Origin of the sequence: Cutibacterium avidum 44067, from assembly GCF_000367205.1 — a bacterium.
In the GTDB taxonomy this organism is placed as follows: domain Bacteria; phylum Actinomycetota; class Actinomycetes; order Propionibacteriales; family Propionibacteriaceae; genus Cutibacterium; species Cutibacterium avidum.
In genome coordinates, this window is the sequence record NC_021064.1 from 1 (window position 1) to 115343 (window position 115343).

A 115343-nucleotide genomic window follows, 5' to 3' on the forward strand; every position below is an offset into this window, starting at 1 on the left:
CCGCGTAGGCGGGGAAGACTCGAACAGCTTGTTTTGGCTAAGCCCGACCATCGGCTCACCCCCGCGTAGGCGGGGAAGACGGCGTGGGTGGATTCAGGTCACGTGGAAGGATAAGGCTCACCCCCGCGTAGGCGGGGAAGACACCGATTCGATGTGGGAGAATCCTCTAGCCGAAGGCTCACCCCCGCGTAGGCGGGGAAGACTTACGAATGGCTAGAGAATAATTTTCGTTAGCCGGCTCACCCCCGCGTAGGCGGGGAAGACATATGGGGAATAGGGGTCCCCGTGCTATGATAAGGCTCACCCCCGCGTAGGCGGGGAAGACCTTCGGGTGCGATTCCATCCGTGGCTTCCACTCGGCTCACCCCCGCGTAGGCGGGGAAGACACCAACCGACTACGGTTGATGCAGGAGCTTTGCCCAGATACAAGTGTACTCGATCTAGCGCTTGGCCGTCCTACGTCGCCGCGCAGCCGAGCTCCATCCCGGCCGCAGTGTCGAGTTGTGTGCCCTATTGTTTGGCCTCTGCATGAGTTTCAGCCCGTCGAAGTCGACGACGTCCCAGTCATGTCGATGCACGCGGAACTCGAAATGCTGCTCGCCGCGCATCGAGTACACGAGGATCGCCCGCCCGTCGTGGCACATTTCAACGACTCGGCTCCACAGGGCATCCCTGATCCGTGCAGGCAGATGCCCGACGAACACCCCAGGGCTGATCTCGAGCAACCACCTCGTGAGGTGGCCACGCAGTCCCGCGGGACAGGCGGTGAGGACGAGCACGACCATGGCTATGCCCACGATCTTCCGCCGGCGACCGTGCCAGTGCGGTCGTCCCACAGGTCGACAACATCCCACCCGTATCCGTCATCGGGATCTCCGGGGGCGTCGAGAAGTGTGTGGATGTCCTTCACACACGTGCTCAGCAATGTCGACTCATGAATGGCGTCGCGCATGGCTCGTCGTGTCGCGCCAGGGATGTCGTCAACGTCCCCGTTCGCTGCACATTCGAACGCGACTGGTACCGCCAGCGACGTCTTGTACAGATCTGCGACGTCGTAGACGAAGGATCGGTCCTTGCCCGTGTGCACGAATCCCAATCCGGCCGACAGCCCGAGTGCCGCGATGACGGAGTGCACGACTCCGTAGAGGCAGGTCGTCGCGGCAGTGAGCGCCTGGTTCGTCGGGTCGGACGACTCGAAGTCCTCGACTTTGTAGCTGCGCTTGTCCCAGGCGACGCCGAACCTGACGGCCGTGTCCCGATACGCCTGCCGAACTCGGGCCCCTTCATGTCCGCGCAGTTGTTGCAGGGTCAGGCCCGTCGCGACGTCGTCGGGAAACCGCATCTCGTACATGCGCCGAGCGACCGCCAGCCGCTTCGTGTGGTCGGTGACGGCTTCGGCCTGCAGGTCGAGCAGTCGGGTCGTCCGGGCCAGTGGTCGGCCATGGGCGTAATACCGCACACCGTGTTCGCCCACCCATAGCGTCGTCGCGCCGGACTCGGCCAGCAGCACCATCGCCTGGTGGGTGACGTTCGTTCCCGGGCCCAACAACAGCGCTCCGATCATGGACGCCGGAACATGCACGGTGCCCTGCTGATTCGACGCCGTGATGGCATTCGAGTCGCGGTTGACGATGCAATGCTCCATGTAGATGAAGCTGAGCCGATCCTGGGCGCGCGCCAACTCCTGGACCTCGGCAGGTCTCGCGCCCGGGATCGATTTGCCCATCGCTCAACTCACGACCGGTGCCAGAGTCATGAGGCCACAGCCGTATCCCTTGGCCGGACCAATCCCGCAGGTCAGTGCCACACGGGCGGCATCGGCGTCAGCCACATGGATGACGCCGTCCACCTGTGTCACCGCCAGTGTCACCATGGACCCCCGACGACGGAATCTCAGGACCTCCCGACGGGTCACGCGCGCGGACGGTGTCCCGTCGGGTGTGACGGGCACGGACAGTCCGTGGCGTTCGGCACGGCCGAGGAACCAGGCCAGTTGCTGCTCGGCCGTCACCTCGGCAACTCGCTGGCCGCGTGACCCGGCCGTCCTGCGCACTGCGGTCGTCGGGTTGACAGCGCACCTGAATCGCCAGGTTGAGCCGGATCGGAGGCCCTGCAGGAAGGGGTCGTAGTCAGCCGACCGACCCGAGACCCCCGTCGACCATCCAGCCTGCTCGTTGAGCACGGTGAGGTCAGGTCTCAGCGGGCTGACGATCATGAGTTTCGCCTCATGGGGAGTCGGCCCGCGATCCAGTCGCCACAGGGTTCGGCCGTCATCGGAAGCGGACTGACCAGGGGGAAACGAGCTCAGCACCGCGGCGTGGAGTCGCTCCGGAGATGCCAACAGACGCACGGCGTCGCGGCGGGCGACGTTGACGTCGAACTGGGTGAGAAACATCACGCTCCTTCCAGGCCCGCGAACCAGTCGGGCTCGTCGTTGCCGTCGGGGTTGTCGACGACAACAGCCGTCGAGGCGACGTCGCGCCACCCGTACTCGCGCCGCTCCGGGTTGAAGCTCAGCGGAAGGTCTCGGACGGTGTCGCCGAGCTGGCCGGGGGCGGCGTCGTAGGAGATGGGCAGGTACACCGAGCGGCCCAGGCGACGTCGATGCCAGGGCTTGGCATGCCACGGTTCGGTCTCCAAGGCAGCCAGCATCTCGTCGTCATGGATGCCCAAGGACACCTGTCCCTCCGTGGGACATGCGCGGCGGCCTAGGTACAGGGGGAACGCCGGTTCTCCAATGGCCTCGTCGAGTGCCTCGAGCAACGACCGATCTCCTTCGACTGCGGCGACGAAGACGGCGTCGGCCAGGTAGTAGCGGTTCGACAGAGGCATCGCGTGGATGCTGCCGTCCTTCTTGGGGTGCGCCCAGTCCATGGCCGTCTGGAAGTCACGGACGACCGAGCCGGACTGGTCGGTGCGTACGCCGAACCGAAGCGTGAGAAGGTCCTCGATGCTATCGGTACGACGTCGCCCCTGCGCCGCCGCCAGCAGCCCGATGACACCGGATTTCGTCGGTTCGCGGCGCGTCGCACGAGTCGTGAATCGGCTCGAGTCTCCCCAGGACTGCAAGGGTCCGGCGAGCCGCAACAGCAGGACGGTCACGATTGCGCTCGCAGGACGGTGGCGACCTGGTCTCGCACCGATGAGACGAGCTCGTCGATGGGCATGGCAGTGCCCATGTCGCTGACGGCCTCGGTACGCGTGCCGACCTGGGTGACGAAGGAGGCCACTGGTGCCCCGAGGAAGGCCTCCTCGCAGTCGTGCGCATAGCTGGCCAGCGCCTTGCACGATGCCTCGACGAAACCACCTGTGGTCGAGGTGATGGCGTCCTCGAACGCGCCGACGAAGCTGGCCGACCTGCCCTTGCGGATCTGGACGACGACGGCGTCGGGCAGGGTGTTGTTGGCGAAGGTGTTCTGCTTGCCGGTGGGCATCGACACGACGAACCCACGGACGAACGCGGCGGCGGCGTCGGCGGTGAGATCAACGTCTCCCAGGTTGTCCTCGAGGGTCGAAACAGCCACCGTGGCGAACCGGTAGAGGGTCTCGGAGGTGAACTCGACGGTTCCGATCATGCCGGCTCCGGCGTCGTCCTCATCGAGCTTGTAGTCGTCGACGGCGGTGAAGTAATCGGACTCGATCTCGACGGCATGGGTGCTCAGCGCGTGGGCGACCTGCACGGCCGAGTCGACGTTGAGGCCCCTGGAATCGGCGACCATGCGACCGAACAACGCGACCTCGATCCCATGATCGGAATCGGCGGCCTTCTTGGCGTCGGAACTGGAGATCTTGCCCTCCGAGGTCGCCGCGAGCTGCGCCAGGCGATCGAGCTGCTGGTTGGAGTAGAAGACGAGGTACTGGGTGCGCTCGACGCCCTCGGGGCCCGAGCCTTCCTTCACTCGAGGTTTGTCGGCCTTGAGACCGAGCGCCTTGACGACCGCGAGGGCCTTCTGTCGAGCATCCTCCTGCGCCAGTCGGTAGGGATCGGCGGTGAGGCGGTTCATGAGCAGTTCGACGGCGCGCAGTGTCCGCGCGCCGGTCTGGGAAGCGGGCAGGAAGTCCTTGAAGGACGTTCGCACGGCCTTCTTCCATGCCTGTGAGCTGACCCGCGCCCGACGGACCCCGCCGTACAGAGCTGATTTCGGCGACCCGGTGTCGTCTCGGTTGACGTTGGACGGCGGGACGCTCTGAAGGACGTGGATGTCGACGTAGTACGAACTCATCGGGATTCTCCTTGGTCTGTGCTATCGGTGGTGGTGGTTGGGGCGTCGGATGGGAGGTGGTGGAGCTGGCGTCCCCAGGACAGGAGGACGCGGTCGGATGCCGAGGTCTGCAATCGCCACAGGTCGGCGGCGAGTCGGCCGTAGTCGAGCGGGACGTCCTCGGATCGCATGAGAGTGACGAGCCCTCGGAGGTTTTCGAGGCGGATGGCCCACTGCTGGGCGCGGCACAGGTGCTGGAACCGGGAGACCGTGCCGGGGTCCCACTCGGTGCTCGTCGAGCGTCGCGCCGAGAGCATCCGAGCCGCCTGGCCCAATCCGATGCCGGTGGCGTGCATCGGCCCGGGCCGGGACTGCTGATGGATGGCGTAGAGGACGACGGCGGCGTGGACGGCTCGTTCGGCGTACGTCGCCGGCGATGCCCCGTGGCCCACCAGATCGTCCGGAAGGTGGCCCAGGGTCACCTCCCAGAGATTCGGGTCGGTTCCCGGGCGGGTCGCATCGGCATGGCGCAGGGCTGCCAGAGTCCGTACCGCCCACGGATCGCGCGGTGTGGCGAGATAGCCCCGCTGCAGGTGGTTGACGGCGCCAAGCGTCGCCGCGCTGACGTCATTCCATGGTTCTGGCATCACTGCTCCTTCGAGGATGACTTGGTGTCGCGTTGAGGATCGTCAGGTAGGGGGGCGCTGGCGCGCATCCGGGAGAGGAATCGCTGCCAGGCGCGGGCGAGGTCCATGAGGTCGTGTCGCTCGGTGTTGGGCACCGGGACCATGCGTCCGGTGAGGGCTGCCGGCCCGGCGTCGCGGCAGAGCTGGAGGCCGACCTCGCACATGATCCGCCGAGCCGTGCGGCGCCATGCCAGAGTTGCGGCATCGACGTCGGTGGTACTCGTGAGGCGACTGAACCACTCTCGGTAGGCGGGATCGAGGGCGGAGAAACCGGCTTCGGCGGCTCGGGGGCGGACCCCCTCCGACTCATCGCCGGTCGCGGCAGCCAGATCGGAAGCGAGGTTCTGCAAGGCGAACACCAGGGACTCGGCGGTGTGCGCGCAATCGACGGCGAGCCGTCCCAGTTGCTCGTTGGCGATGACTGCCAAGGACGTCGGCAGGGAGTCGTCGATCGTCGTCGACACCACTGCGCTTTGCGATCCATATTCCATGCCGATGGTCCGCATGCGAATGAGATGATCGTCAGGCAGGGCGCCATCGCTGGTGAGGGTTGCGAGTTGCTCGAGAATCTCCGGCCGTAGCCACGCCCTGTCGGGCTCTCCGGCCTTCTTCCTGCGCCTGTCTTCGGGTGATGGTTCGCGGGCCAGTAAAGGCTCCAGTCCTCGCCACATGGCCCTGGAGGAGTCGTGGCTGCGGGGCATGTAGACGATCTCCCCGGCCGCCTTCGTCTGGGGTGCGCTGAAGCGCCACGCGGTCGACGGGTCCTTGTGCAGCAAGTACTTCCATTCGACCTTGTCGCCGTTGCACAGCAGGACGTCGACGACGTGGTCCGCCTCGGCGATGAGACGCACCCGGCGGCTCTGCCAGGTGAAGAGATCGGCGCAGCCGGTGGGCACCGGGTGCTCGGCGTCGGGGGCTGCCGTCTGCGGTGGACGCTCCCAGACCGGGACATCGGTCTGCGGATCGTCCTCGAGGAAGAGATTGAGCAGGATCGTCTCGGCCAGACTGGTGCCTTCGATGACGACGATACCCATGGGACCACTGATGCCCGTCCCGATGGGGTACCCCTTGCCACCGTTGACACGCGGATCGCCGACGGCCCCGGATTTGATGCCCGAGATGTCGAAGGCCTGGGCGTGGACGAGCCACCGGGCGGCCTCCGCGTAACTCAATGACGCAATACCAGCCCCGTCCCTTGTCGTGAAGAACTTATCGTTCGGGGGGACTTCGCTGATGATCTTGATCAGGCCTGAATACCCTCCTTTGCTGGTGTGCAGACCGGCGACTTGCATGAACGGAGCTTTGTCGTCAAAGAGGTTGAATCGATCGTGACAGCGGCCCAGGTAGTCGTCAATCTGCTGCAGCGGTAGTCCGGACTCCCACCACTGCGCCCAGTCGTCCACCTTTTCGTCGTCACTGCGGTACTCGGCGGTGGCCCGGATGGCGATGGCGAGGAGGAGGCGCAGGACGGCGGCCTCCTGGGTGGGGATCTCCCCGGCCAAGCCGCGAAGACTGCTCGCTTGATGGAAGGCGTCGTGGATCGACACCTCGATGACGACGTTGTCCGGACGTCGCACCGCGATCCATGGCTCGTCGATGAGGTTGAAGGCGCTCGTCATACCGGTGCTCCGTTCTGGGGAAGGGGCTCGACGATGAGCCCCTGATCGTGATCGTAGTGGAGTGGATGTCCCAACAATGTGGAATTGCCATGGGCATCGAGGACGAGGACGAGTTGTCCCCGAAGCCACGGGGATGTCTGCCATGAGCTGAGGTCGATCGGCGCGGCCTCCAGCTCGGCGATGGTCCTGTCGATGTCCCAAGGGTTCGACAGTGATCGGGGAAGGGTGACGGTGCACGATGCGACGGCCCGGGCCAGATCGCCGTCAGGGGCACCGAACAGCGGCAGCTCTGTTCCGGAGTATTCCCCGATGTCGTCGAGCAGCCGATGTCCGGAGTCGGATTGTTGGACGACAATGACCTCGATGGAATCCTCGGAGTCGCGCACCGACGCGTGGCCGCGGGTGTTCTCGGGATCGGAGGAAGCCATGTCGGTGAGCCCTTTCATGAGGCTCGATGCGCCGAATGGATCGGTCAGACGGAAGGCCATGGCGCGAGTCGCTGCCAACTGACGATTCGACCTGGCACCGAGTGCGGCTTTTTCTCCCCTGTCCGTCCAGGCGTGGGGCCAGGGGAAGGGCTCCTGATAGGCCTGTCGGACGAGTCGAGGGATGTCCTGCGGGATCGAGATCTCACCGGACGGCAGATCCTCGAGGATGGCCGCGGTGCGCATGAGGGCGTCCGGTTCGTAGACAAGGTCGATCCCACGGCCGAACCTCGGACCGTCGTCGTCCCAGCTGTCGACTCCGGTGACCAGACAGACGGCGTCACGAAGTCGGGGCGGACGCTCGCGGTCGTGTCGATGCAACCGGCCGATGCGCTGGAGGAGGAGGTCCATGGGCGCGATGTCGCTGACGAGCAGATCGAAGTCGACGTCGAGGGACTGCTCGAGCACCTGGGTGCCGACGACGACGATGCGATGAGGACGGGCCTGGCCAGAGCGTCCAAGACGCCTGACGAGGTCGGACTCCCGACGGGCACGCTGTGGCGCGACGAACCTGGAATGGACGAGGACGACCTCGCAGTCGAGACGCTGCCGGAGTACGTCGAAGGTCTCCTGGGCCCGTGCGACGGTGTCGCGGATGACCCCGACACAACCGCCCTCGGACATCTGCTCCTTGAGCCGAGCCGCGAGATCGTCAAGGGAGTCGGTCATCGTCTCGATGGTGATGCCGCGCGCCGGGGCCGTGACCGATGTGCCGCGTTGGATGACGTCGTCGGTGACGCAGGTCATGAGCGGGTACTCGTCCGAGGTGGGCAGCGCCATGGTGGCACGCTTTCCATGGCGTCCTCTGGCGTAGGCCAGAGCAAGTTCCTCGCGCTGGGCGGGCGGTAGGGTCGCGGACATGAGGATGACGGGCGTGCGGTAGGCGCCGAGCCACTCGAGGACGACTTTGAGGTACTCGCGCATGTAGACGTCAGCGGCGTGGACCTCGTCGATGATGACGACCTTGCTCGCCAGACCGAGGTGGCGCAGGACGACGTGCTTGGCCTTGAGTCCGGCGAACAACGCCTGGTCGATGGTGCCGATGACGTGATCGGCCAGGATCGCGCGTTTTCGGCCGAGGAACCACTCGTGGACGATCGCCGAGGCTTCGCGCTGTGAGGTGCCCTCGTCATAGACAGCCATCGACGCATTCCAGGGCATGAGCTGCTGGTAGTCCTCGTTGAGCCCGGCCTTCGAGTGGGCCAGTGTGATGCTCGATGGGTTGGTGGCCGGGACGGCGTCGAGCCACTCGCGCACGCGTCCGAACATGGGGTTGGACGTCGCCATCGTGGGTAGTCCGAAGAAGATGCCGCCCTGCCCGAACCTGCGGGCCAGCACCTGGGCGCACATGAGCGCGGCCTCGGTCTTGCCCTGACCCATGGGGGCCTCGATGACGAGCAACCCGGGGCTGGTCATGCTCGCCGCTGCCTCCACGGCCGCGCGCTGCATGGCATTGGGGGAGCCATGGGCCAGTGCGGGAAAGCTCCTCGCGAAGAGGTCGTCGGCAGTGTCCGGGCCGGTATCTGGCCGCCAGGGCCGAGGCAGACGGAGTCGAGCGATGGCTCTGCGGACGCGGTCCGGCGTCGGATCGGTGAGGTCGTAGGGGAAGAGGGATTCCGAGCTGGCGATCCAGTCGGCCATGATGACGAGGCCCTCGGAGAGAACCTGCACCTCGATCGGGATGGGAGAGCTCATCCAGTCGCCAAGAAACTGATCGGCTCCCGTGTGTGCGGCCATGGTGTCGATGACCTCGTCGCGGGTGGTCCTCCAGAGGTCGTCCTCCCTGGCCAATCCACTTCTCAACTCCTCGATGTCGCCCTCCGTCGGGTTCGTCCCGTGATGGCCCCCGATGATGGATGCAATGTTGCGGGCGCACCGACGCGCCCGTGGTGACTGGTGGCGGTAGCGGTCGAGCAACCAGGACTCGATGTGGATCTGGCCCACCGTGCCGTGAGGAATCGGGCGCTCGGGCGTCGGTATGACGAATCCCTGATGTTCCATCCGGTCGCACAGGTAGCTCGTCGACGTCCCGTTGCGGCGGGGAAATCGTGCCATGTGTGCGAAGTCGGCGCTGATCTTGCCGACGTCGTGTACGCCCGCCAGGAAGCATTCGAACGCCTGGGCGGCTTCCGCGCCGCCAAGACTGTCCGACAGCAGTGATCTGATGGATCTCGGTTGGAGTCTCCACACCTCGGCCATGACGCCGGCGGCGTCCTCCAGATGTTGGACGACGGGGAGCCAGTCGGCTTCCTCGTTCGTCTTCCCCCAGCAGGACCGTGCTGGGGGAGACCACGTGTTGAGCATTGTCGCTTCCTCGCGTTTGGTGTTGGCATGCATAGTATCAGCAAAAATGAACCTAACATACGAGAACCTAACCTAACAAGTTAGGAATTAGATTTCAGCCACTTCAACCATGTCGATGTCAACCCCCGCAGCGGCGGGGAAGATGCCCCCGGTAGGGACGTCACGTAACCGAACAATGGCTCACCTCTGCATGGGCAGAGCACATCTCACGCTACCGGGGCCACAAACGCGGGAAAAGTCAGCCCATCTCCACCTTCTGTCGCACGACCTCGAGGAGCTCACCAGAAGCCACCAAGCGATGGGCCTCGTCGATTTCGGGGGAGAGGAAGCGGTCCGGTCCGGGGCCAGGGATCGTCTGACGCATCCGAGCAATGACGTCGGCTACCGGCTTCGACGGCTCCACACCCCGCATCTGAATAGCCTTGGCGGCGGTCAGGATCTCGATGCCAATGACGGCTCCCAGGCCGTCAATCCCGCGGCGCAGCTTGCGGGCGGCCGACCATCCCATCGAGACGTGGTCTTCCTGCATGGCCGACGTCGGGATGGAGTCCACCGACGCCGGGACGGCCAGCCGCTTCATCTCCGAGACGATGCCGGCCTGGGTGTATTGAGCAATCATGTGACCGGAGTCGACACCGGGATCCTCGGCTAGGAAGGGATGAAGGTCGCGGTTGCGTGCCGGATCGAGCATGCGGTCAGTGCGGCGCTCGCTCATCGACGCGAGGTCGGCTGCGGCAATTGCCAGGAAATCGAGCACATATGCCACCGGTGCACCGTGGAAGTTACCGTTGGACTCCACGCGCATGTCGTCAGTGATGACCGGGTTGTCGACGGCCGAGGCCAACTCGACCGTCGCCACCTGAAGGGCGTGGGCCATGGTGTCGCGCACGGCTCCGTGAACCTGCGGGGCGCACCGCAGCGAATAGGCATCCTGGACGCGCTTGACGGCACCCTCCCGACCGGCCTGGATGAGGTCGGACCCCTCCAGCAGGGCGAGGATGTTGGCAGCTGAAACCCCCTGTCCGGGGTGGGGACGCAAGCTCTGCAGATCGGGGGCGAAAACTCGGTCGATGCCGCAGAGAGCCTGGACGGTCATGGCGGTGGCCAGGTCAGCCGTCGGGACGAGGACGTCGAGGTCGGCGAGGGCCATGATCAGCTGGCCGAGCATACCGTCGGTCCCGTTGATGAGGGCCAGCCCCTCCTTCTCACGCAGCGCGATCGGGGTCAGCCCGGCCTGGGCAAGACCGGTGGCGGCGTCGACCTCACCACCGTCGGGGGTCAGGACAGTCCCTTCCCCGGTGAGGACGAGGGCACAGTGGGCCAGCGGGGCGAGGTCGCCCGAACACCCAAGGGACCCGTATTCCCCGACGATCGGCACCAGCCCGGAGTTGAGCAGGTCAGCGTAGGCAGTGACGACCTCCGGGCGCACTCCGGTGTGGCCAGATGCCATGGTCTTGAGACGCAGAGTCATCATGGCGCGGATGACTTCGGTCTCCACCCGTGGCCCGGTCGAGGCGGCGTGGGAACGGATAAGGGAGTGTTGCAGGGCCACGCGATGGTCACGGGGTACTCGGGTAGAGGCTAGCGCGCCGAAGCCCGTGGAGATCCCGTAATGAGGGGCAGGGTCGTCGGCCAGACTCTCAACGAGGTCGGAGGCTCGCTTCACCCGCTCCATCGCGTCGTCTCCGACCGTCACCTGGGCCCCTGACCGGGCGATGGCGATGATGTCGTGGGGAGTGAGTGGGGCACCGACGTCAATGGTGGCTGGATTCATGGTCGTCCTTCCTTGTCGTGAGTGCCACGGTGTCGTGGCGATCGCGTGTATTCGGGGATGTCTTCTGGGCCGTCACCATGGTTGACCCCGTGTCGAGCACGAATGGGGTCAGGAGTGACGGTGGTCGTGCCGGTCAGCCGTCGAGTCGCAGCCGTGGTTGGGTCAACGTGAGCAGTCGTCCGGCCCGGCAGACCTTGTCGATGAGAGGGACTCCTGGGCGGTACATGAGGTGCAGCCACGACGGGGCCGCCAAACCCACCAGATCCGCACGGGCTCCCGGCTTGATGACGCCGACGTCGTCACGGTGAAGGGCTGCTGCGCCTCCTGCCGTCGCCGACCAGAGGGCTTGCTCCGGCGTCATGCCCATCTCCCGCACCGCGATGGCAAGGCAGAACGGCATGGATGAGGTGAAGGCGGTGCCCGGATTGCAGTCGGTGGCCAGCGCCACCGTCACCCCGGCGTCGAGAAGTCGTCTGGCATCGGGGTAGGGCTGTTTGGTGCTGAACTCGGCGGCCGGGAGCAGGGTAGCCACAGTGTCGGTGGCCTTCATGGCGTCGATGTCCTCATCGCTCAAAAACGTGCAGTGGTCTACTGAAGCCAGACCCAGCTCGCAGGCCTGCGGAATGACCTCGGAGGGCCCCAACTGAGCGGCATGGAGACGAAGCCCCAACCCGGCATCCTTGCCTGCGCGCAGGATCTCCATGGTTTGGTCGGGGTCGAAGGCGCCGGTCTCGCAGAAGGCGTCAATCCAGCACACATAGGGACGTACGGCTTGCAGCATCTCCCCGCACACCAGACGGACGTACTCGTCCGGCTCGTACTCGGGCCCGACGACGTGGGCGCCCAGGAAGCTCACCTCGTCGGTGTGAGAACTGGCCACTCGCGCCAGCTTGACCTCCGTCTCGACGTCGAGCCCGTACCCCGTCTTAGCCTCAACAGTCGTCGTTCCACCGAGCGCCATTTCGTCGAGGATCCCGGTCATGACAGCATCGAGCAGCCCGACGGACGCCTCCCGGGTGCGTCGAACGGTGCGCAGGATCCCGCCGGCCTCGTATTTCTGACCGTTCATCCGCGCGTCGAACTCGTCACTACGATCCCCCGCGAAGACCGGATGGCTGTGGGAATCGACGAAACCGGGGATGATGCAGGCTCCCGTCATGTCGGCCTGGTAATCGGCTGCGGGAGCCTCGGCACAGCGCCCCACCCAGACGATTCGATCTCCGTCGATGACGACGGCTGCGTCACGGATCTGTCCGAGGCCATCACCGCTGACGGATGGATCGTTGGTGACCAGCAGACCGATGTTGTTGATGACGACGCTCACGAGTCACGACCTCTCAGCTCGTCCAGCACATGGCGCAGATCCTCGGCGGTGGCGTCGTCGCGTCGGATCCACTCACCCGCGATGATGGTGGCGGTGACGTCCTCGGCGGTTGCCGCCAGCGGCCAGCGTGTCGGGTCCACCCCGGCCAAGCGAGCCGACGACGGATCGACGACGACGACGTCAGCAGGATCACCCACGCTCAGCCCGGCGAGGTCGGAAGCGGGTGTGGAAACCCGGTGCGGGCGTGGTCCCGCTGTCGGGCGCAGGCTCTCCACCCCGTATCGAAAACCGACCTTCCACAGGGAGTCGCAGCCGACGACCCCTCGGGTCCCGGTGGCCAGCCGAGCGGTGGACTCGAGCAGGCGCAACTCGGCGAAGGGGTCGGTGACGACGTCCTCGTCGGTGCCGATCGTCAGACGCACCTCGGCGTCGAGCAGATCCTTGACCGGCGCGATGCCGTCACCCAGATCGGCCTCGGTGGTCGGGCACAGCGAGACGATGGTGTCCGTGCGAGCAATCATGGCGATGTCGTCGTCGCTCAGGTGCGTGGCATGGACGACGGTGGTGCGATCGGAGAGCACTCCGGCACGTTCCAGGACGGCGGTGGGCGTCAGCCCGTGGGCGGCCAGACACTCCTCGTTCTCACGGGGCTGCTCGGAGACATGGACGTGGATCGGGGTGCGGTCCGGCAAGCCCGAGACAGCTGTGGCCATCTCGTCAGGGCTGACGGCTCGCACCGAGTGCAGGGCCGCTCCCGGCGTCACCAAGGGGGAATCCGGCAGGGCATCAGTGAGAGCATGCCAGCGATCCAACCATCCCTCGACGCTGCTGTCACCAAACCTCGTCTGGTCCTCACCGAGTGGAGCTCCCGGTCCGGCGTGCAGGTAGCAGGTGTCGAGCAGGGTGATCCGGATACCCACGTCGATGGCGGCGTTGACCAGGGCCAATTCCATGTCGTGGTGCGGGTAGGGAGTGCCGTCGGGCCGGTGGTGGACGTAGTGGAACTCGCCCACGCTGGTGTACCCGGCAGCCACCATCTCGGCGAAGGCCGCTCGTGCCAGGCGGTGGTAGGAGTCCGGGTCGAGGCGGTTGGCCAGCCGGTACATCTCGGTCCGCCAGGACCAGAAGTCCTCCCCCTCCCCGGCTCCTCGCAGCCCGCGGTGGAAGACGTGGGAGTGCGTATTGGCGAATCCCGGGACAGCGACGCCGCTGAAGCTGTGGCGATCTTGCTGGGCGTCAACCGTGACTTCGGTGATGACGCCGGCATCACTCGAAACGCGCACATTGTGCGCAACCCGCCCCTCGACGAGGGCCTTCGGGAAGAACCACTCACTCACTTGACCAGCTCCTCCAACACGGCCCGCAGAGCCTCGGCACCGGCCTCGCAGTCCTCGTCACTGGCTGATTCGGCCGGGCAATGGGAGGCCCCGGTGGGATTACGGACGAAGAGCATTCCGGTGGGCATCGTCGCGGCCAAGGTGGCAGCGTCGTGACCCGCTCCCGTCGACAGTTGCGGGGTCTCCTCACCGAGGACCTGCAGCATCCGACGACGCAGGTCGTCGTCGAAGGCGGTGCGGTCGGTCCACGACTCGCGGGCCCAGACGACCTGGCATCCCTGCTTGTCGGCAGCCTGTTCCGAGGTCCTCTGAACCTCCTCGACGACCTTGGTGACGGTGTCGGGGTCCTCGGCTCGGCAATCCAGCCACATCGTCGTGGTCGAGGCGATGACATTCGTCCCGCCTGGCTCGACGTTGATCCGCCCAACCGTCGTCACGCAGCCCTCCCGCTCAGCGGCCTCGCGGGACGCCAGAATGGTTTCGGCCACTGGGATGACGGGGTCGTGGCGATCGGGGATGAGGGTGGTCCCGGCATGGTTCCCCTGCCCGGTGAATTCGGCACGCCAGCGACCGTGCGGTCGCACCGCCGTGGCAATCGCGACCGGGTGGCCGAGGTCAGCCAGCCCGCGCCCTTGCTCGACGTGCAACTCGATGAAGCAGGAGGCATCGAGCAGGACATCGTCAGGCTCGATGAGATCAGGATCCAGGCCGGCCTCCCGCCAGGCGTCCGGCAGACTCTGTCCGTCCCGGGCGACGAGCCTGCGGGCGTCGTCCTTGCTGAGCTTGCCCGAGGCCAAGCGTGACCCCAGACAGGGCATGCCGAATCGTGCGCCCTCCTCGTCAGCCATGGCGACGACGGCAAAGGGTTTCGACGGCTCGACCCCGGCTTCCTTCATCTTCGCCACGGCCACGAGGGGGGAGACGACGCCGAGCGGCCCGTCATAGGCGCCGCCGCCAGGAACTGAGTCCAGGTGGGACCCCGTCAGGACGGCCTCCGGGCCCGGCGTTCCCCACCAAGCCCAGATGTTGGCATTCATGTCCGTGACGATCGTCAGAGCCAACTCGGTGGCCTTCGCGACGAACCATTCCCGCAAGGCCACCTCGTCAGGGCGAAAGCAGAACCGCGAGTAGGACCCGTCTTCGTTGCGTCCGATCCCGGCGATCTCGTCGAGCAGGGCTGCCGCTGTCCAGGTCGTCATCACTTCACCAATCCGTCGATGAGGGCGTCATCGACCAGGTAGGGCAGGGTGATCTGGGCGTCGTCGTGTTCCTGGTTGAACTCGGTGGCCGTCTCGATGGAGTGGTCGTTGCGGGCCCAGCCGCGTCGGGCCACACCGCACATGACGTCCCACAGCAAGGAACTGCGGATGACGGCGTCGACCCGCTCGGAACCATCCAGGACCAGCCCGAACCCGCCGTTGATGGCATTGCCGATGCCGGTTCCTCCGCCGTTGTGCAAGGTCACCAGGCTCATGCCGCGAGCGGCATTGCCAGCGAAGCACTGGGTGGCCATGTCCGCCATGACGTTGGACCCGTCCTTGATGTTCGCGGTCTCGCGGAAGGGGGAGTCGGTGCCCGAGACGTCATGGTGATCCCGCCCGAGCATGACCGGTCCGATCTCGCCGTTGCGCACCATCTCGTTGAATCGCAACGCGATGTCCCTACGGCCCTTGGCGTCCTGGTAGAGGATGCGCGCCTGGGTGCCGACGACGAGGTCGTTGGCCTCGGCGTCCCGGATCCAGATGTAGTTGTCGCGATCCTGGCCGCGGCGATTCGGGTCGATGCAGTCCATGGCGGCATGGTCGGTGGCGATGAGGTCCTCGTGCTTGCCGGAAAGACAGACCCAGCGGAAGGGGCCGTAACCGTAGTCGAAGAGCTCGGGTCCCATGATGTCCTCGACGTAGGAGGGCCAGATGAACCCATTTCGGGAGTCCCCGTCCTTGGCGATCTCGGTCACCCCGGACTCGAAGACGGTCGCCATGAAGGCATTGCCGTAGTCGAAGAAGTAGGTGCCACGCTCGGTGAGGGTGCGGATGAGTTCGAAATGCTTGCGCAGGGTCTTGTCGACGCGGCGGGCGTACTCGTCACGGTCACGGGCCAGCAGCTCGGTGCGCTCCTCGAAGGTCAGGCCCTGCGGGCAGTAGCCGCCGTCATAGGCGGCATGGCAGGAGGTCTGGTCGGACAGCAGCGGGATGTCGATGTCGTTGTCAACGGCGTACTGAAGCAGATCGACGATGTTGCCGTGGTAGGCGATCGAGATCGGGGTGCGCTCGTCGATGTGCTCCTTGGCCAGGGCGAACACCTCGTCGAGATCCTCGGAGACGTGACCCACCCAGCCCTGGTCGAGACGGGTCTGGATGCGCGACATGTCGACTTCGGCGATGATTCCGACGGCGTGGGCGATCTCGGCAGCCTTGGGTTGGGCCCCGGACATTCCGCCCAGTCCCGACGACACGAAGAGCACTCCTGAGAGGTCACCGTCAGCGGGGATCCCGAGACGGATGCGCCCGGCGTTGAGGATGGTGTTGAAGGTGCCGTGGACGATGCCCTGCGGGCCGATGTACATCCAGCCGCCGGCAGTCATCTGGCCGTAGTTGGCGACTCCCATCTCTTCACAGATCTCCCAGTCCCTCTGGTTGTCGAAGTGGCCGACCATGAGGGAATTGGTGATGATGACGCGGGGTGACTCCGGGCGGGAGGGAAACAGTCCAAGCGGGTGGCCGCTCATGACGACCAAGGTGGTGTCCTCGGTGAGCTGGGCGAGGTATTTCTTGATGAGTCGGTACTGCAGCCAGTTCTGGCAGACGCTGCCGGTTTCGCCATAGGTGACGAGCTCGTAGGGGTAGAGGGCGACGTCGAAGTCGAGGTTGTTGTCGATCTGCACTTGGAAGGCCTTGCCCTCGGTGCAGCGGCCCTCGTACTCGTCGATCGGACGGCCCTTGAGGTGACCAGCCGGACGCCAGCGGTAGGCGTAGATGCGGCCGAAGGTGCGAAGTTCCTCGAGGAATTCTGGTGCGGCCTTCTCGTGCAGTTCCGGGGGAAGGTAACGCAGGGCATTGCGCAGCGCGATCTTGGTCTGATCAGGGGTGAGGTGGAATCCACGTGAGGGTGCTCGTCGTATGCCGGGATGGAAGACCGGGTCGGGTGGGAACTCGGCGTCGAGCTTGATCGTCATGGCTGCGGCAGCGCTGCTGTTGTCGTACATCGGTGGTGCTCCCAGATGCGTACTCATGCGGATGTGGTGTCGCCATGGCGCGATGACGCCTGCGAGGGAGCACGCGCAATTGCCAGGGCTGGGGCGAATCGCGTCGGTGTGATCGCCGTGGGCCGTCTCGCCAAGGAGACATACCGACGGTATCACCACGGGTGGTGCGCAGGGTGAGACGTCGTCGTCAGTTCATCAGGACGACATCATCGGCACGGGTCCTCGTCGTACGGATGAGCGCAGCATTGCGTTCGTCGGGGCCATTGGCCCACGTCAGGGCGTATTCCGGGGGTTTTCCTGCGGCGACGTGTCGTCGGACGAGTCGTTCCATCCGTAGTTGAGGATCGACGTCGACGTACCAGGTCTGGGTGAACATCGGCGCCAGCAGGGACCACGGCTCCTCGTCGAGGAGGAGGTAGTTCCCCTCGATGATGACGAGCGGCACCTCCCGTGCCACTGGGATCTCTCCGGCGATGGGTTCGCCGAACCCGTGTTGGTACATCGGTGCGTAGACCACCGGTTCGTCGGCGGTGGCCAAGCGACGCACCAAAGACAGGAATCCCCACCCGTCGAAGGTGTCGGGAGCTCCCTTGCGGTCGGCGCGGCCGAGTCGTTCGATCTCGGCTTGGGCGAGGTGGAACCCGTCCATGGGGACGACGGCGCATGTCTCGCCCAATTCTTCGCCCAGAAGGTGGGACAGGGTCGTCTTGCCAGCGCCCGGTTCACCACAGAGTCCGAGCACGCAACGATGCCCGGACCCTACGAGGGCCCGGGCACGAGCGACTGCTTGATCCGGGGTCACGTCAGATGGCGCTGTCGAATGACGCCGTCAGATGACGTTGACGAGGTCGCAGACGAAGACCAGCGTCTCACCGCCAGCGATCACGCCGGGAATACCCTGCGGACCGTAGGCGAGGTGGTGGGGAATGACGAGCTTGCGTCGTCCACCGACCCTCATGCCCTGAACGCCTTCATCCCATCCGGGGATCACCTGGCCGGCTCCCAACTGGAAGGTCAGCGGTTCTCCGCGGTTCCACGAGGAATCGAACTCGCGACCATTGCTCAGGGCCACTCCGACGTAATGCACCTCGACGAGGTTTCCGGCGGAGGCCTCGGGGCCGTCGCCCACCGTGATGTCCTCGATGGTGAGGTCGTCGGGGGCAGAATCGGGCAGGGTCACTTCGGGCTTGCTCATGACGACAACCCTACGGGATCAACGCTTCCCGAGTGATCAACTGACCCGAGGGCCACGCTGGACCGCTCAGGCTGCGAGGATTCAGTCCTCGGCGTCGATCAACCCAGAGTGGTAGGCCTTGACCAGATTTCGAGGGACCCGCAGGACCTTGCCCTCAACGCGGATCTCAACCAACTGTGTTGGCGTGGTCTTCCACTGGGCCCGCCTATGACGCGTGGTCGAACGGGACTTCTTACGCTTCGGTACTGCCATGGTCTCACCAGCTTGACTTCGTGATTCCGGGGAGTTCGCCGCGGTGGGCCATCTCACGGAAACGGATACGGGACACACCGGCCTTGCCGACATAGCCACGAGGACGTCCGTCGACTTGGTCACGGTTACGCAGCCGCACGGGGGATGAATCGCGCGGCAGGGTAGACAGTTTACGCGATGCCTCCATGCGTTCGTCCAATGAGGCGGTCGGAGACTTGATGATGGCCTTGAGCTCGGCGCGCCGTTCGGCGTACTGCGCGACCAACTTCTCGCGCTTCTTCTGGGCAGCGATCTTGGACTTCTTGGCCATCAGATCTTCTCTCCTCGAGCGAGCATTTCGGCGATGACGACGTCGACGCCACGGCGATCGATTTCCTTCATCGCCTTCGGGGTCAGGGTCAGGGTGACTTGCCTACCCAACGACGGCACCCAGTAGCGCTTCTTCTGGATGTTCGGATTCCAGCGGCGCTTCGTGTGGCGTTGGGAGTGCGAGACGTTGTTACCGAATCCCGGCTTGGTGCCGCGGACCTGGCAGCGTCGTGACATGGGTATCTCCTGTCATGGTTTGCACGTGAGAATCATTATCATATACTGATGCTGACGAGATGCGAACTCGTCGTTTGGACAGGCACGCGCCAAGGCCGGAAGGAAACCGATGAAACAAGGCATCCACCCCGACTACCACCCCGTGGTCTTCAGGGACATCTCGGCGAACATGACCTTTTTGACGAGGTCCACCGCCACCAGTTCCAAGGAGATTGAGTGGGAGGACGGGAACACCTACCCGGTCATCGACGTCGACATCACGTCGGCCAGCCACCCCTTCTACACGGGCAAGGCCAAGATCGTCGACACCGCTGGACGCGTCGAGAAGTTCAATCGCCGCTACGGCAAGAAGTGAGACCGCGGGGTCGCGCACAGTGCGTATCCCGGAATGAACGACGAACAACGAGTTGGAACTGGGGGTGATTCATTGACTCGCTGATGACGCAGGTCGACCTGGACCCGATCGGCAGTGAAGAGTGTGCCGTTGCTGATCGATGTGCCGCCTGATCCCTGGCATCCGTCCGGTCCCTGAACGCGGCACCCGTCACCCTGGTGATCTTTGGGGTGGCGGGTGCCGCGCGTTGTCAGCAGGTTGGTGGATCAGGCTGCCAGGGTCCAGGATCAGTCGAACTTGCGGAAGACGGGGATGTCTGAGGAGGACACCTCGTCGCAGTACTCCCAGCCGTCATGGAAATCAGTGAGTGCCTTGACCGTGCGCACACGGTTACGGATCATCCATCCGGCCATGAGGCCGCGGGCCGCCTTGGCGGTGAAGGAGATGACCTTCCAACGTCCTTGACGGTCCCGGGACTCGAAGCGCGGGGAGATGATCTTCGCGTCGATCCCCGCGACGGCCTGGAAATACTCGGCCGAGGCCAGATTGACGATGACCTTCGGGCCGGGGGACTCCTGGAGGTCGGCGGAGACGAGATCACGGATCTGGTCTCCCCACCAGCTCACCAGGGTGTTGCCGCGGCGGGTACGCAGGGCGGTGCCCATCTCGAGGCGGTAGGGCTGGATGCGGTCGAGGGGACGGAGGACACCGTAGAGACCGGACAGGATACGTAGTGATTTCTGGGCCTCGGTCCAGTCGCGGGTGTCGAAGGACTGCGGGTCCATGCCTCGGTAGACGGCCCCGTCGAAGGTGACGCCGGCGGGACGCGCGGTGTCGGGGGTGCCGGTTTGGAAGTCGCGGTAGCGCTCGACGTTGAGGGTGGCGATGTCCTCCGAAACCCCCATGAGTTTGCGCAGGTCAGCAACCGATTTGCCGGCCATGATCTCGGCGAGCCTGGCCGTCTCGTCGAGCAGGCGAGGCTCGGTGGACTGGCTCCTGGGAACAGGACTCTCGAGGTCCAGAGACTTGGCGGGAGAGATGAGGGTCAGCACCCAGACAGCCTAGCCGGGCGGTGATATCCGGAGGCGTCGACGAGCTCTGTCAAGGAATCGGCGTCGTGACGGTGCCGTTGGGATTCGGAGGCCAGGCCTTGGCAGAACTCGCTGGATTTTTGGGGGTGGGGGATCCTCGGCGTTCCGAGGCGTCTCGGGGTGTCGCGGGGCGTCGTGGGGCGTCGTGGGGGAGCCGGCGCTGCTAGTTGCGCCACCGCTGCCCAGCTGCGCCATCCCTGAGCACCTGCGCCCCAAAGCCGCCGTCCAGCTGCGACATGTACGTGCAGTTGCGCCAGAAAATGGCGCCGTCATCGTCGTTCCCCCGGCCTCTGAAGGCCAGTTGCGCCTGTTTTGTGCAGTTGCGCCGTGTATGCGCGGCGCAACTGCACACTTATGGCGCAGGTAGACGACGTAGGGGTGGGGCGGGGGACGGAGGGCAACTGGCAGACGGCTGGCGGCATGGATGCCACGGCGGGCTGAGGCGCAGGCGGCATATGCCGGCGCAGCTGGCCAGAGGTGGCGCAACTGCATAAAACCGGCGCAGCTGTACCGAACAGACGCAGCTGGCAGATAGCGGCGCGCTACCCGTCCCCGTCTCTGCGGCAGGCGTCCTCCGGCCGCCAGGAAAAGCCCATGGCGACGAGGACATCGCCACGTCCAGGCAGTTCTTGGCAACTGCGTGTCGTAGCCCGGATGGCTGACCCAGCCAACGGACAACTAGGCGGTCAGGTCACCGGGTTTGACGTCGTCCGAGGCCTTCTCGAAGATCTCCGCGAAATGGCATCGGCAGGCATGTTCCCCTTGTCCATCGGCGTGCATGTTCAAGGAGGTCTCTTTCTCCGAACACAGCGGCTGAGCCCGCCAGCACCGCGTGTGGAAGCGGCAGCCGGTCGGCGGATTGGCGGGGGAGGGCACATCTCCGTGCAACAGGATCTGATGCCGCTGCCCGCGCAAGGACGGGTCGGGTACCGGAACTGCCGACAGCAAGGCCTGGGTATACGGATGGGTGGAGCGCTCGTAAATCTGCTCCTCGTCACCCATCTCCATGATCCGCCCGAGGTACATCACGGCCACCCGGTCGGAGATGTGACGCACCACCGACAGGTCGTGGGCGATGAAGATGTAGGCCATTCCCAACTCCCGCTGCAGCTTCTGCAACAGGTTGACGACCTGGGCCTGCACCGAGACGTCCAGAGCCGACACTGGCTCGTCACACACCAGTACCTTGGGCTGCAGCGCGATGCCGCGGGCAATACCGATGCGTTGACGCTGGCCCCCGGAGAACTCGTGCGGATAGCGGTTGATGTGCTCGGGGTTGAGGCCGACGAGGTCCAGCAGTTCCTTGACCCTCTCGGTCCTCTTGCCGCGCGGAACGGCGTCAGGGTGGATGCGGAAGGGCTCGCTGACGATGTCTCCGACCGTCATACGCGGATCCAACGAGGTGTACGGATCCTGGAAGACGATCTGGATGTCACGGCGCAGCTTGCGCATCTCCGATCCCCTGAGGTGGGTGACGTCACGCCCCTCGAAGGTGATCGTCCCGGAGGTCGGTGGTTCGAGGGCCACCAACAGCCGCCCCAGGGTGGACTTTCCGCAGCCGGACTCCCCGACAACACCGAGGGTCTCGCCGGGGTAGAGATCGAAACTCACGCCGTCGACGGCCTTGACATGGCCGACGGTGTGACGCACCACCCCGGACTTCAGCGGGTAATGCTTGGTGAGGTCGCGAACTGACAGGATGGGTTCTGGCCTCGTCGCAGCGGTTGCGCTGGTCGAGGTCGTCGTCTCAGCGGTCACGGTGGAGCACCTCCTCGGTGTGGTGGCAGGCAGCCCAACGTCCGGGCTCGACCTCGACGAACTTCGGTGCACTGCCTGCGCGGCATTCGTCGGTGGCCCAGCGGCAACGTGGGTGGAAGGAACACCCCGACGGCAGATTCGTCAGGGATGGCGGCAGGCCGCCGATGGCATACAACTCGCTGCCCCTCTGGTCCAGACGCGGAATCGAGTCCAGCAAACCCACGGTGTACGGGTGAGCCGGGTTGTCATAGAGACGGTGGACGTCAGCATGCTCGACGAACCGGCCGCAGTACATCACCGCGATGTCGTCAGCCACGTCCGCCACGACGCCGAGGTCGTGAGTGATGAGGATCAGACCCATCCCGGACTCGTCCTGGAGCTCCTTGAGCAGGGTCATGATTTGTGCCTGGACGGTGACGTCGAGGGCAGTCGTCGGTTCATCGGCGATGAGCACCCACGGGTTGAGCGCGATGGCCATCGCGATCATGATGCGCTGACGCATACCGCCGGAGAATTGGTGCGGGTAGTTGTCGGCGCGCTCCTTGGCCGCCGGAATGTGCACCCTCTCCATGAGGCGGATGGCCTCGGACATCGAGTCGGAGCGGTTCATACCGCGGTGAATACGGAACATCTCGGCGATCTGCCACCCGACCGGGAAAACCGGATTCAGTGACGACAAGGCGTCCTGGAAGATCATCGAGATGTGCTCGCCGCGGATCTGACGACGCTTCTTTTCGGGCATCGTCAGCAGGTCAACCCCGCAGTACTCGATCTTTCCGCCGGTGATCTTGGCCGGAGGGGAGTCGAGGATTCCCATGATCGCCTGGGCCGTCACGGACTTGCCCGACCCGGACTCGCCGAGAATCGCGAGGGTTTCCCGTTCGGACAGGGTGAAGCTCGTGCCGTTGATGGCCTTGGCGACACCGTCTCGGGTGCGGAACTCCACGTGTAAGTCGTCGACGTTGAGAAGCAGCCCGTCGACCGGCTCCAGGTGAAGACGGGCGCTGGTGAGTGTCTTTCGTGCCATGTCGAAACCTCAGTGCTGTTTGGGGTCGAAGGCGTCCTGTGCCGCCTCGCCGAGGAAGATGAATGCCAGCACCGCCAGAGACAGGAACAGCGACGGGAACAGCAGCATGAAGGGCGCCGATCGGACGTAGCCCAGACCCGAGGCGTCGGAAATCGACACACCCCACGAGATGGCCGGTTCCTGCAGACCGATGCCCAGATAGCTCAGCGTCGCCTCGATGGCGATGTAGGCGCCCAGGTTGATGGTGGCCACCACGATGACCGGGGCAATGGCATTGGGCAGGATGTGCTGACGGATGATCCGCCACGACGAGGCACCCAACGCCCGAGCGGCCTGGATGTAATCGTGGGGCAGAACCTGCAAGACCGACGACCTCATGAGTCGAGCCAAGGACGGCCAACCCAGGATCACGATGGCTCCCACCACTTTGAGCACCATGACGAGATACGGAGTGCCCGGCTCATTGGGGAAGGTGTACAGAATGATGATGCCGCCGAGCAACAGTGGGATGGCGTAGAAGACGTCACCAGTCCGGCTCAGCAGAGTGTCGAGCCAGCCGCCCCGGAATCCGGCGATCAAGCCGATGAAGGCACCAAGGAGGGTCGTCCCCAAGGTGGCGAGCACGCCGACGAGGATCGACGATCTGGCTCCGTAGACAGTCCGGGCGTAGACGTCACACCCCTGGATGTCAGTGCCGAACCAGTGCACACCGGAGGGGATGTGACGAGCGGCTGACAAGTTGCAGTCGGTGGGATTCTTCGAGGTGAAGATTGCCGGGACGGCCGCCATCAACAAGAAGATGACGATGAGGGTCACCGAGATCCAGAACAGCGGATTGCTCTTGAGGGAGTCCCAGGCGTCATTCCACACCGAGCGTGGCTTGGAGTTGCCGAGGACGTCGTTCTCGCGGGGGGCGGCAATCGGCTCGGCCAGGGCCTCTGGGCCGTCGGCCCCCAGCGGGGAATCGGGACGGTTCGTGCGTGGTTCAGTCATGGCTGATCCTCGGGTCGAGCACCCCGTACAGCAGGTCGACGAGGAGGTTTGCGAACAAATACACCAACACCAGGCAGGTCACCGACCCGACCACCGAGACGCCGTCGCGCTGGTTGATCGATCGATACACGTAGTTGCCGATTCCATTGATGTTGAAGATCCGCTCGGTGACGATCGCACCACCCATGAGGGCGCCGAAGTCATATCCGATGAACGTGATGACGGGGATGAGTGAGTTGCGCAAGGTGTGCACGTTGACGATGCGGCCCGGTGACATGCCCTTGGCCTTCGCGGTGCGCACGTAGTCGGCTCGCTGATTCTCCAGCAGGTTCGACCTCGTCAGACGCGCCACATAGGCCACCGACAACGCTCCCAGCACCAGGCCCGGCAAGATGAGTTCACCCCACGATCCGTCGCCGGCCGTCACCGGGAACCACCCGAGTCGCAGGCCGAAGATGAGCTGGGCCAGCGAACCGATGACGAAGATCGGGATGGAGATGACGATCAGGGAGGACACGAGGACGAAGTAGTCGACGAACTTGCCGCGTCGCACACCGGCCCACACACCGGCCAGGATGCCGACGATGATCTCGATGAGCACGGCGATGAGAGCCAGCTTGATCGTCACGGGGTAGCGAGCACCGAGCTCGGAGACGACGGTGTTGCCGTAATAGTCAACGCCGAGATCGCCGTGCAACAGCTTCGACAAGTACAGGCCGTACTGGACGAGGAGTGGCTTGTCGAGGTTGTACTCGGCTCGGAAGGCCGCGACATAGGCGGGCGGACAAGGACGTTCACCACATCGACCGGCCGTCGGGTCGCCCGGCAAGGCGAAGACCAGACAGAAGATGATGAACGTCGTCCCGATAAGCACCGGGATCATCTGAAGTGTGCGTCTGACGATATATCTGAACATGGTGTTCCTCACGACACCGTCGGTCCGCTGGGCAACTTCAGCGGACCGACGGATGCGTCATCAGGGATGGATCACTTCACGCTGACCGACTGAAGGTCAATCGAGCCGAACGGAGTGAGCTTGACGTTGGCGACCTTGTCCGACCACGCGAACGGGATCGAGGTCGTCCACAGCGGGACGGTCGGCGGGGTGTCCGCCAGCATCTTCTCGGCCTCCTGGTAGAGCTTGTTGGCCTGCTGGGAGTCCGTAGCGGCAGCGGCTTCCTTGAGCTTGGCGTCGAAGGCCTTGTTCGAGTAGTCGTTGTCATTGCTGGAGGCGCCGGTGGCGTACATCGGCGTCAGGAAGTTCTCGATGGACGGGTAGTCCATCTGCCATCCGGTACGGAAGAAGCCGTCGACGGACCGCTTGTTGACCATGTCGCGCAGGGTCTTGAAATCCGGGGTGACCTTGAGCTGGCACTTCAGACCGAGGTCGTTCTTCCACCCGTTGCAGATGGCTTGCGACCAGGCCTTGTGGTCGCCGTCACCGTTGACCGCAATGGTCAGGACGCCCTTGTACCCGCCGGACTTCTTGTAGAGCTCGAGAGCCTTGTCCTTGTCGTACTTGCACATCTCGCCGCACTGGTCCTTCTTGTACCCATCAACCACGGGGGAGACCCAGCCGTCGGCGGGGGTGCGGGAGCTGGCGAAAATCTGCTTGGTGATCGTTTCGCGGTCGATGTCCATGGCAAGGGCCTTGACGAGGTCCTTGTTGTCGGCCAGCTGCTTGTCCTTGCCGGAGTAGGTCAGGGTTTGGGTGACACCGGACTGACGGATGCCCCAACGGTTGGCCAGGTCGTTCTTCCACTGGTCGTTGGTGAGCTGGTCGGTCGGGATGAGGTCGTTGACGTCGAGGTGGTTGGCGACGGTGTCGTTGTAGGCCGGGCTGGCGTCGTTGTAGATCTTGAAGGTGACCTTGTCGACGTGGCCCTTGTACTTGCCGGCGTAGTGGTCGTTCTTCGAGACGGTGATGGCCGTGGCCGTGTTCTCGGTGACCTTGTACGGTCCGGCGCCGATCGGCATCTTCTCCCACTTCTTGGCGGTCGGATCCTTGAGGAAGGCATCCGGCAGCGGGGCGAAGGCGGTGTAGCCCAGACGCACCTCGAGGTTCGAGACCCTCTCGGTGGTCTTGATGGTGAAGGTGTGGTCGTCGACGACCTTGAGGCCGCTCATCGTCGTGGACTTCGGCTTGGTCTTGCAGGCTTCATCGTCACACTGCTCGTCGGCGTAGCCCTCGATCGGCTCGAAGAAGTAGCCGGACTGCTGGGCGTTCGGGCCGTAGGCAGCCCAGTTCCAGCCGTCGACGAAGTTCTTGGCCTTGACCTCGGTGCCGTCGGAGAACTTGTATCCAGGCTTGATCTTGACGGTGAAGTTCTGGTTGTCCTTGGTCTCGATGGACTCGGCGATGTCCATCTCCGGCTTGGCGGTGTCGGAGTTGTAGTGGATGAGACGAGCGGTGACGGCGTCGAGGACGTTTCCGCCGCAGGTCTCGTTGGTGTTGGACGGAATGAGCGGATTCTGCGGGGTGCAGCCGCGAACGGTGATCGAACCCCCATCCTTGGCGGGGGCGCTGTTGTTGCTGCCTCCCGTCGCCGACGAACCAGCGGCCGAGTCATCCTTGGCCGCAACGTCCTCGCCACAAGCTGACAATGCCATCAAGCCTGCGAGGGACAGCGCAATGAGTGGGCTCATTCGACGCATGGTGCCTCCTTCTCACGTCTCGTCGGCAGTTACCCGACGATCCCAGGTTGTTCGGGACACCATGCCACCCGTGAGACCCATTCAGCGCTCGTCTCATGACGGTGAGACGACATCGTGACCAAATTGAAACATAGGCAGAGTCGTCCTCATAAGTGGACGCGAGTCTCACGATGCGGCGAGAGTGGGGCCTGTGGACCGCTGTCTGACGCGGTTTCCTCCCTCGCCGTGCCGCCAGAATGGACGCAGCAAGGGCCCTACCCGAGGGTGAGGGCCCTTGCCACGAAGCTGATGTGAGGATCAGGCGACCTCGTCAACGAGCGCCTTGGTGAAGGTCGGGAGATCGTTGGGGTTGCGCGAGGTGATGAGCACCCAGTCGTTGCCCGGGCAGCGGACGAGCTCCTCGTCCACCCAGTTGGCCCCGGCATTCTCGAGATCCGGACGGATGGAGATGTAGGAGGTCATCTTCTTGCCCTTGGCCACGCCGGCGTCGATGAGAACCCACGGCCCGTGACAGATCGCTCCGACCGGCTTGCCTGCGGATGAGAACTCCTTGACCAAGCGACGACCGTCCTCGTCGACACGCAGGGTGTCCGCATTGACGGTGCCACCAGGGATGACGAGCAGGTCGTAGTCGGCTGCCTTGGCGTCAGCCAGCTTGGAATCGGCGTCAACCTTGGACGCCCAGTCCTTGTCGCCGGTGACGGCCTGAATGGCTTCGCCGCTGTTGGAGGCGACGGTCACCTCGATACCAGCCTTCTTGAGGGCGTTGAGGGGCTCGACGATCTCGGCCTCCTCAACTCCGAAGTCGGTGACGGCAATGAGTGCGCGTGCAGCCATGTTTGTCCTCCTTCAGTTGCGTCCAGTGGTGGAACAACTCCGGGGGCCGAAGTATTCCGAGGGGTTGGAAAACAAACGTGCCACCCTGGGGCGGTTCGGTGACCTGGAGCGTGGGGACGGTCACGGGCAGGTGTTCAGCGCTGGGCATCTGTTCATGCGAGACCGGAAACCGTGCAACCCAAAACTGTTGTGCAAATCCACGGATTGCGGCATGTGAAAGGACGTTCTGGGGGGAACCCGTCTGGGCTACGGTGAAAAGTGACCCACGATCAGAGGATGGGAGAAGATACGTACTGACGATCATTGTCAGGGGAAGAAACCGGATGGTCGGGGTGACAGGATTTGAACCTGCGACCTCTTCGTCCCGAACGAAGCGCGCTACCAAGCTGCGCCACACCCCGCGACCACGGTCATCCTCCTCAACAGGAGGACCGACGGATACTCTAACGCAGCTTGATCGAAAGCGCCAAGCCGATCCCCGTCAGGACCGGGGGACAAGCGTCAACAGCGTCACTTCCGGCTGGCAGAATGTCCGGTACGGGGCGAAAGGGGAGGACCCTACTCCGGCCGAGACATGAAGCCATCCGGTGCGCCCACCGCTGCTGTGCCGTGACAGCCCCTTGACGCGGTCCGTGTCGAGGTCACAGTTGGTGATGATGGCGCCCTTAACGGGAAGGCACACCTGGCCACCATGGGTGTGGCCTGCGAACACGATGTCCATGCCATCGCTGACCATGGCGTCGAGGATCTTGAGGTAGGGCGCATGGGTGACGCCGATGTTGAGGTCTGCGTCATCATCTGCAGGTCCAGCGACCTCCTCGTAATGGTCACGGTCGTGGTGGGCGTCGTCAGTTCCGCGGAAGACCAGCCGATGACCAGTCACCTCCAACGTTCCCGACTTGTCGTTGAGGTCCAGCCACCCTGCCGAGATGAACGCCTGCCTCAACTCCTCGTGGGGAAGCTCCGGAACGGGCCCCTCCGAAGCGTGTGAACGTCCCAGCAGCAGATACGAGAACGGGTTCGTGAAAGCCGGCATCAAGTAGTCATTCGACCCGAAGACGAAGGCTCCCGGACGTTCCAGCAGCCCTGCCATGTCCTCGAGGAGGGGCTGCAGGGAGTCAGCCGAACAGAAATTGTCACCGGTGTCGATCACGAGATCCGGCTCGAGGTCAGCCAGTCCACGGATGAACTCCCGCTTGGCCTTCTGGTGAGCCAGCATGTGGAAGTCCGAGAGGTGTAACACCCTCAGCGGCGAGCTGCCGGGCTTGAGCACCGGTACCTCGACGTGGCGTACCGTGAACCGACGGGCCTCAATGACGCCATAGGTCAGTCCGGCAACGCCGACTCCAAGGACCCCAACAGCTGCCTTCATGAAGGTTTTCATGTCAGCGAGGCCTCGTCGTACCAGGTGGGTTCTGCTGACCGCCGCCATGTCCCCGCCCATTGCTGCCACCGGTGTTGTCTCCGGGCTGGTTCTGATCGCGCGGCGGATTCGGGTTCTGTCGATTTCCGGGCTGGTTGTCGCCCGGGTTGTTCGGCTGATTCTGTTGCGGTGGCGGCGGAGCATAGGCTGGCTCAGGTGCGGGCTCGGGACCCTTCGACACCTTCAGCGCGACGGCTTCTCCGGAATGGGCCTTGCCCTCAGGATCCGAGCCGAGATAGGTCCCCGGCTCCGAGTCGTCCCAGACACGCCACATCTTGGTACGGAATCCAGCCTTGCGAATGGCAGCCTTGGCCTGGGAATAGGTCATGCCGTCGGTGTTCGGGATCTGGATGAGCTTGCCATAACGGATCTCGTCCGTCGGTGAGACGAAGTCCGTCGGAGGCTTGTCTTTGAGGGCGCCTGCCATAGCGGCGCGATAGATCTTGCCGGCGTCGCTACCACCGGAACCATTGAGGTACACCCCGGTGGAGGTCCGGATTCCCTTGATGGAACGAGACTTGTCGCCGCGGAAGTAGGGGTTGCTGCCGTCAGCGGCGATCATCGCCACACCAGCGGCCTGTGGGGTGTAACCGTCGAACCAAGCAGCCTCGTGGGCGTCGGTCGTACCGGTCTTACCGGCCTGCGGGTAGCCCCCGGGAATGGTGGCAGGCATGCCGGTGGCGTCCATCACCCCGGACAGCACTGAGTTGACGCCGTCGGCGACTTTCTGCGGCATGACCCGCTTGCAGTTGCCGGTCGGCACCTTGATGGCAGAGCCGTTACGGTTCTTGATCGATTTGAGGATGATCGGATCGCACCGGACACCTCGAGACGCGAAGGTTGCGTAGGCCGAGGCCATCGACAGCGGGGAGACGTACGCAGTACCGAGGGTGAACGACGGAACGTGCTGGAAGGCGGTCACGATGTCCTTGCCGCTGGAGAGCTTGACTCCTGCGTTTTGGGTCATCTTGGTGACCTCACACATGCCGACGTCCTGCTCCAGCTGGACGAAGTAGGTGTTCACCGACCATGCCGCGGCCTCACGCAAACCGATGTTCCACGAGTGACCGGTGGAGTTGCGTACCCGGAAGGGGCCTGACTTGAAGGCGCCCTTGCAGTTGGTGAACCTCTCTCCCGTGAAGTCCATGGGGGACGACGCGGTGTAGTGCTTGTTGATGGCAATGCCCTTCTCGAGGGCTGCGGCTGTCGTGAAGGCCTTGAAGATCGAACCTGCCTGGAAACCAGTGGCGCCACCCATCGAGGCGGGCGCCATGTAGTTGTAATAGGTCTGGCCGGACTTGTCGCCCATGACAGGACGCGACTGCGCCATCGCCAGGAGCAAGCCGGTGCCAGGCTGGACGATCGCGGTTCCGGCGAGTACTGGATCCTTCGGGCCGACGACGTCGGAAACAGCCTTCTGAGCAGCGTCTTGGACCTTTGGGTCGATATTCGTCTGAATCGTCAGTCCGCCACGCTTGACCATCTTGGCCCGTTCGGACGGGTTCTTGCCCAGGCTCGGCATTTGGAGCAGGCTCCGGTAGGCGTAGTCGCAGATGAACGGGTACTTCGAGGAGATGCAGCCATTCTTCGGGTAGACGACCTTCGACTTGTCGAAGACGACTGCCTCCGTCTTCCGGGCCTCGTTAGCGCTGATGAGGTTGAGCTGAGCCATCCGGCCAAGCACGATGTTCCGGCGGTTCATGGCGGCCTCAGGATGGTTCACCGGGTCATAGGCGACTGGGTTCTGCACCAGGCCGGCGAGCATCGCCGACTGTGCGAGATCGAGGTTGGCGGCCGTCGTCCCGAAGTAGTGACGGGCCGCGGACTCGACGCCGTATGCGCCGTCACCGTAATAGGCGATGTTGAGGTACCGCTCCAGGATTTGCTTCTTGGAGAGCTTCTTCTCCATCGCCACCGCGTAGCGCAGTTCCTGTACCTTTCGGGTGATCGTCGGCTCCTGGGCAGCCTGCGCGCCCGCCTCGTTGCCAGCTGCGACGGCGGCCTCGATGCGGATCTGCTTGACGTACTGCTGGGTCAGGGTCGAACCGCCCTGACGAGCTGATCCGGAGACATTGCCCACCAGGGCTCGCGCGGTGCCCTTGAGGTCGATCGCGCCATGGGAGAAGAAGCGGTTGTCCTCAATGGCCACCTGGGCGGTCTGCATCTCCTTGGAGATCTTCGACAACGGGACGTACTCGCGGTTCTCGTCGTAGAAGGTGGCCAGTACCGACCCATCTGCCATGAGGATGTGGGACTTCTGGGCCTGCGGGGTACTCATCAATTCCGCAGGCAGGTCCTCCATGCTGTCAGCCACCATCGTCGCGGTGCCACCGGTCAGAGCAGCGACGGGCACGACGAATCCGGCTATCAGCAATCCGGCCAGGATGCTGACGATTCCGAACATGGCTAAGGGGTAGAGCTTGCCGTGCCTGTCTGAGCGCATGGCCCCAAGGATACGTGAGGGTCCGGACATACCCGAGCGGCACAGGCCGTTGCGGTGGTGTTGACGATGTGGTGAGGCTGTGAATTGTGACGTTGCGGACTGCATTGGAGGGGGCTTGGGATGCGATGCCGCCTCGATGCCGCTCCACAGGCCGGTCCTTCGCTGGTTTACCCCTGTGCTCCTACTATCGTGGCAGTCGCGCCTGACGGTCCCGGTCTCGTCACGGTGGTCCAGCAGCAGGCCGGGGCGCTCCCGTCCTGACCACGGAGGGGTCGCTATCTGACGCCGGTTAGACTTTGGTCTGCCGAGCCTGGCAGGAGGGTTGATGACGCGAGTCGTCCAGAAATTCGGTGGGTCCTCGGTGGCCGACGCAGCATCGATCAAGCGCGTGGCGCGCCGGATTGCCGCAACCAAGCAGGCTGGTAATGACGTCGTCGTCGTCATCTCCGCCATGGGTGACACCACTGACGATCTCATGGATCTGGCCCTTGAGGTTTCCCCCCAGCCGGCTCCGCGAGAGCTCGACATGCTCCTGACGACCGGTGAGCGTCAGTCCGCTGCGTTGCTGGCCATGGCCCTGTCCGACCTGGGCATCCCGGCCCGCTCGTACACCGGCTCCCAGGCTGGTGTCATCACGACCGCCGCCCATGGCAATGCCCGCATTATCGACATCACTCCTGGACGCATCGAGAAGTCCTTGGAAGCCGGTGACGTCGTCATCGTCGCGGGATTTCAGGGTGTTTCGCAGACGACGAAGGACGTCACCACCCTCGGGCGTGGAGCCTCCGACACCACCGCGGTCGCGCTCGCGAGCTCGCTGGGTGCCGATTTCTGCGAGATCTACTCCGACGTCGACGGGGTGTTCACCGCCGACCCGCGCATCATCACGGGGGCTCGTCGCATCCCCGAGATCTCCTACGAGGAGATGCTCGAGATGGCCGCCTGTGGCGCGAAGATTCTCCACCTGCGTTGCGTCGAGTACGCCCGCCGTGAGGACGTACCGGTTCACGTGCGCTCCTCGTTCTCCGACAAACCCGGCACCTGGGTCAAGGACCTTGCCGACATCACGAAGGGATCTGACATGGAAGAGGCCATCATCTCGGGTGTGTCCCACGACCGATCGGAGGCCAAGATCACCGTCGCCGGGATCCCTGACGCGGTGGGTCGGGCTGCCCAGATCTTCGACATCGTCGCGCGCGCCGACATCAACATCGACATGATCGTCCAGAACGCCTCGCGAGTGATGAACGGTCGCACCGACCTGTCGTTCACCCTGCCGATGAGTGATGGCCCGACCGCCGTCCATGCGCTGACGGCTGCCAAGGACGAGATCGGGTACGAGCAGATCCTCTACAACGACCAGATCGGCAAGGTGTCCGTGGTCGGCGTGGGCATGAGGTCCCACCCCGGCGTCACCTCGACCTTCTTCCGTGCCTTGGCCGACTCCGGCATCAACCTGCAGATGATCTCGACCTCCGAGATTCGGATCTCGGTGGTCGTCGATGCCGATCAGGTCGACGAGGCCGTTCGCGTTGCCCACACTGCTTTCGGACTGGACACTGAGGGTGAAGCCGTCGTCTATGCCGGGACCGGCCGCTGAGGCGACGATGCCCCAACCCCACGACGACGTTTACGATCTTCTCCACCTTCCGGAGGCAGCCCCGCCGGTCGACGTCTATGACAGTCTCGACATCGACGCCGTCACCTTCGGCGCCGATGTTTCGACCCGCGTACTGACCCATCTGGACGCCGATGAGGACGTCGATCGCACTCGAGCCATTCCTCGGATCGACGCCCAGGTTCGACCTGCCACCGGCAATGTCCCCGCCGAGGGGTCGCTGCGTCGCGCCAGCATGGTGATGGCGGCCGGGACGATGGTCTCGCGAGTCCTCGGATTCGTGCGTACCTACCTGCTCACCGTCATCGCCGCTGGCACCTCACTGGCTCTTGACGCCTTCCAGGCCGCCAACACACTGCCGAATGTGGTGTTCATCCTGCTCAGCGCAGGAGTTCTCAACGCCATCCTCATTCCGCAGATCACCAAGGCCATGAAGCAGCCTGACGGTGGCCAGGAATTCGTCGACCGATTGCTGACGGTGTCATTCGCGTCGGTCCTCGTCGTCACGGTGTTGGCAACCGTGGCCTCGCCGTGGCTGCTGGATCTCTACTTCTCCTCCAGCGGGGCGACTCGCCACCTGACGGTCTTCTTCGGCTTCATCTGTATGCCGCAGATCTTCTTCTACGGCCTTTACGCGATCCTCGGGCAGGTCCTCAACGCGCGAAACCAGTTCGCCGCGTTCATGTGGAGCCCGGTGCTGGCGAATGTGGTGCAGATCGCTGGTCTGGTGTGGTTCCTGGTGCAGTTTGGTGCTCACCCGGATCCGGCCACCTGGACGTCGGAGATGGTCTGGGTGCTGGCTGGTACGACGACCCTGGGCATCGTCATTCAAGGGTTGTTCCTCATCATCCCGTTGCACCGCGGTGGTTTCCGCTGGCGGCCTCGCTGGGGTGTTCGTGGCTACGGGCTGGGAGCGGCCGCTCGTATCACGGTGTGGACCTTCACAGCACTGGTGATCGCCCAGCTTGCCGGCATCATCATGAAGAAGATGCTGTCCCATGTGCGCCTGGTGCACCCCGAAGTGTCGTCGTCGATCAGTGCCTACGACAACGCCTTCCTCATCTTCATGCTGCCGCAGAGCTTCATCACGACGTCGATTCTCACCGCTCTGTTCCCGCGGATGAGCCGGGCCAATGCCGATGGCAATGACACCGCTATGAAGAAGCTGCTGCGACAGGGATTGGAGATGCCGGCCCTGGCGATCATTCCGTGTTCCCTGGCGATGGTCGTGCTGGCTCGCCCCGGTATCCAGACGGTCTTCTCCCTGGAACCCAGCCAGATCGATGCGCTCGCCTGGGCCGTGGCGATCATGGGTATTGGCCTGTTGCCCTTTGGTATCACGACCCTGCAGCAGCGCTACTGCTTCGCCCGTGAGGACGGCAAGCTCAACCTCATCATGCAGACAGTCACCACCGTCACCCAGCTCGTCATCCTGGTGACGATGTTCATCTTCCCGCCGCAGGGAGCCCTGCTCGTCGTGGCAGCGGCCCAGACCATCGCCAACCTCGTGGGAGCGACGGCGTGGATCGTCGTCGCCTCTCGTCAGCTTGGCGGGATTGGCATGGGAGAGGTTCACCGACTGTGGCTCAGGCTGTCCCTGGCCTCCATCATTGCCGCCATCCCGACCTACTTCGTCGCCCATGGCATCGACGCTGCCGGACACGGCGCCTGGATTGGCCATGCCGGTGGAACTTTCGTTGGTGGGGTGCTCTTCGTCGCCATCGTTCTCGGGATGGCGAAGGTGCTGCACATTGACGAGGTCATGGACCTGCTCAGGCCGGTCGTGCACAAGGTTCTCCGCAAGGCCTGAGCGGATCAGAGGGTTGTGAGGGAATCCGAAAACTCGCGCCTCAGAGATTCATGGCCTAAACCAGCGGTTGATGGTGGTCTGTGCCTTAAGAGGCTGCGCAGCCGAAACCGCTCTGGTTGACGGCAGTGCCTCGGCAGTAGGTCTTGCCGGCCTCCAGGCCACCGGTGTTGACCGTCAGCTCGGAGACGGTGACGAGGGTCATGCCCTTCTTGCGCAGGGCGTCGATGAGGCCGCTGGTGGCGTCAGCCGTCGAGGAATACGTGTCGTGAAGCACGATGATCGGCTGGGTGTACGTGGTCGCATATTCGGTCACGGTCTTGGTGATCCTGGTCGCGTCGCGGTCCTTCCAGTCGTTGGAGTCCGCCGTCCAGTTGACCATTGCGAGGTTCTGCTCGGCCATGGTCGCATCGACCCGCTCGTTGTGCGCGCCGTACGGAGGACGAAAGAGCATCGTCGGACGGCCGGTGAGCTTGCCGAGGGAGGTTGCCGCGTCAGTGATCTCGGAGGCTCGTCCCTTGGGACCGAGCTTCGTCAGGGTCTGGTTGCTCGTCGAGTGGCTGCCGACCTCAAAACCTGAACCGGCAAGGAGTTTGGTGGTGTCCGGGTGCGCGTCGACGTTGGTTCCCAGTTGGAAGAAGGTGGCTGTCGCCTTCGCTGACGACAAGCTGTTCGCGACCTTGTCCGTGGTGTCGGCGGGGCCGTCGTCATAGGTCAGTGCGACGCATTTCTCGACGATGCAGTCGACGCCGATCGCCGTCGAAGGATGCGTGGGCGTCCCGGTCGACTTGGTGCCCGGGTCGCCCGGAAGAGGTTTGGTGTTGGGAGAATCAGCCGGCTTCGGGCTGGTCTTGAGCTTGGCGACCCAGGTCACGTCCGCGGACGCCGTGCCGGTGAAGGGAGTCGGGTGCAGGGATGCTCCCAACGCCTTCTGGCCGAGCCCGCTGAGCATCGGGGAGATCGTCTTGGAGTCGATCATGACGGTGCGCTGCACCGCGTCAAGGGCTCCGGCGGGGAAGCGGACGAGCATGTCTCCCCTGCTGTCGAAGGACAGGGCAGGCCCAGTCCCGTAGGGAGCCTGCGGCTGCTGAAGGGCGGCCTCTGCCTTCTTCGCGTCGAGCCCGCCAGCCTTGGCTACCTTGACGACCTGCTGGCTGAACTTTGGCCAATCGGGCCAGGAGATGAGAGCACTGGCCGACAGGGTTTGCTTCATCGTGGCGTCGTACCACAGAGTCGTCGTTGCCTTGGAGGTCTTGTTGTCCTTGGTGATCTCAGCTTGGAGTTCCACTCCGAGCAGATCAGTCGTCGACGAGATGAAATGACCGGTCATGGTCACCTTGGAGGCTGACTGCCAGGCGGATCCGCGCAGGGTGCGCTCCCGGACGACCTCGATGGCCTGGTTGAGATTGCGCGCCTTGGTGATGGTGGGCACCTTGACGGAAATCTCGGACGGCTTCTCCAAGGACGTCGTCGTCATTGACGCCCCCGACACGTTGCCGGTGGCGATTGAGGTGGACCTCAAGCTGGAACGGACGTCCGAGGGCGAGGACTCGGGTGTCCCGTCATCGTGAGAGCAGGCTCCAAGAGGGAACAGGGCCACCAAGGCGATGGCCAGGGCTCGAATCGAGCGGCGCGGGGAGGCACTCACGCTCTTAGATTAGGGCGGACTTCATGCGGGAAAGAAACACAACGCCGGGCGTGCCTGACATTCTAGGTGAGTTCTTTGGATTCTCAGCTGATCTCGCCTCCTTGTGCACAGTGTCCCGTTCGGAAGAGGCTGCGGTGAGCATCAGCGCAAGGCCCTCAGGAGGGGAAAAGCACTGTGCCGATGAGGAGAGCCGAGAGGAAGCAGCAGCACGCTGCGAGGGGGACGAACCGCCTCAGGAACCCGGCTCCGAAGGCTCCACCCTCCATCGCCATGAGTTTGACGTCGACGACCGGCCCGATGGCCAGGAAGGCTAGCTGAGCGGTGGGGGAGAAGCTCGTCAGGGAGACGGCCATGAAGGCGTCGGCCTCCGAACACAGTGCGACGATGACGGCCAACAGGCTCAGCACAGCAGCCTCGAGCAGGACATTGCTCGTCAGGGCCTGCATCCAGGCAGTTGGGACGAAGACCTTGACGGTGGCGGCGATGGCGGCGCCGATGACGAGGAATCCGCACGACTGGATGAAGTCATGGGCCAACTCGCTGCGGAAGGTCTCGGCCATCGTCGACAGTGTGCGACGTCCCGGGGCATGGCCATGGATTCCGCAGGAGGCTTCCTCCACAGCTGATCCTGCTGACCCGTCGTCGACTCCGCGTAGTGGACGTCCCAACCAGATCCATCCCAGGCCGATGAGGACGGCAGCGAGCAGCCCGGCCATGAACCGGGCCAGGGCCATCTTGGGGGTGACGGTGTAGGCAATCGCGGTTGCGGTGATGACGACTGGGTTGATGGCGGGGGAGGCCACCATGAAGGTCAGCGCGGCGGCGGTCGGGACCCCTGCCCTCACCAGGGACCTGGTCATGGGTACGGAAGCGCACTCACAGGCAGGAAGAGCAATACCGGCGAGACCAGCGACCGGAACGGCCATGGCGGTGCGGCGTGGCAGGAAACGGGCCAGGGCGTGTGGTTTGAGGAAGGCCGTCAGCGTCGACGAGATGACCGTCCCGAGCAGCAGGAAGGGCAGCGCCTGCAGCCAGATGCCGACGAAGATGACGAGCCAGGCATTGGCCTGGGGTGGCAGCTCGCTCATATGTAGGGGTTCTCCGGGACGGGGATCTTCTCGAAGCGATCCACCTTGAAACGGGTGTCACCGTTGGCAGAACTGGGCAGATAGGTGCCGGTGACGCGGATCCACGAGCCGCCGGCAGGACGCGACGGGGCATCGACCATCGTCGTCATGAAGGGCAGGGCGTCGGCGACGCAGCACCACATCTTGAGCCGGGCGAGGACCCAGGCGTGGTCGGGGTCCTCAGGTGCGGCGCTGACGAAGCCGATCATCGTCAGCTTGCGGCCCTTGAGAGTGGCGATGCCGCGAGAATCGTCAGCTCGTTGCACGTAGTCATAGATGGTGAGCTCGGCCGGATTGCCCTTGAGAGCAGGCCAATGCTGTGGCGGTGGGCCCATCGGGCCGTTACGGTCCGAGCCGATGTTGTCGCCGCCGTTGTCGTATCCGCCGACGGTTTTTCCGGTCTTGGGATCGATGGCCACCGGGGACACCGACTTGGGTGCCTTGGGCGGTCCGTCGTTCCACGAGTCCGAGAAATCTTGGTCCGGGGATGGGCTGGCACTGCGGACTGCCGGACGGTAACTGGCGGCCCCCAGCAAGGACAGCGGCTGCAGCGGGACGAACATCCCCAGCGCGACGGGGGCGACGATGAGCATGCCGATCCGATTTCTGTGGTGCCCGGCAGTGTTCGGGTGGCGCACTGCCCGGACGAGGGTCCACAAACCCATGATCGTCAGGATGGGGCATGCGATCCACAGCAACGTGGTGATGATGGTGCCCACGAAGAGGTGTACCCGGCCACTGATGAGCAGCTGGAATCCGAGCGCGGCACAGGCCAGCAGGGCGAGGCCCTCCCAAGCCGTGCGCGCTCCCGGTTGGATTCTCATCCCTTGCAGTTGTAGCCGCTCTGTTCCTTGACCGTGCCGTTGCAGTAGGCATGGCCAGCCTGGTAGCCGCCGGTGTTGAGGGAGATCTCGCTGACGCTGACGATCGTCTTGCCCTTGGCCTCCAGATCCTTGTAGATCCGCGGGGCGGCGTCAATCGATGCCTTCTGGATATCGTGCTCGAGGACGATGGGTGCGGTGTAGGGCAGAGCCGTCATGACATTCTTGTACGTCATGTCAGGGTTACGGTTCTTCCAGTCCTCGCTGTCGATCTGCCACTGCATGATCGCCATGCCGTTCTCCTTGGCGACCTCGTCGACGGTGTCGTTGTGGGCGCCGTAAGGCGGACGGAAGAGCAGCGGGGTGGCACCCGTGAACTCCTTGATGAGCCGGGAGTTGTGCTCCAACTCGCGACGAATACGGTCGGGGGTCTTCACCGGAAGATTCGGGTGGGTCACCGTGTGGTTGCCGATCTCCATGCCTGCGGCGGCCACCTTTTGTGCAGTTTCCGGGAATGCCTTGATGCTGTTGCCCATCTGGAAGAAGGTGATCGAGAGCTTGAACTTCTTGATGGTGTCGAGGAGTTCCGGGGTCATCGCGCTGGGCCCGTCGTCGTAGGTGACGGCGACGCAGTGCAGTACCCGACAATCCGGACCGACGGCCGTAGAGGGGCGAGTCGAGGTGTCGGTGGACTTGAGGGACTCGTCGACTGGCTGCGACGTCGTCCCAGTGAACTTGCCGGGATTCGTCGATGCCTTCTGGGCCTGGGTGCCGAAGCTGCTGAGCATTCCCCTGGCCTTGTCAGACGATACGACGAGGGTGATGGGATGGTCGCTGAGGACGCCTGAGGCGAAGGTGGCCAGGAGGTCACCGTCATGGTCGAAACCGAGGGCGGGGCCGTTGCCGTACGGGGCGGACTTGGCCTTGGCGGCCGTGGCGATCTTGCCGCCGTCGAGGGACTGGTCCTTGCCAGCTTCCTGCAGGGCCGTTGTCAGGTTGGCCCACTGGTCAGCCTTGACGAGTGCCGGGGAGGAGTACGACTGCTTGGCCCCAGTCGAGTACCAGACGCTTGCCGGGATCGTCTGCTTCTTTCCCTTGACGGTCGTCGTGTTGGTCACCAGAACCCCCAGGACGGCGTCGCTGGAGGCGATGATCTGGGAGGTGACGTTGACGTCAGAGGCGTCCTGCTGCCAGGAATCGCGCAGCATACGGCCCTTGATGACCTCGACCGCCATGCTGAGGTTCCGTGCCTTCGCGAAGCGGGGGTAGGTGGCCCTGACCTTCTCCGGGGCGGCCTTGAAGGTGATGTCAGTTGCGCCGGCCCGTGCTGCGGGGATCTTCGTCAAGGTGGCGTCGACCGAGCCGGAGCTCGGGGATCCTCCTGACTGGGCAGAATCCTTGGGCCCATCGTTCGAGGAGCAGGCACTCAGGGTCAGGCATGCCGTGAGTGCGACGACAGCGACTCTCCGAGTAAGGGAAGGCTTCAGCAACATGAGGGAGACCTTACAGCGTATGTTCGGATCCCCGAAAATGGGCTTGCCGTGTCGCGAGGGAAAAGGACCAGACTGCGCTGTGACGCCACTGTGAGGGTAATCCGTCACTGACTTATGGGCTGCACAGACACAGCGGTTGGGTCGGTCTTGTTCCGGCCCAACCGCTGTCAGGAAATCACAGGATGAAGGTCACTTGTTGTGGGCGTCGATCCAGTTGATGATCGTGTCGTCGACCTGATCCTTGACGGGCTCGTTGATGGTCTCGTGCATCAGGCCCTTCCACTGGATGACCTTCTTGTCGGTGGATCCAATGGCGTTGTACCAGTTGGTGTCGAAGTAGGCCGGGACGATGCCGTCGTTTGCGCCGTGCATGATGAGGGTCGGCTCGGTGAAGGACGGGGCGTTGAAGGCGTTGTAGGTCTGGGCCACCCCCATCTGCTTGACCATGCCGAGGCTCATGTACTTGTTGTTGTACGGATCCTTCTTGTAGTCCTCGACAACGGCCGGGTCGGTGCAGACGCCGCTCGACAGCGGGTTCGTGAACTGGATGAAGGCCTCAGCGACGGTCGAGGGCAGGTGAATCGCCTTCGGGTTGCGCACGGCCTGGGTCAGCAGGATGCCGTTGAAGCTGGTGAGCTTCTCCATGGGCAGCTTCTGACTGATGGTCGGATCGGCGTTCTTCTCAGCCTCGGTGAGGTCGTGAGCCGTGATGATCTCGGGCTCCTCGGTGTCATGGCCCCACGGGTTGACGGCGATGCCGCCACCGTTGCTCACGATGCCGTCAACGGTGCCCGGGTACTTGGCGCCGTAGGACTGCACGGCGAAACCACCCATCGAGTGGCCGAAGAGGAAGACTTTCTTGCCCTGGTTCTCCTGGTGGGCAGTGCTGACGAACTGGTGGACGTCATTGACGAGGTTGTGCCAGTCGTCGATGTTGCCGCGCGGGATGGTGTTGTCGACGTAGGGACGAGCGCTGCGTCCGTGTCCGCGGTGGTCGAAGCGGTAGGTCGAGTAGCCGGCGTCATTGAGGCGTTTGGCCAGGTAGTCGTAACGGCCGGAGTGCTCAGCGGCGCCATGGACGATGACGACTGCTCCCTTGGCGTTCGGGACGATGTTCTTGCGGAAGAAGAGCTTGGTACCCCAGTGATCGGTGCTGGTGACGTAGCCGGTGATGAGCTTCGGCTGGGCGGAGACCGCGGCCACCGGGGTCGAGGCATTGTCGGCAGCGAGGGCGGGAGACGCCGTCATGGAGACCCCGGTGATGGCCATGGTGCCGGCGATGGCCAATGCGCTCATTTTCTTCATAAAGATCATGTCCAAGCTCCTTTGCTCTGAAATGGCTAGCCGTGCGGCTCGTGTCGTGAGACTAGGGGGCGCGGGTTCATTCGGCAGACCTGTGAACGTGTGCACGTCTGGAATTGGTCAGATGGTCGCGGAGCAAATGTGATTCGTGCACAGCCGTGCGGACGCTGGACGGTTGAGCCCTTGGCGGGCGGGGATGGTGGATCGGGGCGACGATATTGTCGATGGCAACGGGTGGTGATGCGACCAGATGGGGCTGCAGGATGATCCTGCAGCCCCATTAATGCCAGGCGACATGAGTCACACGGTTGCCTGGCTCAAGTTATTCACAGTTTGGATTCAGCGCACCTGGTTGGCGGGAACCCAGGCAGCGGTCTGGATGTCACCGAGGTGGCCGACGTGCTTGGTCTTGCCGGGCAGGTTGATGGTGAAGCAGACCTTGGCCTTCTTGAGGTTGGCGACGATCTCCTGAGCCAGCGGCTTCAGGTCGCCAAGGTCGGAGGTGTCGCCGAAGGCCTTGCGCGCATTGTCGGCGACGATCTTGACGACCTTCTTGACAAGGGCGGTCTTGTCGGTCAGCAGAGCAGGGTTCTTCAGAACGGTGCTGACGATCTCCTTGGCGGAGTCGACGGTCACGGCCTTGGTCTTGGCGGTGCCATTCTCGATGAGGATCTTGGCGATCTTGATCTCGGTCTGGTGACGCTCGTGGGCGTTGTTCTTGAGGCAGTCGAAGTCGATCTGGACCGGCAGCTTCGAGGTGTCGATGGCGGTGACGGACGGAGCAAGGGTCGGGGCGGGGGTGGCGTCGGCCGCGTGGGCCGGGGCGGCCATGAGAGCGGTTCCGGTGGCGAGGGCGGCAGCTGCGCTAGCGGCGACGAGGCGATTCTTGATCATGGGTGTCCTCCTTGCGTTGGTCGGCACCTGGTGGGGGTGCATGTGCCGGCTGAGTCCGGCTGACAACAAAAAGGTAAGAAGTCACGCCCCAGTCGGTCCACCGCGCGGCGAGGTTGTTGCACTTTCGTCTGATGAAAGGAAACGAATGGTCACTGTGATGGGGAACCTGGACAAGTGGCCGTCAGGAAGGATCCTCCGTCCCTGAAGCGAGAGCCGCGAGGTGTGCCTGGCCAATGGGTTCGTTGGCTAGGGCTGGTACGACAGCCCAGCGGGTGGCCTGTGCGGTCACGTTCTCAATCTGGGTCACTTCGTCGCGGGCCCGACGTCCCAGGAGGGCGCTCGTGGGGTGGGCGGCTGCCAGCGAGTTGTTGACGACCCATGCCCAGGGGTGGATGTCGGCGCGGGCAAGGTCCGTCACGAGTGCCGTCGCCTCAAGGACCGGCGTGGTGTCCGGCAGGGTGACGATAATGATCTTGGTGTGCTCTGGATCCTGCAGGCACATGAGTGGGGTCGTCGTATGGAGACGCTGCGCGGAATCCATGTGACGCAGGACGTCCCGGTGGTACGAGCCGGTGGCGTCCATGAGGAGAAGGGTGTGGCCGGTTGGGGCGGTGTCTATGATGACGAACTGATGACGGGCCGTGTTGACAGCGTGGCTGAACTCCTGGAAGACCGCGATTTCCTCGGTGCAGGGGCTGCGTAGGTCCTCGGCAAGTGCGGCTCGTCCCTCCTCGTCGAGGCTGCTTCCTCGGGTTGCCATGACGCGCTCGCGATAGGCCTGGGTCGCCCTTTCGGGGTCAATGGAGTCAACCGTCAAGCCAGCCATCTCTCCAGCCAGTGTCGCGGCAAGGTGAGTTGCTGGATCACTCGTCGTGAGAAGGACCTTCTTCCCACGACGAGCCAGTTCCGTCGCGATGGCGGCAGCGATCGTCGTCTTTCCGACACCGCCCTTGCCCATCGTCATGACGAGGCCGTGATCCTGGCTGGCGAGGTCGTCGACGAGTTCGTCGAGACCAGGCTGCTCGGGCAGGTCGACGATGACGTCGTCGGGGGAGCGATGGGCCTCGTCGCTGGTGAACATGCGGGAAAGAGCGTCGACGCCGATCATGGTCGTCGCCTTGAGGGGTATGTCGTCGCGTCGAAGGGCAGCGAGACCGGCTGGCATGGCCTCCAGGGCCGCGTGTTCGCGTTCCTCAATGGCGTGGTGGAGGGGATCGGCGTCGTCGGCATGGGGGAGAAGGCCGTTGATGACGAGGTGCGAAGCCTGGATGCCGGTCTCGGCGAGCTCTGTGAGAGTGCGGTTCACTTCGTGCAGGCTCGACGGCTGGGCCCGTGCCACGAGAACGAGGCGGGTGACATCGGGGTCCGTGAGGGCCTCGACTGCAGCTCGGTAGGTGTTTTTGCTCTTGTCCAGACCAGACATCGGGCCCAGGCAGGAGGCATCGCCCCTGCCGGCATCGAGGTAGGCGGTCCAGTCGCCGGGTAGCTGGAGGAGGCGAATGGTGTGGCCGGTGGGTGCGGTGTCGAAGATGACGTGGTCGTAGCCGGCGGTACGAGACGGATCAGCCAAGAGGTTGGTGAACTCGTTGAACGACGCGATCTCAACAGTGCATGACCCGGAGAGCTGTTCGGTGATCGTGGCGATCTCGCTGGGGGGAAGGATGGCGCGCACCGGGTCAATGATCCGATTGCGGTAGGCCTCGGCCGCTTGCTCCGGATCAATCTCGAGGGCGTCGAGTCCGGGGACGGCGTCGATCGGGGTCATGCGGTTGCCGATCGTCTGGCCAAAGACGTGACCGACATTGCTGGCAGGGTCGGTGCTGATGATGAGGACTCGTTTGCCCCGGCGTGTCAGTTCGACCGCGGTGGCACACGCGACGCTCGTCTTTCCCACTCCGCCCTTCCCGGTGAAGAAGATGTGACGAGGGGCATCGTCGAGGAACTGGACCATCGTGATCTCCTGACGTTCTGGTGTGGTCAGCAGCAACCGGAGGACCGCTGAGAGTCCCCGCAGCAGGACGTGGATGTGCCGTGATCTGAGCAGCAGTCCTCAATGACGGGAAGCTCGACATGTGGCGAGGTGTCAGTGTGGCCGGCCCAGCGCAGCATCTCGTCGCGGCTGGGGTGACGACCGGTGAGGACGGTGACGTCGTCGACGAGGGTGAGGGGGAGGGCCTCGGAACCTGCGGTCTGGAGGAAAGTGACGACGACTGGGTTCTCGGTGAACCGAGTTGAGTCGGTGGCGAGGTTGGCTCGCTGCACGTCGATTCCCTGTGCCTGGAGGGCGTTGACATCGGCGGTGAAGGTCACGAGTTCCTGGTCGACATCGGCGCCGCATACCCCGGTGTTGCAACACAGTGCGGGCTCGTAGACACGGATGGTGGGCATCTGGACCTCCTGCGATCACATTGATGAGCGTCTATATGTTGATAGTAGGAGGTCGTATTGATGGGCGTCAATATGGCGACGGTAGGATTATCGGCATGAAGACGACGCTTCCAGTTGTGTCGGCCGACGATGTGTGTGAGCCCGACTCGTCACCTCTGCCGGTTTCGCGTGCCGAGGAGCTCTCCGTCGTGGCAAAGGCGTTGTCGGATCCAGTGCGGTTGCGCGTCTTCCACCACATCGCGGCGAACAGTGGCGCCAGTGTGTGCGCCTGCCATCTCGATGGCCTGTTCGGGGTGAGTCAGCCGACGCTGTCCCATCACCTCAAAAAACTCGTGGAAGCGGGGCTCGTCGACAAGGAAATGCGGGGACGATGGGCTCATTTCACGGTGCGGCCAGAGGGGTTGGAGGCCTTTCGTGCCTTTCTGGCCGATCTTCCCTGATCCCGTTTGAAGAACCCTCATGGCAAAGAGTGTTGTGGGTAGGCCACGGAGGATGTAGCTCATATTTCCCTCAGCGCACCGTTGCCGGATGGACCTGATTGGTGCCCTGGGGCTGGCGGTCGTTGTGACTGGAAGTGGGACGTACGTATACGGGGGCGCCCATGACGGGACAGAGGTCACCCTTCCTGCCAAGTATCAAAGGGGAATGGATCGTTTCGAATCGTTGGCTGTGTGCAAAAAACCACTCAAGAATGTCGATGGATCATCTGATCTCGCAGCATCGGTTGAATGTGATGTCGCCACCGGGCGACTTCGTCTTGTTTTGTCGAGCGACTCTAACTATTTGTCCTCGCTGCAGGAGTATCTATGTGCGCTCGCGGATGGAGATCAAAATCACCCAGTAGCCCTACCGGGGATCATTCACATGCTATATCCGGGTCGGCAACTATCTGCTCGTCTCGCTCGCTCCAAGTGGCAGTGGCGGAAAGATGGATTCTTCCGATATTCCGTGTCTACCGAAAAAATTGTAGAAACAAGAGATCATGAAACTGGAATGATGTGTCCTGGCCGTACGTCAGGATGTGTTTTGTCGTGCTCAGTAGTAGCTAAGCATGCTCTGTTCTGTACTTTCGGACGCATATCGTTGTATTTTCGGATATATATCAAAATCTCTCACTTTCAGGGTGAGGGTGTTCTATTAAGCTCTGCGTATGGGAGAAGGCCATTCTCATCAATGGGATTCCCTAGAAAGAGAGAATTGTGAAGGTGGATAAGGTCGTCCTCCATGGCGTTGGGGCTGGCTGCTATATTTCTGAGCCACGAACGGTTCCTGCTGAACAGGTTTCGAAGGGACGAGAATGATTGCTGCGGTTGGAGTGTCCAAATCCTTCGGTGTTGGTGCGGGTCGGGTTGAAGCGCTTCGAAGCGTAGATATTGAGTTTTCGTCGTCGGGTCTACACGCCGTCATGGGGGAGAGCGGATCGGGGAAGAGCACGCTGATCAATCTGCTCGCCGGTCTGGACGTCCCCGATGCCGGGGAAATTGAGGTGAACCGTAAACGTGTCTCCGAATTGGATGAGGCGGCACGGGCTCGGCACCGGCTTGAACATGTGTCGGTCATTTTCCAAGACAACAATCTCATCGCGGAGATGACAAACATCGAAAATGTGGCCTTACCACTGTGGGCACGTGGCCAAAACCGTGCCCAAGGTCGCAGGGCTGCTGAGGACGCCTTGGCCCGCCTTGGGATTGACCAACTGGGTGACCGTCGGCCGTCAGAGGTGTCGGGGGGTCAGCGCCAGCGCGTGCGTGTCGCCCGTGCGTTGGCTGGGGGCAACGAGTTCTGTTGGCCGACGAACCAACCGGGGCGCTGGACTCGGCTAACTCGCAGGAGCTCTTCAAGCTCTTCGCCGCTCTGGCGCACGAACGGTCAATGTGTGTGGTGGTTGCCACCCATGACCCGATCGCGGGCCGATTCTGCGACTCAATGACAGTGCTGCGCGATGGGCAGATCATCAAGTGAGTCACAGTCTGAACATCGCACTGTTGAGGATTTGGAGTCGCAACCGCAGCCGCTTCACCGCGGCAGTGCCGTTGCTGGCTGTGATGGCAGCGGTCGTGGCGTTGTACATCGCTGTGTCGTCTTTCGCGCTCAGTGGTGCTCAGGTTGCGGATCGCGAGCTTGGCCCAAGTGGCGCCTCCGTCGTCATCAATCAACCGCGGTCCACCCGCTACCCGGATCCTGCTGTCTTGAAGGCGATGACGGGGGCGGGCGCCAAGAATGTGCGCCTCGCCGCGTACGGATCAGATTTCCAGATTGACGGCCTTCGCACCACGGGGTTGTCGACCGGTCTGCAGGGTCCTGACCAGCTCAGGCCTGCACGTCGCCCCGTCCGGCTACTACGCCGCCCGCAACCGCCCGCCCTCGCACAGGGCCGTGTCGGACGCGGTGGTCGAGAAGCGCCTGCAGGCGCTGCGCGAGCAGCCCTTCAACGCCACCCTGGGGTCGCGCAAGACCTGGCGCCTCCTCAACACCACCGAGCCGACTCTCCCAGTGGCTCGCTGCACCGTCGAGCGGCGCATGCGGGCCCTCGGGATGGTCGGCATCGGGCCGGGACGCTCGATCCGTACCACTCGGCCCGCGGCCTGCTCACGCCAGCCTGCGGACCTGGTCCGCAGGGACTTCACCGCCGAGCATCCCAACCTGCGGTGGGTCGTGGACTTCACCTACGTCCGCACCTGGTCGGGGTTCTGCTACACAGCCTTCGTGATGGACCTCTACTCCCGCCGGATCGTGGGGTGGTCGACCTTCAGCCGGATGGACACCGACTTCGTCCTCTCAGCTCTCGAGCACGCCGTGTGGCAGCGCAAGGACCGTGACGGGCGCAGCCTGGCCGGGCTGGTGCACCACTCGGACCACGGATCGCAATATCTATCGATTCGCTACACCGGCCGCCTCCTGAGTGAAGGCATCGAGGCGTCCACCGGCGCTGTGGGGTCCTCCTACGACAACGCGGCCGCCGAGGCACTGAACAAGTCCTACAAGCGTGAGCTCGTCTGGACCCGATCATGGAAGGGCCGAGACGACCTCGAGGCCGCCACCGCCTCGTGGGTCGAGTGGTACAACCACACCCGACCTCACCGCACCAACCCCGACGAGCTACCACCAGCCACCGTTGAGGACCGCTACTACGATCACACCACCACGCCGGCGAGCGCCGCCGCGTGACTACTCACCCTCCACAAAACCCGGGACGATCCACTCGTCATGCCTTGTGCGGTGCGGTTCAATGACATTTTTCTGTCATCACTGTGACGGCTGTCTGCCACGTCGGTGCTGACGTCGGGCGGGGCACAGCGGGGGATCGGGGGAGCCCGATCCGGGAGAACGACTGGATCAGCGCTCATCCGAGCCCGTTCTGTGTTGTTCCACTCTGTTCTGTCATCCCAGGAGATCACCATCATGGACACCCGCACGACCAGCTCCACTGCACCGTCCGCATCGACCACCTCTGAACTCGACGCGCTCATCGTGGCCACCGACATCCTGCTCGACGACGCTCTGCCGACAGGTGTCCAGGGCCTGCTCGTCGCAGGAGTCCTCACGCGCGTCTGAGATCGTGCGGTATACCGACAGCCGTGCCTGTGGGGTCCCAGGAGCACCGATCGTCATGACTGTCCTTACTGGCGCTGCTGGCCACACCACCCTCACCGCTGCCAGCTGGGACCAGGTCCGTCGCGACCCGGAGCTGGAGGCCGTTGACCTCGCCCTGCACATCCTCGGCGGGAGAATCCCTCAGCACGTCGTCCGCGCCGAGCTGTCCCCGACCGTCTGGCTGGCAGTCCTGGCCCAGACCGATGCCGGCATCGCCACCATCGAGCGCGCCGTCATCGGCGGGCGCTCGGTCCCGGTGGCCCGCTGAGACCCGTCCCGACCATCATCATCAAGGAGCACACCATGGCATTCATCGGATCGTCACTGCTGGAAACGCGACCGATCCCACCGCCCCCGACTGGGACCAGATGGCCGACTGGGCTGAGTCGCGGGCTCCACTGACCGACGACTCGAGCCCCACGCTGACCGGGGAACCAGCCCGGCAGGCCCAATGTGGGGGCCGACCACGCCACCGGCGCCGGCCAGTCCTGTGAACGCGCCACCTGACTCGACGAGCAGACCGACGTCGCACTGGTCGCCCGGGCCCGCCGCGAGCACAAGAGCGTCTCAGCAGTCATCCGCGACGTCCTGCGCACCGAGCTCGCCAAGTCCTGAACCTCAGAAGTCCCAGCAGGGACCTCCGGGATCGGCCGGCGAATCGGGACCGCGGGGATGGTCGATGTCGCCTTCGCCGGCCAACTCGTCAGCGGCATGTCACATCGCCTTCATGACCTCCTCCAGTGGTCCCCGTTGCAGCAGGGGAGAGTCACCCCACTGAACCTGCCAGTGCCCACATCTAGTGTTTGTGCCCCAGGGACAAGGACAGAAGTGCGGCATGGTGATGCTGTTCAACGATGAGGAGACGGTGGCACTGCCCGAGGGCGTGCACCTGGAGCACATTTCGGTGATGACGGTGCGCGCCAGGGGATCGAAGGCGTCATGGAAGGTCTTGGCCGGCGACCAGATCATCGGCCGCCTGGACCGCTGGATCACCGCCAGGGGTATGCGGTTCTACTCGGCGATCGCTTGCCATCCGACCACCGGGACGCCCATCCGACTGGAGGCCTCGTCGGACATGTCTGAGCGGATCGAGCTCATCCTGCGAGCGTGGCACGACCCAGAGAGCTGTACCCCGCACTCGCCCTGGTGAACATGTCTGATCCACTTTCCCCTTGACACGCTGAAGCGGAGCGCTCTAGTCAATTTCGCATTGACGGACAAGGGTTGTCCACGGAGGCTAAGATTCAGCTTGATTAAAGGGGCTCTTCGTCATTCAGCGTGGTTTGGTTGTCCTTGCTTGACGAGTTTCGGGGGTTGGCGGTAAGGGCGTTGTCCGGAGGCTGAGGCGAGGATCCGCAGGCGGTAGTTGTCGAAGTTGCGGAAGCCGCGGGCGATGCGTCGGGTGGTCTCGATGACGTTGTTGATCGCCTCGGTGGGGCCCGCGTTCGAGCGGTCGGTGTGCCAATAGGCCAGGATCTCCCTCTTCCAGGCTTTCAAGGTGCGCCCCAGCCTGGCGACCTCAGGAATCGGACAGTCCTTGAGAGCATCGATGAGGGTGACCATGTCATGGGAGTCGCTCTGCTGGTAGGCATCGATCAGCTTCTGGTAGACGGTCCAAGTGATGGTCACCTCCCAGTTCGGGTCGCCTTCTTGGAGGAGGGCATCCAGCTTGGTCGCCATCTTCTCGGTGAGGTGGTTGGCGCCGGTGAGGAGGAGTCTCCGAGCCCGATACAAGGGGTCTTTGGCGTGTCCCCTGCGCCCCAGGGTGTCCTGCTGGGCTCGGCGACGCACCTCGTCCAGGGCCTGACTGGCCAGCTTTGTCACGTGGAAGATGTCGACGACCATGTCCGCCTCTTTCAGGGTCGCTGAGATGGCGTTGGCGTAGCCCCTGTAGGGGTCGATGGCAGCGATGCGGATCTTGCTCGCGAACTCCTTGCCTTGGGAGGCCAACCAGTCCTCAGCGACCGCTCCCGAGCGCCCGACCTGGACATCCAGGAGCCTCGCGAACGGCTTCGTCTTCCCGTCCTTGCCTCTCTTCGGTCTGGTGTGGTCCACGACGCCGGTGATCATCCGATTCTTGTGGGGCCCGGAATGACGCCACACGTGCTCGTCGAGGCCCGGGGCTTCCACGCTGGCCTGGTCGCTGATCTCCTTGAGGCGCTCCTGGAGGGGTCCCTCGATTGCCTTCTACAAGGTGCGCCACCCCACCCGGAGGTCCCGGGCCAGGGCGGAGATGACAACGTCTCGGGTGAGAAGCTGGTTCACAGCCCAGGTGATGGCTCGGGTCGTGAAGTGCTTGCGGGGTGGAGCCAACTGCGTCTCTTCCCCCCCACGAGACCTGGGGGCAGGAGTGTTGCCTGCACCGCCAGGTGCGCCTGGACCACACGAGGAGGACAGGGACACCGAAGACACCGATGTCGTGGAGAAGACGTTGTTGGCGACCATCCGCCACAGCCTGGACCCCACAGGCGGGGCAGAGCACTCCCCCAGGGTCGGTCTCGACGTTCAGACGCAGGCCCGCAGGTGAGCGGTCCACACGCGTGACGTGGAAGCCGGGGAGGTCAGCGATGGCATCAGCGAGCGTGCAGTAGCCGGGATGAGTGCAGGTAGTGTGGAACACGGTCGGGGTCTTCTTCGAACGGGTCGTTTGAGCACTTCCCATTCAAGAAGGCCCCGACCCTTCTCACCAGCACCGACACACCCCTCTCACCACCCCACGACACTCAGGCCAGCCTCACCAAACCACGCGGAATGACGAAGAGCCGTCAAACCCAGCCCACGCCCTCGATTGTGATGAGCTCCGAGATCAGCCAGTGAGGACAGTGGTGCAGTGGATGTACGGGACTTGAGGATAGCCACACCTCCGATGGAGGATGACATGGTGAACAACGCAAGTAAACTCTCGGTCATGGCGATCGGATCTCTTGTTGCCATATCGATCTATTCCACTCCCGCACAAGCCGCGCCCGCAACTACTCACAACGCGTCCCCCGTGGCAGAGTCCTCCACGATATCGGCGGTTGCCGCGAAACCATTACCAGAGAGTGTCTCTCCGGCTGAAATCAATCGTCTCAATAGTACGCTCAATCCCTCGACCCCTAAAACCATGTCAGCATCTGGCGTCCCAGGAGGGTACCATCGCCCACCTGGGCAGCGGCTCAATAATTATCGATTCAAGTCTTCCAACATTTACTTCGGCAACTATCATTGCGTGAACAAAAACTGCACGCTTAGTTCGGAAGTTCAGGCAGTGTGGCAAGAGAACATACAGGGAGGCTCGTCAAAGCGATGGACTCTGACCACGGTCGCCACGACATTCAAGGCCGGAGGTCCTCGATGGTCATTGCGGTACGGGTATTCTTGTGGTGTGAATGTCTCCCTTTCCGCTGATCATACGTGTCGTTACGGTGCGTCAGCGTCGGGAGTGTCGGGCGCACTGACATCTAGGAAAAATTACTCCTGGAATTTCGAGAATCGGAGTTCTGGAGTGAATTATCCAATGTTCGCGCTTACGGTCAAGTGGACTGACGGCGTCACTCAAACGAACCGTATTCGTGGGTGGGATGTCTGCAACGGAAAGTCGGTGACGCTGTGCTCCAGCTCTGGAACCTGAACAAGGGTCGGATCTTCTGGTTCAGAGGGATTGATGGACCGGTCGAGTTGTCCGACAGTGATCCAGCCATGACCGCTGTGGCGCGCAACGCCTCGGGCCGGTGGGCCATCGCAGCGCTAGGGCCCATCAGTGATCTGGCCGCGCCGGCCTATGAGCATCAGGATCGGGACGAGTTCATGGGCACCATTGAGGGCCTGCTCGAGTGGCTTGATCTCGAATGCGATGATGCGGTCATCGCCGAAGTGGCGCGCTATTTCCACCGGGACAACGTCTCCTGTGCCGAGCAGTGGAATCGCACTCCGCCACATGCGACGACTGTCGTCTCCATGGACGGGGAACCCATTCAAGCCCATGTGTGGCGATTCCCGGGTGCCTCGGTGCTCGCCATGGACTATCACACCCTCGTCGTCGCTCTCCTCGTCGAGCACGAGTAGAGATCCCCGATAGTTTATCACAATCGAGGGTATGAATGGGGTGTGAGCTCAGCCGGCGCGTCGGTTCTTACGTAGGAGTCGAGGCCCTCCGAGGATGAAGATTCCTCCACCGCTGATCGGGAATGCCTCAACGTGTATAACCCTGCCTTCGCGGCCCCTGATCTGATGAGCTTTGCCGTCGTGATGAACTCTGGATTGTGGCTGTCGGGCAGCGCCTCAAACCGCGAATGGTGGTGATTGAGTGTCGTATCGAAACGCTGGACCAATGGGTGCGTGAAGGGCGTGACGCGGGACTCGGTGGTGAGTCGGCTGGCACGAGCCGTTTGGACATCGGCGCACGACGCTGCTGATCCGTGTGCGGCACAACAAGTACTCCGGGTGCGACAGCAGGACACCACGGCTATCGCACCAATGGAAGCCGGTGCTGACACAGTGGCTCGCCGCCCGTCCCAGGTCGTGGTCGAAGCGGATTGAGGTGGTCGCCACCGCCGGTTTCGCAGGATTCAAGACCGGTGCGGTCGAAGGGCTCCCCAACGCGTCCCGGTCATGAACCCGCTCGACCGCATCGCCACGATAGTGCGGCGCATCACGGCCTTTATCGCCTCCGTCGGCCCCGTGGTCGCCGACGGGTTCCACTTCGATCCCGACGGTTACACCGAGACCGTCTCCCAGGGCGACGGGGACCTGCCCACCGCCGACACCCTGTGGGACATCAAGGTCTCCAAGAACCCGCCGACGAAGGAGAACACCCTGCAGCTGCTCATGTACTACCTCATGGGCCACCACTCGGGTCAGGACATCTTCGGCATCGTCACCTGCATGGGCATCTTCAACCCTCGGCTCAACACCATCTACCGGCTGCCGGCCGCCGACATCGATGCGGACACGATCGCGGCGGTCAGCCACGACGTCATCGGCTACCGGTGAGGTCGGCGGCATCGGGCATCACCGGCTCCTGACGAGCCCCTGGCCCCGCCGGGGGAGAGGCATCCGCACCGAACCTGTCAGTGCCCGCATCTAGTGTTCGTGCCCCAGGGACAAGGTGAGGCGAGGACTGGTCAACATGGTGATGCTGTTCGACGACGAGGAGACGGTGGCGCTGCCCGAGAGTGTGCACCTGGAGCACATGTCGGTGATGACGGTGCGCGCCAGGGGGTCGAAGGCGTCATGGAAGGTCCTGGCCGGCGACCAGATCATCGGCCGGCTGGACCGCTGGATCACCAGAGGGGGCATCCGGTTCTATGCCGCGACCGCCTACCACCCGACCACCGGGACGCCGATCCGGTTGGAGGCCTCCTCAGACATGACTGAGCGGATCGAGCTCATCCTGCGGGCCTGGCACGACCCCGAGAGCTACACCCCGCACTCGCCCTGGTGAGACCGGGCCGGACCCGAAGACTGCGGTATGTCGGTGTACCGGCACAGCCGGTCCGGGTGATCGGGGGACTGCGCCTGCTGGCGCACCATCGTCCACCAGGAAGGGGGACCGCCCCATGACATGACCGGACTGACCACCGACGACCCCGACAGGGCCGCCCGCCAGATCCTGGAGACCACCATCGCTACCGGAGGGGCGGTCCGGGTGCCCGTCGACGTGACCCGCGTCGCCTGCCGCCTGGGTCTGGCGGTGGAGCGCAGGCTCCTGGAGCCCGGCGTCGACGGGCTGCTCGTCAAGCTCGAGGGTCAGACCCGGTTCCGGGCCGTCGTCAGCTCGCGCTGCGACCTCGATCGTCGCCGGTTCGTCCTGGCCCACGAGATCGGTCACCACGTCCGCGAGCACCAGGGCCCCTGGACCGGCGAAGCCGTGCTCGGCCGCGTGGAACGCCACCGGGAGCTGTCGATGATGCCGGTGACCACGACGGATCCCGATGAGAGATGGGCCGACGACTTCGCCACGGCGCTGCTCATGCCGGCCGGGGTGGTGGCCACCCTGTGGTCGACCGGCATGGACCTCGACGTCCTGGCCCGCAGGCTCGGTGTGACGCCCGCGGCACTGACCCTGCGCCTGACGCGCCGATGAGTACGCGTCCGTGAGACAGGGGTCCGTCATACAATTGGTATTGAGAAACGAGTCCGACGCTCGAGAGGGGGGATCATGGTCACACCACGAGACGTTGCCGACTACATTGCCGGGACGGGATTCACCCTCACCGGTGAAATGCAGCTGCAGAAGCTGCTCTACTACGTCCAGGCATGGTCCCTGGCCTGGGACGGATCACCAGTCTTCGACGAATCGATCGAGGCATGGAACGACGGCCCCGTACTCCGGTCGATCCGCCACGTGGATCTCACATCGCTCGGTCACCACGTCCCGACCGATCTCACGCAGTCGCAGCGGGCCACCGTCGACGCCGTGCTGCGCCACTACGGCAATCACGGTGGGAAGTACCTCAGTGGAGTCACCCACGGTGAGAAGCCGTGGAGACAGGCCCGCCAGGGACTCGCCGCTGATGAGCCAGGAAGCACACCGATCGATCCGGCGACGATGATGCGCGAGTACAGCACCCAGGCCGCACAGGGCAGGGGACCCACACGCCGGGCCACCTTCACGGCGGCCGATCATGACCGTGCCGATCTTCTCCACCGTGGTGCTCGGATCAGCAGGCAGTGGTCGCGAGCCATGGCGCTGCTCGCCCGGTGACCGAACAACTGACGTATGAGGACTGCTGCGACCTGTACGAGCAGGACATTCTGCAGGAGCACTGCTGAGACCCGATGTCCTCTCGTCGGCGGTGGCTGCTCCATTTGCAGTGTTCGATGGCCACGAGGCGTTCCCCACGTTGGCGGCGAAGGCCGCTCGTCTGGCGTTCGGTGTCGCGGAGGCCCAGGCATTCGAGGACGGCAACAAGCGGTTGGCTCTGGAGTCAGCCCTGCTGTTCCTGGAGATCAACGGAGCAGTGCTCGACATGAGTCAGGACCATGCCGCACACCTCATATGGTCGGTGGCGACAAAAGACGTCAGTCTGGATCAACTGATCATCGAGTTCAGTTCCTGCATCACGATCAGCACTGTATGACCCACATGACATCAGCCCACCAGCACATGTGCTGGTGGGCTGATGCGTCTGTGCCGGTATCCAGTCGCCGGTACGGGCCGCCACCAGATTGTTCTTCCTCGACAAGCGCCTCCGGAGGGTGGTCGCATGCCGATGGAGACCAATCAAAAGAGGGGGACATAGCTCCGATGACCAGAGAACTCGACACCGAGGAGACCACGGAGCTGTAGGGCGGTGCGGGTCTGGCACAATCAGCGGCGACCCGGGAACACGCTCGTGAGCCACGGGCATCGTGGACAGTGCTGCTAGACGGGGGTCGGAATCGGGAACGTGGACCGCGCTGGACGACAGACTACGCTCTGAGATTCTGCCCGGAGATGGCCGAGTACATCGCACTCGTTGTGACGGGGACATCAGGATCCTGACAGGTACACGCCGCACTCGCCCTGGTGAACATGTCTGATTCACTTTCCCCTTGACACGTTGACGCGGAGCGCTCTAGTCATTTCGAATTGACGGACAAGGGTTGTCCGCTGAGGCTAAGATTCAGCTTGATCAAGGGGGATTTTATGAAAACAAAGGCCCTGTTTGTGCCAGTACTATCTCTGTCAATTGCCTCGCTGTTTGCATTCACGGCAGCGCCGACATCGACAGCAGCACCCGCGAAGTCAAGTGACTCATCTGCTAGCACTAGGGGTATAGAATCTGCTCCGGCCGCACTCGTTTTGGCGGCTCGTGGTGCTGGTGTGGACGTTGATAATGCTCGTGCGGAGTCCCATGATGGCTACATGATGATCTGGGACAATCACTCATGGGTCATCGGATCAGATGACAGTTCCTCGTCTTCTGGGGCGTCCACGCGTAGTGCAGACTTTGATGCCGGTATTTGCACAGGAAAGTTCCACAATCCGCAGATTATCAAGAATCGTCTGGAATGGGGCGCTCAGTCCAGCTGTAAATCTACAGCCACCCCCAAACGACCTCTATAGGCATTCTATTCATGTTGACCTTCGGCAAGGCAATCCGAAGATTACATCATTTGGTATCATGCACAAAGTCAGTGAGTACACATCACTGAACGGTCCATATTCGCGGGTCGCCACTGCGGTAGCGACGAATCCCTGCAAGAAGAACACAAAAGCCAACTATGACGTGGTCGCGAGAGTCACCGTGCACAGCGTTCAGTTCCGAGCCGTGGTCTCGAAGACCATGACCAACCTGAGCTGTAACGTGGCACCATGACCCTACGAGCCAGGCTGTTCATATCGGCTGCGACCACCCTTCAGGCCTCCGAGGACTCTCTTGTCGCCACTCTGGATCTCCTGCGAGTCGAGCTGACGGAGCAGGGAGTGAGCGCCAACGACGTGGCGCTTGAGCTGGGGGTGTCCCTCGACTTCGCCACCCGTCTGCTCGAGGGCACCGCGGTGCCCGAGGAACTGGCGGCCTGGCGGGCCACCGAGGTGACTCGGCTCGTCCAGGACATCTATCAGGACCTCGACTCATATCGCAACGGACTGCTGTGCTGCCGCGCGCAGGACCCGGTCACGCTCATGATCTCGGCGACCCATCCCTGCGATGAGTACCGCAGAAAGTACGAGACGCGGGCCGAGGCCCTGGGGCTGACGGTGTCCTGGCCAGAGGCTGCATTCAGCCTGCTCGAGATGAAAGAGCATCTTGCCGAACTTGATCGTCAGGCCGCGGCGACCCATGTGGACCCGCAGGCCGGGAGGATTGACGACACAGACCTGGCTGTTACGGCAGAGTCCGTGGCTATGCAGGACTGGATCGGAGATCACCTTGGCCAGTGGATACATACAGATCGGAGAGGCGAGGATTCGTGAATTTCCGGATCGGCGCTGAGTTCCCAAGACGACCCACCGGCGGATGCCGGTGGGTCGTCATCGTCTGACTGGTCCGGTCAGAGCTCTCAGCGCCCTGGATGTGATGGGGTCACACCACCACCGAGTCGTTCCTCCGCGATGAGCTCTTCTTGGTGGTGGCCGCCCGCTGCAGGGCCGAAGCCATGAGGTACAACCCCTCCCGGTTGAGATGGCGGGAGTACCGCGAGTCCAGGCAGAGCACCGGGATGTCGCCGGCCACGGTCAGTGGTGCGGGGTGAAGCTGTTCCTTGATGGATCCGGCACCCCCGCCGGTGCCCCAGCGGTCCAGCCGACCGATGACCTGATCTGCCGAGTGAGTGGCATTGGCGAGAATCATCCGTGGATCCTGCTGGTCTGGTATGCCGACAGTGCCATGCCGCTGGTCGCCTTCGCGGTGCTCGTCGTGGCGGCCGTGACCACTCAGAGGACATGTGGTGCACGCCGTCGGGGGCAGCAGACCATGGTGGCGGAGAGTTCCCGGGCGCCCCTGGCGCGGATCTGATGGGCCTGTCTGGAGGATGGTTACCAGATCCACCGCAGTCGGTACAGACAATCCCCCACACCGGGATCTCGCTGGCCTCCTCACTCTAACCTGGGGTCCGGGCGGTGTGGTGCCTCTACGTGCAGAACCGCAGGTGCTACCAAATACACTGGGTTCATGGTGAACCCGGCAGCGGACCACAGGGTCAAGTTCTACGGTCCGCTGGACCTCGCGAGCACCTCGACCGCAGGGCGAGCCGTCGCGGTTATCCGGGGGGCAGTTGGAGCAGCCCACTGGCGACTCCCTGAATGATGTTCTTGAGCTTCACAACGCGCTCGCCTTCGCAGAGCACGGCATTCTTCCGATCGATCTCACACAGGGCGAGCAAGACAATCTCAAAGTGGCAGCTTGCACGCTGCGGGGAATGATCGCGAGCTACTTCTCAGGACTCGATGCGTCGAATCTCGACGACTGTTTGACTGGGTTCGACTACTTGTACGCCGAGGATCTCCTCATGCTCCTTGGCCGGCACAGCGTCGCGGAGAAGGTGGGCGGGCAGACGCTGTTCGACGCTCTTCTCGGAGCAGGCATGCCGCTTCAGGTCATGCTCTCCAACAAGCAGTTCGTGAGCCAGCATGACCGACGGCTTCGTGACGCGCTGCTCGCCGACCCGCGCAACGGTGAGCTCCTGGTCGCCAGCCAGTTGGTCAGAACACCGTCCACCGCCTGCTTTTTCCCCACCAGCTTCGGCGAGGCGGAGCGGCAGCAGCTCCTGGGCGCATACATCGACAGCGAATCGCCCCACCCCAATTGTGTAGAGGCCATTGCGCAGACGCGCGACAACGAGGCCCTTGGTATCACGCCGAAAATCCGTCTACAGGCGAGCAAGCGATGCAAAGCTCTGGCGCAGGAGCTCCTCGCCGACCGGAAAAACATGTTGGCGCACAACGGCTATGGCGTCAAGATCGATCCCGAGCAGCGCGAAACGGTGTCGGATCGATGGGGGAAGACGGACGGCGAAATCACCCTCGTGCGGACGTTTGGTGAGAAATACCTCCTGTCGTCGATGGAGCCGATGCAGGTGCTGGCGAACTACGCGTCGCTGGTCGGCTACTTGGACTGGGCCGGCCTGCTCAGGATGCCGTCCTTCCCGGGGCAGATCAGAGCGATCGAGCGCGTCTTCATTTCGGGGGCAGACACCTACCCGAGGGGCCACATGTTCAATCGGCTCGACGCCATGACGTTTCTCGGCACACAGACGTACACGGAGTTCCTGCAGCGACACGGGGTCGAGGTGGAGAAGGCCATCGCCTGGTTCTTCGACGAGCACCTCACCAACGAGTTCGGCGCAAAGAGCTTCTACTACACACCGTCCAGTTCAACCAGTTCGTTCCTCGAGCGCTGTCGTCACATCGGTGCGGAGATGGCAAGCGTTGCCAGGCAGTTCACGCTCTACTGTGACGAGGGAGAGCTCGATCTCGACCTCCTGCATATGACGTCTGCTCCCAAGCCATGGGGTCGGATACCCAGCCTCGTTGATCGGAAGTACCTGAACTGCGCCGAGAACAGCGACTGCGATCGAGCGCTCTCACTCACCCCATCCGACCACCCATGACCCCAGGAGGGCCGATGGCCACACACACCACCTCGTCCCTGGCCCCACAGGCCGCAGCCGAGTCTCCTACCGGGGCCGCGGCGGCTCCCGCCGAGCCCACCGCGATCACTGCGGCCACCTCGGGGTTCTGGTTCTATGACATCGAGTCGCTGTCCAACGCGTTCACCCTGTGTGGGCTGACCGCGGTGCCGGGGCACACCCCCGTCTGGACGTCTTTGCCCAGATCGATGACGCTGACCTGCGGGGCCGGCTGGTTCCCGCCGAGCTCGCCCTGGCCATCCGCCGGGGCAACCCGGTCCTGCCGTCCCAGGCGAGGATCGCCGTCCACGATCTCGGTGATCCCGGCCAGGTGGCCTACCTGGCCGGGATCCTGGGTGTCTCGGATGCCGCCCCACCAGGCCGGGTTTCCTGGCCCGCAACCGGGTCATCGCCGGTCTGACCGGCGGCGTGGTGATCGTCGAGGCCGCCGCCAGATCGGGGGCGCTCAGCACCGCCAACTGGGCCGGCGACATGTACCGGGAGGTGCTGGCCGTGCCGGGCCCGGTGACCTCGAGCCGCTCGGTCGGCCCGCACGACCTCATCCGGAATCGGCGCGCCGAACTCGTCCGCGACGCCGACGACGTCCGGGAGGCTCTGGGTCCCATCCAGCCCGAGCTGCCCAGGGAACCCGTCCCGGAGCATCCGACCGATGCACTGGGGCCCGAGACCCTGCGGGTGCACGAGGCGCTCCCGGCCCGCGGCGCGCTGGGCGTCGATGAGCTGGCACGGGCCGCCCTGGTGAGTCTCACGGACTGCCTGCTGGCCCTCCAAGAGCTCGAGGACCGGGGCATGGCGAGCTACGGGGCGGACGGCCGATGGTCGGTTCGCCTACGTAGGTGATGCGCCCGGGGGAGTCGATGGTATCGTTCGATGTGAACGTTAACGAGCCGCAAGGAGGCAGCCCATGACCACAGCTGACATCGATCCGGGACGTGCCCGGGATGTCATCGAGACCGGACGCGCCAGTCTGGGAATCGAGTTCGGATCGACCAACATCAAGGCCTGTCTCATCGGGCCGGACTACACCCCGCTGGCCAGCGGGAGTCACGCATGGGAGAACGAATTCGTCGATGGGCGGTGGACCTACTCCCTCGAGGCGGTGTGGGCGGGTCTGCAGGCCTGCTACGCCGATCTGGTCACCGACGTCCAGCGTCTCTACGACGTCACCCCGACGTCCTTCCGTGCCATCGGCATCTCGGCGATGATGCACGGATACCTGGCCTTCGACGAGGCGGGCGACCTCCTGGTGCCGTTCCGGACCTGGCGCAACACCTCGACCGGCCCGGCCGCGGTCGAGCTGACTGAGGCGCTCGGGTTCAACATCCCGCAGCGCTGGTCGATCGCCCACCTCTACCAGGCGGTACTCGACGAGGAGCCGCACATCGGACGGATCGCGGCGCTCAACACGCTGGCCGGCTACGTCCACCAGAAGCTCACCGGCAAGACGGTTCTCGGTGTCGGCGACGCCTCGGGAGTGTTCCCGATCGATCCGGCGACCGGCGGCTACGACCAGCGGATGCTCGCCATCGTCGATCCGCTCATCGACGCCCGGGTGCCCGGCCTCAAGCTGGAGAAGCTGCTCCCCGAGGTGCTGCCGGCCGGCGCGGCGGCGGGCGACCTGACCGCCGAGGGTGCCGCACTGCTCGATCCGACCGGGGCCCTGAAGGCCGGAGTGCCGTTCTGCCCGCCGGAGGGCGACGCCGGCACCGGGATGGTGGCCACCAACTCGGTCGCCAGGCGGACCGGCAACGTGTCGGTCGGCACCAGCGCCTTCGCGATGGTCGTCCTGGAGCACCCGCTGGAGCAGGTCCACGAGGAGATCGACGTCGTGACGACCCCCGCCGGGGACGCCGTGGCGATGGTGCACTGCAACAACGGGGCCAGCGAACTGTCGGCATGGGCCGGCCTCTTCGGGCGCTTCGCCCAGGCCATCGGATCCGGGGTCGACCAGGACGGCATCTTCGCCGCCCTGCTCAATGAGGCGCTGGCCGGCAAGGCCGACGGCGGCGGGCTGCTGTCCTTCAACAACCTCGCCGGCGAGCCCGTGGCGGGCCTGCCCGACGGGCGCCCGATGGTGGTGCGCGCACCGGACAGCTCGTTCGCCCTGGCCAACTTCATGCGTACGCAGGTCTATGCGGTGTTCTCCACCCTGAGCCTGGGGATGCGGATCCTGGACGCCGAGAAGGTGCAGGTCGACAGGCTGCTCGCCCACGGCGGGCTCTTCCGCACCGCGGGCCCCGCCCAGCGGATCCTGGCCGCGGCGCTGGGAGCCCCGGTCGCCGTCGGCGAGACCGCGGGGGAGGGCGGTCCCTGGGGGATGGCGCTCCTGGCGGCCTACCTCGATGAGGCCGGTTCCAAGAGCCTGGCGCAGTTCCTCGACGAGGAGGTGTTCGCCACCACCAGTACCAGCGTCATGGAGCCGGCACGCGCTGACGTCGACGGCTTCTCGGTCTATCTGGACCGCTACCGCCGAGCTCTGGAGCTGCAGCGGGTCGCACCCGAGGCCGTGCTGCCGGTCAACAGCTGAGGAATCCTCACATCTGAGACCCACTGACACAGCGTGGCCGGGCCCGATCGGGCCCGGCCACCCTGTCGTCTCCTCGGGATCGTGGGGACTCAGGCTCGCGAGACGTCCAGTTCCACGGTCGCCCAGGACAGCGGGGGCAGCCTCAGCCGGGTGGTGTCACCGTCGACCACGACCCCGTCCAGAGGCTCCGGGTGGACGCGGTCTGGGTGCTGCTCGTCGTTGACGGCGAAGCGGTCGGTGTCGTCGGGGACCGTGAGCACCTCGGCCCGCGCGACCCGGGAGGTGTCCAGGCCTCGCAGCGTCACCGACACCTCGGCGCACTCCTCCAGACCGCGATTGGCCAGGAAGAGGGCGAGGCGACCGGTCTCCTCGTCCCAGGTGGCGGTCGCGTCGACCAGGTCGGCGTCCCCGAACTTCTCGGTCGCGTAGCGGTCCCCGGAGGTGGCCAGCTGGAGGATCTGCCCCTTGGCGCGGTTGGCCATCTGGGCGAAGGGCCAGAAGATCGACTGGCGCCAGGCCGGCCCGCCCTCCTCGGAGCGGATCGGTGCGATGACGTTGACGAGCTGGGCCAGGTTGGCGATCCTCACCCGGTCGCCGTGGCGCAGCAGGGAGTTGAGCAGGGTCCCCACCACCACGGCGTCGGTGACGGAGTAGGCGTCCTCGATGATCCGGGGGTGCTCGTGCCATCCGCCGCGCTCGGTGATGGCGTCCGGCATGTCCTGCCCGGGCCGTCTGGTGTACCAGACGTTCCACTCGTCGAAGGACAGGTTGATCCGCTTGCGGTGCTTGCCGGCCGCGCGGGTCGCGTCGGCCGTCGCGACGACCGACTCGATGAAGTGATCCATGTCCAGGGCGGTGGCCAGGAAGCTGGCGACATCCCCGTCGGCCTCCTCGTAGTAGGCGTGCAGGGAGATGTTGTCGACGACGTCGTAGGCGTGGCCGAGCACGGTGCTCTCCCAGGTCCCGAAGGTCGGCATCCCCGAGTTGGAGGACCCGCACGCGACCAGCTCGATCGAGGGATCGACGAGCTTCATCGCCTTGCCGGCCTCGGCGGCCAGTCGGCCGTACTCATCGGCGGTCTTGTGGCCGATCTGCCAGGGGCCGTCCATCTCGTTGCCCAGGCACCACAGCTTGATCCCGAAGGGTTCGGGCGCTCCGTTGCGGCGGCGCAGGTCCGACAGGTAGGTGCCCCCCGGGTGGTTCGCGTACTCGACCAGGGCCCGCGCGGCCTCCACCCCCCGGGTGCCGAGGTTGACCGCCTCCATGATCTCCACGTCGGCCTGCCGGGCCCAGTCGACGAACTCGTGCAGCCCGAAGGCGTTCGTCTCGATGCTGTGCCATGCCCCGTCGATACGACGGGGACGCTCGCCGACCGGCCCGACGCCGTCCTCCCACCGGTATCCGGATACGAAGTTGCCGCCGGGATAGCGCACGACCGACACGCCGAGTTCGCGCACCAGCTCCAGCATGTCACGGCGGAAGCCGTTCCGGTCGGCGGCAGGGTGGCCGGGCTCGTAGATGCCGGAGTAGACGCACCGGCCCATGTGCTCGACGAAGGATCCGAACAGGCGGCGGGGAACCGGCCCGACCGTGAAGTCGCGGTCGGCAGTGATCGTGGCCCTGGACATGGAAGAACTCCTCTGGAGGATCGGTGACGCCCCGGTGGTCAGCGCGGACCGGATGCGCGGGCCCTTCGGGTGGGCCCAGGCCAGTATTACATCGTTATAGTCATTTTGGCGCTTCATGGGCGGACCGGAGTACCGAGCCTGAAGCGAACAGCTCAAAAATGTGATAAATATCACGACGCGACCCTCTTGACCGGCTCATCAACCGTGTGTCAGGATCAGTTCACACAGAACAGCGCCGCTCTGTCTGCCACTGCATTACCACGATAGAATGATCTGCCGTGCAGGGCGGCACGGCGTGCTGACGACGAGGAGGTCGTACCAGATGCACTTCACAGGCCGGGGCATGACTCGGCGAGGATTTCTCGGGGGAGGGTTGGCGGTGGCCGCGACGGCCCTCGCCGGCTGCTCCAGCCCGGTGGCGGCCGGCCTGTTCGGCTCGCAACTCGATCCGTCGACCCTGGTGTTCTGGAACCTGTTCAGCGGGGGAGACGGAACGAGGATGCAGGCCATGGAGGCCGGCTATCAGAAGGCGTACGGGCGCGGCTCCCTTCAGGCGACGACCTTCGCCTGGGGCAACCCCTACTACACGAAGGTCACCCTGGCGACCGTCGGCAACAAGCCGCCGGATGTCGCGGTGTCCCACCTGACTCGCGCCAAGCCGCTGAGGGAGGGCGACATCATCGAGGACATCACTGATGCCGACCTGGCCTCGGTGGGGCTGTCCTCCTCGGACTTCGCGGCGAAGCCGTGGAAGGCGCAGATCACCGGCGGCCACACCATCGCGATCCCGCTGGACACCCATCCCTTCGTGCTCTTCTTCAACTCCGACGTCTGCCGGAAGGCCGGGATCCTGGGCACTGACGGCGACCTCACGCAGCTCCAGGGGCTCGAGGACTTCGAGGCCGCACTGCAGGCGATCAGCAGGGTGACCGGCGGCGCGGCGATCACCTCCGCCAACGTGGGCGGGGAGACCGCGACCCCGTGGCGGCTGTTCTGGACGCTGTACAACCAGCGCAGCGGAGCCACGCCGTTCCTGTCGGGTGGCGGCACGAGGCTCACGGTGAACGAGGACCTCTTCCTCGACACGGTGGCGCGGATCCAGAGCTGGGTCAGGAAGGGCTGGCTCAACAAGGGCCTCGACTACGCCACGGCACAGACCTACATGTTCACCGGAAAGGCCGGCATGTACGTCCAGGGGGAGTGGGAGATCACGACCGCGCAGTCCATCAAGGGCCTGACATTCGGTATGACCAAGATCCCCACCGTCTACGACAGGCCCGCCGCCCAGGCGGACTCCCACTGCTTCATCATCCCGCGCAAGGAGCGGACCGACCAGCAGCGCCATCAGGTGATGCTGTTCATCAAGAAGATGCTCGAGCAGAGCATGACCTGGGCCGAGGGCGGGCACATCCCCGCCTACCAGCCCATCGCGACCAGCAGCGCCTACAAAGCGTTGAGGCCGCAGGCCAACTACGCCTCGGCGGCCGACATCGCCGTCTACGACGATCCGACCTGGTACGGCGGTTCGGGCTCCACCTTCGAGAACATCGTGGGGGCGCAGCTCGCCCTGGCCCAGCAACTCGCCGTGACTCCTCAAGGGGCACTCAACGTCATCAAGCAGCAACTCCGGGTCTACCTCGATACCGAGAGCCCCCTCTGATCAGGAATTTGAAGGTATCTCATCGTGTCCGCAGTTTCGATCAATTCACAGCACACCCGGGCGCAGCGCTCGGGGCCGGGCGCCGGGCGCAGGAGTACCGCCGCCCCCATCGAGAAGAAGGACGGGAGAGCGGCGTGGCTCTTCCTCGCACCTTTCGGGATCTTCTACCTGGCCTTCCTGCTCGGGCCCACGATCTACATGTTCGTCATGAGCTTCTTCAACACCTCCGCGGTGAGAACCGGCCTGGGGAAATTCGTGGGATTCAAGAACTACGCCGAGATGTTCAGCAGGGCAGACTTCTGGGATGCCATGTGGCATACCGTGCTCTTCACCATCTACACGACCCCGCCGTTGGTCATCCTGGCATTCGTCTTCGCCGTGCTGTCCAACAGGATGAGACGGGGACAGTGGTTCTACCGGCTGGCGTTCTTCCTCCCCTACATCCTTCCGTCGGCGACGATCTCCCTCATCTGGGTGTTCATCTTCACTCCCGCGACCGGCCTGTGGGCGTGGGTCCAGGAGCTGCTGGGCATGGTGCCCGGCACGGGCATCCTGTCGGGCGAGCACACAGCGATGATCGGCATCGCGATCGCCACGGTCTGGTGGACGCTGGGATTCAACTTCGTGCTGTACCTGGCCGGTCTTCAGGAGATCCCTCGTGAGCTCTACGAGGCGGCCGCGGTCGACGGTGCAGGCGAGTGGTCTCAGATCCGCCGGATCACGATCCCTCTGCTGGGCAGGACGACGGGCCTGGTGCTGCTTCTCCAGATCATCGCGAGTCTCAAGATCTTCGATCAGGTCTACCTCATGACGAACGGCGGGCCGGGCACCTCGACACAGGTCGCGCTGCAGCTCGTGACCGGGGTGGCCTTCACCGACAACAGGACGGGTGCCGCATCCGCGGCCAGTGTCCTGGTCTTCATCCTCATCATGATCGTCGCCGCGGTGCGGCAGCTGGCGGGCCGGTTCTCGGCCAGGAACGAGGTGTGAGTTGTCCACTGCGACCATCCCCAGGAAATCACCTGTCACGAGCGCCGCACCGGCACGGGCGACGACGGCCAAGGCCTCGATGGGCACCCGCACCTTCAACGCGATCGCGCTGGTCGTCCTCATCGTCTTCGCCGTCATCTGGCTGATTCCCAGCCTTTTCGCCCTCAAGACCTCGCTGACCGACAACGGTGTGGCCGCCCTCGGGGCCAGGGAGATCCTCAAGACCTGGAATCCGACGCTCCACTCCTTCTCGACCCTGTTGGGCGGATCGGATATCTGGAACTGGTACCTGGCGAGCGCCATCACCTCGGTCCTGACGACGGTCCTCACCGTCGTGTTCGCCTCGATGGCGGGGTTCTCGCTGTCGAGGCTGAACTTCCGAGGATCGAGGGCGGTTCTCACGATGATCCTGCTCGGTATCATGATCCCGGCCCAGGTGCTCATCGTGCCGACCTTCCAGGAATTGAACGCCATCGGCCTGCTGAACACCTACTGGTCGGTGATCTTCCCGCAGGTTCCGGCGGTGATCGCGGTGTTCATCTTCAAGCAGTTCTTCGACGGCATCCCGAAGGATTTCGAGGAGGCCGCCCGCATCGACGGGGCGAGCGTCTGGAAGGTGTACACGCGTGTCGTGATGCCCCTGTCGCGCCCGGTCATCGCGGCCGTCACGGTGCTCACCTTCGTCGGAGTGTGGAACAACCTGCTGCTGCCGCTGTATGTGCTGTCCAACCCGGGGCTGATGACCATTCCCGTGGGTCTGGCCACCACTCAGGGCAGCTACGGGCTGAGGTACGCCGACATCCAGGCCGGGGCGCTGCTGGCCGCGCTGCCACTGATCATCATCTACCTCATCTTCCAGCGGCAGATCGTCGAGGGGGTCGCCGGAAGCGGCCTCAAGGGCTGAGACCGATCCCGTGTCATCGGGTCGTCGCGCGGGCAGCGGTGCTCTGGCGGGCGACGATCCGATGAGGCACGCGTATCGTCCGCACGGGCATGGAGGCCCTGGTGATCCGTTCGGCGAGACGGTCGAGCGCCCGTGCGGCGAACTCGTCCTTGTCGAAGCTCACCGTGGTGAGGGGCGGTGCGGCGAACTCGCCGTCGGCGATGTCGTCGAAGCCTGCGACCGAGATCCCCCTTGGCACCCGGATGCCGCGGCGCCACAGCGCGCTGATGACCCCCAGCGCCAGGGAGTCGGTGAGGCAGAAGATGGCGTCCGGCAGGGGGGAGCCGTCGATGAACGAGTCGACGGCCCCGGCGCCTCCTCGTGGCGTCCAGTCGTCGCAGGCGATCTCCAGGCGGGGATCGGTCCGCAGCCCCGCGTCCACCAGGGCCCTGCGATACCCCTGGGTCCTCAGCGTCGCGGTGAACGCCGTGGACCTGTCCGGGGAGCCGAGCAGGGCGATGCGTCGATGGCCCAGCCCGATGAGATGGCTCGTCATGTCGTAGGCCGCCGTCTCCGGGTCCACCCGCACCTGGTCGAAGGGCAGATCGAGCACCTCCCCGATGAGCACGGTGGGCGGCAGGAGGGCGTCGGCGGACAGACTCAACTCGTCGGGGAAAACGGGGTTGAGGATGAGCCCGTCGACGAGCCGGGACAGTGCCCGGGACACCAGTTGCTGTTCGCGGTCGGGGCGTCCACGGGTCTCCTCGATCTGAACCCCCCAGCCTCGGGAGTGGGCCGCCTCGACGAAGTGGTGGGCGACCTCCGCCGAGTACGGCGTCGCCAGATCGGGAAGGGCCAGGGCGATGACCCCGGACCTGCCGTTGCGCAGGCCCCTGGCGCTCAGATTCGGCACATAGTCGAGCTCTGCGAGGGCGGCGTCGACCCGGCGCCGGGTCTCGGGGCGCACATAGACCTTCCCCGTGATGACATTCGAGACGGTTTTCGGGGAGACCCCGGCCCGGGCGGCGACGTCCCTCACCGTTGCTCTGCCTGAGCCCGGCGTACCGGTGGCGGGAGGGAGTTCGTTCATCGCGGAGGGGCTCATCCTTGTCTGGAGGTCTGGGCCAATCCTACGGCAGGGTCGGCACCCACACCCGCATCGTGCTGGGGCCGAGGCGCGGCGCGGGCACTGCTGGACCAGCATCCCGACGTGGACGGCGTCATCTGCGGCTCGGACCAGATCGCGCGCGGGGCCGTGGACGCGCTGCGGGAGGAGGGCAGGAGCATCCCGGGGATGTCGCTGTGGTGGGCCATGACAACTGGGAGATCCTCTCCACCGGCTCGCGGCCTCCGTTGACCACGATCGACATGAACCTTCAGGGGCTCGGCCGCCGCGCCGCGAATCTGCTCTTCGACGCCATCGGAGGGAACCCGTCGCACGGCGTGGAGAAGGTCCCCTGCCGTCTGGTGGTGCGCGGCTCGACCCTCTCGACGGTGTGAGCTCGACCACGCGATGAGGGGACCGCAGACGACCGAGGCGCCCGGACCGTGAGAGGTCCGGACGCCTCGTGGCGCATGGTCAGGCCGATGGGGTCGGGATCGGAGTCAGACCGCGGCCTTCTCGCCGCGGTTGGTGCCCTGGGCCTCGATCTCCTCGAGGGTGTGGCCCCGGGTCTCGGGGACCCTGAAGCGCACGAAGAGGACGCCGAGGATGCAGATCACGCCGAAGATGGCGAAGACCGCGGCCTGGGGCATCGCCTTCGCCATGACCGGGAAGAGGAGCCCGACGGCGAAGGAGCCGATCCAGTTGAAGGAGGACGCCAGGCCGGAGGCCCTGCCACGGATGGCCAGGGGGAAGACCTCTCCCACCAGCACCCACGTCAGGGGCGCCCAGGTGAAGGAGTAGAAGGCCACGTAGATGCACAGGAAGACGACGATGAGCATTCCGGGCGCGGTGGGCATGACGGCATGGATCACCGAGGGCAGCAGGAAGGAGAGCCCCATCACGGTGCCTCCGACGGTCAGCAGGGTCCGGCGGTTGAACTTCTCGGCGATGGCGATGTACACCAGCGATCCCACCACCAGGATGATCCCGTTGATGATGGGCCAGAACAGGGCATCGGTGGCTGCGGAGTTACCGGCCTTCCCGACGATCTGGGGGATGTAGTAGAAGATGGCGTTAGCGCCCTGGAACTGCTGGAAGGCGGCCACGCCGACCCCCGCGATCACCAGGTAGCGGTACTTCGAGTTGAACAGGGTGGACCACGACGTCTTCTCGGCGGCCTGTTCCTCGATCTCGGCCGTCTTCTGGATGTCGGCGATCTCGGAGTCGATGTCCTCGGGCCTGCGGATGTAGCCGAGCACCTTGCGCGCCTGGGGGATGAGCCCCCGGCGGACCAGGTAGCGGGGCGACTCGGGAAGGTTCAGCACGCCGAGGAAGAGGATGAGCGCCGGCACCGCGGCCAGGGCGAGCATCAGGCGCCAGCCCCACTGCTGAGGCAGGTCCTTGAGCAGGAAGTCGACGACGTAGGAGATGAGCATCCCGGAGACGATCATGGTCTGGTTGATGCCCGACAGGCTGCCGCGCAGCCGGGCCGGCGCCATCTCCGACATGTAGGCGGGTACCAGTGCGGAGGCGGCGCCCACCGCGAGTCCGAGGATGATGCGGGCGCCGATGAGGAAGGCGAGCCCGTTGTGGGGCGAGACTCCCGACAGGAGCGAGCCGACCACGAAGACCAGTGCGGAGATGAGGATCATCCGGCGCCGCCCGAGTCGATCGGCCAGTTGGCCGGCCAGGGCTCCGCCGAAGATGGCGCCGAACATCACCGAGGAGGTCGCCGCACCGGATGCGAAGCTGTCCGGCGGCACGCTCGGCCAGTCGACCTGGAGGAAGGGAAGTGCCCCGGTCATGACGCCGATGTCGTAACCGAAGAGGATCCCGCCGAAGGACCCGAAGAAGTAGATGAATTTGCTGGAGATCTTCTTGTCAGAAGTGGAAGTCATAAGCACTCCCGGGGTCGCCAACCCCACTGATCGCTGCGGGCCGGATGGCCTGAGTGGCCCACCATGATGTGTATGCCGGCCGAACACGTCTGATTCCACATCGTCGTGGATCGGTCGGGTCAACCGCGTCCATCGGGTTGACAGTCACTATGTTAGCGTTCACAATTGTTGAAGGCAACCGCCCCGACGATGTGAGCGAGGAGTTGGACGAAGATGAACAACCGGCCGGTGAGACAGACGGATCAGTCTGATCTGGCGCACGTGAACGTGTCCAGAGGCGTCCTCACCGTAATCTCGGTGGGCAGAAGCCATGACGTAACGATCCCTCAAGGAGTGGAATCATGACCATCCATCTGTCCGAGCTCGACGCCGGAACGCGGGCACTGGTGGCCCAGACCCGCCAGGCCGTCAGCGACCTGCATGCCGAGCTGCCCCGCAACAACCTGGTCGTGTGGACGGCCGGCAACGTGTCGCAGCGGATCCCCGGAACCGAACTCTTCGTCATCAAGCCCTCGGGCGTCTCCTATGACGAGCTCACCGCCGATGCGATGGTGGTCTGCACCCTCGACGGCAAGAAGATCGACGACGGCACCCCGGAGCATCTGCAGCCCTCCTCCGACACCGCGGCCCACGCCTACGTGTACCGCCACATGCCGGAGGTCGGCGGGGTGGTCCACACCCACTCGCCCTACGCGACGGCCTGGGCCGCGCGCCGCGAGCCGGTGCCGTGCGTGCTGACCATGATGGGCGACGAGTTCGGCGGGGAGATCCCGGTCGGGCCCTTCGCGCTCATCGGGGACGACTCGATCGGGCGGGGGATCGTCGAGACCCTCTCCCACTCGAACTCGCGGGCCGTCCTGATGGCCAATCACGGCCCCTTCACCATCGGCAAGGACGGCCGTGACGCCGTCAAGGCCGCGGTGATGTGCGAGGAGGTTGCCAAGACCGTGCACTTCGCCCGCCAGCTCGGCGAGCCGGTGCCGATCCCGGCCGACGACGTCGCGCACCTGTTCGACAGGTACCAGAACGTCTACGGCCAGCATGACGAGAACGCCTGAACCTCAGGCGATCTCAATGCGGAACGTGACAATTCAGAACATGACAACAAAGGAGTGACATGATCAACAATCCGTTCGAGGGCAAGGAGATCTGGTTCTTCACCGGCTCGCAGGACCTGTACGGTCCCGAGGTGCTGGACCAGGTGGCGGCGCAGTCCAAGGAGATCGCCGCCCAGATCGACGGAGCGTCAACGGTCCCGGTCAAGATCGTCTGGAAGCCCGTGCTCAAGGACCGCGAGGCGATCCGCACCGCTGCCCTCGAGGCCAATGCCGATGACGCCTGTGTCGGCGTCATCGCCTGGATGCACACCTTCTCCCCGGCGAAGATGTGGATCCTGGGCATGGACGCCCTCACCAAGCCGCTGCTGCAGCTGCACACCCAGTACGCCGAGAAGCTGCCCTACGCGACTCTCGACATGGACTACATGAACCTGAACCAGTCGGCCCACGGCGACCGCGAGTTCGGCTACCTGCTCACCCGGCTCGGCAAGAACCGCCGGATCGTGGTGGGCCATGCGTCCCACCCCGACACCGCCTCCCGGATCGGCACCTGGGCCCGCGCGGCCACCGCGTGGAACGCCCTGCACCACATGAAGCTCGCCCGCTTCGGCGACAACATGCGCAACGTGGCCGTCACCGAGGGCGACAAGACCGAGGCCGAACTGCGGCTCGGGGTCTCCGTCAACACCTGGTCGGTCAACGACCTGGTCGAGGTGGTGGACGCCGTCGAGGAGTCCGCGATCGACGAGCTCGTCGCCACCTACGACGCGCAGTACGAGGTGGCCGAGGAGCTGCGTCCCGGTGGCGCCGCCCGTGAGTCGCTGCGCTACGGCGCCCGCATCGAGCTGGGGCTGCGCAAGTTCCTGGACGACGGCGGCTTCGAGGCCTTCTCGACGAACTTCGAGGATCTCGGTGGGCTGCGTCAGCTGCCCGGTCTGGCCGTCCAGCGGCTGATGGCCGACGGCTACGGGTTCGGCGCCGAGGGCGACTGGAAGACCGCCGTCCTGGTGCGGATCGCCAAGATCATGGGATACGGCCTGGAGGGCGGCGCCTCCCTCATGGAGGACTACTGCTACGAGTTCACTCCGGGTAAGGAGAAGATCCTCGGCGCCCACATGCTCGAGATCTGCCCCTCCCTGACCGGCAAGAAGCCCTCCCTGGAGATCCATCCCCTCGACATCGGCGACCGCGAGGACCCGGTGCGCCTGGTCTTCGACGCCGATCCCGCCGACGGGCTGGTGGTGGCCCTGTCCGACATGCGCGAGAGGTTCCGCCTCACCGCCAACATCGTCAAGATCGTCGGCCCCGACGAGCCGCTGCCCAACCTGCCGGTGGCCCGTGCCGTGTGGGAGCCCGCCCCCTCCTTCCAGACCTCCACCGAGTGCTGGTTGACCTCGGGCGGCGCCCATCACACGGTGATGACCACCAACACCAACCGCGAGATGTGGGAGGACCTCGCCGATATCGCCGATATCGAGCTGGCTCTCATCGACGAGGACACCACCGTCCGCGGGTTCGCGAAGGAGCGTCTGCTGGAGACGGCGATCCACCGTCTCAACGGCGGTCGCTGAGCCCGGCACCCGGTCCGCCACACGGCGGGTCGGGAGGCGATCAGCACTGATCAAGACTGATCAATAGAATATGTGGGCCGACGGGCACAGTCCCGTCGGCCCACTCTCACCCAGTCAGGAGCCTGATGTCCGAGACGAGTCGCCCCCCCGGCATGATGGATGTCGCCCGTCTCGCCGGGGTGTCCCACCAGACCGTGTCGAGAGTTCTCAACAATGCCGATTCGGTGCGCCCCGCCACCCGGGAGAAGGTGCGTCGCGCCATCGACGAGCTCGGGTACCGACGCAACCTGTCGGCGAGGGCCCTGGTCACCAACCGGACGCGGGTGATCGGCGTCGTGGTGGCCAGAGGGGGCTACTACGGGCCGGGGAGCACCTCCTCGGCGATCCAGACCGCGGCCAGAGGACGCGGCTACGCCACCATCGTGGCATCGCTGCGGGACGGCAGCCCGGGCGAGCTCGCCGCGGTGGTGGGCATGCTCACCGACCACGGCGTCGAGGGGATCACGGCCATCGCGCCCCAACTGGGATTCGTGGAAGGGCTGCGCAAGGTGGCGCGCAGCGTCCCGATCGTCGTCGTGGCCGACGGCTTCGAGGTGAGCCAGGGAATGCACGCGGTCTCGGTCGATCAGCGCCACGGCGCCCGGCTGGCGACCCAGCACCTCATCGGGCTGGGGCACCGCCAGATCGCCCACATCAGCGGTCCCGATGACTGGTTCGACGCCAGGGAGCGGGTCATCGGGTGGCGCGAGGCCCTGGAGGACGCCGGTCTGGAGGTGCCCGAGGTGATGGTCGGCGACTGGAGCGCCGAGTCGGGCTATGCCATGGGGGGCAGGCTGCTGGACGAGGGCCTCCCCGATGCGGTCTTCTGCTCCAACGACACGATGGCCCTGGGGCTGCTGGCCTGCCTCGCGGACCTGGGCATCCGGGTCCCCGATGACATCTCCCTGGTGGGTTACGACGACGCCAACGGTGCGGCCTTCTTCCAGCCGCCGCTGACGACGATCCGGCAGCCCTTCGAGGAGCTCGGCGCCCGCTGCGTCGAGGTGCTCCTCGAGGCGATCGAGGGCCACGAACCCGAGCCTCAGCGGATCCGGCCCTCCCTGCGGGTGCGCCGCTCCTGCCGGCGACACCAGAACTGACCGACGGCCCAGCCCCAGAGCACCGAAAAGCCGCTCCCACAAGGATGTTTCACCTTGTGGAAGCGGCTTTCTCTGCGGTGTCCGAGAGAGGACTTGAACCTCTGGCAGACAGCGCCGTGACAAGGTGAAACGCTCGCAACAGACCTTGGCATGCCCAGTACGTGCCCATTCACGCCCTGTTCCTGGTTCTCGATGCCCTGTCGGGTCTCACCCCGGCTGTGGAGCGCCTCGTGCGCGACGATACCGCGCACCTCGCCGATCCCATCGCACAGATCCAGCGCATCGAGCTCGGCCTCGTCGAGAGGCTCGCGCCGGTGCTCGGCCCAGGCCAGCTCGAGGCCGGCGTTGAGGATCGTGGACAGTGGGTCAAGCGGCGGGGTGCTCACGAAGGCCTCCTCGACAGCGGGACGATGCCCCATCGTGACAGTTGGGCACCCGGGATGTCCAGAGTCGACGATCCGTATTCGACTTGCGCTGGGTTGATTGAGACACTCGAGTCATGACCCACAGCCGCGATTGATAGCCATACGACAGATTACGGCACTGTCGACGTCACGCGGAACGACGCAGCGAAGAGGGGAGAACAACGCCAATTGGTTGATCCGGATTAACTCATCAAGTCTAATTGACTGTCATCGCAACGACAGTCCATTCCAGTATTGTGGCTCAGTGGTCATCCAAAAGCGTCTTAACCCACTCCGGCTCGTCTATTCGTAGCGATTGGTCAACTTCGATCTCGGTGATTCGGACATTATAGGTGCGTATCAGAAGAGCCACTCCACGACGAATGTGATTACCTTCGTACTGAGAGATCTCCTCGATATTGGTCCCGACCCAGTCTTCGACGGCCGCGACTTGAACCTGATCGCCAATTTCACCAACCTCAGCGAGTTGGCGAGCCGCCGCGACGCGGTCGGATGAAGTAACGATAACTGGTCGGTACCCGTCCCGGATGTTCTCTCGGCATCGATCAATGAGCTTTTGCATTGGAGATACAGTGACGTGGAACGCGGTCGTCCCTATCTGGAAGTCGCCTTGGCGGTCCGTTTGCTGATCGGCAGCGTTAGCCCTGTCCATTCCGACCTCAAGGTCGGGGAAGCGAAGTTGAAGCTTGGCCCCGACAGGGCCTTCGCCCCGGATCGTGGACACGGTGTTGGTTGATTATGCTGCGGTTGGCAGCGTGGCGGCCCGGTGGGCCTCGTAGGTGGACGGGGACTGGTGGCCGCACCAGGAGTGGCGTCGGCGGGTGTTGTAGCGGGTGGCCCACCGGAACACAGCCCGCCGGCAGCTGGTGGCGTCGGTGAACGTGGCGGCGCCAGCGAGGAGTTCGCGTTTCAGGGTGGCGTTGAATGACCTGGCCAGGGCGTTGTCGGCGCTGGTGCCGACGGCACCCATGGATTGGGTGACGCCGAGTTGGCCGCAGAGTTTGGCGTAGTCAGCCGAGATGTAGACCGACCCGTGATCGCTGTGGAACACCGCCCCGGCCAGGCTGCCCCGGTCACGGCGGGCAGCCTTGAGTGCGTCTTCGACGAGTTCGGTGCGCATGTGGTCGGCGATCGCCCAGCCGGCGAGTTTGCGGGAGAAACAGTCGATCACGGTGGCCAGGTACAGATTGCGGCCCTCAGGCAGCGGCAGGTAGGTGATGTCGCCGACGTAGATGGTGTTGGGCCGCTCTGCGGTGAAGTCCCGCCTGAGCAGGTCGGGGTACTTCTGGTCGGCTGGCTCGGGCAGCGTGGTCCGGACCCGGCGGCGGAGCCGGATCCCGGCCAGCCCGTGGTGGCGCATCACCCGGGCGACCCGCTTGTGGTTGACCCGGTCCTCGGCCGGCACGCCGTCGTTGAGTTCAGCGGTCACCCTGGGTGCCCCGTAGGCGGGGTCACCACCGGTCTTCGGGTCCTGGACGGTCCGGATCCGTTCGGCGAGCTCGGCATCGGCCACGACCCGTTCGGCCCGGGCCGGTGCGGCGGCGCACCAGGCGTAGAACGATGACCGGGAGACCTCCACAGCCTGACACAACCGCTTCACCTCGAAGGCGTGCTGGTGGTCGGCGACGAACTGGAAGCGGTTCACCAGTTCGTCTCCCCAGCGAAATACTTGGCCGCTTTCCGCAGGATGTCCCGCTCGGTCTCGACCTTGACCTTGTCGGCCCGTAGCCGGGCGTTCTCCGCCTCCAACCGGGCGATCCTCACCGCCGCGGACTCGGTACCGGCCGACTTCGCGTCGCTGGAGGAGTGTTCTGATGGCGCAGCCGTCGAACCTGTCCCGAACGCCCTCACCCAGTCCGCCAACGTTCCCCGGGACACCCCCAGATCGGCGGCGATGCCCTTCAACGTGGCATCGGGAGTGGACTCGTACAAGTCGACGGCCTGCCGACGGAACTCATCGGAGTAGTTCTTCCTGGCCATAGTCCTGATCATCTCGCTTCCTCCAGCAACTGCTGGATTCCACGTGTCCAAGACCCGGGGTCAAGGCCCGTCAGGACCGATGTAACGGGCCTGCCAGTTCCCACTCGTCAACTTCCTCGTGCTGCCGAACGTCCTCCGGTGACTCTCCCTCTTGCCCATGCTCCGCCCCTCCTCGGTTGGTGCAGTCAGTCCGTGCCCACCACGTGCCCAATGAAACCCGTCTCGTGCCCATTCATGCCCCCCTGTGCGGACTTCCTCGTAAATGACAAGTAGCCCGTGACCAGGTGTTGAACCTAGTCACGGGCTACTTCTCCGTGTGCGCGAGAGAGGAGTTGAACCTCCACGTCCCAAGGGACACTGGCACCTGAAGCCAGCGCGTCTGCCATTCCGCCACTCGCGCATCGGGTCCGTCTGGCGGACCCAACTCGGAGACGGTAGCACGGATTGGGAATCGAAGTGAAATCGAGACTGTCCCGCTGCGTCATGACGGGGCCGACAGGGCGTCGCTTGAGTACCGAGTAGCCTTGCCCCGTGCTGTCCTTCCTCGCCGCGGCCTTCGCCTTGGGCATCGCCGGTTTCGACCCCCTGGGGTCCTTCGTGCTGTTGGCGGCCCTCGGTCTGGGCGTCAGACGTCGCGGCGTCGTCATGGTGTTGCTCACCTCGGTGGGAACCTCCGCCATCTTCGGGGTTGCCGGAGTGCTCGGTCTGGGAGCCTTGCTCACCCGGCTGGGAATTCATGGACTACATGTTCCGCACCTGGTCTGGGTGTGGGTGGTGGCGATCCTTGGCGTGGCCTTCCTGGGTTGGGCGGCATGGCGACTGCGTCCCGGGGCGGCGACGAAGGAACTGGACGAGGACACCTCAGCTGCACCGCGTTCGACGGCGCCCGGGGCTCTGGCCGTCAGCGGACTCCTGGTCGGCCTGTCCTCGCTCATCGACCCGGCATTCTGGGCGATGCTCGTCCATGCCGCGCACCTTCCGCATGTCAGCTGGGCCGTCACCGAGTCCCTCATCTGGGTTGTCTGCAGTCACAGCCTGCTCATCGTCCTCGTCATCGCCTACCTCATCGGTGGGCCTGACCGCGTCACCCGAATGGTGACGAGCATCCGCGAGGACCACGCCGTCGCTGTTCATCGCGGTATCTCAGCGATGCTCGCTGCGTTTGGAGGCCTTCTGCTGGCCGACGTCATCGGCGTGCTGACTACTGGGCAGTGGTTCTTCGAGCTGTGAGGTCTCAGTGCCAGCGGTGATGACGCTGACGACGTCGTCCGGCTCGTCCCAGGAACCAGCCCAGTGCCAGACCGAGCACTCCAGCACCGACCGCAACGGCGATCTGCAACGGGCCCCATTCGCGAGTCGCGACCGTCACCGTCTGTCCATGAGGGATGGGAGCACCCTTGGCCTCGGCGGCTCCCACGGCATTCGCGCGCTGGGCGATGCGATTCAGGGAAGCCTCCAGGACGCTTCGGGTGTACCCCATGTGGACGGGACGGCCTTGGTTGAGCTCGTCCTGCCAGGTTGACTGCAAGGTGAGGATGCGCGTCAGGGCTGGCGCGGTGTCGCAGACCGGATCACCCTTCAAGCACACCGAATAGGTTTCCGGGTAGGCCTCGGGAGGAATCGCCGCCCCGGCCTTGACCATGTCAGCGTCCAGAGATTTCTGATCAAGGGATTCCTGACTCAGACTGAGGGTGGCCTTGATGATGGCCCGCATCTGGGTGTCACGGTTGGCCCCGGGGGCCGCATGGGCGCGCTCTCGCAAGTAGTAGAGGATGGCAGCCATTCCGATGGCTGACCGGTCGGCATCTCCACTGAGTTCCTGGACGTTCTGCCCTGGGTAGTGGTCTGGATTCCCGGCCAGGATGGCACCTGCCAGGCGCTGAGGGGTGTCGGTCTGGGCGAGGGCCTGGGTGATGGCCTGGGAACCTTGGGAGAATCCGGCGAGGATGACCCACTCCTTGGGGCACTGCTTCTTCTCGGCGTTGAGGAGGGCGGTGAGTTTCTTGGCTCCCAGAGCCGCAGAGTCGAAGTACTCCGTCGACGGCATGGTTGCGTCGAAGAGGAGACTGCTCATCGATGCCTGTTGCAGGGTGTGAGGGTCAGCCGCAGGGTAGTCCAGGTAGACCTGACGGACGGTTCCCTTGCCCTTCCACTTCTGGGCCACAGCGTCACGGATCGACGTGATGGTCTCGCCATAGGGAGGGGTTTCCCCGGAGCCGCGAACGCCGACGAACATCACGGAGGCACACTCCATCTGGGATGCCTGTTCTGAGGACACCGGGTCTGAGCCCCAGCCCATTCCTGCTCCGGGAGTGATGGGCGCGGCAGGTTTGGGGGAGTCCGCGGATTCGCTGGCATAGCTGGTGCTGGTGGTCGTCGGTGTGGGGGTTGCTGACTCAGCACTGGCGGAAAACGGCATCGATACCAGGCCGAGGGCGACGAGGAGGGTGAGCAATGTCTGCCGGAGCTTCACGACGCCAGTCAAGCAGGAACCGCCGACACGTGGTCGGCGGCTCTGATTATCGTCAGGACTGCTGGAAGGTTCCGGTGATCGACGCGGAGTCCAGCTCGCTGGTGTGTATGGCGAAGCGGACCTGGACGTTGGCGGCGTCGTCAGGAATGTCGAGATGCTCGCTCGGCATGGCATGGACGGTGTGGATGTAGCGGTGGGCCGGTCCGGGCGGCGGGCAGGCGCCGGAGTAGCCGTCCTCCTGGTAGTCGTTGGCCCACTCGCGCACGCCGGAGGGCAGCGGGCCGCCTTCGTCGAGGGAGGTGACGTCGGCCGGGATGTCGGCGAGGATCCAGTGCCAGAAGCCGGAACCAGTGGGGGCGTCGGGGTCGTAGATGGTGATCGCGTAGGACTTGGTGCCCTCTGGGCCGAGCGTCCAGCTCAGCTGCGGGCTGACGTTCTTGCCGCCCGCATCGGTGTGGGCGTAGGCCAGGGCGATCGGCTGGCCTTCCTTGATGGACGTGCTGGTGATCTCCATGGGTTGTGTCCTTTCCCTGGGCGTGTGTCCATGATGCCAGCCTGATGTGCGATCCGAAGGGCGTGGCAACTGGCTCTGATCGCGGGGGAGCGCGCCCGCCACGGCGAGACGAGGGGGCGGGTGTGCGGATGCTTCGAGACGCGTATACCCTTCATCTTGTGCTGGTTTCCATCACGGAACACCAGATGTAGGGGTTTCTCGACATCTGGCGGTGATGGGAGGAAAGAGGGAATCCGGTGGGAAACCGGAACTGCCCCGCAGCGGTGACAGGGAACGACGGCGACACACGCACTGGCCATCCGGCTGGGAAGCGTCGCTCGGTAGGAACCCGTCTGGCGACGGAAAGCCCTGAAGTCCGAAGACCTGCCAGTGCCCGGGTCAGCGACCCGGTACGACTACGGGCGCGCGGGACGACCCGGGGCGAACTTGCTCCACTCGTGCGCTGCTTCGAGGAGAGAGCATGTCGACCACCCTTCATCCGGTGTCCATCAGCCAGCAGCGAGCAGTACCAGCATCCATCCTCAAGAGGGACGGGCGGGTCATCGGATTCGACTCGACGAAGATCGTCGAGGCCGTCCGCAAGGCCTTCGTCGCCTGCGGCATCGACGCCCCCGAACTCCTGGCCTCCGAGGTCGCCCTCGAGGTGCTCTCCCGACTGAGCGAGATGGGTGAGGACACCCCTGATGTCGAGGCCATCCAGGATCTCGTCGAGAAGGCCCTCATGGATCAGGGACATGACGACGTCGCCAAGGCCTACATCCTCTACCGTCAGCGTCGCACCGTCGCCCGCGACCAGCAGTCCGCCCTCATGCGCACCCTGCGCGAGATCACCTTCGCCTCCGCCGAGGAGGCTGACGCCAAGCGGGAGAACGCCAACGTCGACGGCAACTCCGCAATGGGGTCGATGCTGCGCTACGGAACCGAGTCGGCCAAGCAGTTCAACCTGCTCGAGGTGCTCGACCCCACCCATGCCGCCGCCCATCGTGACGGGGACATCCACATCCACGACCTCGACTTCCTCACCCTGACGACCACCTGTTGCCAGATCAACCTCACCGATCTCTTCGAGCACGGCTTCTCCACCGGCCACGGCGTGCTGCGAGCCCCGCAATCGATCGGGTCGTATGCGGCCCTGGCCTGCATTGCGATCCAGTCCAACCAGAATGACCAACACGGTGGCCAGGCGGTGCCGAACTTTGACCGAGACATGGCGCCGGGGGTCGCCAAGACCTTCGTCAAGGCCGCCCAAACCGGTCTGACGAGGACCTTCGAGGTCCTCGGTGGTGACGAGGAGTATCTCGACGAGGTGCGCGAGGCGGCCTCCGGGTGGGTGCTGGAGCCGGATGGCGCCGCGCTGGCCCATGAGAAGGAGCAGGTGGCGGAACTGTTCGCCGGGCTCATCGACGACACCGACCGGGTCGCCGACAGAGTCCGTCGCCAGGCTGTCGAGGAGACGCGTCGTCAGACCTACCAGGCGATGGAGGCCCTCATCGCCAATCTCAACACCATGAATTCGCGAGCCGGGGCGCAGACCCCGTTCTCGTCGATCAATTACGGCACCGACACCAGCCCGGAGGCGCGGATGGTGATGCACTGCCTGCTGGAGGCCACCGAGGCCGGTCTGGGCGGCGGGGAGACCGCGATCTTCCCGATCCAGATCTTCCGGGTGCAGAAGGGCGTCAATCTCGACGACGACGACCCCAACCACGACCTGTTCCGGCTGGCCTGCCGGGTGAGTGCCAAGCGCCTCTTCCCGAACTTCTCCTTCCAGGACGCCCCGTTCAACGCCGAGTACTACGTGCCCGGCCATCCCGAGACCGAGATCGCCTACATGGGCTGCCGCACCCGGGTGATGTCGAACGTCCATGACCCCTCGCGGGCCCAGACCTGGGGACGCGGGAACCTCTCCTTCACCTCGATCAACCTGCCGAGGCTGGCGATCGAGGCCAACCACGACGTCAATGCTTTCTTCACCTCCTTCGACCGGATGATCGACCTCGTCATCGACCAGTTGCTCGACCGGCTCAAGATCCAGTCCCACAAGCTGGTGCGGAACTTCCCCTTCCTCATGGGGCAGGGGGTCTGGATCGGTTCGGAGAACTTGGGGCCTGACGATGCCGTCGCCGAGGTGCTCGAGCACGGGACCCTGTCGGTGGGGTTCATCGGGCTGGCCGAGACCCTGACGGCCTTGGTCGGCGTCCACCATGGTGAGTCGGAGGAGGCCCAGCAACTCGGCCTACGGATCGTCGGCCACCTGCGAGAGAGGATGGACGAGGCGGCCGAGCGCACCGGGTTGAACTTCTCGGCCCTGGCCACACCGGCGGAGGGACTGTCGGGGCGATTCGTGCGGATGGATCGTCAGCGTTACGGGTCGATCCCGGGAGTCACCGACCGGGAGTACTACACCAACAGCTTCCACGTGCCGGTCTGGTACCACATCGGTGCTGCGGACAAGATCCGCATTGAGGCTCCTTATCACGCCTTCACCAACGGCGGTCACATCTCGTACGTCGAGCTGTCGGGGGACCCGGCACGCAACGTCGACGCCTTCGAGACCCTCGTGCGGTACATGGCTGCCAGCGGCATCGGGTACGGGTCCATCAACCACCCGGTCGACCGGGATCCTCAGTGCGGCTACACCGGGATCATCGACGACGAGTGCCCCAAGTGCGGCCGTCACGAGGATTCCGGGTCCTTCGACCGGATTCGCCGCATCACCGGCTACCTCGTCGGTGGGCTGGACCGATTCAACGACGCCAAGCGGGCCGAGGTCCGCGACCGCGTCAAGCACGGATGAGGCCGGAGCGAGGATGAGGGTTGCCGGGATCGAGCCGGAGTCGATTGTCGATGGTCCCGGCATCCGCTTCACGGTCTTCGCGCAGGGATGCCCGCTGAAGTGTCCCGGGTGCCAGAACCCTGGTACCTGGGACCCCTGCGGTGGCCAGGAGATCGACGTCGAGGAGATCATCACCGCGATGGGATTGTCGGTGTTGGCGTCCGGATTGACGCTCTCGGGCGGTGAGGCGAGTCGTCAGCCTGGAGATTGCGCGAGGTTGGCCCGTGCTGCCCACGAGATGGGGTGGGACGTCTGGGCATGGTCCGGATTCACCGTGGACGCCCTGCTGCGTCAGGCCCGGCACAGCCCAGAGCTGGCCGAGATGCTGGACCAGGTGGACGTCCTGGTCGACGGACCTTTCCAGCTGGCACGACGCACCCTCACCCTGCCGTGGCGGGGAAGCGGTAACCAGCGGATCATCGACCTCCCCGCGACCCTGCGCGAGGGGCGAGTGGTGGAGTGGGAATCCGTCAGTCCAGCCGGCTGAAGGCCCTTGTCCGAAGTACCAGGTCCTCGGCCTCGTCACACTCGTCGAGGTCGACGGTCGCGGTGATCGACCAGTCGTGGTTACCGGCAGGGTCGTCGATGATCTGACGAACCAACCAGACCCGGGCGTCGCGGCGTCCCGACTCCTTCTCGATCATGAACAGACCGGGGGCGCGGGCGTCCGGGCCGTCGTTGATCTCGTCGTGCTCGTCCCAGTAGTCGCCCAGGGTGTCCTCCCAGGCATTGGTCGTCATGGCAGAACTGTCGGGCTCGAGGGCTCCCAGGGCCTCGAAGTCGTCGTCTGCGGCCAGGATCACCTTGCGGAACAAGGCATTGCGTACCATGACGGTGAAGGCCCGCTGGTTGGAGGTGAAGGTCCGTACCGGACGGACCTCTTCGGGTTCCTCATCGACGGGATGGGTGAGTTCCTCCCACTCGTCGATGAGGGAGGAGTCGGTGGAGCGGACGACCTCGCCCAGCCAGGAGATGACGTCGGCAAGCTCCTCGGTCCGCTCGGACTCGGGGACTGTCTGACGCAGCGCACGGTAGGCATCGGTCAGATAGCGCAGCACCAGACCCTCGCTGCGTTGCACCTTGTAGTGGGCGCAGAACTCGCCGAAGGTCATGGCGCGTTCGTACATGTCGCGCACGACCGACTTGGGCTGCAGGGCGTCGGAGGGAATCCACGGGTGGCTTGGGGCGAAGATCTCGAACAAGGCGTCGAGGGTCTCCTCGAGCGGGCGTGGCCACTCGATCTCCTCGACGGCGGCCATCCGATCCTCGTAGTCGTAGCCGTCCTCCTTCATGCGCGCGATGGCCTCGCCACGCGCGGCATGCTGCTGGGCTATGAGGACGCTCATCGGATTGTCGAGGGTGGCCTCGATGACGCTGACGACGTCGAGGGCGTGGGTGGGGGACTCCGGGTCGAGGGTCGCGACGGCCTCGCTGGCGAAGGCCGACAGCGGCTGATTGAGGGCGAAGTCGTCCTGCAGGGCCTCGTTCATCGCGAACTTGCGGCCACCGGGGGTGGGCTCGTCGAGACGGTGGACGACCTCGGAGCGCAGCAGGGACAGCCCGATCTGCACGGCGCGGCGGTAGAGGCGACGTCGTTCGGCGACGACCGGGGTGGAGGAGTCGACGAGGTGCTGGACCGCCCGGGCGGTGTCCTCGTCACGCTGCAGCAGGTTGAGCAGCATCGCCTCGGTGATCCTCATCCGAGCGTGCAGGGTCTCCGGGGCGGACTCGATGAGTTTGGTGAAGGTCTCCTCGGAGTAGTTGACGAACCCCTCCGGTGGCTTGTGACGCTGCACCTTGCGACGCTTCTTGGGGCCGTCCCCGGCCTTGGCAAGGGCCTTCTCGTTGGCGATGACGTGCTCGGGTGCCTGGGCGACGACGTAGCCGACGGTGTCGAATCCGGCCCGACCCGCGCGACCGGCGATCTGGTGGAACTCTCGGGACTTCAGGACTCGGGTGCGTCGACCGTCGAACTTCGTCAGGGAGGTGAACATGACGGTGCGGATCGGCACGTTGATGCCGACGCCGAGGGTGTCGGTGCCACAAATGACCTTGAGCTTGCCCTGTTGGGCGAGGGTTTCGACGAGGCGTCGGTACTTCGGAAGCATCCCGGCGTGGTGGACCCCGATGCCCGAGGTGATGAACTTGCGCACCGTTGAGCCGAATCCCTTGGAGAAGCGGAAGTCGGCGATCTCGGCGGCGATGCCGTGACGTTCCTCGGTGCTCACCAACTTCATCGACGTCATGGACTGGGCGCGTCCCAGAGCCTGCTTCTGGGAGGGATGGACGATGTAGACCGGGGCCTTCTGCTCCTCGACGAGCTCCTCGATGGCCTCGTGGTCGGGTTTCATCGACCAGGAGTACTGCAGCGGGACGGGGCGGACGACTCCGGTGATGACGCTGGTGGGGCGTCCGGTGATGGTGGTGAGGCCCTCGGACAGGTCGGTGACGTCACCGAGGGTGGCGCTCATGACGATCTGCTGGGCCTGCGGGAGTTCGGACAGCGGCACCTGCCAGGCCCAGCCCCGGTCGGGGTCGCCGATGAAGTGGAACTCGTCCATGACGACCTGGTCGACGTTGGCATGGCGACCCTCGCGCAGGGCGATGTTGGCAAGGATCTCGGCGGTGCAGCAGATGATGGGGGCATCGGAGTTGACGGAGGCGTCGCCGGTGACCATGCCGACATTGGTGGCTCCGAAGATCTCGCAGAGGCTGAAGAACTTCTCGCTGACGAGGGCTTTGATGGGGGCGGTGTAGTAGGAGCGTCCTCCCGCAGCCACGCAGGCGAAGTGGGCTGCGGTGGCGATGAGGGATTTCCCGGACCCGGTCGGGGTGGTGACGATGACGTGGTTGCCCGACAGGATCTCGAGGATCGCCTCCTCCTGGTGCTCGTACATGGAGATGCCGTCCCGGGCGACGGCTCGCTCGATGTGGTCCAGGGCCATGTCGGCGTCGAGAGGACGGGCGCCGGGGGAGTCCCAGCCCGGTTGGCGCTCCCCGCGGTCGGTGGTGACCGGGGCACGACCGTCGACCATGTCGTCAAGGGCTTCGGCCAGGTGCACGGTGTCTCCTCGTATCGGGGCGGCCAGAACGGTTTCCAATGTAGTGGTGGGCTCGGACGTGACCGGTGTTGGTCGTGTTCGCCCGTGGTTGGTTGGCTGTTGCTGTCGTCCCAGCTGCGCCAGCTGTGTCTCACCCGCATGGATGGCCAGGACCGCTGATTCACACCCCCACATGACACACATCACCGCGGGCCCCGAGGTGATCTCGGGGCCCGCGGTGTGTTGAACGATGGATTGTCTGGAAGCGAACCGACGAATCAGCGAGCGGACGGGGTGCGGGTCTCGGCGCTGATGAACCAGGCCTGCTGCTCGAGCTGTTGGATGAAGCCGTGCAGGATGTCGGCAGAGGTGGGATCCTCCTCGTCAATCTGGTCGTGGACCTCGCGCATGGTGCCGGTCACGGCCTCGATTGAAGCGGTGATGACCTTGATTGCGTCATGGGTCAGAACCTCTCCCTGGGAGGACTCAGGAAGGGTGGTGCTGGCAGCGACCACGGCGGGACGGCCGTCCGGGGAAGCGTGGAGCGCACGCATGCGCTCGGCCACCTCGTCGGCACCCTCGCGGGCGATCCCGACGACTTCGTCAAGGTTCAGGTGAAGGTCACGGAAGTTCGGCCCGACGATATTCCAGTGGGCATGTTTGCCGACCAGCTCCAGCGCGATGAAGTCGACGAGAACCTTCTGGAGGTTCGCGGAGAGGGTCTTGGAGGCCTTGAAGCCGGCCTCGGCGTTCTCGAGCTTGGTGGTGGTCTGCCCGGCAGGGGCTGGAACGTTCACGGTGTCAGCCATGCGAAATCTCCTTCGTTCGTGGTGACCGAGTGACGGCCACCGGCGTACACGTGGGGAACAGTCACCGAACTTCAGTTATTCCACAGTGGACGAAAACCTGTCGGTACACCTGGGCTCCAGGCGTCCTGTCGGGCGGTGGGCACCGGGCCGACGCCCACATGCGGCATGATGTGACCCATGAGCGCAGAGACTGACGAGTCTGGTCCCATCGATGCCCCCAGCGATGGTCGGCTGGTGTTCCCGAGCGAGGTGCTGTCGTCCAAGGTCATCGCTGTTCTGCCCGACGTTCCGGCATCGGATCTCATGGCCCCGATCGAGGCCATGATTCAGGAGAAGGTCCGCGTCTTCACCCTCCCCGTCGCCGACGCAGACCGCCGTCGTGCCGTGCTCAAGATCTACCGTCGTCGTGCCGTCATTGGTGTTCATGGCGTCATGGCCGTCGACGACGTCCAGGGCCTGGTCGATGACAAGGTTGCCTTCGCCCTTCCGGTGGCCGCCACTCCCGACCTGCTCGACGCCCTGCGTCAAGCTGGCATCCCAGCCGCCCCGGACGCCCTGACGCCCACTGAGGTCCGGGCCGCATGGGCTGCCGGAGCCGACGCCGTCCAGGTCGCCCCGGCTGACATGGGTTCTGCCAGTTACGGCGACATCCTCACCCGGATGGCACCCGGGGCTGCCCTCATTCCGCGCGGCGGGATCGGCTCCTATGCGATGCGTCGCTGGCTGGCAGCTGGTGCCCTGGCGGTCTGCCTGGACGACGTCCTCGTGGGGGATGCCTGCGAGGACGGAGTCGTCTCGGCGCTGCGAGAGCGCTGCCGTTCGGTTCTGCAGGTTGTCGCCGACGCGGACGCCTGATTCGTCTGACGCCTTGAGAATCCCGAGACGGCACTTATACTCGGCGTCGGTCTGACTGATCCCAGTCCTCGAAGAGGGAATCGGCATCGTCATCGGTTTCAGGACGGCCCTTGTCCCGTCTGCCGTGATGGCGAGTGATTGATCCGACGAGAACCCCGAGTACCAGGACGCCGAGAACCGCTGCGAAGATCAGTAGTGGCTTGCGCCCGCCGAAGGAATCCAGAAGGTTGCGCTGCGCGACGGGGACTGGGCTGGTGGACATCTGCGGAATCCGGCCGTCCTGCGACTCCCCGCTCTCGTCGGGAGTGGGAGCCGGTGTGGGGGACGGGGTTGGGGAGGCAGATGACGGTGTCGGAGTTGGAGTGGGGCTGGGGGTTGGAGTGGGCGTCGATGCCTTCACCTGAATCGTCAAGGTCTTCTGAGAGGTCCCATAACGGGAGTCGACGAGCTTGACTGTGATCGTGAAAGGCCCATTCGACACATCCAACGGCACCTGGATCGTGGCCTGGAAGTTGCCGTGCGGATCGGTGGGAGTGGTGAGAGCGGCATCGCCGTCATTGCCGAGCCAGATCGCCACCTGGCTGTCGGTGACGGGATGACGATGTGAAAGGGTCACCGTCCCGTTGACGTTGAGCAACGCTCCGGGAGCCGCCACCGTCGGTTTCACAGCCGCTGTCAGGACGGTGGCCTGCGGGGTGATCGAAAAGGTGCCGCGCGCCGATGCTGCCCCGACCCCTCCAGTACCATCGAACGTCGCGGACAACTCATGATCTCCGCCTTGGACCGAGGACGGAAGCCGCAAGGTACTGGACCAGGTGCCGTTGTTGTCCGTCATCGCGACGGCGAGCAGCTTCCCATCCACCGCAAGATTGATGAGAGCACCTGAAACAAGTTGTCCGGTCTGGGTACGCAGGGTTCCCTTGGTCTTCACGGTGTCTGAGCGGTCGAGCGTCGCGCTCATCGACAGGTCGCCGGGTGGGGTGGCTCCCGGAGGAACGGCGTAGGCCGTTGACGTCGACCAGGGTGTTTGTATCGGACATGCCGACGGGGTCAGCATCAACATCATGGAGGCGACGAGAACCGACGTCAGGGCCAGAGCCCGACAATGCTTCGCGGTCACGCGTCCTCCTTCGGTCGATCGCGAACATGATAGGCGAGACCTCCTGATGACAGGCGCCGATGACACGGGTTCCACCCCATCTCCTAGGCTGGGAACATGCAGACTCCCATTGATGCCACGAGGACTCCCGCTTGGGGAAAGCTCACTGATCTGAGGTCCACCTTTGTCGACGGACCGCACAAGCTGCGCCGTTTGTTCGACGCTGATCCGAGGCGTGCCGAGCGCTACACCCTCGACGTCGCCGACCTGCACGTCGACCTGTCCAAGAATCTCCTCACGGACGAGATTCGTGACGCCCTTCTCGACCTGGCCGACCAGACCAAGGTCGCCGAGCGTCGCGACGCCATGTACTCCGGAGAGCACATCAACGTCACCGAGGACCGCGCCGTCCTCCACACCGCCCTGCGTCGCCCGGAGTCCGACTCCCTCACCGTTGACGGTGGGGACGCCGTCGTCGACGTCCACGAGGTCCTCAAGAAGGTCTACGACTTCGCCGACAAGGTCCGTTCCGGGGAGTGGAAGGGAGTCACGGGCAAGCCGATCCGTACCGTCATCAACGTTGGCATCGGTGGTTCCGATCTCGGCCCCGTGATGGCCTACGAGGCCCTCAAACCCTACGTCCAGGAGGGTCTGGAGTGCCGTTTCATCTCCAACATCGATCCGACGGATGCCGCCGTCAAGACCGCTGATCTCGACCCCGAGACCACCCTGGTCATCATCGCCTCCAAGACCTTCACCACCCTCGAGACCCTGACCAACGCCCGGTGCGTGCGTGCCTGGCTGCTTGACGGTCTGGTCGCCGCCGGTGCCATCGAGGACACCGAGGAGGCCCGCCGTGGAGCCGTCGCCAAGCACTTCGTCGCCGTCTCGACCGCTCTGGACAAGGTCGAGGAGTTCGGCATCGACCCCGTCAATGCGTTCGGGTTCTGGAGTTGGGTCGGCGGCCGCTACTCGGTCGACTCGGCCGTCGGCACCTCGCTGGCCGTGGCCATCGGCCCGAAGGGATTCGAGGAGTTCCTGGCTGGCTTCCACGCCGTCGACGAGCACTTCGCCGCTGCCGCACCGGAGCGGAACGTCCCGCTGCTCATGGGCATGTTGAACATCTGGTACGTCAACTTCTGGAAGGCCGACTCGCACGCCGTGCTGCCGTACGCCCAGTACCTGCACCGCTTCCCGGCCTACCTGCAGCAGCTGACCATGGAGTCCAACGGCAAGTCGGTGCGTTGGGACGGCTCGGCGGTGACCACCGATACTGGAGAGGTCTTCTGGGGCGAGCCGGGCACCAACGGTCAGCACGCCTTCTATCAGCTCATCCACCAGGGCACCCGCCTCATCCCCGCCGACTTCATCGCGGTGGCCAACCCGGCCCACCCGACCAGGGACGGCGAGACCGATGTCCACGAGCTGTTCCTCAGCAACTTCTTCGCCCAGACCGCTGCGTTGGCGTTCGGCAAGACCGCTGACGAGGTGCGCGCCGAGGGCACCGACGAGGCCATTGTGCCAGCACGGGTCTTCCCCGGAGACCGTCCGACGACGTCGATCATGGCCGACGAACTCTCCCCGAAGATCCTCGGAGAACTCATCGCTTTGTACGAGCACATCACCTTCGTGCAGGGCGTTGTATGGGGCATCGATTCCTTCGACCAGTGGGGTGTCGAGCTCGGCAAGAAGCTCGCCCTCCAGATCGCCCCGGCCGTCTCCGGTGACGAGAAGGCCCTGGAGTCCCAGGATTCCTCCACCGCCTCCCTGGTGACCTGGTACCGCGATCACCGCAACTGAGTCATCTGACGACGACGCCCCCCCTTCGGGGGAGGCGTTTTCGTTGCCCGGGGCGTGGGTGCTAGCGGACGCGGTAGGGGGGGCGGGTCGGCGAGGTCGCGAAAAACTTGCCAAAAAACCATGCTTGTCAAGGGTTCTCAAGCGAAGATCACCGTCATTACCGTTCTGATCTGCAAGGCGCGAATAGCCGCAAGGGATGCGGCTGCAGCCGATCGGAAGGTGAGGCATGAGGACGAGGATCAGAGTCGTGGCCATGGTGGCCAGCCTTCTGCCCGTTGCGGGGGCTGTGCCGACGCAGGCCCGCGGCGAGGGGACGACGGAGTCCCGGCAACCAGCCGTCGTGGTGATGGACTTCTCGGGGTCGATGAACAAGGCCGACGCCGACTCCCACAAGACGACACGTTTGGCTGCGGCGAAGTCTGCCGTGGGCACGGTGTTGAGTTCGGCTCCCAAGGACTCTGACCTCGGATTGATGGTGTTCGGTGCCAGGGACTCCTCCTGCGGAGACGTCCAGACCCTCAACCCGGTGGGCCCGTTCGACGCAAAGGCGCTGACGGCCAAGGTCAATGGTCTGAAGGCGGTCGGGAACACCCCCATCGGGCCGGCGCTCAAGCACGCGGCTGATGAGTTGAAGGGAGTGGACGGGCCCCGCTCGATCATCCTCGTCTCCGACGGGGAGGCGAACTGCACCCCACCCGATCCGTGCGACGAGGCGAAGATACTCGCATCGCAGGGGGTCGACGTCAAGGTTCACACCATTGGCTTCCGGTTGGCCGGGAACGACAAGGCCACCTCGATGCTGCGCTGCATTGCCGATGCCACCGGCGGTACCTACACAGACGCTGATGACGCCAGCCAGTTACAACGCGCCCTGACGTCACAGACTTATCGCGCCTTGGAAGGGTATGAGGTCGCCGGAACGAGGGTTCGTGGCGGGCCGACCGAGACGACGGCGGAGCGGCTTGAGGTGGGCCAGTACGTCACCAGGATGCCCGGTGGGCCGATGAGAAGGGCATATGACGACACCACCGTCGCGTATCCGAATCGTCGATACTTCTCGGTCCCACATCGGCAGGGGTGGCGCACCATCGTGACCGCAACCTTGGTTCGGCCGACGACGACGAGGTATGCGGAGACGAATCTCGACGCCCACCTTGACGTCGTCCGGGTCGCTTCCGAGGGCGGCGCCAAGTGCGCTTCGATGGGAACGACGGGGACGGACGCGATGACGTCCTCTGCTGTCGACCTGACGTCAATCACCGATCTGGACGAGGACGTCTTGGCAAGTCAGTGTGGCAACTCCCCGTGGTGGATCGTCGGCGTCAACCGGCACGGAAAGGGATGGGCGGACCAGGAACTCGATGTCGAGATCACGGTGACGATGCGCAAGGAGGCCGTGTCAGGGCTGCACGCAGCGGCGGACCCTGGTTCCGCCAGCCCGGCTGCCGTCGCTGAGCCGCGATCGGTCACGGGTGGGAGCAGTTTCAACGACGCTCCGGTGCTGCAGCCTGGTGAAACGATCAGCGACGACGTCAACACCAATGAAAGGCGCTATTTCAAGGTGCCGGTGCGCTACGGCCAGAACCTCGACGTCCGCGCCGAACTGCCGCGAGACGGCCAAAGGCAGAAGCCGACGCTTGCGGGGGTCTCGGTAGTGGCTCTCAACCCCCTGCGCGAGACGCTGAGCTGGGGCGAGTCGACGATGACTCTCAGCGAGATCGGGGCGAGAACGGATGGCAGGTTGGAACGTCCGATCCTGCCCCAGCACCTCGACACGCCTGACGAGTCCTACGGGATCGCCGGGATGCACTACATCGTCGTGGGCCGCGACAGCACGTCCAAGGAGTGGAAGGACGCGAAGGCCCCGGTTGGCTTCACCCTGACGCCAACAGTGTGGGGAGAACCGGTTGACGTCGGAACTGTCCTCATCACCACGCCTGAGCAGTTCCGCGCGGAATTTGAGAGGCCGGTGGCTTCTGCGTCGCCAAGACGTCACGCCTCGGTGTCGACCACACCCACACCGGCTCAAGCGGTCCCGTCGACCCAGCCGGTCGTCGAACCACGCCGCCACACGGGGGCTTGGGTCGGGCTCGGGATCGCAGTGGCGGTGGTCGTCGCCGGCACGATGTGGCTTGTCATCCGTCGTTCACGGTCATGACCTAGGCTTGCGGCCATGGCAATGCGACACATTCGGGGGACGGTGCGAGCATGTGGGCTGGTCGTCGCCGTCGGACTACTCGGCCCGTGGGCCCTCGCGGGAGGACTCAGCGCCGGGCGTATCCACGACGTCGCCGACACTGAACCGCGCGACGTCGCCATCGTCCTCGGCGCTCAGGTGCTGCCTTCGGGCACTCCGTCGCCCTATTTGCGAGGACGTCTCGATGTTGCCGCAGATCTGTACCGCAGCGGCAAGGCCAAGGTCATCCTGGTGTCCGGGGACAACCGAGAGGCCCATTACAACGAGCCCAAGGTGATGAAGAAGTACCTTGTCAGCAAGGGGATTCCGGAGGCCAAGATCGTGGAGGACCTCGCCGGACTCGACACCTACGACACCTGTGTTCGGGCTCGACGCATCTTCGGGGTCAATCAGGCCATCATGGTGACGCAGGACTACCACGAGATTCGTACCGTCGCGACGTGCCGGATGACCGGTCTGGACGCCACTGGCACCCCGGACCGTTCACAGCCTCACGACAAGGTGTGGTGGAAGGGCTGGGTCCGTGAGTTCGGGGCGCGCGGAAAGATGGTCACCGACGTCGTCTCTCACCGCGACCCGGTCCTGGGTGAGCATGAGGACGGCGTGGACAAAGCCCTCAAGGAATCCTGAGGTGCCGCCCACTCCCAACGACAACGGCGCGGGGACACATCGTCCCCGCGCCGTCATACTGCCTGCGGCCTCACGCTGCGCGTCGTGACGGGTCAGAAGTCTGCAGTGGCCGGGTCCCCGCCAATGCGGTTGCCACGATCCAGGCCGTCAATGGCGGCGATCTGCTCGTCAGACAGCTCGAAGTCGAAGACGTCGAAGTTCTCGACGATGCGCGACGGGGTCACCGACTTCGGGAACACGATGTTGCCGATCTGTAGGTGCCAGCGGATGACGACCTGAGCCGGGGACTTGCCGGTCGCCCTGGAGATGTCGGCGAGCACCGGGGTGTCGAGGTCCTTCGACTGGCCGAGCGGACTCCACGCCTCTGGGTTGATGCCGCGGTCAGCCAGCACCTTGCGGAAGCTCGCCTGGTTGAAGGACGGGTGCATCTCGATCTGGTCGACGCTCGGGGTGGCTCCCTCGATGGCGTCCAGGTGCTCGGTCTTGAAGTTGGAGACGCCGATGGAACGGGTCAGTCCCTCGGACTTGAACTCCTGCAGGGCATTCCAGGCCTCCACGTAGGCGTCACCGTACTTGACGTTGGCCGGCCAGTGGATGAGGTACAGATCGACGTGATCGAGGCCGAGCTTGGACAGGCTGGTCTCGATGGCCTTGCGGGCGTCGTCGGTGTGGTGGGCGTCATTCCACAGCTTGGTGGTGACGAAGAGGTCCTTGCGATCCAGACCGGAGGCGGCGAGAGCGCGTCCGACGCCCTCCTCGTTGCCGTAGATGGCGGCAGTGTCGATGTGACGGAAGCCCGCCTCCAGGGCAGAGCTGACGGCCTTCTCGGCCTCATCGGCGGGTACCTGCCAGGTGCCGAAGCCGAGCTGCGGGATGGTGACGCCGTCATTGAGGGCGATGGTGGGAACGCTCATGGATCCTCCTTGCGAATCGGTGATCGCGTGGTTGGTCGTTCAAGGGGGACAACGTGAGGTCGGTCTCATTTGTTCCCCGACGGTGACGTCGGCCCAGTTTTCCACCCAGATGGCATGCCGCTGCTGCCCTACGACTGTGAAGGTGGCTGGACATCGTGACAGAATGCCGTCATGTCGTCTCTTCCTTCTCAGCTTGCTGCCCGGATCCAGGCCGTCACCGGTACCGATCCCCAGTTGCGTCCCGCCACGAAGCCACAGTTCGGGCACTTCCAGTCCAATGTCGCCCTGAGGCTGGCCAAGGAGGAAGGACGTCCACCTCGCGACGTTGCCGCCGACATCGTCGCGAAGCTCGATGTCGAGGATCTGTGCGAGACCCCCGACATTGCCGGCCCGGGATTCATCAACTTGCGCCTGCGTTCCGACGTGCTGGCCCGCGTCGCCTCCGACCTCATCACCGACCCCAACGTCGGTATTGCCCAGGTTGAGCAGCCTCAGCGCGTCGTCATCGACTACTCGGCCCCGAACGTCGCCAAGCAGATGCACGTCGGTCACCTGCGTTCGACCATCATCGGCGACTGCTTCAATCGAGTGCTCAGCTCCCAAGGGCACACCGTCATCCCGCAGAACCACCTGGGTGACTGGGGCACCCAGTTCGGCATGCTCGTCCAGTACATCGTCGAGAACCGGATGGACGTCTCCGAGTTCGACCTGCCCGAGGTCGAGCAGCTCTACAAGGACTCCAAGAAGACCTTCGACGCCGACCCGGAGTTTGCCGACCGCGCCCGTCGTCGTGTCGTCAAGCTGCAGAGTGGCGACGAGGAGACTCTGCGCATCTGGCGCACCCTCATTGACGTATCCCTGGAGGGATTCAACGCCAACTACGCTCGCCTTTCGGTGTTGCTGACCGACGAGGACCTCGCCGGTGAGTCCACCTACAATGACGACCTGCCGAAGGTCGTCGACGAGCTCGAGGCCGACGGCCTGGCTGTCGAGGACAACGGTGCCCTGTGCGTCTTCGTCGAGGGTCAGGACGCCCCGATGATCGTCCGCAAGAAGGACGGCGGTTTCGGATACGACGCCACCGACCTCGCCGCCATCCGTCGTCGTGTCGGCAAGCTCAAGGCCGACCGCATCATCTACGTCACCGACGTCCGCCAGAGCCATCACTTCGAGATACTCTTCCAGGTCGCCCGGATGGCCGGATTCCTGCCTGACGACGTCGAGGCCCAGCATGTCGGCTATGGCATGGTCCTTGGCCCCGACGGCCGCCCATTCAAGACCCGCGAGGGTGGCACTGTCACCCTCGCCAGTCTTCTCGACGAGGCGGAGACCCACGCCGCGCCGAACATCGCCCTGGCCGCCATCAAGTACGCTGATCTGTCCAACGGTTTGCAGAAGGACTACGTCTTCGACGCCGAGCGGATGGTGCAGACCACCGGCGACACCGGCCCCTACCTGCAGTACGCCCACGCCCGCGTCTCCCAGATCCTGCGCAAGGCTGCCGCCGAGGCGAACCCGAACGTCGACCCCGAGGCCGACCTGGAATCCATGGTGTGGGGACGCATCAGCGTCCTCGACGAGCCAGCAGAGCAGCAACTGGCCCTGCTGTTGTCTCGCTTCGGTGAGGTTGTCGAGGTCGTCGCCAACGACCTGACCCCGCACAAGTTGTGCACCTACCTCTACGAGCTGGCTGGCGCCTACTCAGTCTTCTACGAGCAGTGCCCGGTGCTTCGTAGTACCGGCGAGGTGCGCGGATCCCGCCTGGCTCTGTGCGCGGCCACCCGTCGAGTCCTCGGTCGCGGTCTGGACCTGCTGGGTATTGATGCCCCCGATCGGATGTGATCATTGCACCCCAAGTCGATGTGAATGCCGTGGCCCATTGGGACTGCGGCATTCACGTGTGGGGATGGCGACAAATGGCACACTGTGCACTGTTATCGAATGCGGAACAGGGTACATGGCCAGTCTCTTGGACGTGGTTCATTCGTGGGGTGAAACCTCGTCCTGGCAGTCTGGCGGGGGAGAGGATCTGGTCGCGTGTGAGGTTTACAACGCCGGACGAGGGCTCCGGACTAGGACAGGCTTCTCGGTAGGCTCGTAGGGTCGGCTGTAAGGCCTTGTAGCCCTTGAGAAGGAGGCTGCTTGACGTTACGATGACAATGTCAAAGCCGATGGGCTCCGGACCAATGTTGGTGCGGAGTTGCCGAAACGTTCGATCCAACCGAGGAACGGACTCAACAATGGCTGTTGGGTAGTCTGCCCGAGCGTCCGCGATGCGATTGGAACTGAGGCTCAGACTACGTATCAACACAATGTCGTCGTCTGGACGAATTACCGCTCAGACAAGTTTGGGAAAGGATGGATTGTCGTGGCATTCAATTTGAAGAGTCGTCATTTGTTGTCGCTGGCGCATCACAGTACCGAGGAGATTGAATTCCTTGTCCGGCTTGCTGCGCGGCTTAAGGAGGCCAAGTATTCCGGGGTCGAGCGGCCTATGCTTGAGGGGAGGAACATTGCTTTGATCTTTGAGAAGGCGTCGACGCGGACTCGGTGTGCGTTTGAGGTGGCGGCCCATGATCAGGGTGCGCATGTGACGTATCTCGGCCCTAGCGGATCCCACATCGGTCACAAGGAGTCCATGAAGGACACTGCTCGAGTGTTGGGGCGCATGTATGACGGCATCGAGTACCGCGGATTCCACCAGTCGGTTGTGGAGGAGTTGGCCGAGTATGCTGGCGTCCCGGTTTTCAATGGCCTGACCGACGAGTTCCACCCTACTCAGATGCTCGCCGATGCCTTGACGATGCTGGAGCACGCTCACAAGCCCTTCCATCAGATCACGTTCGCCTACGTCGGCGACGGCCGCAACAACATGGGCCGTTCCCTGCTGTTGCTGGGTGCCAAGCTCGGCATGGACGTCAGGATTGGGGCTCCGGAGGGCCTGCAGCCCGAGGCCGAACTCGTCGAGCAGTGCCGGAAGTGGGCTGAAGAGTCTGGCGGCAAGGTGCTCGTCACGGCATCTGCTGAGGAAGCCGTCCGCGACGTCGACTTCATTCACACGGATGTGTGGGTGTCGATGGGCGAGCCGGTGGACAGTTGGGGAGAGCGGATCGACACCCTCATGCCGTTCCAGATCAACGATGACCTCGTCGCGGCTGCCAACAACCCGCGCGTCAAGGTCATGCACTGCCTGCCCGCCTTCCATAACAGTGAGACGACGGTGGGCGCCGAAATCGCCGAGACCTACCCGCAGTTGGCTAATGGTATTGAGGTCACCGAGTCGGTGTTCGAGTCCCCGGCGTGCATTGCTTTTGATCAGGCTGAGAATCGTATGCACACCATCAAGGCGGTCATGGTCGCGTCCTTGGCCTGACGGTAGTGACTGGAGGGAAGATCAATGAGAGTTTTGGTTGCATTGGGCGGCAACGCTCTGCTGCGACGCGGTCAACCGATGACGGCGGGGAATCAGCGTGCCAATGTGAGGATCGCGGCTGAGCGGATCAAGGAGGTCGCCGTTGACCATCAAGTTGTTGTGGCCCACGGTAATGGTCCGCAGGTGGGTCTGCTGGCCTTGCAGTCGACGGCGTACGAGGAAGTCGGCATCTATCCGCTGGATGTGTTGGGGGCTGAGTCCCAGGCCATGATCGGCTACATGATCGAGCAGGAGCTGGGTAATGTCATGCCCAAGGAGCAGCAGATCGTCACCATGATCACGATGACGGTCGTTGACGCTGATGATCCTGCCTTCGACAATCCTACCAAGCCGATCGGCCCGGTCTACGACAAGAAGACCGCAGAGAGGTTGGCTGTCGAGAAGGGGTGGTCCATCGCCGCTGACGGTGAGTACTACCGCCGGGTGGTGGCTTCGCCGCAGCCTCGCAACATCGTCGAGCAGAAGGCCATCCGTCAACTGGTCGACTCCGGTGTCCTCGTCGTGTGTGCTGGTGGCGGTGGCGTCCCGTGCGTGTTCGACGACGAGGGCAGCCTTCATGGTGTTGAGGCTGTTATCGACAAGGACTTGGCGTCGGCTGAGTTGGCGGTGCGGGCTGGGGCTGATCTTCTGGTCATCGCCACGGACGTTGATGGTGTCTACCAGGGCTGGGGCACTCCTGGCCAGGCGTTCATTAAGGAGATGCGCGCCGAGGATGCCCTTAACGCGGAGTTCGCGGCAGGGTCCATGGGTCCGAAGGTTCGGGCAGCATGCAACTTCGCCCTGGCGACCGGGAAACGTGCCGTCATTGGTTCCCTTGAGGACATTCGCGGTCTTGTTGACGGCACCTGCGGCACGGCGATCGTTTCCGATTCACCCGGAGGCGTCGAGCTTGACTGAGTAGTTCACGCACGAGTGCCGCAGCCTTGGCTGGCTGCGGCACTCGTGGCAGCTATGGGCGTTCCTCGATGGTTCGGGCATCGACGAGGTTGAGCCCCATGATCTTTCCGACCAGGCCACGCGCAGTGAACAACACCGAGATGAGTTCGACGAGCAGGACGATGGTTCCGATGCTTGCCAAGATGCTGAATCTGGTGTCGGCGAGGTGAGAGCACATGAGGGCCATACCGATGACGAGGCTATGACGTCGGCCTGCGGGTAGTCCACGGGATGTGGTCCAGGCCAGGTGGGCCGTCCCCATCCCGGGAGAGACGCCGAGGCGTCCAGCCATGGCAATGATGACGTAGACGAGGTTGAGAGCCACGAGAAGCGGTGTCCCGCAGGTTTCCATGGCGTCTTCGGCGGCAATCTTGTTCTCGGGGTTGTTGTAGAGCAAGACCATGCCGATCGCGGCTGTGATGCCCATGGCTGCGATGTCGATGAGGACGACCCACCAGACGTCAATGAGGAGTGCGAGGAACCGCCGTCCTTTGGTGACTGCGCGCGACTCGTCGGCTTGCTTCTCCATCTTCTCGGGGGTTTGCGAGAAGTGTGGGGCAAAAGTCGTGGTGAGGACGCCGAAGATACCGCCAAGGGTGTTGGTGATGAGGTCGTTGATGTCAGCGACGCGGTATTGGCAGTTGGATATGAACCAGTTTCCGGTGTACTGGGTGAGCTCGATGACTAGGGAGGTTCCGAAGCCGAACAGCACCGCGATCCAGGGGCGCATCCGGAGCAGTCGGACTGCGTAGAAGCCCAGTGGAACGAAGAGGGCGACGTTGAGCACCATTTGCATCATCGAGGAGCTGGTGAGCACCTCCATGATGGGTGCACCGGCGAAGTGGTGGGCCATGTCACGGAAGTACTCGGTGGGATCGAGGATGAAGTGACGCGGATGGGCTGCGCAGTATTCATCGGACAGTGGCGGCACTGGGAAGATCGTGTAGGCGATGAGCGCGCTGACATACACGAAGTTGGTGAAGATCAGCACCATCCGTCCGAAAGAGGGTGCGCCGAAGCGCCTGAACTGGTGGATGAGCACGGGGACGAACGTGACGACGCTGATGCCTGCGCCAATGAGCACCGAGATGAGTGATTTTTCGAGCATGGGGCCTTCCGATGATGAGCGATGGTCAATATTGCAGGTCGAGGTGTCGTCGCGCATCCTCCTGCGGGACGAAAACCGAGTCCGACATGGGTTATGGGCTAGGGCTCGAGTTGACGAGGCTGATATGGTAATGAGAACCAGTATCAGAAAGACTCGAGTACGACGAACAGGAAGATTATGAAGGTCAGGAACTCCTTGCGAGCCCTCAAGGACCAGCCCGGCTCCCAGGTGGTGCGCCGCCGTGGCCGCGTTTATGTCATCAACAAGAAGAACCCGCGGTTGAAGGCTCGTCAGGGCTGAAACGGTGCCAGCTGCCTCCGGCGACGGCCGGAAATGAGTGATCGCCCGTCTCAATCTGAGGCGGGCGATCACTGTGTCCCTACATCATTGCGCGCGTGTCGTGGTGGCCTTCGTGTCGACGAGATGAAGATGCATGACCTTGGCGATGATGCCCCGCTCGTCCCACAGCACCGAGACGGCCTCAATGAACAGGATGATGATGCCGATTGACTCTAACGTGCCAACCCATGTCTTGCCGAGAACCGAGAGGATGAAGGCCGCACCGATGACGGAGGTGTGAACTCGTCCAGACGGGTGCCCATCCGCGTCAACCCACGCGAGACGCATGGCGTTGGTTCCTGGGGAGGAGCCGAGGCGTCCTGCCACTGAGATGATGACGTAACCGATACTGATGGCCAGGAGGAGTGCGGTGCCGATCGGTTTGGTGGCCGACTCGATGGCTGACTTGTGAGCGATATCGCTGATCTCGTACAGCGCGGTGCCGCCCACGAAGAGGCCTCACCCGATCCCGGTGAGGGCGCTTACGCAAATCACATCGATGAGCAGGGCGCAGGATCGCCGGCCCTTTGTTACCGGCTTGGGCTCACCCGGAAGCTTGCGCTCCTTGCGAGTTTTGATGACGAGGGTGGGGATAAGGAGGATTACGAGAATGGCGATGGCAATGAGACCAAGGATGAGCTGTTGGCTGGTCATGAGATGTCCTTCCTCGTCATGGGGGTGATGATCGGGATGGCATCCACCGTGCCAGTGGAGCGGGTCATCAGGCATCGTGCTGTGGTACCAAAAACGAGTGGTACACGGGTTTGACGTATCGGTAGCAGGAGCCAGTACGATCGCCCATCCGGAAAGGATGGGCGATCGTACTGTGTTGCAGGATTACTGAGACGTCAGTCGTCGTCCCCGGCCTTCTTGGTGGCCTCGACGACCTGCCCCTCGGTGACGTCGGGGTGCTCCAAGCGCCACCGAGCTTGCCAGGCTGCGCCGATGATGCCGGCTCGGTTGAGCAACTGAGCCGGGACGATCGGGGTCTCCAGCTTGAGGTACTTGAAGAACTTCTCGTGGTCCTTGGAGACACCGCCGCCGACGACGAAGAGGTCGGGGGAGAACAGCATCTCGACGACCTCGTAGTAACGCTGCAGGCGCTTGGTCGCCCAATCCTTGTAGGACATCTTCTTGCGGTCCTTGACCGAGGAGGCGGCGCGCTTCTCGGCGTCATGGCCATCGATCTCGAGATGGCCGAGCTCGGTGTTCGGCAGCAGGATGCCATTGTTGATGACAGCAGACCCGATGCCAGTGCCTAGGGTGGTGAGGATGACGACGCCCGGGACACCCCTGGCTGCACCGTAGTGGACCTCACCCAGGCCAGCGGCGTCTGCGTCGTTGAGGACGGTCACGGGGCGGCCGAGAGCATCACTGATGTAGTCCTCGGCGTGCAGGCCAGCCCACCCCTGGTCGAGGTTGGCGATGAAGGGGATGACGCCGTGGCGTGCCGGGGCGGGGAAGGAGATGCCAACCGGTCCGTCGCCAATGGTGGGGGTGAAGTTGTCGACGATCTCGCGCAGCACGGCGACGACGTTCTTGGGGGACGACTTCTCAGGGGTGGGGATGCGAAGTCGCGGTTCGGCGAAGTCTCCGACGTCGAGGTCAACCGGGGCTCCCTTGATCCCGGAGCCGCCGACGTCAATTCCCAGCACGTTGCTCATGGTGAACAAGCGTAACGGGTGGCGGCGGAGGGAGGAGAGAAAGTGAGGGGCGAGGCGGTTGCCAACGGTGAGCGGTGGGGCGTTGCCAGGTTTCCGCTAGCTGCGCCATATCTGTGCAGTTGCGCCGCGTTTGGACGGCGCAACTGCACAATCTTGGCGCAACTAGGTTTTTGAGGCTGGTGGAGGAGGGCGGTAGACGGTCAAAACTGGCGCAGGTGCACCAAAATGGCGCAGCTTCATCGCCGATCAGACGTCGAGATGCGCAGTCATGGCGCAGGTGAGCAACGACGGCGCAAGTACCAGAGGTATTCCCCGACGTAGCGACGCCGGCGCCGTGCCTGACGGCGCGGGTGCGCAGAAGTGGCGCAGCTGGTTCAGATTCTGGGGTCAGCGGCGGACTCGGCCTCGCCTGGCCTTGCGTCGACCAGCCCGCCGGCATCAGGAGCACCTGCGGGGTCAGAAATACCTGCGGGGTCAGGAGCACCGGCAGGGTCGGTCACGGGATGGTCCATCGGTGACAGCTCCCGGGCCCGGGCAGCACGGGTACGGTCCATCTGGCCAATGGCGAAGGTTCGCGCAGCAGTGGCGTCGAGGTTGGAACACGACACCGTCACCGGGCCCGATGAGGTGTCCACGTAAAAATCGGCCAGTCCGAGCCGACGCTGTAGCGGCCCCTGTGCCAGCCGCACCGACTGCGATCGGGCGTGCGGGACGACGCTCAGGGTGCGATTGAACAGCCCCTCCCGTGTCACGACGACCTCCTCGTCGAACCCCCATGCGATGACCGTCTGGTCGAACCAGCGGAACCACCGGGCACGTTTCGGGATTCCGTTGAGGTGCACCGAGTCCAGCCGGAATCCGGGCCACAACGCGTCGAGGGCGGCGCGGACCTGCTCGTCGTCACCAATGGGCAGCAGAACTGTCGACTGCTCGACGTCCGACAGTCCGGCCCCGCCGAGCACCGTCATCGTGATGCGGGAGACTCCCAACGGACGCCACAGCAGGGGCGTGGACACCTCCACTGCCTGCACCCTGCGTACCGGAACAGTGCGCGTCGTCAGGCTGGTGAGACCGTGAACCGCCTTGAGGGCACCTCCTGACCTCAGCAGGGAGAATTTCCACGCGGCGTCCAGCTGTTTCCACACCACACCGATCATCGTCAGCAAGAGGGCGAGGATGGCGGCGATACCAAGCGGCTGGTCGTTGGCGACGCTGATGACGATCGACACGATCAGGGCCAGCAGCTGGATGAGGAAGGTCATCGACAGGAACCCGGCGGTGAGGGCTCGCTTGGCCGTGACACTGACGATCTCGTGCTCATCGCGGCGTCGATCCCACCACTGAGAGCCGACGCCGTCGTCCGCCCTGCCAGCATGGGACTGGGCAGCGTCATGATGGGCCCGAGAAATGAGCAGGTCGCGCAGCTCGTAGGCTTCGTGACGCTTCAGGAACTCGATCTTCTTGGAGCTGGACGCCCCGACGTCAATGTTGAGGCTTGCCAGACCGACAATCCGGGCGGCGAAGGGCTGGACGACGTCGACCCCTTGGATCTTGGACAAGGCCAGCCGGTCGGATTCGTGGGTGATGAAGCGGTGCTCGATGCGCACCTCCTCCTCGTCGATGTGGAATCTCGTGGTCGCCCACACGAAGGCGCCGACAACGATCTGCAGGATGGCCACGATGACGACGATGCTGCCGCCGATTCCGAGGTCGCGGAGGGACAATGACATCAAGTCCTTGCCGTCCTCGAGCAACTGCTTGAGCAGAATGAAGGCTGCGGCAGCAATGACCATCCAGCCGCGCACCAGCGGGGTCGCCCAGTGGGGGCGCCTCTCCACGGCCTTCGCGGAGGCAGGTTGCTCGGCTACCGGGGCGGAGGGAATGACGATGTCGGTTCGGCCCTCCTCGCGGGGCTGCTCCTCCGGGGTCACAGGGCCGCGTCCTTCTCCTCAGCCATTTCCGTGATCCGTTCACGCAGGGCTTTGGCCTCCTCAGCGGGCAGGCCGTCAATGGAAGCGTTGGTCGCCATGGCAGCGGTGACGAGTTCCACGGATGCCACACCCCAGCGTCGATCGAAGGGGCCAGCGTTGATCTCGACGGCTTGCATTCGACCGTAGGGGACGATGACCATGCGACGGAACCACGGGCCGGAACGAATGCACAGGTCGCTTCCGCGTTCGCACCAGCCCATGGCTGCGACGACGGCCGGCATCCGCGAGAATCGCCATCCGGTGAAGGCCAGACCGACGACCGTCGCGATGACACCGGCCCACCAGGTGACGACGATCCCCAGCACGACGGCGAGGGCGACCGTAAGGATACCCCAGGTCAGACAGACCATGAGCCTCTTGACGGTCACGAATTTCGGGGAGACCGGATGCCATTCGCCTCCGGGAGGGCTGAAGAGTTCGTCCACGTTATAGGACCCTAACAAGGGACGATGTCAGTCCCAAAGCATATTTTGGGGCTGACATCGTCCGCGTGCATGCCATGGCGACTTCATGCACGCTCGCCAACGGGGTGACGAATACCCCACGAACGGGGACTCGTCGAAGATCGGGGTCCGCTCCCGATCTCACCGACCACCGGTGGCGTGGGCATTGACCTCGTAGGAGGTGTTGGTGGCCTCGAAGAAATTGACCAGCTGGAGGGTGTCATTGGCCGTGGCCATCCATTTCGCCGGGTTGGCGACGCGGTACTCCGGCTCGAACCCGAGCTCCTCTAGGCGACGATCTGCCAGGTACTTGACGTAGTCATTGACGTAATCAGCATTCATCCCGAGGATGCCGCGGGGGAGCATGTCGCGGTTGTACTGCTCCTCCATGGACACCCCCTCGACGATCATGTCGTGGATCTCGGTCGCGAACTCCTCGGTGGCGACCTCCGGGTTCTCCTCCAACACCGTCAGGATGAGGTTCATGCCGAATTTCAGGTGGAGGGACTCGTCGCGGACCACCCAGTCGATGAGGGAGCCGAAATTGCGCAGCAGGTTTCGCTGCCGGAAGGACAGCGCGACCATGAACCCGGAGTAGAACCAGATGCCTTCGAGAATGATGTTGTAAGCCACCAGGTTGCGCACGAAGTCCTGCTTGCCCTCGACGGTGGTGATGTCGAGGGTCTGCTCGGTCATCCGCTTGATGAAGGCCACCTCGAAGGACTCCTTGCGGGCCATCGACGGGACGTGGACGTGGGAGCGGTAGGCCTCGTCGCGGTCGATCGGGAAGGTCTCGAGGACATACTCGAATGCCATGCAGTGGTTGGCCTCCTCCCACATCTGCTTGGCCAGGTAGAGGTGGCACTCAGCTGCGTTGACGTAGGGGTAGACCCCGAAGGCCAACGCCTTGTTGACCAGCAGTTCGTTGGGGTTGAAGTAGCTCATGAGGTGGGTCAGGGCATGGTGCTCGTCGGGAGTCATCCGGCCGAAGTCGGCGAGGTCCTCGTCGAGCTGGATCTCGTTGGGGAACCACGTGTTCGCCACGGCCTGGTTGTAGAGGTCGTAGGCCCACGGGTAGATGACGGGCTTGAGCAGCAACCCCTCGTGGATTCCGGATCCAAGGATCATGGTGTTCTCGCTTTCAGTGGGTGGAACGGTCGTCGGTCACTGGCAGGACTCGCACTGCAGGCGCTCCTGTGGGTCCACCGGGCAGGAGGTGCCGTCGACGAGATCGAGGGCCATGACGGGTTCGGCGTCGAGTACCTCGGTCAGGGGCTTTTCGATGGTCGCGGTGCTGGTGTCACGCCGTGCTGCGGTGGCGAACCCACGACGAGGACCGTTGCGATGTCCGGCAGCCTTGTTGACCGCCACCGTTGACTGCTCGGCGGTGTGACGGGGCAGCATGTGGAGGTAGTAGGTCGTCTTGACGCCCATTCGCCATGCCGCGGTGTAGAGGTCCTCCATGTCGCCGACCGACCGGGAGGCCAGGTAGATGTTGCGGCTGATGGCCTGGTCCACCCACTTCTGCGCCCGGGCGGCCACGTTGAGGTAGGCCATCGGATCCAGGGTGAAGGAGGTGCGGTACAGACGCCGTAGGGAGGCCGGGATGGCCTCGATCTCGCTGGGATCCCCCTGGCGGCGCAGCAATTCCTCGCGTACCTTCTCCCACAGCCCGAGGTCCTTGAGGTCGGCCACCAGATTGCGGTTGACCTCGAGGAACTTCCCGGCCGAGGTGGCTCGGGAGAACATCTGGGAGAACTGCGGGTCCAGACCCGGCGTCGTGCCAGCGACCAGGCCGATCGACGCCGTCGGGGCGATGGCCATCAGAGTGGCATTGCGCATCCCGCGACTCACCTTGGTACGCAGCCCGTCCCAGTCCATCCTCGTCGTCCGGTCGACGTCAACGGGAATGCCACGGTCGCGCTCCAGGACGGCCAGAGTGTCGACCGGGACCATCCCCTCCGACCAGCCGGATCCCGCGAACATCGGGTACGAGCCACGCTCGGTGGCCAGATCAGCGGAGGTGTCGATGGCGTGCCAGCTGATGAATTCAATGATCCGGTCGACGATCTCGCAGGCCTCGGAGGAGTCGTAGGGAATCCGCACCTGCTCGAGCATGTCCGTCAGCCCCATGACGCCCAGGCCGATGGCCCGGTTCTCCACGTTGGATCGCTCGGCCTGAGGCGCCGCCGAAGCGGTGATGTCGACGAGGTTGTCGAGGTGGCGCACCGCCAGCCGAGTGGTGGCGGCCAGTTGGTTCCAGTCGATGCGACGCTTCCCGCGCGGCCCGACGAGGTGCCCGGCGAGGTTGACCGAAGCCAGGTTGCACACCGAGGTGTGGTCGCGGTCCTGGGGCAGGCAGATCTCGGTGCACAGATTCGAGGAGTGGATCGTCCCGGTGTTGCTGTTCAACGCGCGGGTATTGACGCTGTCCTTCCACGTCAACCACGGGTGGGATGTCGTCTGCAGGCTCACCAGTATGGCTCGGAATTGTTCGCGGGCCGTGGTGCGGTGGAAACGCCTGATGTGGCCGGCCTCGGCCTCGGCGATGTAGTGGGCGTAACGCTTCGAGAAGGCCGACCCGGTGAGCTCGGTGAGATCGGGGGTCTCGGCGGGGTCGAAGAGGTACCAGTCCTCGTCCTTGGCGACGCGCTTCATGAACTCGTCGGAGATCCACACCGCAGTGTCGGCGGTACGGGTGCGTCGGTACGGGTCACCGGAGTTCTGCCGCAGGTCGAGGAACTGGGGGAAGTCCATATGCCAGTTCTCCATGTAGAAGCACAGAGCGCCGAGCTTCTTGCCTCCTCGGGAGACGGCTCGCAGCGTCGAGTCGATGGTGTGCATGAAGGGGATCGGACCGGTCGACGCAGTGTTGTCGGAGCGAATAGGTGACCCCTCGCAGCGCAGGTCAGACATCGACAGCCCGATGCCGCCGGTGCCCTTTGTGATCCACATGACGTCACGGATCGTCCGGGCGATGTGCTCCAAGTCGTCCTCGGTGCGCATGACGAAGCAGTTGGACAGCTGGCCAGCCGGGGTGCCCGCGTTGACAAGGGTGGATCCAGCCGCGAGATGACGCAGGTTGCTCATCGAGTCGTAGAGGGCGAGGGCAGAGGAGGTCGGATCGTCCTCGGTGAGGCTGAGCCCCATAGCCACGCGCATCCAGAAGTATTGCGGTACTTCCAACGCTCGCTGGTCGGGGGTACGCAGCAGATAACGGTTGACCATGGTGCGCACGCCGGTGAAGCCGATGAGGTCGTCACGGGCGGGATCAAGGGCCGTGGCGAGGGCGTCGAGGTCGAAGAGCCGCCCCAGTCGCTCGTCAAGGTGGCCGTCGGCGACGAGCTTGTCGATCGTGCGCGGGAAGTAGGCATGGTGGAGGTCTCGCACCCGCTCGGGGCTGGCGTCACCGAGACCGTCGTGGGTGTCGCCGAACACCTCCTTGTACAGCTTCTTGACGGCGATTCGGCTGGCAATGGTGTCGAAGGCAGGGTCGTCCTTGGCATTGCCCAGAGCCACCTGGATGACGGCCTCGTCCAAGGCGTCGGTGGTGATCCCGTCGAATAGGGTGATCTCCACCTCGGCCTGCAGCAGGGTTGCCCGGGCAACGGCGTCGTCGAGCCCACGGGCTGAGTCAATGATGGATGCGGCGACTTCGTTGCCGTCGTAAGGGGCCAGGGATCCGTCGCGCTTGCGGACGCGGATGGTCGAGATGGGGTCGGCGCTCATTGCAATTCCTCCGTGCGATGCCGTAGGCACGCGACCGGGCGGAATGCGGCGGGGACACTGGTCCCCATGAACGCTGCGACACTTCCCGCGAGATCGCGAACCGGGCCCCGCGGTTGCGGGACCACACCTGGCAGGTCTTCGGACTCACGAGCACTTGTTGCCTACTGGCCGTCGCTTCCCATGCCGAAGCACAGTGCGTGATGACGGCGGTCGTTCTCGTATACCGCTGCGGGGCAGCTCCGGATTCTCACCGGATTCCCTCTTGGCCCGTGCGAACACGGGAACCATGTGCAGTCGCCACTATATGAACGCTGATCAATAAGAGTCAATACAAGATGTAGGGGCATTGAGCGTTTTGGGCGTCTCATGGACGCACACCGTGACGACCCCCTGACGGCCGGCGGATTCGTGGCACCGAACACGCCGCCGTCACCGGGCTTCGTCGAGCGTCAGAAACGCTGAAACTCCACGTCCTCAGCGCCACGCTCCCCGGAATCTCGCCGGATGCCACGGCGCGTCCTCGTTGGGAACTCCCAACTCGTGGGCGGCGCGCAACGGCCAGTTGGTGTCCCGCAGAGCTGCCCGTCCGATCATGATGGCGTCGGCACTGCCCTTCTGGAGCAGCTCCTCGGCCAACTCTGCGGTCCAGATCATGCCGACGGTGGCGGTGGGAATGCCCGCCTCGGTGCGCACTCGAGCTGCCAAGTCAGCCTGGTAGGCCGGGGCGACGGGGATGGGCGCCGACGAGTTTCCTCCTGAGGAGGCGTCGAGGAGGTCAACTCCGACTTCCGCAAAACGACGCGACAGTTCGACGGAGTCCTCCACCTGCCAGCCGTCGTCCCGCCAGTCGGTGACCGACAGACGTGCCAACAAGGGCATGGTGTCAGGGATGGCGTCACGCACAGCCTTCGCAACTTCCAGTGGCAGGCGGACACGTCCGTCGAAGTCACCGCCCCAGCCGTCGGCGCGGGTGTTGGACAGCGGCGAGTAGAACTGATGCAGCAGGTAACCGTGGGCGCTGTGAATCTCGACGGCGTCGAACCCAGCTTCCACGGCACGTGCAGCAGCGGAGCGGAAGTTGTCAATGACCTTCGCGATGCCGTCCTCGTCGAGGGTGGTGACGGGCAGGCCGACGTATTGCTTGCCGTCCGCCGGCGCGGCGGTCGGTCCGACCGGAATCCAGCCGCCGTGCTCGGGAGGCACCACGCTGCCATGGAATCCCGGCCACCACTTCTCGGTGGAGGCCTTGCGTCCGGCATGGCCCAGTTGCACCGCGATCTTGCCGCCCAGGCTGTGAACGGCGTCGGTGACGGTGCGCCAGGCTGCTACCTGGTCGTCATTCCACAACCCGGTGTCATAAGGGCTGATACGGCCTTCGGGGCTCACTGCGGTGGCCTCGGCGACGATGAGGCCGAAGCCACCCACAGCGAACGAGCCGTAGTGAACCAGATGCCACGTGCCTGGGATCCCATCCTGGGAGTCCACGGCGTACTGGCACATCGGTGGCAACCAGACGCGGTTGCGAACCGTCAGTCCACGAAGAGTGAAGGGTTGGAAGAGCAGCGGCGATGTCATGTCACCATGACATCACGGGCTTCAACCCATGGCGTCCTCAATGATGGAAGTGATAGTTCGGAGCCCACTCGCGCACGGACGCCACCTGAACCGCCGACTTCGGGTACGGATCATGCTCCAGCAGATGGTCAAGGGTGGCGCGGTCCGGCACGGTGTAGATGAGCACCGCTCCGCTGCCGTCAGCCAGCGGGCCGGCATTGACGAGCTGGCCACGCTCGCGCATGACATCAAGGTTCTCCAGATGGGCCGGGCGCGCGGCCATGCGCTCCTCGGAATGGGCGGGATCATAATGGGTTTCGACGATGAAAACTGCCATGACCCAATGCTATTGGGACATGGACCGGAACTGAAGCGTTGAGAAGGTGTCGGACGTTGACGCGTCATCGTGCGGCACAGGATGCCCTGGGATACCGCACGGTGTTGGTACTTGTCAGATGATGTTTCGGGAGATCAGGGCCGCAAACGTGCTCGGAACCGTCCCGCGACGGGAACATTGGGCGCTCAAGATTTTGACACCAATTCACCCAACGGTGCACCAGCCGGTCGCAGCCGCGGTGGTGTCGTTGGCCCCAGCGCGGATGAACCTGCGAGTCTGGTCGTTCGACAGCGCGTACCCGGTCTGCGGCTGTGCGGTGGACCGGGCGAAGATTGTGCCGGCGACCTTGCCGTCCGTCGTCAGTAGTGGTCCACCCGAGTTGCCCGGACGTACCGTGCCGCGCAGCGAGAGGATCTCGCGGACGACGGTGTCGGTGCCGTAGATGTTCTCACCGTGAGCCATGATCGACCCACGCACGGTGGCGGCCTCGAGGGTGTATGGACCATCAAGCGGGAATCCGGCGACGACCGTTGGATCACCGTCCTTGACAGTCGACGCCATCGTCAAGGCTGGGGCACGAAGGTCGGGAACCGCCAACACCGCCAGGTCCATGTCCGGGTCGTAGGAGACGACGCGGGCTCGCAGTCGAGCCCCAGTTCCGCCCACCTGCACGGTGACCTGGTTGGACCCGGCGACGACGTGGGCGTTCGTCACCACCCGGTGGCGAGAACTCACCCATCCGGTGCCCTCGGAGGCCCGATCGCACCGTGGTGCCCGAGACCGCACCTTGACGATGGATTGAGCTGCGCTCCGCACTCCAGGAGTGGTGACGGCCTCGTCGTCGGGAGCCGGTGCGGGCAGACGGGGAGCTTCGCCGGCGAAGACCTTCGGGAAGGTGTCAGCAGCTCGACCGACCAGTCGGGCAGCGGCCTCGTTGACCTCGTCCGGGATGACGCGATTGGTCTGGGTGATGACGGATGACTCGTCGATGGCCTCGGTCCATGACGGCGGCAGGATGGGGGAGAGGGCTGTTGCCGCCACCGTGACGACAAGGGCGGTTGCGATGACGCTGAGCACCGAGCCGCCGAAACGGTCCACGTTGCCCAACCCCACCGAGTTGAATGCGCGATGGATGCGTTGGGCGATGTGGACGCAGATGCCCTGAATGATCTCGGCAATGACGAGGGTGATGCACACCCGCACCGCGCCTGCGGCCAGCCAGGTCCAATTCTTGTCGAAGAACTGGTCAGCGACGATGCCGGAGGTCCACAGACCGGCCCACACCCCGAGGACCAACCCGATGAGGCTGGCCACTCCGACGACGGCCCCGCGCATCCACCCGGCCATGGCACGCATGGCGAGGTACAGCACGAGGATGACGTCGAGGATGTGCGGCATGGCTCTCCCGTCGGAGGTGGGTGGACGAAGTGACGAATACAGCATCTCAATGGTGCCTTTGAGGTGGCGATGAGCCAACGTAGGAGACCCAAGCGCATTCGACTTCGCGGAATTCGTGGTTGTTGGTAGCTTGACGTCATGAGTCATCACGATGGCGAGGATGGGGGCATGCCTGCCCATGACGCGGATTCTGTCCACGACGATCTCGTCATCCTGCTCGACGACGACGGCAACCAGGTTGGGACCGCTCCCCGAGCGACCGTTCACAGCCAGCACACCCCACGACATCTGGCCTTTTCCTGCCACGTCCTTGACGTCGGCGGGCGAGTTCTGCTGACCCGACGAGCCCTGACGAAGGTGGCTTGGCCGGGGGTGTGGACGAACACCTGTTGTGGGCATCCGCGGATCGGCGAAACGATCATCGGCGCGGCGGTGCGTCGCACTCACCAGGAGCTCGGCCTCGACCTCGATCCGCGTCGGATGCGCGTCGTCCTTCCTGGTTTTTCCTATCGTGCCACCGACGCTGGCGGCATCGTCGAGGACGAGCTGTGCCCGGTCGTCGTTGCTCGGTTGTCCCTTCCCGAGGAACTCGTCGAGCTGAATCCTGACCCGGAGGAGGTCGAAGAGGTCACCTGGGTGGGCTGGCAGGACATGTACGGCCTGGCGCGATCGATGCCGGCCCTGCTGAGCCCCTGGGCGGTCGAGCAGATGCTCGAGTTCGGTCCGGAACTGCCCGTCGTGCGCTGAGCCTCACACCGAGGTCAGCACCTCGCCGTGATCAGGCCAGGCGGCCAGCATGGACGCCGACACATGGCAGACGACGAGACGTCCGGACGCGTCGACGGCGATGAGGCCTCCCGTGGCTGGTGCGCCGTCGGTGACTCGTGACGAGACCTCGTCGGTGAGGGCTCCCATGGCTGCGTGGTTGACGGGTTCGCCTGCCAGTCTCATGCGGGCATCCACCTCGTGGGCCACCAGCCCCTGCAAGAAGGCCTCGCCGTCACCGGTGCAGGAGACGGCCACGACCCCATCGCGGGCGAAGGTGCCGGCCCCGACGACCGGGGAATCACCGATGCGACCCACTGCCGACGCGACGATCCCGCCCGTAGACGTCGCGGCAGCAAGATGACCGTGGTAGTCCCGGGCGACCGCTCCGACTGTGCCATGCCTCGGGGCCTGGTGGCGTCCGGCAAGTACCCGTTCCAGCTGTTCCCGTCGAGCGTCAGTCACGAAGTATTCCGGGGGCTCGACCTCCAGACCCCAGTCTCGGCAGACCTGCTCAGGAGGGTCGCACAGCAGGACATGGGGTGACATGGCGAGGATGGCCCGGGCCAGACGAATCGGGTTGCGGGCATGACGTGAACAGCACACCGCCCCGGCACGTCCGTGGCCGGTCATGACGGCGGCGTCAGTCTCAACCGTCCCCTTCGCGGTGAGGACCCCACCTCGTCCGGCATTGAAGAGCGGATCGTCCTCCATCGCCACGACCGAGGCTGTGACGGCGTCAAGGGCTGGCCCACCAGCGTCAAGAACTGCCTGGCCGGCGTCGAAAGCGCGCCGTAGGGACAGCCGGAACCTCTCGGCATCCTCGCCGGTTCGGGGCGGAACGTTGCCTGCGCCACCGTGGATGACGAGAGTGGGGCCGAGCTGATCGACGACGTGACTGGTCATGCACAGAGCGTAGACGGCGAGGTGGCATTCACGGGATGGTTGAGGGTCTGTCCACCGGTCTCGGAACCTGCTGTGGAACGACATCGATGTGTTTTCCCCAGCCATGGGGGTTATCCACAGGATTCCTGTGGATAACCCCCTCGTCGTGGCAGGTGACGTGTGGGTGAACATGCCGCGACCAAGGCTCCAGCCGGGTGGAAAAAGGGAGCCAACGAGGGTGACAATAGTGTTCACGGCGTGGAGGAGGGCTGTCCATGGTGTCGCGGGGCAAGGCCATCAAGACCGTCATCGCCGGCGGTGTCGGAGTGGCCGTAGTCGGGTTGTCAGTAGATGCCGCATGGCCGTCAGACCCGGGATTGCGAGCCGTCCTTGATCACCAACAGCTCGTCTCCAGGCCGATGTCCACCGCATGGCCGGCTTCCTGGCTTGACACGACCCCACCGACCCCGAACATCACTTAGTCCTCAGCTCCTGTCAGCCCTGGGGTCCTCGCTCCGGTAAAGGCGGCAACCCCGACCCCGAGTCCGGCAGTGTCCAAGGTCGCCATGCCGTCCAAGGTCGCCATGCCGACCGGGGTTCTGCTGTCGAAACCTCTCAACGGCCCGGTCACGTCGCCATTCGGCATGAGGTTCCACCCCATCCTCCACGTCTGGAAGCTGCACACCGGCGTCGATTTCGGAGCTTCGTGTGGCACCCCGGTAGGTTCGTCAGCACCAGGAAAGGTCCTCTTCGCGGGCCCTGCGGGCGGGTACGGGAATCGGGTCGAGGTCGATCACGGCATGATCGCCGGCAGGCACGTCTCGACGACCTACAACCACCTGTCGGTGATCGGCGTAAGGGTGGGACAAAGGGTTGACGTCCACCAGGCCGTCGCCTTGTCCGGGACGACCGGGTACTCAACGGGATGCCACCTGCACTATGAGGTCGTCGTCAACGGACAGTTCACCGACCCGCTGCCGTGGCTCAATGGCAAGCCTGCTGTCGTGAATCTCGACAAACTCAAGCCCGTCAGGGGAGCGACCATTCCTGCCGGTGAGTTGCACCATCCTGATCCGGTGCCGCCCACCCCGCACCCGTCGGGTACCCCGAGCCGTCCGACCACGTCGAACAGTCCTTCCAAGCCCGGCTCCACGTCGGTCAGGCCCAGTGGAAAGCCGAGTGCTCCCACACCGTCCTCTGTCTCGACGACGACCCCTGGGAAGGCGCCGTCAACCAGCCCTTCACGACCCGGACCGACGACGGAGCCGGCACCAGGGCAGCCGACCTCGTCACAGAAGTCCTTGTCCGTCACCTCGACGAGCAACGATCCAGGTCACTAGCTTCCTGGCTGCTGGCCTGGGCAGTGCGGGATCTGTTGGCCGGTGAAACGAGCCAGGTCGTCAGGATGTCGTTGACTCCTCAGCGGGGGGTTCCTCCCGCGGCAGGTACATGGTGAACATGGCGCCACCGCCGGGAGCTCGCGACGCCTTGATCCAGCCTTGGTGACTGGTGACGGTGTGCGCCACGATTGACAGGCCCAGGCCGGTGCCGGGAGTGTTGCGGGCCTGGTCGGAGCGGTAGAACCGGTCGAAGATGTGTGGCAGATCCGCCTCGTCGATGCCCGGCCCCTCATCGCTGACGACGACGGTGTCACCGTCCATCGTGACCGTCACGGTACCCCCGGTAGGGGAGAACTTCACGGCGTTGTCGAGCAGGTTCGTCACGGCTCTCTCGAGAGTTGCCTCGTCACCAAGCACCGGATGGGACTCCAGGTGAACGTCGAACTCCAGGTTCGGGCCGCGCCGCCGTCCTCTCTCGACGGCCTTCGAAACAGCATCTGACAAGTCGAAATACTGAGGTCTAGGGGGAGGGGCGTCCTCGCGCGACAGCTGGACGAGGTCGCCGATGAGGCTGGAGAACTCGCCGAGTTGAGCGGCGACATCGTCGAGGATCTCGCTGCGCGCCTGGTCGGGGAGCATGTGGCTGTTCTGGTCGGCGATGAGCAGCTCGACGTTGGTACGCATGGACGTCAGCGGGGTACGCAATTCGTGGGAGGCGTCGGCGATGAGCTGCTTCTGGCGTTCCCGTGAGTTCGACAGGGAGGACAGCATGGCATTGAAGGAGACAGTGAGGTCTCCCAGTTCGTCGTGGGAGCGGACCGGGATGGGGCTGAGCTCGTCGGTCGCCGTCACTCGGTGGACGGCCCGGGAGAGGTCACGCAGCGGTCGTGTGGCAGAGTTGCCGGCCACGTATCCGGCAATGGCCGTCAGCACGATGCCGACCAGGCCGGTGCCGACCAGGACGATCCACAGTGATCCCAGGGTGGCCTTGGTGCCGGTGAGGTTCTGCCCTGCGACGAGGGCGTAGTGCACCCCGTCCGAGGTGAACGGGATCGCGACGATGCGTACCGGAACTCCACGGGAGTCCATGACGGTGCGAGCCTTGACACCGGTTCCGGTACGGGCGACGGCAAGCTCCTGGACCCCGGTGGTGACGGTGACCTCGGCTCCCGGAGCGGTGGCAACCTGGCCATCGGCGCGCACCAGGATGAGTGTGGTGTTCGTAGCCGCCAGGGAGCTGGCTTCCAGTCCGCCGAGGTTCTGAGGGTCAGCGGCGACGCTCGGGGAGATGGTGGTGGCCATCCGTGTCAGCTGTTCGTCCAGCTCGTCGTACAGCGAGATGCGCGTCATGAGCCAGGCGGACAGGGAGGTCAATGCCACCGCGACGACGACTGAGATCGACACCAGGAGGCTGACCCGGCGCCCCATCGTCATGCGAAGCGGACGTGGACGCCAATCAAGCAGCTTCCGCCACCACCGACGGATCACGAATTCGCTTCCCGCAGCACGTACCCGACGCCGCGGACGGTGTGGATGAGACGCGGCTCACCATCATGCTCGGTCTTGCGGCGCAGATAGCCGATGTACACCTCGAGGGAGTTGGCGGTCGTCGGGAAGTCGAATCCCCACACCTCGTGCAGCAGCCACGAGCGTTCCAACACCTTCTCCGGGTTCTGGAGGAAGACGGTGAGCAGGGCGAACTCGGTGCGCGTCAGGCTGATGCGACGGCTGCCGCGGGCGACCTCGCGGGTGCCTGGGTCCAGGGTGAGATCGGCGAAGGACAGCTGCTCGGGGGCCTCAGCGGGTTCCGGCTCGGGACGGGAACGACGAGTCAGGGCGCGCAGGCGGGCCAGCAGCTCGTCCAGGGCGAAGGGCTTGACCATGTAGTCGTCGGCTCCGGCATCCAGGCCATCCACGCGGTCGTCGACAGCGTCGCGGGCGGTGAGGACGAGGATCGGGACGTCGTTGCCGTTGCTGCGCAGCATCCGGGTGGCCTCGAGACCGTCGAGGCGAGGCATCATGACGTCCATGATGACGGCGTCAGGATGGCTGCCGGACAGGTGTGCGAGGGCCTCGACGCCGTCAGCAGCACTGTCGACCTCGTAGCCGCTGTACTGCAGGGATCGGGCGAGGGATTCTCGCACCGCGC

General features: G+C 64.4%; 101 protein-coding genes, 2 tRNA genes, 7 pseudogenes, 1 CRISPR repeat array and 2 riboswitches (1 of these 113 running past the window's edge). Of the genes and pseudogenes, 43 read left to right on the forward strand and 67 right to left on the reverse strand.

Annotation, left to right across the window (positions count from 1 at the left end; all coding sequences use genetic code 11):
- Positions 1 to 52: 52 nt before the first annotated feature.
- Positions 53 to 386: a CRISPR direct-repeat array (repeat unit 28 nt; unit sequence GGCTCACCCCCGCGTAGGCGGGGAAGAC).
- A 54-nt stretch (positions 387 to 440) separates the two neighbouring features.
- The 18 genes from cas2e to rpmB form a co-directional block, all read right to left on the reverse strand.
- On the reverse strand, positions 441 to 785 hold the full coding sequence (gene cas2e, locus PALO_RS00005; RefSeq protein ID WP_036902094.1) for a type I-E CRISPR-associated endoribonuclease Cas2e: 345 nt from the start codon (positions 783 to 785) through the stop codon (positions 441 to 443).
- A 2-nt stretch (positions 786 to 787) separates the two neighbouring features.
- On the reverse strand, positions 788 to 1726 hold the full coding sequence (cas1e, locus tag PALO_RS00010) for a type I-E CRISPR-associated endonuclease Cas1e (protein ID WP_004809670.1): 939 nt from the start codon (positions 1724 to 1726) through the stop codon (positions 788 to 790).
- Positions 1727 to 1729: 3 nt separating this feature from the next.
- A complete protein-coding gene (gene cas6e, locus PALO_RS00015) occupies positions 1730 to 2395 on the reverse strand; it encodes a type I-E CRISPR-associated protein Cas6/Cse3/CasE (RefSeq protein ID WP_015581935.1) in 666 nt (221 codons plus the stop codon).
- On the reverse strand, positions 2395 to 3102 hold the full coding sequence (gene cas5e, locus PALO_RS00020) for a type I-E CRISPR-associated protein Cas5/CasD (RefSeq protein ID WP_015581936.1): 708 nt from the start codon (positions 3100 to 3102) through the stop codon (positions 2395 to 2397). Before cas5e ends, cas6e begins: the two co-directional genes overlap by 1 nt.
- Positions 3099 to 4223, reverse strand: coding sequence for a type I-E CRISPR-associated protein Cas7/Cse4/CasC (gene cas7e / locus PALO_RS00025; protein WP_015581937.1), 1125 nt, complete (start codon positions 4221 to 4223; stop codon positions 3099 to 3101). The genes cas5e and cas7e overlap by 4 nt, the downstream gene beginning before the upstream one ends.
- Complete coding sequence (gene casB / locus PALO_RS00030; protein WP_015581938.1) at positions 4220 to 4849, reverse strand: type I-E CRISPR-associated protein Cse2/CasB; 630 nt, start codon at positions 4847 to 4849, stop codon at positions 4220 to 4222. The genes cas7e and casB overlap by 4 nt, the downstream gene beginning before the upstream one ends.
- Positions 4849 to 6507 carry a type I-E CRISPR-associated protein Cse1/CasA gene (gene casA, locus PALO_RS00035; RefSeq protein WP_015581939.1) on the reverse strand — a complete coding sequence of 553 codons (1659 nt, stop codon included), beginning with the start codon at positions 6505 to 6507 and terminating at the stop codon, positions 4849 to 4851. Before casA ends, casB begins: the two co-directional genes overlap by 1 nt.
- On the reverse strand, positions 6504 to 9296 hold the full coding sequence (locus PALO_RS00040; RefSeq protein WP_015581940.1) for a CRISPR-associated helicase/endonuclease Cas3: 2793 nt from the start codon (positions 9294 to 9296) through the stop codon (positions 6504 to 6506). The genes casA and PALO_RS00040 overlap by 4 nt, the downstream gene beginning before the upstream one ends.
- A 238-nt stretch (positions 9297 to 9534) precedes the next feature.
- Complete coding sequence (hutH, locus tag PALO_RS00045) at positions 9535 to 11070, reverse strand: histidine ammonia-lyase (protein WP_004809663.1); 1536 nt, start codon at positions 11068 to 11070, stop codon at positions 9535 to 9537.
- A gap of 133 nt (positions 11071 to 11203) precedes the next feature.
- On the reverse strand, positions 11204 to 12394 hold the full coding sequence (gene hutI / locus PALO_RS00050; RefSeq protein WP_015581941.1) for an imidazolonepropionase: 1191 nt from the start codon (positions 12392 to 12394) through the stop codon (positions 11204 to 11206).
- Entirely contained in the window at positions 12391 to 13731 is a 1341-nt protein-coding gene (locus PALO_RS00055) for a formimidoylglutamate deiminase (RefSeq protein ID WP_015581942.1), read from the reverse strand. The genes hutI and PALO_RS00055 overlap by 4 nt, the downstream gene beginning before the upstream one ends.
- Complete coding sequence (locus tag PALO_RS00060) at positions 13728 to 14930, reverse strand: allantoate amidohydrolase (protein WP_015581943.1); 1203 nt, start codon at positions 14928 to 14930, stop codon at positions 13728 to 13730. The genes PALO_RS00055 and PALO_RS00060 overlap by 4 nt, the downstream gene beginning before the upstream one ends.
- Positions 14930 to 16936 carry a urocanate hydratase gene (locus tag PALO_RS00065; protein WP_023033215.1) on the reverse strand — a complete coding sequence of 669 codons (2007 nt, stop codon included), beginning with the start codon at positions 16934 to 16936 and terminating at the stop codon, positions 14930 to 14932. Before PALO_RS00065 ends, PALO_RS00060 begins: the two co-directional genes overlap by 1 nt.
- A gap of 187 nt (positions 16937 to 17123) precedes the next feature.
- Entirely contained in the window at positions 17124 to 17738 is a 615-nt protein-coding gene (locus tag PALO_RS00070; RefSeq protein ID WP_023032040.1) for a nucleoside/nucleotide kinase family protein, read from the reverse strand.
- A 27-nt stretch (positions 17739 to 17765) separates the two neighbouring features.
- Positions 17766 to 18131 carry an FKBP-type peptidyl-prolyl cis-trans isomerase gene (locus PALO_RS00075; protein WP_023032039.1) on the reverse strand — a complete coding sequence of 122 codons (366 nt, stop codon included), beginning with the start codon at positions 18129 to 18131 and terminating at the stop codon, positions 17766 to 17768.
- An 81-nt stretch (positions 18132 to 18212) separates the two neighbouring features.
- Positions 18213 to 18383 carry a 50S ribosomal protein L32 gene (gene rpmF, locus PALO_RS00080; RefSeq protein WP_004809656.1) on the reverse strand — a complete coding sequence of 57 codons (171 nt, stop codon included), beginning with the start codon at positions 18381 to 18383 and terminating at the stop codon, positions 18213 to 18215.
- Positions 18384 to 18387: 4 nt separating this feature from the next.
- On the reverse strand, positions 18388 to 18693 hold the full coding sequence (rpsN, locus tag PALO_RS00085; RefSeq protein ID WP_015581946.1) for a 30S ribosomal protein S14: 306 nt from the start codon (positions 18691 to 18693) through the stop codon (positions 18388 to 18390).
- Positions 18693 to 18929 (reverse strand): 50S ribosomal protein L28, encoded by a 237-nt coding sequence (rpmB, locus tag PALO_RS00090; protein ID WP_004809654.1) that lies wholly within the window; start codon positions 18927 to 18929, stop codon positions 18693 to 18695. The genes rpsN and rpmB overlap by 1 nt, the downstream gene beginning before the upstream one ends.
- A gap of 109 nt (positions 18930 to 19038) precedes the next feature.
- Here rpmB and PALO_RS00095 point away from each other — a divergent pair, with 109 nt between their 5' ends.
- Positions 19039 to 19284, forward strand: coding sequence for a type B 50S ribosomal protein L31 (locus tag PALO_RS00095; protein WP_004809653.1), 246 nt, complete (start codon positions 19039 to 19041; stop codon positions 19282 to 19284).
- Positions 19285 to 19550: 266 nt separating this feature from the next.
- Here the strand turns inward: PALO_RS00095 and PALO_RS00100 are convergent, their stop codons facing one another.
- The 10 genes from PALO_RS00100 to PALO_RS00150 form a co-directional block, all read right to left on the reverse strand.
- Positions 19551 to 20315 carry a YaaA family protein gene (locus tag PALO_RS00100; protein ID WP_015581947.1) on the reverse strand — a complete coding sequence of 255 codons (765 nt, stop codon included), beginning with the start codon at positions 20313 to 20315 and terminating at the stop codon, positions 19551 to 19553.
- A gap of 717 nt (positions 20316 to 21032) precedes the next feature.
- Positions 21033 to 22112: an ABC transporter ATP-binding protein gene (locus PALO_RS00105; protein WP_015581948.1), complete on the reverse strand. Its 1080-nt coding sequence runs from the start codon at positions 22110 to 22112 to the stop codon at positions 21033 to 21035.
- Entirely contained in the window at positions 22102 to 23103 is a 1002-nt protein-coding gene (locus PALO_RS00110; protein ID WP_051048722.1) for an ABC transporter ATP-binding protein, read from the reverse strand. The genes PALO_RS00105 and PALO_RS00110 overlap by 11 nt, the downstream gene beginning before the upstream one ends.
- 45 nt (positions 23104 to 23148) lie before the next feature.
- Positions 23149 to 24132 carry an ABC transporter permease gene (locus tag PALO_RS00115; RefSeq protein ID WP_015581950.1) on the reverse strand — a complete coding sequence of 328 codons (984 nt, stop codon included), beginning with the start codon at positions 24130 to 24132 and terminating at the stop codon, positions 23149 to 23151.
- Positions 24125 to 25048 carry an ABC transporter permease gene (locus tag PALO_RS00120; RefSeq protein WP_015581951.1) on the reverse strand — a complete coding sequence of 308 codons (924 nt, stop codon included), beginning with the start codon at positions 25046 to 25048 and terminating at the stop codon, positions 24125 to 24127. The genes PALO_RS00115 and PALO_RS00120 overlap by 8 nt, the downstream gene beginning before the upstream one ends.
- Before the next feature lie 71 nt (positions 25049 to 25119).
- Positions 25120 to 26787, reverse strand: coding sequence for a peptide ABC transporter substrate-binding protein (locus tag PALO_RS00125; RefSeq protein WP_004809646.1), 1668 nt, complete (start codon positions 26785 to 26787; stop codon positions 25120 to 25122).
- A gap of 297 nt (positions 26788 to 27084) precedes the next feature.
- On the reverse strand, positions 27085 to 27624 hold the full coding sequence (locus PALO_RS00130; protein WP_015581952.1) for a type 1 glutamine amidotransferase domain-containing protein: 540 nt from the start codon (positions 27622 to 27624) through the stop codon (positions 27085 to 27087).
- Between the two features lie 324 nt (positions 27625 to 27948).
- A tRNA-Pro gene (locus PALO_RS00140) sits at positions 27949 to 28025 on the reverse strand.
- Between the two features lie 80 nt (positions 28026 to 28105).
- Positions 28106 to 29056: a metallophosphoesterase gene (locus PALO_RS00145; protein ID WP_015581954.1), complete on the reverse strand. Its 951-nt coding sequence runs from the start codon at positions 29054 to 29056 to the stop codon at positions 28106 to 28108.
- Positions 29010 to 31520, reverse strand: a complete 2511-nt coding sequence (locus PALO_RS00150) for a transglycosylase domain-containing protein (RefSeq protein ID WP_187290326.1) — start codon at positions 31518 to 31520, stop codon at positions 29010 to 29012. Before PALO_RS00150 ends, PALO_RS00145 begins: the two co-directional genes overlap by 47 nt.
- Positions 31521 to 31815: 295 nt before the next feature.
- Here PALO_RS00150 and PALO_RS00155 point away from each other — a divergent pair, with 295 nt between their 5' ends.
- Together PALO_RS00155 and murJ are read left to right on the forward strand one after the other, a co-directional pair.
- The gene (locus PALO_RS00155) at positions 31816 to 33090 is read left to right on the forward strand and encodes an aspartate kinase (RefSeq protein ID WP_015581956.1); all 1275 of its coding nucleotides are present in this window, start codon (positions 31816 to 31818) and stop codon (positions 33088 to 33090) included.
- A 7-nt stretch (positions 33091 to 33097) separates the two neighbouring features.
- Positions 33098 to 34918, forward strand: coding sequence for a murein biosynthesis integral membrane protein MurJ (murJ, locus tag PALO_RS00160; protein WP_187290327.1), 1821 nt, complete (start codon positions 33098 to 33100; stop codon positions 34916 to 34918).
- Between the two features lie 85 nt (positions 34919 to 35003).
- Here the strand turns inward: murJ and PALO_RS00165 are convergent, their stop codons facing one another.
- The 8 genes from PALO_RS00165 to arsD form a co-directional block, all read right to left on the reverse strand.
- The gene (locus PALO_RS00165; RefSeq protein ID WP_417033824.1) at positions 35004 to 36563 is read right to left on the reverse strand and encodes a polysaccharide deacetylase family protein; all 1560 of its coding nucleotides are present in this window, start codon (positions 36561 to 36563) and stop codon (positions 35004 to 35006) included.
- Positions 36564 to 36718: 155 nt separating this feature from the next.
- Entirely contained in the window at positions 36719 to 37651 is a 933-nt protein-coding gene (locus PALO_RS00175) for a permease (protein ID WP_015581959.1), read from the reverse strand.
- Complete coding sequence (locus PALO_RS00180) at positions 37648 to 38514, reverse strand: TIGR03943 family putative permease subunit (RefSeq protein WP_004809637.1); 867 nt, start codon at positions 38512 to 38514, stop codon at positions 37648 to 37650. Before PALO_RS00180 ends, PALO_RS00175 begins: the two co-directional genes overlap by 4 nt.
- On the reverse strand, positions 38511 to 40004 hold the full coding sequence (locus PALO_RS00185) for a polysaccharide deacetylase family protein (RefSeq protein ID WP_015581960.1): 1494 nt from the start codon (positions 40002 to 40004) through the stop codon (positions 38511 to 38513). Before PALO_RS00185 ends, PALO_RS00180 begins: the two co-directional genes overlap by 4 nt.
- Before the next feature lie 189 nt (positions 40005 to 40193).
- Positions 40194 to 41318 (reverse strand): alpha/beta hydrolase, encoded by a 1125-nt coding sequence (locus PALO_RS00190; RefSeq protein WP_004809635.1) that lies wholly within the window; start codon positions 41316 to 41318, stop codon positions 40194 to 40196.
- Between the two features lie 327 nt (positions 41319 to 41645).
- The gene (locus PALO_RS00195; RefSeq protein ID WP_015581961.1) at positions 41646 to 42200 is read right to left on the reverse strand and encodes a hypothetical protein; all 555 of its coding nucleotides are present in this window, start codon (positions 42198 to 42200) and stop codon (positions 41646 to 41648) included.
- A gap of 181 nt (positions 42201 to 42381) precedes the next feature.
- Complete coding sequence (gene arsA, locus PALO_RS00200) at positions 42382 to 44151, reverse strand: arsenical pump-driving ATPase (protein ID WP_015581962.1); 1770 nt, start codon at positions 44149 to 44151, stop codon at positions 42382 to 42384.
- Between the two features lie 26 nt (positions 44152 to 44177).
- Positions 44178 to 44588, reverse strand: coding sequence for an arsenite efflux transporter metallochaperone ArsD (gene arsD, locus PALO_RS00205; protein WP_015581963.1), 411 nt, complete (start codon positions 44586 to 44588; stop codon positions 44178 to 44180).
- A 95-nt stretch (positions 44589 to 44683) separates the two neighbouring features.
- Here arsD and PALO_RS00210 point away from each other — a divergent pair, with 95 nt between their 5' ends.
- From PALO_RS00210 to PALO_RS00230, 7 genes and pseudogenes are all read left to right on the forward strand, one after another.
- Positions 44684 to 45028: an ArsR/SmtB family transcription factor gene (locus tag PALO_RS00210; RefSeq protein ID WP_023032027.1), complete on the forward strand. Its 345-nt coding sequence runs from the start codon at positions 44684 to 44686 to the stop codon at positions 45026 to 45028.
- Between the two features lie 965 nt (positions 45029 to 45993).
- Positions 45994 to 46550, forward strand: a pseudogene (locus PALO_RS13065) (ABC transporter ATP-binding protein).
- Positions 46551 to 46808: 258 nt separating this feature from the next.
- Positions 46809 to 47756, forward strand: coding sequence for an IS3 family transposase (locus PALO_RS00215; protein WP_080634278.1), 948 nt, complete (start codon positions 46809 to 46811; stop codon positions 47754 to 47756).
- A 234-nt stretch (positions 47757 to 47990) separates the two neighbouring features.
- Positions 47991 to 48143: a hypothetical protein gene (locus PALO_RS12430; RefSeq protein ID WP_154647469.1), complete on the forward strand. Its 153-nt coding sequence runs from the start codon at positions 47991 to 47993 to the stop codon at positions 48141 to 48143.
- A 55-nt stretch (positions 48144 to 48198) separates the two neighbouring features.
- Positions 48199 to 48450 carry a hypothetical protein gene (locus PALO_RS00225; RefSeq protein ID WP_015581967.1) on the forward strand — a complete coding sequence of 84 codons (252 nt, stop codon included), beginning with the start codon at positions 48199 to 48201 and terminating at the stop codon, positions 48448 to 48450.
- 263 nt (positions 48451 to 48713) lie between these two features.
- Positions 48714 to 48797: a ribbon-helix-helix protein, CopG family gene (locus tag PALO_RS12655; protein ID WP_237726254.1), complete on the forward strand. Its 84-nt coding sequence runs from the start codon at positions 48714 to 48716 to the stop codon at positions 48795 to 48797.
- A 220-nt stretch (positions 48798 to 49017) separates the two neighbouring features.
- Complete coding sequence (locus PALO_RS00230) at positions 49018 to 49332, forward strand: hypothetical protein (protein ID WP_004809623.1); 315 nt, start codon at positions 49018 to 49020, stop codon at positions 49330 to 49332.
- Between the two features lie 119 nt (positions 49333 to 49451).
- Here PALO_RS00230 and PALO_RS00235 read toward each other — a convergent pair whose 3' ends face one another.
- Both PALO_RS00235 and PALO_RS13115 read right to left on the reverse strand, forming a co-directional pair.
- Positions 49452 to 50363, reverse strand: coding sequence for an ISL3 family transposase (locus tag PALO_RS00235; protein ID WP_342341413.1), 912 nt, complete (start codon positions 50361 to 50363; stop codon positions 49452 to 49454).
- Positions 50364 to 50544: 181 nt separating this feature from the next.
- A pseudogene (locus tag PALO_RS13115) lies at positions 50545 to 50844 on the reverse strand (hypothetical protein); the annotation flags it as partial.
- Positions 50845 to 51863: 1019 nt separating this feature from the next.
- Between PALO_RS13115 and PALO_RS00245 the strand changes: the two are divergent.
- The 7 genes from PALO_RS00245 to PALO_RS00275 all read left to right on the forward strand — a co-directional run bounded on the left by PALO_RS00245 (position 51864) and on the right by PALO_RS00275 (position 57066).
- Entirely contained in the window at positions 51864 to 52229 is a 366-nt protein-coding gene (locus tag PALO_RS00245; protein WP_144295886.1) for a hypothetical protein, read from the forward strand.
- A gap of 546 nt (positions 52230 to 52775) precedes the next feature.
- Entirely contained in the window at positions 52776 to 53156 is a 381-nt protein-coding gene (locus PALO_RS00250; protein ID WP_004809617.1) for a hypothetical protein, read from the forward strand.
- Positions 53157 to 53292: 136 nt separating this feature from the next.
- On the forward strand, positions 53293 to 53607 hold the full coding sequence (locus tag PALO_RS00255; RefSeq protein ID WP_004809616.1) for a hypothetical protein: 315 nt from the start codon (positions 53293 to 53295) through the stop codon (positions 53605 to 53607).
- A 120-nt stretch (positions 53608 to 53727) separates the two neighbouring features.
- Positions 53728 to 54249 (forward strand): ImmA/IrrE family metallo-endopeptidase, encoded by a 522-nt coding sequence (locus tag PALO_RS00260; protein ID WP_015581972.1) that lies wholly within the window; start codon positions 53728 to 53730, stop codon positions 54247 to 54249.
- A 75-nt stretch (positions 54250 to 54324) separates the two neighbouring features.
- Positions 54325 to 54870: a Panacea domain-containing protein gene (locus tag PALO_RS00265; protein WP_015581973.1), complete on the forward strand. Its 546-nt coding sequence runs from the start codon at positions 54325 to 54327 to the stop codon at positions 54868 to 54870.
- A 64-nt stretch (positions 54871 to 54934) separates the two neighbouring features.
- Complete coding sequence (locus tag PALO_RS00270) at positions 54935 to 55246, forward strand: type II toxin-antitoxin system death-on-curing family toxin (protein WP_080634279.1); 312 nt, start codon at positions 54935 to 54937, stop codon at positions 55244 to 55246.
- A 1217-nt stretch (positions 55247 to 56463) separates the two neighbouring features.
- Positions 56464 to 57066, forward strand: coding sequence for a hypothetical protein (locus PALO_RS00275; protein WP_004809612.1), 603 nt, complete (start codon positions 56464 to 56466; stop codon positions 57064 to 57066).
- A 109-nt stretch (positions 57067 to 57175) separates the two neighbouring features.
- Here the strand turns inward: PALO_RS00275 and PALO_RS00280 are convergent, their stop codons facing one another.
- Positions 57176 to 57442, reverse strand: a complete 267-nt coding sequence (locus tag PALO_RS00280) for a hypothetical protein (protein WP_004809611.1) — start codon at positions 57440 to 57442, stop codon at positions 57176 to 57178.
- A gap of 424 nt (positions 57443 to 57866) precedes the next feature.
- Here PALO_RS00280 and PALO_RS00285 point away from each other — a divergent pair, with 424 nt between their 5' ends.
- The 4 genes from PALO_RS00285 to PALO_RS00300 all read left to right on the forward strand — a co-directional run bounded on the left by PALO_RS00285 (position 57867) and on the right by PALO_RS00300 (position 61767).
- A complete protein-coding gene (locus tag PALO_RS00285; RefSeq protein WP_015581976.1) occupies positions 57867 to 59201 on the forward strand; it encodes a hypothetical protein in 1335 nt (444 codons plus the stop codon).
- A 169-nt stretch (positions 59202 to 59370) separates the two neighbouring features.
- Positions 59371 to 59640: a hypothetical protein gene (locus tag PALO_RS00290; RefSeq protein ID WP_004809605.1), complete on the forward strand. Its 270-nt coding sequence runs from the start codon at positions 59371 to 59373 to the stop codon at positions 59638 to 59640.
- Positions 59637 to 60080 (forward strand): DNA-processing protein DprA, encoded by a 444-nt coding sequence (locus tag PALO_RS00295; RefSeq protein ID WP_238137879.1) that lies wholly within the window; start codon positions 59637 to 59639, stop codon positions 60078 to 60080. The genes PALO_RS00290 and PALO_RS00295 overlap by 4 nt, the downstream gene beginning before the upstream one ends.
- A gap of 64 nt (positions 60081 to 60144) precedes the next feature.
- Positions 60145 to 61767, forward strand: a complete 1623-nt coding sequence (locus PALO_RS00300) for a xylulokinase (protein ID WP_015581978.1) — start codon at positions 60145 to 60147, stop codon at positions 61765 to 61767.
- Positions 61768 to 61856: 89 nt separating this feature from the next.
- Here the strand turns inward: PALO_RS00300 and arfA are convergent, their stop codons facing one another.
- Positions 61857 to 63395 carry an arabinosylfuranosidase ArfA gene (arfA, locus tag PALO_RS00305; protein ID WP_015581979.1) on the reverse strand — a complete coding sequence of 513 codons (1539 nt, stop codon included), beginning with the start codon at positions 63393 to 63395 and terminating at the stop codon, positions 61857 to 61859.
- A gap of 322 nt (positions 63396 to 63717) precedes the next feature.
- On the opposite strand from arfA, the gene PALO_RS00310 reads away from it, so the two are divergent.
- Genes PALO_RS00310 through PALO_RS00320 form a run of 3 tightly spaced genes read left to right on the forward strand, consistent with a single transcriptional unit; the run spans position 63718 to position 66949 of the window.
- Positions 63718 to 65055 (forward strand): extracellular solute-binding protein, encoded by a 1338-nt coding sequence (locus tag PALO_RS00310; RefSeq protein ID WP_051048683.1) that lies wholly within the window; start codon positions 63718 to 63720, stop codon positions 65053 to 65055.
- 24 nt (positions 65056 to 65079) lie between these two features.
- Entirely contained in the window at positions 65080 to 66045 is a 966-nt protein-coding gene (locus PALO_RS00315; RefSeq protein WP_004809594.1) for a carbohydrate ABC transporter permease, read from the forward strand.
- 1 nt (position 66046) lies between these two features.
- On the forward strand, positions 66047 to 66949 hold the full coding sequence (locus tag PALO_RS00320) for a carbohydrate ABC transporter permease (protein WP_015581981.1): 903 nt from the start codon (positions 66047 to 66049) through the stop codon (positions 66947 to 66949).
- A gap of 13 nt (positions 66950 to 66962) precedes the next feature.
- Here PALO_RS00320 and PALO_RS00325 read toward each other — a convergent pair whose 3' ends face one another.
- Complete coding sequence (locus tag PALO_RS00325; RefSeq protein ID WP_015581982.1) at positions 66963 to 68018, reverse strand: LacI family DNA-binding transcriptional regulator; 1056 nt, start codon at positions 68016 to 68018, stop codon at positions 66963 to 66965.
- A gap of 21 nt (positions 68019 to 68039) precedes the next feature.
- Between PALO_RS00325 and PALO_RS13120 the strand changes: the two are divergent.
- Positions 68040 to 68428 (forward strand): annotated as a pseudogene (locus tag PALO_RS13120) (substrate-binding domain-containing protein).
- Between the two features lie 105 nt (positions 68429 to 68533).
- On the opposite strand, the gene PALO_RS00335 reads toward PALO_RS13120, so the two are convergent.
- Positions 68534 to 69931 (reverse strand): sugar porter family MFS transporter, encoded by a 1398-nt coding sequence (locus tag PALO_RS00335; RefSeq protein ID WP_015581983.1) that lies wholly within the window; start codon positions 69929 to 69931, stop codon positions 68534 to 68536.
- A gap of 341 nt (positions 69932 to 70272) precedes the next feature.
- Between PALO_RS00335 and PALO_RS00340 the strand changes: the two genes are divergently transcribed.
- The 4 genes from PALO_RS00340 to PALO_RS00355 all read left to right on the forward strand — a co-directional run bounded on the left by PALO_RS00340 (position 70273) and on the right by PALO_RS00355 (position 74202).
- Complete coding sequence (locus PALO_RS00340) at positions 70273 to 70989, forward strand: L-ribulose-5-phosphate 4-epimerase (RefSeq protein WP_004809581.1); 717 nt, start codon at positions 70273 to 70275, stop codon at positions 70987 to 70989.
- A 59-nt stretch (positions 70990 to 71048) separates the two neighbouring features.
- Positions 71049 to 72560: an L-arabinose isomerase gene (gene araA, locus PALO_RS00345; RefSeq protein ID WP_015581984.1), complete on the forward strand. Its 1512-nt coding sequence runs from the start codon at positions 71049 to 71051 to the stop codon at positions 72558 to 72560.
- A gap of 125 nt (positions 72561 to 72685) precedes the next feature.
- The gene (locus PALO_RS00350) at positions 72686 to 73699 is read left to right on the forward strand and encodes a LacI family DNA-binding transcriptional regulator (RefSeq protein ID WP_004809576.1); all 1014 of its coding nucleotides are present in this window, start codon (positions 72686 to 72688) and stop codon (positions 73697 to 73699) included.
- 161 nt (positions 73700 to 73860) lie between these two features.
- Complete coding sequence (locus PALO_RS00355; RefSeq protein ID WP_004809574.1) at positions 73861 to 74202, forward strand: hypothetical protein; 342 nt, start codon at positions 73861 to 73863, stop codon at positions 74200 to 74202.
- Between the two features lie 163 nt (positions 74203 to 74365).
- Here the strand turns inward: PALO_RS00355 and PALO_RS00360 are convergent, their stop codons facing one another.
- From PALO_RS00360 to PALO_RS00375, 4 genes are all read right to left on the reverse strand, one after another.
- On the reverse strand, positions 74366 to 74848 hold the full coding sequence (locus tag PALO_RS00360; protein ID WP_004809573.1) for a DUF4928 family protein: 483 nt from the start codon (positions 74846 to 74848) through the stop codon (positions 74366 to 74368).
- Positions 74849 to 74860: 12 nt separating this feature from the next.
- Positions 74861 to 76104, reverse strand: a protein-coding gene (locus PALO_RS00365) for an IS3 family transposase (protein WP_095666468.1) whose coding sequence is annotated in 2 segments (ribosomal slippage) — positions 74861 to 75780 and positions 75780 to 76104 — 1245 coding nt in all. Because the reading frame shifts where the segments join, the coding sequence is not laid out codon by codon here.
- A 60-nt stretch (positions 76105 to 76164) separates the two neighbouring features.
- Positions 76165 to 76263 (reverse strand): hypothetical protein, encoded by a 99-nt coding sequence (locus PALO_RS13185; RefSeq protein WP_465249495.1) that lies wholly within the window; start codon positions 76261 to 76263, stop codon positions 76165 to 76167.
- Positions 76264 to 76421: 158 nt separating this feature from the next.
- Positions 76422 to 76504 (reverse strand) — tRNA-Leu (locus PALO_RS00375).
- A gap of 131 nt (positions 76505 to 76635) precedes the next feature.
- On the opposite strand from PALO_RS00375, the gene PALO_RS00380 reads away from it, so the two are divergent.
- Positions 76636 to 77334 (forward strand): hypothetical protein, encoded by a 699-nt coding sequence (locus PALO_RS00380; RefSeq protein WP_015581987.1) that lies wholly within the window; start codon positions 76636 to 76638, stop codon positions 77332 to 77334.
- A gap of 4 nt (positions 77335 to 77338) precedes the next feature.
- Here the strand turns inward: PALO_RS00380 and PALO_RS00385 are convergent, their stop codons facing one another.
- Positions 77339 to 78403: a cutinase family protein gene (locus PALO_RS00385; RefSeq protein ID WP_036902085.1), complete on the reverse strand. Its 1065-nt coding sequence runs from the start codon at positions 78401 to 78403 to the stop codon at positions 77339 to 77341.
- 226 nt (positions 78404 to 78629) lie between these two features.
- On the reverse strand, positions 78630 to 79091 hold the full coding sequence (locus PALO_RS00390; protein WP_015581988.1) for a YbhB/YbcL family Raf kinase inhibitor-like protein: 462 nt from the start codon (positions 79089 to 79091) through the stop codon (positions 78630 to 78632).
- Positions 79092 to 79265: 174 nt separating this feature from the next.
- A riboswitch (cobalamin riboswitch) is annotated at positions 79266 to 79476 on the forward strand.
- 75 nt (positions 79477 to 79551) lie between these two features.
- Here PALO_RS00390 and PALO_RS00395 point away from each other — a divergent pair.
- Positions 79552 to 81888, forward strand: a complete 2337-nt coding sequence (locus PALO_RS00395; RefSeq protein WP_015581989.1) for an anaerobic ribonucleoside triphosphate reductase — start codon at positions 79552 to 79554, stop codon at positions 81886 to 81888.
- Between the two features lie 13 nt (positions 81889 to 81901).
- The gene (locus tag PALO_RS00400) at positions 81902 to 82414 is read left to right on the forward strand and encodes a 4Fe-4S single cluster domain-containing protein (protein WP_015581990.1); all 513 of its coding nucleotides are present in this window, start codon (positions 81902 to 81904) and stop codon (positions 82412 to 82414) included.
- Here the strand turns inward: PALO_RS00400 and PALO_RS00405 are convergent.
- A complete protein-coding gene (locus tag PALO_RS00405) occupies positions 82398 to 84989 on the reverse strand; it encodes a DEAD/DEAH box helicase (RefSeq protein WP_015581991.1) in 2592 nt (863 codons plus the stop codon). The two genes, PALO_RS00400 and PALO_RS00405, sit on opposite strands and share 17 nt — an antisense overlap.
- A 257-nt stretch (positions 84990 to 85246) precedes the next feature.
- Complete coding sequence (locus PALO_RS00410; protein ID WP_015581992.1) at positions 85247 to 85777, reverse strand: Dps family protein; 531 nt, start codon at positions 85775 to 85777, stop codon at positions 85247 to 85249.
- Between the two features lie 177 nt (positions 85778 to 85954).
- Here PALO_RS00410 and PALO_RS00415 point away from each other — a divergent pair, with 177 nt between their 5' ends.
- The gene (locus PALO_RS00415; protein ID WP_015581993.1) at positions 85955 to 86632 is read left to right on the forward strand and encodes a bifunctional 4-hydroxy-2-oxoglutarate aldolase/2-dehydro-3-deoxy-phosphogluconate aldolase; all 678 of its coding nucleotides are present in this window, start codon (positions 85955 to 85957) and stop codon (positions 86630 to 86632) included.
- A 34-nt stretch (positions 86633 to 86666) separates the two neighbouring features.
- On the opposite strand, the gene PALO_RS00420 is transcribed toward PALO_RS00415, so the two are convergent.
- A complete protein-coding gene (locus PALO_RS00420) occupies positions 86667 to 87752 on the reverse strand; it encodes a hypothetical protein (protein ID WP_015581994.1) in 1086 nt (361 codons plus the stop codon).
- Positions 87753 to 87848: 96 nt separating this feature from the next.
- Between PALO_RS00420 and pgi the strand changes: the two genes are divergently transcribed.
- From pgi to PALO_RS00435, 3 genes are all read left to right on the forward strand, one after another.
- Positions 87849 to 89531, forward strand: a complete 1683-nt coding sequence (gene pgi, locus PALO_RS00425; protein ID WP_015581995.1) for a glucose-6-phosphate isomerase — start codon at positions 87849 to 87851, stop codon at positions 89529 to 89531.
- A gap of 226 nt (positions 89532 to 89757) precedes the next feature.
- Entirely contained in the window at positions 89758 to 91689 is a 1932-nt protein-coding gene (locus tag PALO_RS00430; RefSeq protein WP_080634281.1) for a vWA domain-containing protein, read from the forward strand.
- Positions 91690 to 91704: 15 nt separating this feature from the next.
- The gene (locus tag PALO_RS00435; protein WP_015581997.1) at positions 91705 to 92358 is read left to right on the forward strand and encodes a SanA/YdcF family protein; all 654 of its coding nucleotides are present in this window, start codon (positions 91705 to 91707) and stop codon (positions 92356 to 92358) included.
- Positions 92359 to 92450: 92 nt separating this feature from the next.
- Here PALO_RS00435 and PALO_RS00440 read toward each other — a convergent pair whose 3' ends face one another.
- A complete protein-coding gene (locus tag PALO_RS00440) occupies positions 92451 to 93272 on the reverse strand; it encodes an aldo/keto reductase (RefSeq protein WP_015581998.1) in 822 nt (273 codons plus the stop codon).
- Between the two features lie 171 nt (positions 93273 to 93443).
- Here PALO_RS00440 and argS point away from each other — a divergent pair, with 171 nt between their 5' ends.
- From argS to arcC, 3 genes are all read left to right on the forward strand, one after another.
- Positions 93444 to 95114: an arginine--tRNA ligase gene (argS, locus tag PALO_RS00445; protein ID WP_015581999.1), complete on the forward strand. Its 1671-nt coding sequence runs from the start codon at positions 93444 to 93446 to the stop codon at positions 95112 to 95114.
- 526 nt (positions 95115 to 95640) lie between these two features.
- A complete protein-coding gene (locus tag PALO_RS00450; protein WP_015582000.1) occupies positions 95641 to 96645 on the forward strand; it encodes an ornithine carbamoyltransferase in 1005 nt (334 codons plus the stop codon).
- A 24-nt stretch (positions 96646 to 96669) separates the two neighbouring features.
- A complete protein-coding gene (gene arcC / locus PALO_RS00455; RefSeq protein WP_041709900.1) occupies positions 96670 to 97602 on the forward strand; it encodes a carbamate kinase in 933 nt (310 codons plus the stop codon).
- Between the two features lie 52 nt (positions 97603 to 97654).
- Here the strand turns inward: arcC and PALO_RS00460 are convergent, their stop codons facing one another.
- A complete protein-coding gene (locus PALO_RS00460) occupies positions 97655 to 98806 on the reverse strand; it encodes a VanZ family protein (protein ID WP_015582002.1) in 1152 nt (383 codons plus the stop codon).
- Positions 98807 to 98926: 120 nt separating this feature from the next.
- Here PALO_RS00460 and ykgO point away from each other — a divergent pair, with 120 nt between their 5' ends.
- Complete coding sequence (gene ykgO / locus PALO_RS00465; protein WP_015582003.1) at positions 98927 to 99049, forward strand: type B 50S ribosomal protein L36; 123 nt, start codon at positions 98927 to 98929, stop codon at positions 99047 to 99049.
- A gap of 84 nt (positions 99050 to 99133) precedes the next feature.
- Here the strand turns inward: ykgO and PALO_RS00470 are convergent.
- The 11 genes and pseudogenes from PALO_RS00470 to PALO_RS00510 all read right to left on the reverse strand — a co-directional run bounded on the left by PALO_RS00470 (position 99134) and on the right by PALO_RS00510 (position 110204).
- Positions 99134 to 99742 (reverse strand): annotated as a pseudogene (locus PALO_RS00470) (RDD family protein).
- 194 nt (positions 99743 to 99936) lie between these two features.
- Positions 99937 to 100770, reverse strand: a pseudogene (gene ppgK, locus PALO_RS00475) (polyphosphate--glucose phosphotransferase); the annotation flags it as partial.
- A 356-nt stretch (positions 100771 to 101126) separates the two neighbouring features.
- Positions 101127 to 101534 (reverse strand): PH domain-containing protein, encoded by a 408-nt coding sequence (locus PALO_RS12675; RefSeq protein ID WP_375542885.1) that lies wholly within the window; start codon positions 101532 to 101534, stop codon positions 101127 to 101129.
- Positions 101535 to 101543: 9 nt separating this feature from the next.
- A pseudogene (locus PALO_RS12680) lies at positions 101544 to 102014 on the reverse strand (PH domain-containing protein); the annotation flags it as partial.
- A 159-nt stretch (positions 102015 to 102173) separates the two neighbouring features.
- A pseudogene (locus PALO_RS12685) lies at positions 102174 to 102545 on the reverse strand (PH domain-containing protein); the annotation flags it as partial.
- A 134-nt stretch (positions 102546 to 102679) separates the two neighbouring features.
- A complete protein-coding gene (locus tag PALO_RS12690) occupies positions 102680 to 102964 on the reverse strand; it encodes a PH domain-containing protein (protein WP_311196608.1) in 285 nt (94 codons plus the stop codon).
- Between the two features lie 363 nt (positions 102965 to 103327).
- Entirely contained in the window at positions 103328 to 104314 is a 987-nt protein-coding gene (locus tag PALO_RS00490) for a ribonucleotide-diphosphate reductase subunit beta (RefSeq protein WP_015582007.1), read from the reverse strand.
- A gap of 36 nt (positions 104315 to 104350) precedes the next feature.
- Entirely contained in the window at positions 104351 to 106915 is a 2565-nt protein-coding gene (locus PALO_RS00495; RefSeq protein ID WP_015582008.1) for a ribonucleoside-diphosphate reductase subunit alpha, read from the reverse strand.
- Between the two features lie 112 nt (positions 106916 to 107027).
- Positions 107028 to 107219: riboswitch (cobalamin riboswitch) on the reverse strand.
- A gap of 170 nt (positions 107220 to 107389) precedes the next feature.
- Positions 107390 to 108490 (reverse strand): NADH:flavin oxidoreductase/NADH oxidase, encoded by a 1101-nt coding sequence (locus tag PALO_RS00500; RefSeq protein ID WP_015582009.1) that lies wholly within the window; start codon positions 108488 to 108490, stop codon positions 107390 to 107392.
- A 37-nt stretch (positions 108491 to 108527) separates the two neighbouring features.
- Positions 108528 to 108806, reverse strand: a complete 279-nt coding sequence (locus PALO_RS00505) for a YciI family protein (RefSeq protein WP_015582010.1) — start codon at positions 108804 to 108806, stop codon at positions 108528 to 108530.
- Between the two features lie 204 nt (positions 108807 to 109010).
- Positions 109011 to 110204 carry a MarP family serine protease gene (locus PALO_RS00510; protein WP_015582011.1) on the reverse strand — a complete coding sequence of 398 codons (1194 nt, stop codon included), beginning with the start codon at positions 110202 to 110204 and terminating at the stop codon, positions 109011 to 109013.
- Positions 110205 to 110342: 138 nt separating this feature from the next.
- Between PALO_RS00510 and idi the strand changes: the two genes are divergently transcribed.
- On the forward strand, positions 110343 to 110951 hold the full coding sequence (gene idi, locus PALO_RS00515; RefSeq protein ID WP_041709901.1) for an isopentenyl-diphosphate Delta-isomerase: 609 nt from the start codon (positions 110343 to 110345) through the stop codon (positions 110949 to 110951).
- Positions 110952 to 110954: 3 nt separating this feature from the next.
- Here the strand turns inward: idi and PALO_RS00520 are convergent, their stop codons facing one another.
- Complete coding sequence (locus tag PALO_RS00520) at positions 110955 to 112046, reverse strand: isoaspartyl peptidase/L-asparaginase family protein (protein ID WP_330996180.1); 1092 nt, start codon at positions 112044 to 112046, stop codon at positions 110955 to 110957.
- An 83-nt stretch (positions 112047 to 112129) separates the two neighbouring features.
- Between PALO_RS00520 and PALO_RS12695 the strand changes: the two genes are divergently transcribed.
- The gene (locus PALO_RS12695; RefSeq protein ID WP_015582014.1) at positions 112130 to 112336 is read left to right on the forward strand and encodes a hypothetical protein; all 207 of its coding nucleotides are present in this window, start codon (positions 112130 to 112132) and stop codon (positions 112334 to 112336) included.
- Positions 112337 to 112405: 69 nt separating this feature from the next.
- Positions 112406 to 113194 carry a M23 family metallopeptidase gene (locus PALO_RS00530; protein ID WP_015582015.1) on the forward strand — a complete coding sequence of 263 codons (789 nt, stop codon included), beginning with the start codon at positions 112406 to 112408 and terminating at the stop codon, positions 113192 to 113194.
- A 60-nt stretch (positions 113195 to 113254) separates the two neighbouring features.
- Here the strand turns inward: PALO_RS00530 and PALO_RS00535 are convergent, their stop codons facing one another.
- Both PALO_RS00535 and PALO_RS00540 read right to left on the reverse strand, forming a co-directional pair.
- Positions 113255 to 114628, reverse strand: a complete 1374-nt coding sequence (locus tag PALO_RS00535; RefSeq protein ID WP_041710186.1) for a sensor histidine kinase — start codon at positions 114626 to 114628, stop codon at positions 113255 to 113257.
- Between the two features lie 50 nt (positions 114629 to 114678).
- Positions 114679 to 115343: the 3' portion of a response regulator transcription factor gene (locus PALO_RS00540; RefSeq protein ID WP_269199449.1), read on the reverse strand. Its footprint extends 28 nt past the window's final position; the window shows 665 of its 693 coding nt (coding positions 29-693); its start codon lies beyond the right edge, outside the window — the gene reads right to left on this strand; its stop codon occupies positions 114679 to 114681.

What these genes read in the sequence shown, in the direction of transcription:
- PALO_RS00395 (WP_015581989.1), top strand. Translation starts at nt 79,552, where the DNA reads ATGTCGACCACCCTTCATCCGGTGTCCATCAGCCAGCAGCGAGCAGTA.
- casA (WP_015581939.1), bottom strand. Translation starts at nt 6,507, where the DNA reads ATGACGAGCGCCTTCAACCTCATCGACGAGCCATGGATCGCGGTGCGA.
- PALO_RS00255 (WP_004809616.1), top strand. Translation starts at nt 53,293, where the DNA reads ATGGTGATGCTGTTCGACGACGAGGAGACGGTGGCGCTGCCCGAGAGT.
- PALO_RS00280 (WP_004809611.1), bottom strand. Translation starts at nt 57,442, where the DNA reads ATGATTCTCGCCAATGCCACTCACTCGGCAGATCAGGTCATCGGTCGG.
- PALO_RS00325 (WP_015581982.1), bottom strand. Translation starts at nt 68,018, where the DNA reads ATGAACGAACTCCCTCCCGCCACCGGTACGCCGGGCTCAGGCAGAGCA.
- PALO_RS00495 (WP_015582008.1), bottom strand. Translation starts at nt 106,915, where the DNA reads ATGAGCGCCGACCCCATCTCGACCATCCGCGTCCGCAAGCGCGACGGA.
- PALO_RS00350 (WP_004809576.1), top strand. Translation starts at nt 72,686, where the DNA reads ATGTCCGAGACGAGTCGCCCCCCCGGCATGATGGATGTCGCCCGTCTC.
- PALO_RS00535 (WP_041710186.1), bottom strand. Translation starts at nt 114,628, where the DNA reads ATGACGATGGGGCGCCGGGTCAGCCTCCTGGTGTCGATCTCAGTCGTC.
- PALO_RS00195 (WP_015581961.1), bottom strand. Translation starts at nt 42,200, where the DNA reads ATGATCAAGAATCGCCTCGTCGCCGCTAGCGCAGCTGCCGCCCTCGCC.
- PALO_RS00265 (WP_015581973.1), top strand. Translation starts at nt 54,325, where the DNA reads ATGGTCACACCACGAGACGTTGCCGACTACATTGCCGGGACGGGATTC.
- rpmB (WP_004809654.1), bottom strand. Translation starts at nt 18,929, where the DNA reads ATGTCACGACGCTGCCAGGTCCGCGGCACCAAGCCGGGATTCGGTAAC.
- PALO_RS00260 (WP_015581972.1), top strand. Translation starts at nt 53,728, where the DNA reads ATGACCGGACTGACCACCGACGACCCCGACAGGGCCGCCCGCCAGATC.
- arsA (WP_015581962.1), bottom strand. Translation starts at nt 44,151, where the DNA reads ATGGTCCAGTTCCTCGACGATGCCCCTCGTCACATCTTCTTCACCGGG.
- ykgO (WP_015582003.1), top strand. Translation starts at nt 98,927, where the DNA reads ATGAAGGTCAGGAACTCCTTGCGAGCCCTCAAGGACCAGCCCGGCTCC.
- PALO_RS00245 (WP_144295886.1), top strand. Translation starts at nt 51,864, where the DNA reads ATGACCGCTGTGGCGCGCAACGCCTCGGGCCGGTGGGCCATCGCAGCG.
- PALO_RS00040 (WP_015581940.1), bottom strand. Translation starts at nt 9,296, where the DNA reads ATGCTCAACACGTGGTCTCCCCCAGCACGGTCCTGCTGGGGGAAGACG.
- arsD (WP_015581963.1), bottom strand. Translation starts at nt 44,588, where the DNA reads ATGCCCACCATCCGTGTCTACGAGCCCGCACTGTGTTGCAACACCGGG.
- pgi (WP_015581995.1), top strand. Translation starts at nt 87,849, where the DNA reads ATGCAGACTCCCATTGATGCCACGAGGACTCCCGCTTGGGGAAAGCTC.
- PALO_RS00180 (WP_004809637.1), bottom strand. Translation starts at nt 38,514, where the DNA reads ATGAGAATCCAACCGGGAGCGCGCACGGCTTGGGAGGGCCTCGCCCTG.
- PALO_RS00185 (WP_015581960.1), bottom strand. Translation starts at nt 40,004, where the DNA reads ATGTTGCTGAAGCCTTCCCTTACTCGGAGAGTCGCTGTCGTCGCACTC.
- PALO_RS00275 (WP_004809612.1), top strand. Translation starts at nt 56,464, where the DNA reads ATGACCCTACGAGCCAGGCTGTTCATATCGGCTGCGACCACCCTTCAG.
- PALO_RS00310 (WP_051048683.1), top strand. Translation starts at nt 63,718, where the DNA reads ATGCACTTCACAGGCCGGGGCATGACTCGGCGAGGATTTCTCGGGGGA.
- PALO_RS00460 (WP_015582002.1), bottom strand. Translation starts at nt 98,806, where the DNA reads ATGCGCGACGACACCTCGACCTGCAATATTGACCATCGCTCATCATCG.
- casB (WP_015581938.1), bottom strand. Translation starts at nt 4,849, where the DNA reads ATGCCAGAACCATGGAATGACGTCAGCGCGGCGACGCTTGGCGCCGTC.
- PALO_RS00215 (WP_080634278.1), top strand. Translation starts at nt 46,809, where the DNA reads ATGTGCGCCTCGCCGCGTACGGATCAGATTTCCAGATTGACGGCCTTC.
- PALO_RS00410 (WP_015581992.1), bottom strand. Translation starts at nt 85,777, where the DNA reads ATGGCTGACACCGTGAACGTTCCAGCCCCTGCCGGGCAGACCACCACC.
- cas2e (WP_036902094.1), bottom strand. Translation starts at nt 785, where the DNA reads ATGGTCGTGCTCGTCCTCACCGCCTGTCCCGCGGGACTGCGTGGCCAC.
- PALO_RS00520 (WP_330996180.1), bottom strand. Translation starts at nt 112,046, where the DNA reads ATGTTCACCCACACGTCACCTGCCACGACGAGGGGGTTATCCACAGGA.
- PALO_RS00505 (WP_015582010.1), bottom strand. Translation starts at nt 108,806, where the DNA reads ATGGCAGTTTTCATCGTCGAAACCCATTATGATCCCGCCCATTCCGAG.
- hutH (WP_004809663.1), bottom strand. Translation starts at nt 11,070, where the DNA reads ATGAATCCAGCCACCATTGACGTCGGTGCCCCACTCACTCCCCACGAC.
- PALO_RS00415 (WP_015581993.1), top strand. Translation starts at nt 85,955, where the DNA reads ATGAGCGCAGAGACTGACGAGTCTGGTCCCATCGATGCCCCCAGCGAT.
- PALO_RS00145 (WP_015581954.1), bottom strand. Translation starts at nt 29,056, where the DNA reads ATGGCGGCGGTCAGCAGAACCCACCTGGTACGACGAGGCCTCGCTGAC.
- PALO_RS00430 (WP_080634281.1), top strand. Translation starts at nt 89,758, where the DNA reads ATGAGGACGAGGATCAGAGTCGTGGCCATGGTGGCCAGCCTTCTGCCC.
- PALO_RS00390 (WP_015581988.1), bottom strand. Translation starts at nt 79,091, where the DNA reads ATGGAGATCACCAGCACGTCCATCAAGGAAGGCCAGCCGATCGCCCTG.
- PALO_RS00175 (WP_015581959.1), bottom strand. Translation starts at nt 37,651, where the DNA reads ATGAGCGAGCTGCCACCCCAGGCCAATGCCTGGCTCGTCATCTTCGTC.
- PALO_RS00225 (WP_015581967.1), top strand. Translation starts at nt 48,199, where the DNA reads ATGACTGTCCTTACTGGCGCTGCTGGCCACACCACCCTCACCGCTGCC.
- PALO_RS12690 (WP_311196608.1), bottom strand. Translation starts at nt 102,964, where the DNA reads ATGCCGGCCGTCGTCGCAGCCATGGGCTGGTGCGAACGCGGAAGCGAC.
- arcC (WP_041709900.1), top strand. Translation starts at nt 96,670, where the DNA reads ATGAGAGTTTTGGTTGCATTGGGCGGCAACGCTCTGCTGCGACGCGGT.
- rpsN (WP_015581946.1), bottom strand. Translation starts at nt 18,693, where the DNA reads ATGGCCAAGAAGTCCAAGATCGCTGCCCAGAAGAAGCGCGAGAAGTTG.
- PALO_RS00250 (WP_004809617.1), top strand. Translation starts at nt 52,776, where the DNA reads ATGAACCCGCTCGACCGCATCGCCACGATAGTGCGGCGCATCACGGCC.
- PALO_RS00115 (WP_015581950.1), bottom strand. Translation starts at nt 24,132, where the DNA reads ATGACTGAACCACGCACGAACCGTCCCGATTCCCCGCTGGGGGCCGAC.
- cas1e (WP_004809670.1), bottom strand. Translation starts at nt 1,726, where the DNA reads ATGGGCAAATCGATCCCGGGCGCGAGACCTGCCGAGGTCCAGGAGTTG.
- PALO_RS00120 (WP_015581951.1), bottom strand. Translation starts at nt 25,048, where the DNA reads ATGTTCAGATATATCGTCAGACGCACACTTCAGATGATCCCGGTGCTT.
- rpmF (WP_004809656.1), bottom strand. Translation starts at nt 18,383, where the DNA reads ATGGCAGTACCGAAGCGTAAGAAGTCCCGTTCGACCACGCGTCATAGG.
- PALO_RS00125 (WP_004809646.1), bottom strand. Translation starts at nt 26,787, where the DNA reads ATGCGTCGAATGAGCCCACTCATTGCGCTGTCCCTCGCAGGCTTGATG.
- PALO_RS00510 (WP_015582011.1), bottom strand. Translation starts at nt 110,204, where the DNA reads ATGCCGCACATCCTCGACGTCATCCTCGTGCTGTACCTCGCCATGCGT.
- argS (WP_015581999.1), top strand. Translation starts at nt 93,444, where the DNA reads ATGTCGTCTCTTCCTTCTCAGCTTGCTGCCCGGATCCAGGCCGTCACC.
- PALO_RS00130 (WP_015581952.1), bottom strand. Translation starts at nt 27,624, where the DNA reads ATGGCTGCACGCGCACTCATTGCCGTCACCGACTTCGGAGTTGAGGAG.
- idi (WP_041709901.1), top strand. Translation starts at nt 110,343, where the DNA reads ATGAGTCATCACGATGGCGAGGATGGGGGCATGCCTGCCCATGACGCG.
- PALO_RS00230 (WP_004809623.1), top strand. Translation starts at nt 49,018, where the DNA reads ATGGTGATGCTGTTCAACGATGAGGAGACGGTGGCACTGCCCGAGGGC.
- araA (WP_015581984.1), top strand. Translation starts at nt 71,049, where the DNA reads ATGATCAACAATCCGTTCGAGGGCAAGGAGATCTGGTTCTTCACCGGC.
- PALO_RS00385 (WP_036902085.1), bottom strand. Translation starts at nt 78,403, where the DNA reads ATGGGCTGGGGCTCAGACCCGGTGTCCTCAGAACAGGCATCCCAGATG.
- PALO_RS00340 (WP_004809581.1), top strand. Translation starts at nt 70,273, where the DNA reads ATGACCATCCATCTGTCCGAGCTCGACGCCGGAACGCGGGCACTGGTG.
- arfA (WP_015581979.1), bottom strand. Translation starts at nt 63,395, where the DNA reads ATGTCCAGGGCCACGATCACTGCCGACCGCGACTTCACGGTCGGGCCG.
- PALO_RS00435 (WP_015581997.1), top strand. Translation starts at nt 91,705, where the DNA reads ATGGCAATGCGACACATTCGGGGGACGGTGCGAGCATGTGGGCTGGTC.
- PALO_RS00075 (WP_023032039.1), bottom strand. Translation starts at nt 18,131, where the DNA reads ATGAGCAAGCCCGAAGTGACCCTGCCCGATTCTGCCCCCGACGACCTC.
- cas7e (WP_015581937.1), bottom strand. Translation starts at nt 4,223, where the DNA reads ATGAGTTCGTACTACGTCGACATCCACGTCCTTCAGAGCGTCCCGCCG.
- cas6e (WP_015581935.1), bottom strand. Translation starts at nt 2,395, where the DNA reads ATGTTTCTCACCCAGTTCGACGTCAACGTCGCCCGCCGCGACGCCGTG.
- PALO_RS00150 (WP_187290326.1), bottom strand. Translation starts at nt 31,520, where the DNA reads ATGTCCGGACCCTCACGTATCCTTGGGGCCATGCGCTCAGACAGGCAC.
- PALO_RS00500 (WP_015582009.1), bottom strand. Translation starts at nt 108,490, where the DNA reads ATGACATCGCCGCTGCTCTTCCAACCCTTCACTCTTCGTGGACTGACG.
- PALO_RS13185 (WP_465249495.1), bottom strand. Translation starts at nt 76,263, where the DNA reads ATGGGCAAGAGGGAGAGTCACCGGAGGACGTTCGGCAGCACGAGGAAG.
- PALO_RS00490 (WP_015582007.1), bottom strand. Translation starts at nt 104,314, where the DNA reads ATGATCCTTGGATCCGGAATCCACGAGGGGTTGCTGCTCAAGCCCGTC.
- murJ (WP_187290327.1), top strand. Translation starts at nt 33,098, where the DNA reads ATGCCCCAACCCCACGACGACGTTTACGATCTTCTCCACCTTCCGGAG.
- PALO_RS00440 (WP_015581998.1), bottom strand. Translation starts at nt 93,272, where the DNA reads ATGAGCGTTCCCACCATCGCCCTCAATGACGGCGTCACCATCCCGCAG.
- PALO_RS00300 (WP_015581978.1), top strand. Translation starts at nt 60,145, where the DNA reads ATGACCACAGCTGACATCGATCCGGGACGTGCCCGGGATGTCATCGAG.
- PALO_RS00210 (WP_023032027.1), top strand. Translation starts at nt 44,684, where the DNA reads ATGAAGACGACGCTTCCAGTTGTGTCGGCCGACGATGTGTGTGAGCCC.
- PALO_RS00190 (WP_004809635.1), bottom strand. Translation starts at nt 41,318, where the DNA reads ATGATCTTTATGAAGAAAATGAGCGCATTGGCCATCGCCGGCACCATG.
- PALO_RS00060 (WP_015581943.1), bottom strand. Translation starts at nt 14,930, where the DNA reads ATGACGACCTGGACAGCGGCAGCCCTGCTCGACGAGATCGCCGGGATC.
- PALO_RS00335 (WP_015581983.1), bottom strand. Translation starts at nt 69,931, where the DNA reads ATGACTTCCACTTCTGACAAGAAGATCTCCAGCAAATTCATCTACTTC.
- PALO_RS00095 (WP_004809653.1), top strand. Translation starts at nt 19,039, where the DNA reads ATGAAACAAGGCATCCACCCCGACTACCACCCCGTGGTCTTCAGGGAC.
- PALO_RS00400 (WP_015581990.1), top strand. Translation starts at nt 81,902, where the DNA reads ATGAGGGTTGCCGGGATCGAGCCGGAGTCGATTGTCGATGGTCCCGGC.
- PALO_RS00155 (WP_015581956.1), top strand. Translation starts at nt 31,816, where the DNA reads ATGACGCGAGTCGTCCAGAAATTCGGTGGGTCCTCGGTGGCCGACGCA.
- PALO_RS12695 (WP_015582014.1), top strand. Translation starts at nt 112,130, where the DNA reads ATGGTGTCGCGGGGCAAGGCCATCAAGACCGTCATCGCCGGCGGTGTC.
- PALO_RS00065 (WP_023033215.1), bottom strand. Translation starts at nt 16,936, where the DNA reads ATGTACGACAACAGCAGCGCTGCCGCAGCCATGACGATCAAGCTCGAC.
- PALO_RS12430 (WP_154647469.1), top strand. Translation starts at nt 47,991, where the DNA reads ATGGACACCCGCACGACCAGCTCCACTGCACCGTCCGCATCGACCACC.